This is a genomic window from Oerskovia sp. PE-21s, assembly GCF_056158145.1.
In genome coordinates this window covers 1-115,343 of record NZ_JBUXJM010000001.1, presented here as the reverse complement: position 1 = coordinate 115,343, position 115,343 = coordinate 1, and the positions used below count along the sequence as shown (strand labels likewise).

General features: G+C 73.1%; 100 protein-coding genes, 1 tRNA gene and 1 pseudogene (1 of these 102 running past the window's edge). 26 read left to right on the top strand and 76 right to left on the bottom strand.

Going from position 1 to position 115,343, the window contains the following annotated elements:
• The 20 genes from ACZDYF_RS00510 to dacB all read right to left on the bottom strand — a co-directional run.
• Positions 1-3: the start of a lactonase family protein gene (locus ACZDYF_RS00510; protein WP_475051659.1), read on the bottom strand. Its footprint begins 1,152 nt before the window's first position; 3 of the gene's 1,155 nt are visible here — the first part of the coding sequence; it begins with the start codon at positions 1-3; its stop codon lies beyond the left edge, outside the window.
• Positions 4-109: 106 nt separating this feature from the next.
• Complete coding sequence (locus ACZDYF_RS00505) at positions 110-445, bottom strand: histone-like nucleoid-structuring protein Lsr2 (protein ID WP_475051657.1); 336 nt, start codon at positions 443-445, stop codon at positions 110-112.
• Between the two features lie 106 nt (positions 446-551).
• A complete protein-coding gene (locus ACZDYF_RS00500; RefSeq protein ID WP_191789565.1) occupies positions 552-731 on the bottom strand; it encodes a hypothetical protein in 180 nt (59 codons plus the stop codon).
• A 126-nt stretch (positions 732-857) separates the two neighbouring features.
• Positions 858-2,369 carry a lysine--tRNA ligase gene (gene lysS, locus ACZDYF_RS00495; protein ID WP_191789748.1) on the bottom strand — a complete coding sequence of 504 codons (1,512 nt, stop codon included), beginning with the start codon at positions 2,367-2,369 and terminating at the stop codon, positions 858-860.
• A 145-nt stretch (positions 2,370-2,514) separates the two neighbouring features.
• Positions 2,515-3,426: a carboxylating nicotinate-nucleotide diphosphorylase gene (gene nadC, locus ACZDYF_RS00490; RefSeq protein ID WP_475051648.1), complete on the bottom strand. Its 912-nt coding sequence runs from the start codon at positions 3,424-3,426 to the stop codon at positions 2,515-2,517.
• A gap of 66 nt (positions 3,427-3,492) precedes the next feature.
• Positions 3,493-5,256: an L-aspartate oxidase gene (locus ACZDYF_RS00485; protein WP_475051646.1), complete on the bottom strand. Its 1,764-nt coding sequence runs from the start codon at positions 5,254-5,256 to the stop codon at positions 3,493-3,495.
• Positions 5,253-5,681: an aspartate 1-decarboxylase gene (gene panD, locus ACZDYF_RS00480; protein ID WP_239526437.1), complete on the bottom strand. Its 429-nt coding sequence runs from the start codon at positions 5,679-5,681 to the stop codon at positions 5,253-5,255. Before panD ends, ACZDYF_RS00485 begins: the two co-directional genes overlap by 4 nt.
• Positions 5,682-5,734: 53 nt before the next feature.
• A complete protein-coding gene (panC, locus tag ACZDYF_RS00475) occupies positions 5,735-6,685 on the bottom strand; it encodes a pantoate--beta-alanine ligase (protein ID WP_475051640.1) in 951 nt (316 codons plus the stop codon).
• A complete protein-coding gene (locus tag ACZDYF_RS00470) occupies positions 6,685-7,644 on the bottom strand; it encodes a Rossmann-like and DUF2520 domain-containing protein (protein ID WP_475051636.1) in 960 nt (319 codons plus the stop codon). The genes panC and ACZDYF_RS00470 overlap by 1 nt, the downstream gene beginning before the upstream one ends.
• Complete coding sequence (locus ACZDYF_RS00465) at positions 7,637-9,280, bottom strand: PH domain-containing protein (protein WP_475051628.1); 1,644 nt, start codon at positions 9,278-9,280, stop codon at positions 7,637-7,639. The genes ACZDYF_RS00470 and ACZDYF_RS00465 overlap by 8 nt, the downstream gene beginning before the upstream one ends.
• Complete coding sequence (locus ACZDYF_RS00460) at positions 9,277-9,816, bottom strand: PH domain-containing protein (RefSeq protein WP_475051622.1); 540 nt, start codon at positions 9,814-9,816, stop codon at positions 9,277-9,279. The genes ACZDYF_RS00465 and ACZDYF_RS00460 overlap by 4 nt, the downstream gene beginning before the upstream one ends.
• Before the next feature lie 57 nt (positions 9,817-9,873).
• Positions 9,874-10,383 (bottom strand): DUF3180 domain-containing protein, encoded by a 510-nt coding sequence (locus ACZDYF_RS00455; protein ID WP_191789571.1) that lies wholly within the window; start codon positions 10,381-10,383, stop codon positions 9,874-9,876.
• A complete protein-coding gene (folK, locus tag ACZDYF_RS00450) occupies positions 10,383-12,995 on the bottom strand; it encodes a 2-amino-4-hydroxy-6-hydroxymethyldihydropteridine diphosphokinase (protein WP_475051611.1) in 2,613 nt (870 codons plus the stop codon). Before folK ends, ACZDYF_RS00455 begins: the two co-directional genes overlap by 1 nt.
• Positions 12,992-13,876, bottom strand: coding sequence for a dihydropteroate synthase (gene folP / locus ACZDYF_RS00445; RefSeq protein WP_475053140.1), 885 nt, complete (start codon positions 13,874-13,876; stop codon positions 12,992-12,994). Before folP ends, folK begins: the two co-directional genes overlap by 4 nt.
• 79 nt (positions 13,877-13,955) lie before the next feature.
• Positions 13,956-14,567 carry a GTP cyclohydrolase I FolE gene (folE, locus tag ACZDYF_RS00440; protein WP_425564139.1) on the bottom strand — a complete coding sequence of 204 codons (612 nt, stop codon included), beginning with the start codon at positions 14,565-14,567 and terminating at the stop codon, positions 13,956-13,958.
• A gap of 1 nt (position 14,568) precedes the next feature.
• Positions 14,569-16,623 (bottom strand): ATP-dependent zinc metalloprotease FtsH, encoded by a 2,055-nt coding sequence (ftsH, locus tag ACZDYF_RS00435; protein WP_191789572.1) that lies wholly within the window; start codon positions 16,621-16,623, stop codon positions 14,569-14,571.
• A gap of 234 nt (positions 16,624-16,857) precedes the next feature.
• Positions 16,858-17,412, bottom strand: a complete 555-nt coding sequence (gene hpt / locus ACZDYF_RS00430) for a hypoxanthine phosphoribosyltransferase (RefSeq protein WP_030144051.1) — start codon at positions 17,410-17,412, stop codon at positions 16,858-16,860.
• A 5-nt stretch (positions 17,413-17,417) separates the two neighbouring features.
• Entirely contained in the window at positions 17,418-18,569 is a 1,152-nt protein-coding gene (gene tilS / locus ACZDYF_RS00425; protein WP_475051596.1) for a tRNA lysidine(34) synthetase TilS, read from the bottom strand.
• A gap of 7 nt (positions 18,570-18,576) precedes the next feature.
• Complete coding sequence (locus tag ACZDYF_RS00420) at positions 18,577-19,689, bottom strand: zinc-dependent metalloprotease (RefSeq protein WP_475051590.1); 1,113 nt, start codon at positions 19,687-19,689, stop codon at positions 18,577-18,579.
• An 80-nt stretch (positions 19,690-19,769) separates the two neighbouring features.
• Entirely contained in the window at positions 19,770-21,224 is a 1,455-nt protein-coding gene (dacB, locus tag ACZDYF_RS00415) for a D-alanyl-D-alanine carboxypeptidase/D-alanyl-D-alanine endopeptidase (protein ID WP_475051585.1), read from the bottom strand.
• A 225-nt stretch (positions 21,225-21,449) separates the two neighbouring features.
• On the opposite strand from dacB, the gene ACZDYF_RS00410 reads away from it, so the two are divergent.
• Positions 21,450-21,953 (top strand): inorganic diphosphatase, encoded by a 504-nt coding sequence (locus tag ACZDYF_RS00410; RefSeq protein ID WP_056645206.1) that lies wholly within the window; start codon positions 21,450-21,452, stop codon positions 21,951-21,953.
• Positions 21,954-22,085: 132 nt separating this feature from the next.
• Here ACZDYF_RS00410 and ACZDYF_RS00405 read toward each other — a convergent pair whose 3' ends face one another.
• Positions 22,086-23,507, bottom strand: coding sequence for a C40 family peptidase (locus tag ACZDYF_RS00405; RefSeq protein ID WP_475051576.1), 1,422 nt, complete (start codon positions 23,505-23,507; stop codon positions 22,086-22,088).
• Between the two features lie 449 nt (positions 23,508-23,956).
• Here ACZDYF_RS00405 and ACZDYF_RS00400 point away from each other — a divergent pair, with 449 nt between their 5' ends.
• The 6 genes from ACZDYF_RS00400 to ACZDYF_RS00375 all read left to right on the top strand — a co-directional run bounded on the left by ACZDYF_RS00400 (position 23,957) and on the right by ACZDYF_RS00375 (position 29,919).
• Positions 23,957-25,321 carry a bifunctional o-acetylhomoserine/o-acetylserine sulfhydrylase gene (locus ACZDYF_RS00400; protein WP_400273864.1) on the top strand — a complete coding sequence of 455 codons (1,365 nt, stop codon included), beginning with the start codon at positions 23,957-23,959 and terminating at the stop codon, positions 25,319-25,321.
• Positions 25,322-25,394: 73 nt separating this feature from the next.
• Positions 25,395-26,606: a homoserine O-acetyltransferase MetX gene (metX, locus tag ACZDYF_RS00395; RefSeq protein ID WP_225226726.1), complete on the top strand. Its 1,212-nt coding sequence runs from the start codon at positions 25,395-25,397 to the stop codon at positions 26,604-26,606.
• 96 nt (positions 26,607-26,702) lie between these two features.
• Complete coding sequence (locus ACZDYF_RS00390; RefSeq protein WP_475051570.1) at positions 26,703-27,416, top strand: maleylpyruvate isomerase N-terminal domain-containing protein; 714 nt, start codon at positions 26,703-26,705, stop codon at positions 27,414-27,416.
• Positions 27,417-27,475: 59 nt separating this feature from the next.
• A complete protein-coding gene (gene cofD, locus ACZDYF_RS00385) occupies positions 27,476-28,408 on the top strand; it encodes a 2-phospho-L-lactate transferase (protein WP_475051567.1) in 933 nt (310 codons plus the stop codon).
• Positions 28,405-29,256: a 2-phospho-L-lactate guanylyltransferase gene (cofC, locus tag ACZDYF_RS00380; RefSeq protein ID WP_475051564.1), complete on the top strand. Its 852-nt coding sequence runs from the start codon at positions 28,405-28,407 to the stop codon at positions 29,254-29,256. The genes cofD and cofC overlap by 4 nt, the downstream gene beginning before the upstream one ends.
• 90 nt (positions 29,257-29,346) lie before the next feature.
• Positions 29,347-29,919, top strand: a complete 573-nt coding sequence (locus tag ACZDYF_RS00375; protein WP_475051560.1) for a GNAT family N-acetyltransferase — start codon at positions 29,347-29,349, stop codon at positions 29,917-29,919.
• Between the two features lie 17 nt (positions 29,920-29,936).
• On the opposite strand, the gene ACZDYF_RS00370 is transcribed toward ACZDYF_RS00375, so the two are convergent.
• The gene (locus ACZDYF_RS00370; protein WP_475051558.1) at positions 29,937-30,665 is read right to left on the bottom strand and encodes a nitroreductase family protein; all 729 of its coding nucleotides are present in this window, start codon (positions 30,663-30,665) and stop codon (positions 29,937-29,939) included.
• A 155-nt stretch (positions 30,666-30,820) separates the two neighbouring features.
• Here ACZDYF_RS00370 and gadC point away from each other — a divergent pair, with 155 nt between their 5' ends.
• Entirely contained in the window at positions 30,821-32,338 is a 1,518-nt protein-coding gene (gene gadC / locus ACZDYF_RS00365) for a glutamine/gamma-aminobutyrate antiporter GadC (RefSeq protein WP_475051555.1), read from the top strand.
• Here gadC and ACZDYF_RS00360 read toward each other — a convergent pair.
• The 5 genes from ACZDYF_RS00360 to ACZDYF_RS00340 form a co-directional block, all read right to left on the bottom strand.
• Positions 32,335-35,175 carry an FAD-binding and (Fe-S)-binding domain-containing protein gene (locus tag ACZDYF_RS00360; RefSeq protein ID WP_475053137.1) on the bottom strand — a complete coding sequence of 947 codons (2,841 nt, stop codon included), beginning with the start codon at positions 35,173-35,175 and terminating at the stop codon, positions 32,335-32,337. The genes gadC and ACZDYF_RS00360 overlap by 4 nt on opposite strands.
• A gap of 587 nt (positions 35,176-35,762) precedes the next feature.
• Complete coding sequence (locus tag ACZDYF_RS00355) at positions 35,763-36,326, bottom strand: dihydrofolate reductase family protein (protein WP_475051553.1); 564 nt, start codon at positions 36,324-36,326, stop codon at positions 35,763-35,765.
• A 98-nt stretch (positions 36,327-36,424) separates the two neighbouring features.
• Positions 36,425-36,895 carry a DIP1984 family protein gene (locus ACZDYF_RS00350; protein ID WP_191789583.1) on the bottom strand — a complete coding sequence of 157 codons (471 nt, stop codon included), beginning with the start codon at positions 36,893-36,895 and terminating at the stop codon, positions 36,425-36,427.
• A 91-nt stretch (positions 36,896-36,986) separates the two neighbouring features.
• Positions 36,987-39,092 carry a YhgE/Pip family protein gene (locus tag ACZDYF_RS00345; protein ID WP_475051550.1) on the bottom strand — a complete coding sequence of 702 codons (2,106 nt, stop codon included), beginning with the start codon at positions 39,090-39,092 and terminating at the stop codon, positions 36,987-36,989.
• Positions 39,089-39,994: an ATP-binding cassette domain-containing protein gene (locus ACZDYF_RS00340; protein ID WP_475051546.1), complete on the bottom strand. Its 906-nt coding sequence runs from the start codon at positions 39,992-39,994 to the stop codon at positions 39,089-39,091. The genes ACZDYF_RS00345 and ACZDYF_RS00340 overlap by 4 nt, the downstream gene beginning before the upstream one ends.
• 217 nt (positions 39,995-40,211) lie before the next feature.
• Here ACZDYF_RS00340 and ACZDYF_RS00335 point away from each other — a divergent pair, with 217 nt between their 5' ends.
• Positions 40,212-41,252 carry an NAD-dependent epimerase/dehydratase family protein gene (locus ACZDYF_RS00335; RefSeq protein ID WP_204809876.1) on the top strand — a complete coding sequence of 347 codons (1,041 nt, stop codon included), beginning with the start codon at positions 40,212-40,214 and terminating at the stop codon, positions 41,250-41,252.
• 14 nt (positions 41,253-41,266) lie between these two features.
• Here the strand turns inward: ACZDYF_RS00335 and ACZDYF_RS00330 are convergent, their stop codons facing one another.
• From ACZDYF_RS00330 to ACZDYF_RS00320, 3 genes are all read right to left on the bottom strand, one after another.
• Positions 41,267-41,707: an OsmC family peroxiredoxin gene (locus ACZDYF_RS00330; protein WP_475051543.1), complete on the bottom strand. Its 441-nt coding sequence runs from the start codon at positions 41,705-41,707 to the stop codon at positions 41,267-41,269.
• 107 nt (positions 41,708-41,814) lie between these two features.
• Entirely contained in the window at positions 41,815-42,426 is a 612-nt protein-coding gene (locus tag ACZDYF_RS00325; RefSeq protein WP_475051541.1) for a hypothetical protein, read from the bottom strand.
• A 124-nt stretch (positions 42,427-42,550) separates the two neighbouring features.
• Positions 42,551-42,868, bottom strand: coding sequence for a YbjQ family protein (locus ACZDYF_RS00320; RefSeq protein WP_030144034.1), 318 nt, complete (start codon positions 42,866-42,868; stop codon positions 42,551-42,553).
• A 167-nt stretch (positions 42,869-43,035) separates the two neighbouring features.
• Here ACZDYF_RS00320 and ACZDYF_RS00315 point away from each other — a divergent pair, with 167 nt between their 5' ends.
• A complete protein-coding gene (locus ACZDYF_RS00315) occupies positions 43,036-45,810 on the top strand; it encodes a cation-translocating P-type ATPase (RefSeq protein WP_475051538.1) in 2,775 nt (924 codons plus the stop codon).
• 67 nt (positions 45,811-45,877) lie between these two features.
• Here ACZDYF_RS00315 and ACZDYF_RS00310 read toward each other — a convergent pair whose 3' ends face one another.
• Positions 45,878-46,564: a hypothetical protein gene (locus ACZDYF_RS00310; protein ID WP_191789590.1), complete on the bottom strand. Its 687-nt coding sequence runs from the start codon at positions 46,562-46,564 to the stop codon at positions 45,878-45,880.
• 296 nt (positions 46,565-46,860) lie between these two features.
• Between ACZDYF_RS00310 and ACZDYF_RS00305 the strand changes: the two genes are divergently transcribed.
• Positions 46,861-50,490: a S8 family peptidase gene (locus ACZDYF_RS00305; RefSeq protein ID WP_475051535.1), complete on the top strand. Its 3,630-nt coding sequence runs from the start codon at positions 46,861-46,863 to the stop codon at positions 50,488-50,490.
• 222 nt (positions 50,491-50,712) lie between these two features.
• Here ACZDYF_RS00305 and ACZDYF_RS00300 read toward each other — a convergent pair whose 3' ends face one another.
• The 9 genes from ACZDYF_RS00300 to ACZDYF_RS00260 all read right to left on the bottom strand — a co-directional run bounded on the left by ACZDYF_RS00300 (position 50,713) and on the right by ACZDYF_RS00260 (position 60,643).
• Positions 50,713-52,119: an alkaline phosphatase family protein gene (locus tag ACZDYF_RS00300; protein WP_475051531.1), complete on the bottom strand. Its 1,407-nt coding sequence runs from the start codon at positions 52,117-52,119 to the stop codon at positions 50,713-50,715.
• Positions 52,116-53,390 (bottom strand): metabolite traffic protein EboE, encoded by a 1,275-nt coding sequence (eboE, locus tag ACZDYF_RS00295; RefSeq protein ID WP_475051527.1) that lies wholly within the window; start codon positions 53,388-53,390, stop codon positions 52,116-52,118. The genes ACZDYF_RS00300 and eboE overlap by 4 nt, the downstream gene beginning before the upstream one ends.
• Positions 53,390-54,268: a TatD family hydrolase gene (locus ACZDYF_RS00290; RefSeq protein ID WP_475051524.1), complete on the bottom strand. Its 879-nt coding sequence runs from the start codon at positions 54,266-54,268 to the stop codon at positions 53,390-53,392. The genes eboE and ACZDYF_RS00290 overlap by 1 nt, the downstream gene beginning before the upstream one ends.
• Positions 54,268-55,020: an EboA domain-containing protein gene (locus tag ACZDYF_RS00285; protein WP_475051521.1), complete on the bottom strand. Its 753-nt coding sequence runs from the start codon at positions 55,018-55,020 to the stop codon at positions 54,268-54,270. Before ACZDYF_RS00285 ends, ACZDYF_RS00290 begins: the two co-directional genes overlap by 1 nt.
• Positions 55,017-55,934: a sugar phosphate isomerase/epimerase family protein gene (locus ACZDYF_RS00280; RefSeq protein WP_475051517.1), complete on the bottom strand. Its 918-nt coding sequence runs from the start codon at positions 55,932-55,934 to the stop codon at positions 55,017-55,019. The genes ACZDYF_RS00285 and ACZDYF_RS00280 overlap by 4 nt, the downstream gene beginning before the upstream one ends.
• Complete coding sequence (locus ACZDYF_RS00275) at positions 55,931-56,953, bottom strand: SCO3242 family prenyltransferase (protein ID WP_475051513.1); 1,023 nt, start codon at positions 56,951-56,953, stop codon at positions 55,931-55,933. Before ACZDYF_RS00275 ends, ACZDYF_RS00280 begins: the two co-directional genes overlap by 4 nt.
• A complete protein-coding gene (locus tag ACZDYF_RS00270; protein ID WP_475051509.1) occupies positions 56,950-58,170 on the bottom strand; it encodes an inositol-3-phosphate synthase in 1,221 nt (406 codons plus the stop codon). The genes ACZDYF_RS00275 and ACZDYF_RS00270 overlap by 4 nt, the downstream gene beginning before the upstream one ends.
• Before the next feature lie 314 nt (positions 58,171-58,484).
• Positions 58,485-59,981 (bottom strand): hypothetical protein, encoded by a 1,497-nt coding sequence (locus ACZDYF_RS00265; protein WP_475051506.1) that lies wholly within the window; start codon positions 59,979-59,981, stop codon positions 58,485-58,487.
• Between the two features lie 56 nt (positions 59,982-60,037).
• A complete protein-coding gene (locus ACZDYF_RS00260; protein WP_475051503.1) occupies positions 60,038-60,643 on the bottom strand; it encodes an RNA polymerase sigma factor in 606 nt (201 codons plus the stop codon).
• 131 nt (positions 60,644-60,774) lie between these two features.
• On the opposite strand from ACZDYF_RS00260, the gene ACZDYF_RS00255 reads away from it, so the two are divergent.
• Both ACZDYF_RS00255 and ACZDYF_RS00250 read left to right on the top strand, forming a co-directional pair.
• Positions 60,775-62,604 (top strand): DUF4012 domain-containing protein, encoded by a 1,830-nt coding sequence (locus tag ACZDYF_RS00255; protein ID WP_475051499.1) that lies wholly within the window; start codon positions 60,775-60,777, stop codon positions 62,602-62,604.
• A gap of 183 nt (positions 62,605-62,787) precedes the next feature.
• Positions 62,788-63,498 carry a peptidase gene (locus tag ACZDYF_RS00250; protein ID WP_191789601.1) on the top strand — a complete coding sequence of 237 codons (711 nt, stop codon included), beginning with the start codon at positions 62,788-62,790 and terminating at the stop codon, positions 63,496-63,498.
• Positions 63,499-63,614: 116 nt separating this feature from the next.
• Here ACZDYF_RS00250 and ACZDYF_RS00245 read toward each other — a convergent pair whose 3' ends face one another.
• The 4 genes from ACZDYF_RS00245 to ACZDYF_RS00230 form a co-directional block, all read right to left on the bottom strand.
• Complete coding sequence (locus ACZDYF_RS00245; protein WP_475051494.1) at positions 63,615-64,316, bottom strand: hypothetical protein; 702 nt, start codon at positions 64,314-64,316, stop codon at positions 63,615-63,617.
• 230 nt (positions 64,317-64,546) lie between these two features.
• Positions 64,547-67,216 carry a glycosyl hydrolase family 18 protein gene (locus tag ACZDYF_RS00240; protein ID WP_475051490.1) on the bottom strand — a complete coding sequence of 890 codons (2,670 nt, stop codon included), beginning with the start codon at positions 67,214-67,216 and terminating at the stop codon, positions 64,547-64,549.
• Positions 67,217-67,514: 298 nt separating this feature from the next.
• Positions 67,515-69,503, bottom strand: a complete 1,989-nt coding sequence (locus tag ACZDYF_RS00235; RefSeq protein WP_475051486.1) for a glycosyl hydrolase family 18 protein — start codon at positions 69,501-69,503, stop codon at positions 67,515-67,517.
• 247 nt (positions 69,504-69,750) lie between these two features.
• Positions 69,751-72,768, bottom strand: coding sequence for a helix-turn-helix transcriptional regulator (locus ACZDYF_RS00230; protein ID WP_475051482.1), 3,018 nt, complete (start codon positions 72,766-72,768; stop codon positions 69,751-69,753).
• 469 nt (positions 72,769-73,237) lie between these two features.
• Here ACZDYF_RS00230 and ACZDYF_RS00225 point away from each other — a divergent pair, with 469 nt between their 5' ends.
• The gene (locus tag ACZDYF_RS00225) at positions 73,238-73,543 is read left to right on the top strand and encodes a hypothetical protein (protein ID WP_191789604.1); all 306 of its coding nucleotides are present in this window, start codon (positions 73,238-73,240) and stop codon (positions 73,541-73,543) included.
• Positions 73,540-74,541, top strand: a complete 1,002-nt coding sequence (locus tag ACZDYF_RS00220; protein ID WP_475051478.1) for a CorA family divalent cation transporter — start codon at positions 73,540-73,542, stop codon at positions 74,539-74,541. The genes ACZDYF_RS00225 and ACZDYF_RS00220 overlap by 4 nt, the downstream gene beginning before the upstream one ends.
• Positions 74,542-74,656: 115 nt before the next feature.
• On the opposite strand, the gene ACZDYF_RS00215 is transcribed toward ACZDYF_RS00220, so the two are convergent.
• The 9 genes from ACZDYF_RS00215 to ACZDYF_RS00175 form a co-directional block, all read right to left on the bottom strand.
• On the bottom strand, positions 74,657-76,222 hold the full coding sequence (locus tag ACZDYF_RS00215) for a glycosyl hydrolase family 18 protein (protein WP_318243650.1): 1,566 nt from the start codon (positions 76,220-76,222) through the stop codon (positions 74,657-74,659).
• 272 nt (positions 76,223-76,494) lie between these two features.
• Positions 76,495-76,920, bottom strand: coding sequence for a D-aminoacyl-tRNA deacylase (gene dtd, locus ACZDYF_RS00210; RefSeq protein WP_204809890.1), 426 nt, complete (start codon positions 76,918-76,920; stop codon positions 76,495-76,497).
• A complete protein-coding gene (locus tag ACZDYF_RS00205) occupies positions 76,917-77,915 on the bottom strand; it encodes an asparaginase (RefSeq protein ID WP_475051474.1) in 999 nt (332 codons plus the stop codon). Before ACZDYF_RS00205 ends, dtd begins: the two co-directional genes overlap by 4 nt.
• Before the next feature lie 5 nt (positions 77,916-77,920).
• A complete protein-coding gene (locus ACZDYF_RS00200) occupies positions 77,921-78,265 on the bottom strand; it encodes a DUF2516 family protein (RefSeq protein WP_318243651.1) in 345 nt (114 codons plus the stop codon).
• Positions 78,266-78,274: 9 nt separating this feature from the next.
• The gene (locus ACZDYF_RS00195) at positions 78,275-78,700 is read right to left on the bottom strand and encodes a type II toxin-antitoxin system VapC family toxin (RefSeq protein ID WP_191789609.1); all 426 of its coding nucleotides are present in this window, start codon (positions 78,698-78,700) and stop codon (positions 78,275-78,277) included.
• A gap of 13 nt (positions 78,701-78,713) precedes the next feature.
• Positions 78,714-78,977: a type II toxin-antitoxin system Phd/YefM family antitoxin gene (locus tag ACZDYF_RS00190; RefSeq protein WP_191789610.1), complete on the bottom strand. Its 264-nt coding sequence runs from the start codon at positions 78,975-78,977 to the stop codon at positions 78,714-78,716.
• Between the two features lie 121 nt (positions 78,978-79,098).
• A complete protein-coding gene (locus tag ACZDYF_RS00185) occupies positions 79,099-80,250 on the bottom strand; it encodes an FUSC family protein (protein ID WP_475051470.1) in 1,152 nt (383 codons plus the stop codon).
• A 60-nt stretch (positions 80,251-80,310) separates the two neighbouring features.
• A complete protein-coding gene (gene ygfZ / locus ACZDYF_RS00180) occupies positions 80,311-81,465 on the bottom strand; it encodes a CAF17-like 4Fe-4S cluster assembly/insertion protein YgfZ (protein ID WP_364074308.1) in 1,155 nt (384 codons plus the stop codon).
• A 165-nt stretch (positions 81,466-81,630) separates the two neighbouring features.
• Positions 81,631-82,251 carry a heme-binding beta-barrel domain-containing protein gene (locus tag ACZDYF_RS00175; RefSeq protein WP_475051467.1) on the bottom strand — a complete coding sequence of 207 codons (621 nt, stop codon included), beginning with the start codon at positions 82,249-82,251 and terminating at the stop codon, positions 81,631-81,633.
• A gap of 250 nt (positions 82,252-82,501) precedes the next feature.
• On the opposite strand from ACZDYF_RS00175, the gene ACZDYF_RS00170 reads away from it, so the two are divergent.
• On the top strand, positions 82,502-82,912 hold the full coding sequence (locus ACZDYF_RS00170; protein WP_475051463.1) for a DsrE family protein: 411 nt from the start codon (positions 82,502-82,504) through the stop codon (positions 82,910-82,912).
• A 28-nt stretch (positions 82,913-82,940) separates the two neighbouring features.
• Here the strand turns inward: ACZDYF_RS00170 and ACZDYF_RS00165 are convergent, their stop codons facing one another.
• The 4 genes from ACZDYF_RS00165 to ACZDYF_RS00150 form a co-directional block, all read right to left on the bottom strand.
• Complete coding sequence (locus ACZDYF_RS00165) at positions 82,941-83,612, bottom strand: pentapeptide repeat-containing protein (protein ID WP_475051458.1); 672 nt, start codon at positions 83,610-83,612, stop codon at positions 82,941-82,943.
• A gap of 61 nt (positions 83,613-83,673) precedes the next feature.
• Entirely contained in the window at positions 83,674-84,135 is a 462-nt protein-coding gene (locus ACZDYF_RS00160) for a DUF4395 domain-containing protein (RefSeq protein WP_475051456.1), read from the bottom strand.
• A gap of 39 nt (positions 84,136-84,174) precedes the next feature.
• Positions 84,175-84,606, bottom strand: a complete 432-nt coding sequence (locus ACZDYF_RS00155; protein ID WP_191789617.1) for a thioredoxin family protein — start codon at positions 84,604-84,606, stop codon at positions 84,175-84,177.
• Positions 84,607-84,668: 62 nt separating this feature from the next.
• The gene (locus ACZDYF_RS00150; protein WP_204809894.1) at positions 84,669-85,403 is read right to left on the bottom strand and encodes a hypothetical protein; all 735 of its coding nucleotides are present in this window, start codon (positions 85,401-85,403) and stop codon (positions 84,669-84,671) included.
• A 218-nt stretch (positions 85,404-85,621) separates the two neighbouring features.
• Here ACZDYF_RS00150 and ACZDYF_RS00145 point away from each other — a divergent pair, with 218 nt between their 5' ends.
• Together ACZDYF_RS00145 and ACZDYF_RS00140 are read left to right on the top strand one after the other, a co-directional pair.
• Complete coding sequence (locus ACZDYF_RS00145) at positions 85,622-86,410, top strand: winged helix-turn-helix transcriptional regulator (protein ID WP_307824228.1); 789 nt, start codon at positions 85,622-85,624, stop codon at positions 86,408-86,410.
• On the top strand, positions 86,407-87,339 hold the full coding sequence (locus tag ACZDYF_RS00140; protein WP_318243652.1) for an alpha/beta fold hydrolase: 933 nt from the start codon (positions 86,407-86,409) through the stop codon (positions 87,337-87,339). The genes ACZDYF_RS00145 and ACZDYF_RS00140 overlap by 4 nt, the downstream gene beginning before the upstream one ends.
• 30 nt (positions 87,340-87,369) lie before the next feature.
• Here ACZDYF_RS00140 and nth read toward each other — a convergent pair whose 3' ends face one another.
• A complete protein-coding gene (gene nth / locus ACZDYF_RS00135; RefSeq protein ID WP_475051447.1) occupies positions 87,370-88,101 on the bottom strand; it encodes an endonuclease III in 732 nt (243 codons plus the stop codon).
• Positions 88,102-88,296: 195 nt separating this feature from the next.
• Between nth and ACZDYF_RS00130 the strand changes: the two genes are divergently transcribed.
• On the top strand, positions 88,297-88,974 hold the full coding sequence (locus ACZDYF_RS00130) for a Crp/Fnr family transcriptional regulator (RefSeq protein WP_030143997.1): 678 nt from the start codon (positions 88,297-88,299) through the stop codon (positions 88,972-88,974).
• A 91-nt stretch (positions 88,975-89,065) separates the two neighbouring features.
• Here ACZDYF_RS00130 and ACZDYF_RS00125 read toward each other — a convergent pair whose 3' ends face one another.
• Both ACZDYF_RS00125 and ACZDYF_RS00120 read right to left on the bottom strand, forming a co-directional pair.
• Entirely contained in the window at positions 89,066-89,554 is a 489-nt protein-coding gene (locus tag ACZDYF_RS00125) for a RidA family protein (protein ID WP_364073972.1), read from the bottom strand.
• Positions 89,554-89,718, bottom strand: coding sequence for a hypothetical protein (locus ACZDYF_RS00120; RefSeq protein WP_021481786.1), 165 nt, complete (start codon positions 89,716-89,718; stop codon positions 89,554-89,556). Before ACZDYF_RS00120 ends, ACZDYF_RS00125 begins: the two co-directional genes overlap by 1 nt.
• A 143-nt stretch (positions 89,719-89,861) precedes the next feature.
• Here ACZDYF_RS00120 and ACZDYF_RS00115 point away from each other — a divergent pair, with 143 nt between their 5' ends.
• The 4 genes from ACZDYF_RS00115 (at position 89,862) to ACZDYF_RS00100 (ending at position 94,824) form a co-directional block, all read left to right on the top strand.
• Positions 89,862-92,219, top strand: coding sequence for a transglycosylase domain-containing protein (locus tag ACZDYF_RS00115; RefSeq protein ID WP_475051442.1), 2,358 nt, complete (start codon positions 89,862-89,864; stop codon positions 92,217-92,219).
• 11 nt (positions 92,220-92,230) lie between these two features.
• Complete coding sequence (locus ACZDYF_RS00110) at positions 92,231-93,175, top strand: metallophosphoesterase (RefSeq protein WP_475051440.1); 945 nt, start codon at positions 92,231-92,233, stop codon at positions 93,173-93,175.
• Between the two features lie 123 nt (positions 93,176-93,298).
• A tRNA-Pro gene (locus ACZDYF_RS00105) sits at positions 93,299-93,375 on the top strand.
• Positions 93,376-93,585: 210 nt separating this feature from the next.
• On the top strand, positions 93,586-94,824 hold the full coding sequence (locus ACZDYF_RS00100) for an NAD(P)/FAD-dependent oxidoreductase (RefSeq protein ID WP_475051438.1): 1,239 nt from the start codon (positions 93,586-93,588) through the stop codon (positions 94,822-94,824).
• A 48-nt stretch (positions 94,825-94,872) separates the two neighbouring features.
• Here ACZDYF_RS00100 and ACZDYF_RS00095 read toward each other — a convergent pair whose 3' ends face one another.
• From ACZDYF_RS00095 to ACZDYF_RS00065, 7 genes and pseudogenes are all read right to left on the bottom strand, one after another.
• Positions 94,873-96,075, bottom strand: a complete 1,203-nt coding sequence (locus ACZDYF_RS00095) for a bifunctional 2-methylcitrate synthase/citrate synthase (protein WP_475051436.1) — start codon at positions 96,073-96,075, stop codon at positions 94,873-94,875.
• Between the two features lie 50 nt (positions 96,076-96,125).
• Positions 96,126-97,031 carry a methylisocitrate lyase gene (gene prpB / locus ACZDYF_RS00090; protein ID WP_191789624.1) on the bottom strand — a complete coding sequence of 302 codons (906 nt, stop codon included), beginning with the start codon at positions 97,029-97,031 and terminating at the stop codon, positions 96,126-96,128.
• 131 nt (positions 97,032-97,162) lie between these two features.
• Positions 97,163-98,677 (bottom strand): annotated as a pseudogene (locus tag ACZDYF_RS00085) (MmgE/PrpD family protein); the annotation flags it as partial.
• 121 nt (positions 98,678-98,798) lie between these two features.
• Positions 98,799-99,509 (bottom strand): GntR family transcriptional regulator, encoded by a 711-nt coding sequence (locus ACZDYF_RS00080; RefSeq protein ID WP_191789625.1) that lies wholly within the window; start codon positions 99,507-99,509, stop codon positions 98,799-98,801.
• A 78-nt stretch (positions 99,510-99,587) separates the two neighbouring features.
• A complete protein-coding gene (locus tag ACZDYF_RS00075; RefSeq protein ID WP_475051433.1) occupies positions 99,588-100,292 on the bottom strand; it encodes a DUF2625 family protein in 705 nt (234 codons plus the stop codon).
• Between the two features lie 163 nt (positions 100,293-100,455).
• Positions 100,456-101,313: a formate/nitrite transporter family protein gene (locus ACZDYF_RS00070; RefSeq protein ID WP_475051431.1), complete on the bottom strand. Its 858-nt coding sequence runs from the start codon at positions 101,311-101,313 to the stop codon at positions 100,456-100,458.
• Between the two features lie 90 nt (positions 101,314-101,403).
• Positions 101,404-103,431 (bottom strand): cytochrome c biogenesis protein DipZ, encoded by a 2,028-nt coding sequence (locus ACZDYF_RS00065; protein WP_475051429.1) that lies wholly within the window; start codon positions 103,429-103,431, stop codon positions 101,404-101,406.
• A gap of 139 nt (positions 103,432-103,570) precedes the next feature.
• Here ACZDYF_RS00065 and ACZDYF_RS00060 point away from each other — a divergent pair, with 139 nt between their 5' ends.
• Positions 103,571-104,245, top strand: coding sequence for a fasciclin domain-containing protein (locus ACZDYF_RS00060; protein WP_475051427.1), 675 nt, complete (start codon positions 103,571-103,573; stop codon positions 104,243-104,245).
• 175 nt (positions 104,246-104,420) lie between these two features.
• Here the strand turns inward: ACZDYF_RS00060 and ACZDYF_RS00055 are convergent, their stop codons facing one another.
• The 3 genes from ACZDYF_RS00055 to sigK form a co-directional block, all read right to left on the bottom strand.
• Entirely contained in the window at positions 104,421-105,914 is a 1,494-nt protein-coding gene (locus tag ACZDYF_RS00055; RefSeq protein WP_475051425.1) for a hypothetical protein, read from the bottom strand.
• Between the two features lie 192 nt (positions 105,915-106,106).
• A complete protein-coding gene (locus tag ACZDYF_RS00050; protein WP_475051420.1) occupies positions 106,107-106,895 on the bottom strand; it encodes an anti-sigma factor in 789 nt (262 codons plus the stop codon).
• Entirely contained in the window at positions 106,888-107,463 is a 576-nt protein-coding gene (sigK, locus tag ACZDYF_RS00045) for an ECF RNA polymerase sigma factor SigK (protein ID WP_475051414.1), read from the bottom strand. Before sigK ends, ACZDYF_RS00050 begins: the two co-directional genes overlap by 8 nt.
• A gap of 155 nt (positions 107,464-107,618) precedes the next feature.
• Here sigK and ACZDYF_RS00040 point away from each other — a divergent pair, with 155 nt between their 5' ends.
• Complete coding sequence (locus tag ACZDYF_RS00040) at positions 107,619-109,034, top strand: DUF4232 domain-containing protein (protein ID WP_475051409.1); 1,416 nt, start codon at positions 107,619-107,621, stop codon at positions 109,032-109,034.
• A 69-nt stretch (positions 109,035-109,103) separates the two neighbouring features.
• On the opposite strand, the gene ACZDYF_RS00035 is transcribed toward ACZDYF_RS00040, so the two are convergent.
• Complete coding sequence (locus tag ACZDYF_RS00035; RefSeq protein ID WP_475053135.1) at positions 109,104-110,204, bottom strand: 3-deoxy-7-phosphoheptulonate synthase; 1,101 nt, start codon at positions 110,202-110,204, stop codon at positions 109,104-109,106.
• A gap of 395 nt (positions 110,205-110,599) precedes the next feature.
• Here ACZDYF_RS00035 and ACZDYF_RS00030 point away from each other — a divergent pair, with 395 nt between their 5' ends.
• Complete coding sequence (locus ACZDYF_RS00030; RefSeq protein WP_191789640.1) at positions 110,600-111,097, top strand: NUDIX hydrolase; 498 nt, start codon at positions 110,600-110,602, stop codon at positions 111,095-111,097.
• 7 nt (positions 111,098-111,104) lie between these two features.
• Here ACZDYF_RS00030 and ACZDYF_RS00025 read toward each other — a convergent pair whose 3' ends face one another.
• From ACZDYF_RS00025 to ACZDYF_RS00005, 5 genes are all read right to left on the bottom strand, one after another.
• On the bottom strand, positions 111,105-111,944 hold the full coding sequence (locus ACZDYF_RS00025; protein ID WP_475051406.1) for an ABC transporter permease: 840 nt from the start codon (positions 111,942-111,944) through the stop codon (positions 111,105-111,107).
• Positions 111,941-113,002, bottom strand: coding sequence for an ABC transporter ATP-binding protein (locus tag ACZDYF_RS00020; RefSeq protein WP_475051404.1), 1,062 nt, complete (start codon positions 113,000-113,002; stop codon positions 111,941-111,943). The genes ACZDYF_RS00025 and ACZDYF_RS00020 overlap by 4 nt, the downstream gene beginning before the upstream one ends.
• 156 nt (positions 113,003-113,158) lie before the next feature.
• A complete protein-coding gene (locus ACZDYF_RS00015; protein ID WP_475051402.1) occupies positions 113,159-113,956 on the bottom strand; it encodes a hypothetical protein in 798 nt (265 codons plus the stop codon).
• Entirely contained in the window at positions 113,953-114,858 is a 906-nt protein-coding gene (locus tag ACZDYF_RS00010) for an ATP-binding cassette domain-containing protein (protein WP_475051399.1), read from the bottom strand. Before ACZDYF_RS00010 ends, ACZDYF_RS00015 begins: the two co-directional genes overlap by 4 nt.
• Positions 114,855-115,262, bottom strand: a complete 408-nt coding sequence (locus tag ACZDYF_RS00005; RefSeq protein WP_191789645.1) for a GntR family transcriptional regulator — start codon at positions 115,260-115,262, stop codon at positions 114,855-114,857. The genes ACZDYF_RS00010 and ACZDYF_RS00005 overlap by 4 nt, the downstream gene beginning before the upstream one ends.
• Positions 115,263-115,343 lie beyond the last annotated feature (81 nt).

Genomic DNA, 115,343 nt, shown 5'->3' with positions numbered 1-115,343 from the left:
CATGACCAGAGCCTAGTAGCACCGGGCATACGTCAGGGGCGTCCAGACCAGCCCTCCGGGGTGCGGAGAACCGGTCAGGACGCCCCTGGCGAGAAGCAGCGAAAAGAAATCAGTGCGCCGCGTCGTAGGCCTGCTGGACGTCGGCAGAGATACGGCCGCGCTCGCTGACCGTGTAACCGTTCGAACGAGCCCATTCGCGGATCTCCGTCGCCCGCGACGGACCCGCTGCGGAAGAACGCGTCTTGCGTGCTGCGGGGCGAGTGCCGCCGCGCGTGACCTTGCGTGCGTGACCGACCCATGACGCAAAGGCGTCACGCAATTCCTGGGCGTGAGCCGAGCTGAGGTCGATCTCGTAGGAGACGCCGTCGAGGGCGAACGTCACGGACTCGTCCGCCACTCCACCGTCGACGTCGTCGACGAGAATTACCTGGACCTTCTGTGCCACTGTGCTACCTCGCGTCTTCGAGAATTGATGCTGGTATCTCGAAGTGTGCCATTACGAGGGAATGACGTCAAAGTCAAAGCGCGTGTCGCGGCGACTCGTAAGGAACCTAAGAATTCTCCGAGGCACGTGCACGCACCTGCGCCTGCTCCGCCTGGGCGTCGAGCTCGGCCATGGCGAGGCGTTCGTTGCGGTCAGCACGGATGATGGCGCGCATCGCGAAATAGAAGAGGATGCCGACCCCGATCGAGGGGATCAAGGCATAGACGGCCGGCCAGAAATCGCTCATGCGGGCAAGTCTACGACCGCCGGACGCGCGCGGGGTGCCGACCGGTCGGTGGCACCCCGCACGCGACCTTGACGGTCCGCGTCGCCGCACCCCGGACGGCTGCCCGTCCCCGAGGCGCTGCGGGAATCACTGCGCGGGCTTGACCAGCGGGAAGAGGATGGTCTCGCGGATCCCGTGGCCCGTCAGCGCCATGAGCAGGCGGTCGAGGCCCATCCCCATGCCCCCGGAGGGAGGCATCGCATACTCCATGGCTGTGAGGAAGTCCTCGTCGAGACGCATGGCCTCGTCGTCGCCCGCGGCCGCCAGGATCGCCTGGGCCTCGAAACGCTGACGCTGGATCACGGGGTCGACGAGCTCGGAATAGGCAGTCGCGAGCTCGAATCCTCGGACGTAGAGGTCCCACTTCTCGACCTGCCCCTTGACCGTGCGGTGGTCACGCGTCAACGGCGAGGTCTCGACCGGGAAGTCGCGGACGAATGTCGGCGCATACAGGTGGTCACCCACCTGGTGCTCCCAGATCTCCTCGACGAGCTTGCCGTGCCCCGCACGCTTCGTGTCGTAGGAAATATCGAGGCGGTCCGCGATCTTGGACAGGTGTTCCACAGACGTTTCCGGGGTGATCTCCTCACCCAGCGCCGCCGACAAGGAGTCGTACATCTTGAGCTGCGCCCATTCGCCGCCGAGCTCGTACTGCTCTCCGTCGGGAAGCTCGATCGTCGTGGTTCCCAGCGCATCCTGGGCGGCACGCTGGACGAGGTTCTGGGTCAGCTCGGCCATGGTGTTGTAATCACCGTAGGCCTCGTACGCCTCGAGCATCGCGAATTCCGGCGAGTGCGTCGAGTCGGCGCCCTCGTTGCGGAAGTTCCGGTTGATCTCGAACACCCGCTCCACGCCACCGACCACCGCGCGCTTGAGGAACAGCTCGGGTGCGATCCGCAGGTACAGCTCCATGTCGAACGCATTCATGTGCGTCGTGAACGGACGCGCCGCCGCACCACCATGAATGGTCTGGAGCATCGGGGTCTCGACCTCGAGGTAGCCACGCTCGTGGAAGTTCTCGCGCAGCGACCGCACCACGGCCGCGCGCAGCCGCACCATGTCGCGCGCCGCAGGGCGGGCGATCAGGTCGACGTAGCGCTGACGGACGCGGCTCTCCTCCGAGAGCTCCTTGTGCAGCACGGGCAGCGGGCGCAGCGACTTCGCCGCGATCTTCCACTCGTCCGCGAAGATGCTCAGCTCACCACGACGCGAGCTGATGACCCGGCCGTGCGCGAACAGGTGGTCCCCCAGGTCCACGTCCGCCTTGAACGCCGCGAGCGACTCCTCACCCACCACGGCCTGGCTCAGCATGACCTGGAGGCGGTTGCCCTCGCCGTCCTGCAACGTCACGAAGCAGAGCTTGCCCGTGTTGCGCAGGTACACGACACGGCCCGCCACGCCCACGACGTCGTCCGTCTCCTGGCCGCTCTCCAGGTGGTCGTAGGCCTCACGGACCTGGGCGATCGTGTGCGTGCGAGGCACCGAGACCGGGTACGCCTCCTCACCCTGCGCCAGCAGCCGCTCGCGCTTCTCGCGCCGGACCCGGAGCTGCTCGGGAAGGTCGTCCGTCTCGTCGACCTCGACCGGGGCGGGGTTCACGACGGGAGCGGCATCGGCGGCGGGCACGGCGGCAGCAGCAGGATCGGGGGAAGTCACGCGACGATTCTACCGGGGCCGGGCAGAGCAGGTTCCGGCCATGTCCCGGGCCGGCCCGGACCGGGCTGCGGGCCCCCGGCCCGGCGCCTCAGCCGATCAGGTCGAGCGCGAGGTCGAGGATCGGCGCCGAGTGCGTGAGCGCCCCCACCGACAGGTAGTCCACCCCGGTCCCTGCGACCTCGCGCGCACGGTCGAGGGTCAGGTTGCCCGTCGCCTCGAGCTCGATCTTCGCCGGGCCGCCCGGGGCACCCTCCCGCTCGCGCACGAGCCGGACCGTCTCGGCCAGCACCGGGGTCGGCATGTTGTCGAGCAGGAGGAAGTCCGCGCCCGCGTCGAGGGCTTCCAGGGCCTGGTCGGTCGTGTCGGCCTCGACCTGGATCAGGACGTCGGGGAACATCGCGCGCACGGCGTCGATCGCGCCGCTCACCGACCCGGCGGCGACGACGTGGTTGTCCTTGACCATGGCCACGTCGTACAGCCCCATGCGCTTGTTCGTGCCGCCGCCCGCACGGACCGCGTACTTCTCCAGGGCGCGCAGGCCCGGGGTGGTCTTGCGGGTGTCGAGGACCTGCGCGCCCGTGCCGTCGAGCTCGCGTGCCCAGGCCCTCGTCGCGGTCGCGACGCCGCTCGCACGGCTCGCGAGGTTGAGAAGGGTGCGCTCGGCCGTCAGGAGCACCTGGACGGGGCCCGTGAGGGCCGCGAGGACGCGCCCGCGGGTCACGGCGTCACCGTCCTGCGCGGTGAACGTCACGGTCACGGGCGGCAGCCCGAAGCGCTCGGCCACCTGCCGGGTCACCTCCTCGACGACGACGAGACCCGCCACGACGCCGTCGGCGCGTGCCACGAGGTGGGCCGTCCCCGTGCCCGACGGCGCCACGGTGGCCTGGGTGGTCACGTCCCGACCGGGCGTGGGGCCGAGGTCCTCGTCGAGGGCGCGCGTGACGATGTCGGCGACCCACCGAGGGTCGAGACCGGTCTCGATGAGAGAGGGAGAGTTCACGGCGCTCACGCTACCGCCCGCCGAGGGTGACCGTGCTGGCGGCCGACGGTGACGGGGGCGAGCGCCTCAGACGACCCGCAGCTCGCCGTCGGCCCCCAGCGTGATCTCGATCCGCCGCGCCCACGCGGGCTCGACCTCGGGGAAGTCCGTGCGGAAGTGGCCACCGCGGCTCTCCTCGCGCAGGAGCGCGGCCTCGGTGAGCACCGTGGCGACCTGGTGCACGTTGGTCGTCTCCCACTCCGCGGTCTGCGGGGCCGCGACCACGTCCGTGGACCGGTGCGCGTCGGTGCGTACCGCCGCGAGCTTGTCGGCAGCGACCCGCAGGCCTTCGCCGCTGCGGATCACGCCCGGTCCGGCCGACGAGACCGACTGCACCCGGGACCGTGCGGCAGCCGGCACGAGGGCCGCCTCGCCGTCGCGCTCGACGGGTGTCCCGAGCGGGAGCTCGCCCGCAGCAACCCGAGCCGTGATCTCCTGCGCGGCCCGGTACGCGAAGACCAGCCCCTCCAGGAGCGAGTTCGACGCGAGCCGGTTCGCCCCGTGCACGCCCGTGCACGCGACCTCCCCCACGGCGTACAGGCCGTCGAGCGTCGAGCGGCCGTGCAGGTCGGTCACGACGCCACCCGAGTGGTAGTGCTGGGCGGGCGCGACGGGGACCGGCTCCTCGGTGAGGTCGATCCCCTGGTCGAGCAGCCGGTGGGTGATGGTCGGGAAGCGCTTGCGCAGGAACTCGGCGCCGAGGTGGCGGGCGTCGAGCAGCACGTGGTCCGAGCCGGTCGCGGCCATCTGCCGCACGATCGCGTGCGCGACGACGTCGCGCGGTGCGAGCTCGGCCATGGGGTGGACCGCGGGCATGAAGCGGTGACCGTCGGTGTCGAGGAGGATCGCGCCCTCACCGCGCAGCGCCTCGGAGATGAGCGGGAGCTGCCCCTTGGCACCCAGGCCGAGCCACAGCACGGTGGGGTGGAACTGGACGAACTCGACGTCCCCGAGCGTCGCCCCGGCACGCAGCGCGGCGGCCATGCCGTCGCCCGTGGCCTGGGGCGGGTTGGTCGAGGACCGGAAGACCTGCCCGATCCCGCCCGTCGCGAGGACGACCGCCCGACCGAGGACGGCTCCGACGCCGTCTCGCGACCCTTGGCCGCGCACGTGCAGCGTCACGCCGCAGGCCCGCGGACCGCCGGGCTCGTCGGGGGACGTGGTGAGCACGTCGAGCACGAGCGCGTTCTCGATGACCTCGATACCGGGGTCGGCGAGGACGGCCTCGAGCTGGGCGACGAGCGCCCGGGAGATCTCGGCGCCCGTGGCGTCGCCGCCCGCGTGCGCGATGCGGTCGGCGTGGTGCCCGCCCTCGCGCGTCAGGGCGATGTCGCCGCCGGGGGCCAGGTCGAAGTTCGCGCCGCGCGAGACGAGCTCTCGCACCCGCTCCGGTCCCTCGGTCACGAGGACCTCGACCGCGGCCGGGTCGCACAGCCCCCCGCCTGCGGCGAGCGTGTCCTCGAGGTGCGCGGCCGGGGAGTCGGAGGGGTCGAGCGCCGCGGCGATGCCGCCCTGCGCCCAGACCGTGGACCCGGACGACAGCTCGCCCTTGGTCACGAGCAGGACGCGCGGCACCTGGGTGCGCAGCTCGAGCGCGGCTGTCAGGCCGGCGATGCCGGAGCCGACGACGATCGCGTCGACCGTGGTCGTCCAGCCGGGGGCCGGGGCGGCGAGGCGTCGGGCCAGGCGGCGGGGCGCGCGCGAGCCGCTGCCTGCCTCGACAGGAGCGGTGCCGGGGGCCGCGGCGGGCGCCCCGTCGGTGGAGACGTGCGTCCCCGCGGCCTGGGTCATTCGGCCGTGGCGGACTGGAACGGTGCGATGGGCAGGCCGCTCGGCTCGAGGTCGTAGCCTTCGGGGACGAGTCCGGGCTCCTCGCTGACCTCGACGATGCGGTTGTCCCCGTCGACGAACACGACGTTCGGCAGGAAGTGGCGCGCCTCGTGGTCGGCGATCATGCCGTAGGCGATGAGGATCACGGTGTCGCCGGGGTGCACGAGGTGCGCGGCGGCACCGTTGATGCAGACTTTGCCCGAGCCGCGCTCGCCGGGGATCGCGTAGGTCGTCAGGCGTGAGCCGTTGGTGACGTCGACGATGTCGACCTGCTGGCCGGAGATGATGTCGGCGGCCTCGAGGAGGTCCACGTCCACGGTCACAGACCCGACGTAGTGGAGGTCCGCCTGCGTCACGGTGGCGCGGTGGATCTTCCCGATCATCATGGGTCGTTGCAAGGAAGCGGGGCGGCGCGTGCCGGCCTGCGGTCCCGTCTGGGTCACTGCGTGCCTCCTGGGCGGGCCGTGCTCGCGGCGGGGTCTGCCACGTCCACGGCCAGGTTGTCGATCAGTCGGGTGGTGCCCACGCGTGCCGCCACGAGCAGCAGCGCCGGTCCCACGTACTCCGGTTCCAGGTCGTCCACGGTAGTCGGGTCGACCAGTGCGAGGTAATCGACCACAACGCCGGGGTGCTCGTTGAGCATTCCCGAGGCCACCTCGATGGCCGCTGCGGCCCCCTGTCCGGCCGCGGCGGCGGCCGCCCCGGCGCGCAGCGCGCGGCTCAGCGTCAGCGCGTCGGACCGCTCGGTCTCGGAGAGGTAGGCGTTGCGCGAGGACAGCGCGAGACCGTCGTCGTCGCGCACGATCGGGACGCCGACGACCTCGACGTCGACGTTCAGGTCGGCGACCATGCGGCGGATCGCGAGGAGCTGCTGCGCGTCCTTCTCGCCGTAGAACGCGACGTCGGGCCTGGTGAGGTGCAAGAGCTTGAGCACGACGGTCAGGACGCCGTCGAAGTGGCCGGGCCGGAACGCACCTTCGAGCACGGTGCCGATGCGTCCGGACGTGACGCGCACGATCGGCTCGCCGCCGGGGTACATCTCCTCGACCGACGGGGCGAACACGAGGTCCACGGCCGACCGCCCCGGCACGGGCTCGGGGAGCCCTGCGAGGAGTGCCAGGTCGGCGTCGAGGTCGCGCGGGTACCGGTCGAGGTCCTCGCCCGGCCCGAACTGCAGGGGGTTCACGAACACGGTCACGACGACCTGCCCCGTGGGGCCGACGCGCTCGCGCGCCGCACGCACGAGCTGCAGGTGGCCGTCGTGGAGCGCGCCCATGGTCATGACGACGGCGCGGGTCGCCGCGGCGGGGGCGGCCAGGGACGCGCGCAGCGCGTCGCGTGTGCGCACGACGCGCGGGAGCGCACCGGTGGGGGGCGTGGGCACGGACATCACTGACCTTCCTCGAGGACGTCGAGCAGCTCCTGGGCCTGGCGGGCGTCGATGCGCCCGGCGGCCAGGGCACGGCTGGTGGCTCCGCGGCTGAGCTCGCGGTACGACGCGGGGACGTCGGTCGCGGCGACGCGCGGGGCGGTCTCGTGCGCCGAGGTCACGGCCAGGGCCTGCAGCACCTCGAGGTGCTCCGCGACGGTCCCGACGTCCCCGCGCGACACGGGGCCCGTCAGGGCCGAGATCGCTCCGGGACCGCCGCCGTCCCCGGCGTCGGCGGACCGGGTCGCCCCGTCCAGCGCCACCGAGAGCAGCGGGGCCAGCACGCGCCCCGGCTGCTCGACGCCCGCTGCCTCGAGGGCCTGCGCCGCCTGGGCGACGAGCACCACGAGGTGGTTCGCGCCGTGCGCGAGGGCCGCGTGGTAGAGCCCGCGGGCCTCTTCCTCGACGATGACCGGTTCGCCCCCGAGCTCGACGACGAGCGCCTGCCCGATGGGCTGGACGGGCCCCGGCGCGGTGACCGCGAAGGTCGTGCCCACGAGGCGTGACAGGTCGAGCGACGTGCCGGAGAACGTCATGGCGGGGTGGATCGCGAGCGGGATCGCCCCCTGGGCGCGCGCCGGGTCGAGCACGCCCGCGCCGTAGCGGCCCGAGGTGTGCACGACGATCTGCCCGCCCTGCCACGCCCCGATCTCGGCGAGACCCGAGACCAGGCCCGGGAGGGCGTCGTCGGGCACGGCGAGCAGGACCAGCTCCGAACGCCGCACGACCTCCTCGACCTCGAGCACGGGGATGCCGGGCAGGAGCGTCTCGATCCGCTCGCGCGACGCCTCGGAGATACCGCTCGCGCCGACGACCGCGTGGCCCGTGGCGCGCAGCGCGCTGCCGAGGACGGCGCCGACGCGGCCCGCGCCGACCACGCCCACGCCCAGGCGCCCCGGGCGCCGGCGTCCGTCACTCACGTGCGTCCTCGATCCTCTGGTCGGCAGCCGTCCCGGCGGACGAGGTCTCCACGTACGGCGCGATCTGCGCGTCGTCGTCCTCGATCGTCTCGACGACGGCCGCCACCTCGTCCCGCCGCATCCACAGCTCGGGCCCGGCGTGCGCGCGGGCCTCGCGGGCCCGGCGCGCCTGCTCGTCCATGAGCGCGCCCGCGACGTGCTGGTCGAGGTGCGGCACGGTCGGCGTGACGGGGCCGGGGACCGAGTGCGCGGCGAACGTCGCGACGCCCAGGCGCCGCTGCCACGGGCCCTGCTGGACGCCGAGCGACTGCGTGCGCTCGTGCGGCACGATCTCGACACGGCGCACGAGGCGTCCGCGCCGCAGGACCAGCGCACGACCCGTGACCGTGAAGCCGTTGCGGCGCCACGCGATCGGGTCGAGGATGCGGGCGCGTCGCGGTGCCGTCGTGAAGTGGTTCCCCGCGTCGATCCCGGACAGCGCCTCGTCGAGCAGCGCGCGAGGGTCGTCCGTGCCGAGGTCCGGCAGCACGAGCCACACCGCGCCCAGGGCCTCGTCGCGCGTCCCCACGGGCAGCAGGACGCTGTTGTTGGTCGTGCCGTCCGCGCTCAGGCCGTAGCCCGCGACGTTGACCTCGACGCGCCACCAGTCCGCGCTGCGCCACAGGAGCCCCTGCGTGAGCCGGATGGCCTGGACGCGGCCCGGTGGGATGGTCTGCGAACGCGTCTCGAGCAGGCCGTGGCGCAGCCGGATGCCGTCGGGCGAGATCGCGCTGCGGAAGTTGAACTCGCGCGTGAACCGGCCGAACAGGTAGCCGCCGACGCCCAGGACCAGCGGCAGGGCCGTGAACAGCGTGCCGATCTCGCGGGTGCCGACCGCGACGCCGACGAGGCCGAGCACCGCGAGGACCAGGACGATCGTCGCGGCCGTGCGGATCAACGACCAGACGAGGCGGCCCGGGGGGACCTCCATGACGGGCTGCTCGGGTGCCTCGGGCGCGTCCAGGGCGACGTGCCCGACGACGGCGCCCCCGTCTCCCGGCACCTCGCCGGCAGGGGCCTCGCCCGGGCCCGCCGGTGCACCGACAGGTCCGGCACCCGCGACGGCCGCGCGAGCAGGGGCACCGCCCACGCGCAGGCCCGCCGCGCGTGCCAGGAGCTCGGCACGCAGGTGGTTGGCGTCGTCGAGCTTGAGGAAGCCCAGCTTGATGCCCGAGTCCGAGCCGCCCGCGACCTCGAGCTTGAGCTCGGCCAGCCCGAACAGGCGGGCGACGAGCGGCTGGACGATGTCCACGGCCTGGAGCCGGTCGAGCCGCGCCTTGCGCTGCTGACGGAACAGGACCCCCGTGTGGAGGCGGACCGACTCGTCGTCGATCGCGTACGTCGTCATGCGCCAGGCGAGCGCGGAGTAGCCGAGGCCGATGAGACCGACGACGACGATCCCGCCCAGGATCTGCCACCAGCCGTTCCCGGCCAGCATGTTCTGCCCCGCGGGCAGGCCGTCGAGGGTCTGGTTGCCGACGATCACGAGAAGGACCGCGATGACGGACCAGCCCCGGACCACAGGGGTCACGGGGTGGACGCGGTGCCAGATGAGGTCTGTCGGTGGAGCGTCGGGCTGCGTGGTGCTCTCGCTCATAGCCCGGCCAACCGTGCCTCTCCGCGCGACGCGAGACGGTCGCGCAGGCGCTCGGCCTCGGCGGGCTCCAGGCCGTCGATCGACGCGTCCGTCGCGGGCGACGCCGTGTGGAGCTGGACCTGGGCGATGCGGAACTTGCGGGCGAGCGGGCCCGCCTGCACGTCCACGTACTGCATGCGGCCGTACGGCACGACGACGAGCGAACGGAACATCACGCCCTTGCGGATCAGCAGGTCGTCGTCGCGCTCGGCGTAGCCGATGGCCCGGACCTGGCGCGGCACCACCACGACGCACCAGATCCCGATCACGAGCACGACGGCAGGGACGATCCACAACCAGACCAGGCTGAACACGAGCGCGAACACCGCCCCGAGCACGAACGGCACGAGCAGGAAGATGCCCACCGTGAGCAGCCGCGCGGTGATCAGCCGACTCGAGACGCCCTGCCACTGCACGCCCGGAGGGTCGAAGGGGCCGCTGGGGTCCGTGGGGACCTGGTCCGGTGCGGGGGCCAGGTCGAAGGCGTGGTCCGTCATGTCCCCATCTTCCCATCAGGGCACGGCCTTGCGCGTCCGCCGGAAGACCGACCTGCGTCAGGCCGTGGCTCCGGCCTCGGGATCGGCCTCGCCGCCGGCGCGCGACCGTCCGCCGTTCGCGGGATCGGTGTCCTCGGGCGGGACCTGGCAGAACTTCTCCACCACGAGCCCGACCACGGCGAGCACCACGGCGCACAGCGCCGCGACCCCCGCCGCGATCGCACGGTCGCGCCGGGCCTCGATCGCGAGGTCGCCCAGCACCGCGACGACCTGCGCGAGGTACCAGCCCGCGAGCAGCGACCCGGTGAGGGCCGCCGCCTTGGCGAGCACGAGCGTGCGCGCCGCCCGCAGGGGATCCAGCGAGGGGCGCCGACCCTTGAGGTAGGACCGCACGGCCCAGCCTGCCCAGAAGACGGCTCCGGCGAGCGCGACCAGGGCCGCGTCCACGATCCACGGCACGTGCGGCAGGTACGTACCCCGACGCTCCAGGCCGACGACGACGAGCCACCCCACCAGGGTCGTGGTGACCGTGACGAGCAGGAGGGTCGTGACCCTGGTGCGCTGCATCAGCTCGACGGGCCGCGCAGGTCGGCCGGGAACGACATGGGCACCCCCGTGATGGGGGGCTGGGCCGACGGCCCGCCCTGCTGCTCGACGGCCGGCGCGGTCTGCTGCGGCTCGAACGGGTTCGCGGGCGCCTGGTGCACGGGGTGGAACTGCGGGATCACCGGTTCCTCGGGCGCGACCTGCGCGTGGCCGGCCGGCGTCGGTGGCACCTGGGCCCGCTGCTCGGTCGCCGACGCGGCCTGCGAGACGTCCGCCCACAACGGCGGGACCTGGGCGTGCGGAGGTTCCTGCCCGTCCTGCGGGTGCACGGGGTGGAACGCCGGGACGAAGGGTCCGGGCTGCTCCACGGCGCGCTCGGGCGAGCCCTGCTGAGCCGGTGCGGCCTGCGCCCCCACAGCCTGGGAAGGTGTCTGGGCTGGCGTCTGGGCCGACGGCTGGCCGGGGGCGGAGGGCGCGGTCGGCTGGTCCTGGACGAACGGCGGCGCGGCCGTGACGGGTGCGTGTCCGACCGGGTCGAGCTGCTCCTGCGGGGTCGCGGTGAGCTCTCCCCCGGGGCGTGCCGGGGTCGTGGGCGCCGTGGTCGGCTCGGGAGCCGCCACCTCGACCGACGGGGGCACCGGCTCAGGCTCCGCCTGGACCTGTCGAGCGGGCCCGGCGGTCGCGGGAGCCTCGTCGACGGGGGCCGCGGCCGGAGCCGCCTCGGGCTCGGCGTCGGTCAGCCAGTCGAGCGCGAGCCAGCGGATGCCGCCACGGTCGGGCGCCGTCGCCGCCAGGGCGGCGACGGGACCGCCACCCAGGCCGGGCAGCACGGCGTCCGGCGCGATCTGCGCCCACGGCTCCAGGACGAAGGCACGCTCGTGCGCCCGCGGATGAGGCAGCTCGAGGTCCTCGGTGAACTCGGTGACCGTGCCGAAGACGACCAGGTCCACGTCGAGGGTGCGCGGGCCGTTGCGCTCGGCACGGACCCGCCCGTGGGCGTTCTCCACGGCCTGGACGGCGCGCAGGAGCGCACGCGGCGCGAGCGTGGTCCGGGCCAGCAGGATCGCGTTGAGGTAGTCCGGCTGCTCGGGGCCACCGACCGCCGCGGTCCGCGCGAGCGGCGAGACGTCGGTGATCTCGAGCCCGGAGATCCGGTCGAGGTCCGTCACGGCGTCACGCAACGTCTGCTGGGCGTCGCCCAGGTTGGCGCCGAGCGCGAGCACGACGGGGACGAAGCCCGCAGGGGCTTCGTCGAGCCGATCGGTCGCGACGGCCGGCACCGGCACCGCCTCAGGCACGACCGGCGCCTCGGCGGCAGTCTGCTCGACCGGAGCCTCGGCGTCCTCGGGAGCGGGACGGACGGGCAACGGGACGGGGGCGGCGACCGGCTCGTGCTCGGGGAGTGCCGGTGCCACGGGCCCCGTCTCGACGCTCGAGGCCTCGGCAGCGAAGGGGGCCGTCGAGGGGGCCTCGACCACGGGCCCGGGCACCGCAGGGCTCTCGGCCGGGGTCTGCGCGGCGACCGGCAGCACCGCCTCGTCGGCGGGGACGTGCTCGGCGGGCGAGGGCTCGACGGGCGAGGGCTCGGCGGCGACCTGGTACGCCACGGGGGCGACGTCGTCGGGCAGGACGTGCCCGCCGGACACGTCCGGTCCGTCAGCCGCAGTGGTCTCGGGTGCCACGGGGACCTCGCGCACCGCGAGCACGGCCGGGTCGGTCGACCCGTCCGGCACGGCGGGCTGGGCTGCGGGGGCCTCGGCGGGGTCCGGGACCTCCGACGGCGCCGCAGCCGCCTCGCGGAAGGGCTCGGCCGCGACGGGCGTCGGTTCGGCGCCGACCTCGGTGGCCGACCGGTCGGGCTGAGGAACCGGCTCGTGCTCGGCGGCGGGCTCGAAGGTCTCGGCAGGGGCGCTCAGGGCGTCCTGGGGGGCGCTGTAGAACGAGTCGAGGGCGTCGACGAATTCCTGGTCGGACACCCCGCCCGCGTGCGGAGCGTCGGCGGCGGTCGGACCGAGGTCCTCGGCCGTGTCCGCGAAGACGCCCTGGTCGGGCGATCGGTCCGGCGCGGGTGCGGGAGCCACCGGCGGGATCGACGGCGGCATGACGACGTGCTGGTCCTGCGGGGCGGCCGGCTCCGTGACCGCGACGTTCCCGAGCACGGCCGGGGTGATCGACCCGACCGGGATGGGCACGACGCGCGGGGCCTCGTCGGTCACGACGGGCACCTTGACGCGGTCGCGACGGACGACGACCTGGACGTCGTCGAAGGGCACGGTGATGGGCGCCTGCGGCTTGTGGACCGCGACGTCGACTGCGACGACGGCCGGGTGGCGCAGCGCGACCGCCGCGACGCGCTCGGCGACCGTCTCGATGAGGTCGGCGGGCGAGCCCGCGAGCACCGCGACGACGTCCTCCGCGACGACCGCGTAGCTCACGGTGTCCGCGAGGTCGTCACCGGCCGCGGCCGGACGCGTGTCGAGGTGCAGCACCACGTCCGCGCGGAAGAGCTGACCCTCGCGCCGTTCGTGCTCGAACACCCCGTGGTGGCCCGTCGCACTGAGCCCCGTGAGCCGGATCTGGTCGAACGGGCGCCCGTCGGTCCCCTGCACCGCCCCTGCGAACGCTGTGCTCACGTCGTACTCCTGTCGTCGCTGTCGTTCGTTCCGTGGTCGTCCGTGCTCTGCCCCGTCTGCCCCACGCTGGCATCCTCCCCCGTCCGACCGGCCCGAGTCCATGCGGCGGCGACCCGTACCGCGTCGGCCGAGGCTCGGACGGCGTGCACGCGCACGCACCAGGCTCCCTCCGCCGCGGCGAGAGCCGTGATCGCGGCGGTCGCCGCGTCACGCTCGAGCGGCGGGGCGGGCGTGCCGTCCTGACCGGCGAGCAGGTGCCCGAGGAAGCGCTTGCGCGACGCCCCCACGAGCACCGGGAAACCGAGCCCGCGCAGCGTGCCCAGGTGCGTCAGGAGGGGCCAGTTCGTGGAGCCCGCCTTGGAGAAGCCCAGCCCGGGGTCCAGGACGATCCGGTCGTCGCGCACGCCTGCGGCACGCAGGGCCTCGACGCGCGCGGCCAGCTCGTCCCGCACGTCGGCCACGACGTCGTCGTACACCTCGAGGTCGTCCATGACGTCCGCGTGACCGCGCCAGTGCATGGCGACGAAGACCGCCCCGGTCCGGGCGGCTACCGCGGCCATCTCCGGGTCCGCGAGGCCCCCCGAGACGTCGTTGATGATCTGCGCCCCCGCCGCGACCGCCTGCTCGGCGACCGTGGCCCGCGTCGTGTCGACGCTCACCACGGCACCGCGGTCCGCGAGGGCCGAGATCACGGGCAGGACGCGCGCGAGCTCCTCCTCGACGGGCACGCGTCCGGCCCCCGGTCGCGTGGACTCGCCCCCGACGTCGAGGACGTCCGCGCCCTCGGCCAGGAGCTCGAGGCCGTGCTCGATCGCCGCGCGCGGCTCGAACCACTCGCCACCGTCGGAGAAGGAGTCGGGCGTGACGTTGACGACTCCCATGACGAGCGTCCGGCCGATCCCGTCGAAGGGCAGGCCGGGGAGCGCGCCGTCGTGCTGTGTGTACCGCACTGCTGCGTGCCTACCGTCCCAGGATCAGGCTCATGGCCTCGGCGCGCGTGGCGCCGTCGCGCATCTGTCCGCGCACCGCCGACGTCACCGTCCGCGAGCCCGGCTTGCGGACGCCCCGCATGGACATGCACAGGTGCTCGCACTCGACGACGACGATCGCGCCGCGCGGCTCGAGGTGCTCGACCAGGGCGTCGGCGATCTGCGTCGTGAGCCGCTCCTGGACCTGGGGGCGGCGCGCGTACACGTCGACCAGCCGGGCGAGCTTGGACAGGCCCGTGATGCGGCCGTCGGCGTTGGGGATGTACCCCACGTGCGCGACGCCGTGGAACGGCACGAGGTGGTGCTCGCACGTCGAGTAGACCTCGATGTCCTTGACCAGCACCATCTCCTCGTGACCGAGGTCGAACATGGTGGTCAGGACGTCGCCCGGTTCCTGGCGCAGGCCCGCGAAGATCTCGCGGTACGCGCGGGCGACGCGGGCGGGGGTCTCCTGGAGCCCCTCGCGGTCCGGGTCCTCCCCCACGGCGAGGAGGAGCTCACGCACCGCGGCGCGCGCCCGCTCCTCGTCGTACGCGGGGACGTCGGCAGCGGCGCGCAGGCCCTGCTCGGCCCGTGCGGTCACGTCAGACCTGCCCGTCGTCGACCACGCGGTCCGCAGGGACCTCGCCGATGCGCTCGGGCGGGAGCTCGTCGCTCGCGGCGGCGGCCTCGTCCTGCGGGACGACGATGGGCTCGCCCAACGGGTCCTTGGGCATGGTGGCCTTCTCTGCGTCGGTCAGCACGGGAGGACGGTGCGAGACGGCGCGCTGCTCGCTCGAGAGCCAGACCTCGCGGGGGTCGCGCTTGACGACCGGGGCGAAGATCTGCGCGAGCTCGGCCTGGTTCAGGGTCTCCTTCTCGAGGAGCTCCAGGACCAGGTGGTCGAGCACGTCGCGGTACTGGACGAGCACCTCCCACGCCTCGTCGTGCGCGGCCTCGACGAAGCGGCGCACCTCGTGGTCCACGGTGCCCGCGACCGACTCGGAGTAGTCGCGCGTGTGGCCCATGTCGCGCCCCATGAAGGGCTCGCCAGAGCCCGTGCCGAGCTTGATCGCCCCCACGCGCTCGCTCATGCCGTACTCGGTGACCATCTTCTTGGCGATCGCGGTCGCCTTCTCGATGTCGTTCGAGGCTCCCGTGGTCGGGTCGTGGAACACGAGCTCCTCGGCGACACGACCACCCATGGCGTAGGCGAGCTGGTCGAGCAGCTCGTTGCGCGTCGTGGAGTACTTGTCCTCGAGCGGCATGACCATGGTGTAGCCCAGGGCACGTCCGCGCGGCAGGATCGTCACCTTGGTGACGGGGTCCGTGTAGCGCATCGCCGCGGCGACCAGGGCGTGGCCGCCCTCGTGGTACGCCGTGATCTTCTGCTCCTTGACGTTCATCACGCGGGTCCGCTTCTGCGGCCCGGCGATGACGCGGTCGATGGCCTCGTCGAGGGCCCGGTCGTCGATGAGCTGGGCGCCCGAGCGCGCGGTGAGCAGCGCGGCCTCGTTCAGGACGTTCGCGAGGTCCGCACCCGTGAAGCCGGGGGTCCGGCGCGCGACAGCGGCCAGGTCGATCTCGGGGACGATCGGCTTGCCCTGCGCGTGCACCGCGAGGATCGCCTCGCGGCCCTTGAGGTCGGGGGCCTCGACCGCGATCTGCCGGTCGAAGCGGCCCGGACGCAGGAGCGCGGGGTCCAGGATGTCGGGACGGTTCGTCGCCGCGATGAGGATGACGTTGGTCTTGACGTCGAACCCGTCCATCTCGACGAGGAGCTGGTTCAGGGTCTGCTCGCGCTCGTCGTGCCCGCCGCCCATGCCGGCACCACGGTGACGGCCCACCGCGTCGATCTCGTCGACGAAGATGATGGCCGGAGAGTTCTCCTTGGCCTGCTGGAACAGGTCACGCACGCGGCTCGCGCCGACGCCGACGAACATCTCGACGAAGTCCGAGCCGGAGATCGTGTAGAAGGGCACGCCCGCCTCGCCCGCGACGGCGCGGGCCAGGAGCGTCTTGCCGGTGCCGGGAGGTCCGTACAGCAGCACGCCCTTGGGGATCTTGGCGCCCACGGCCTGGAACTTGTCGGGCTCGGCGAGGAACTCCTTGATCTCGTGGAGCTCCTCGACGGCCTCGTCCGCCCCGGCGACGTCGGCGAACGTCACCTGCGGGGTGTCCTTGGACGCGAGCTTCGCCTTGGACTTGCCGAAGCCCATGACCTTGGAGCCGCCGCCCTGCATGCGGGACAGCAGGAACCAGAAGACGAGGCCGATGATGAGGAACGGCAGGATGAGCGAGAGCGCCGACGCGAGGAACGAGGGACGCGCGATCTCGGAGTTGTAGCCCTTCGGGGGGTCCGCCTCCGTGACGGCGTTCACGACGGCCTCGCCCTGGGGCTGGACGTAGAAGAACTCCACGCTCTTGCCCTGGGACTTGCCGTCGACCTCGTAGTCCTCCTTGAGGGTCAGCTGGACCCGCTGGTCGCCGTCGACGATGAGGGCCTGCTCGACCTTGCCGTCCTGGAGGAGCTCGAGCCCCGTCGAGGTGTCGACACGGTGGACGCTGGGCCCGGACAGCGCCATGAAGGCGATCCCGAGGATCGCCAGGCCCACGACGATCCAGATGATCGGTCCGCTGAGAATCTTCTTGATGTTCATCGGCGACGGGGACGATTCCCCGTATCCCTCCACTCGCGCAATGGTTCCGCCAGTGAAGTTACACGCACAACCTGGCAGTTGGCTGGTCTGTTCGCCCAGGGCGTTGCTTCGACGAGCGACGTCCGCAACGGGTGGCGGCCGGGGCCGCGGGCTGCCCGCGGGTGACGGGAGGAGGGCGCGCGACGCTCGGTCGCGGCCCTGCCTCCCGTCAGTGCGCGGGCACGGGGAAGCGCGTCAGGACGAGTAGACGTGCGGGGCGAGCGTGCCCACGAACGGCAGGTTGCGGTACTTCTCCGCATAGTCCAGGCCGTAGCCCACGACGAACTCGTTGGGGATGTCGAAGCCGATGTAGCGCACGTCGACCTCGGTCTTCGCGGCGTCGGGCTTGCGGAGCATCGCGGCGACCTCGACGGAGGCCGGGCCGCGGCTGCGCAGGTTCGACAGCAGCCACGACAGCGTCAGGCCCGAGTCGATGATGTCCTCGACGATGAGCACGTGGCGGCCCGTGAGGTCGGCGTCGAGGTCCTTGAGGATGCGCACGACGCCCGACGACTTGGTGCCCGACCCGTACGACGAGACGGCCATCCAGTCCATCTCGACGTCGTGGTGCAGCAGGCGGGCGAGGTCCGCCATGACCATGACGGCGCCCTTGAGCACGCCGACGAGCAGGAGGTCCTTGCCCGCGTAGTCGCGGTCGATCTGCTCGGCGAGCTCCACCAGCCTCCCGCGGAGCTGGTCCTCGGTGAGGAGGATGTTCTCGAGGTCGTTGCCGACGTCGGATGAGTCCACGGGTTTCACTCCTGTGCTGGTTCTGCTGGGGTCTCGGCGGGCACGGTTCGCTCGGGCGAGGGGGGACGCGCGGGCCGTAGGAAGAGTCTCCCACGGGTCCGCAGTGCCCGGAGGTCGCCCGGCAGGTGCGCGGGCCCCTGACCACGCCAGTCGGTGATCATCGCGTCGAGAGTCGCGACGTGGCTCGCGAAGAGGGATCCGGCGGGACTCCCGGCCTCGGTCGCGGCGCGTCGCAGCGCCCGACGGCGCAGCGCGGCCGGGGCCGACGACAGCACCTGGGTGTCGAGCACCACAGGGGCGCCGCCCGTGCGACGGTCCTCGCCGCCGCCCGGTTCCGCGACACGGGCCTCGTCGAGCAGCCGGTCCGCGAGCTCGTCGAGCAGGTCCGCGTCCTCGCGGAGCAGGTCCGCAGTGCGGGCCAGAGCCTCCGCGACGCCCGGACCGAGCACGTCCTCGAGGACGGGAAGCACCCGTGCACGCACCTGCGAGCGCAGGGGCAGGGGCGCGCCGAGCCGCACGTCCGGTTCGGTCGCGCCCTGTCCGGTCGTGCCCTGCCCGGGCACCCCCGGTCCGGTACCGGGCACCCCGTTGGTGGGGTCGGTCCACCAGGTCAGTCCGTTCGCGGTGCACACGTCCTCGGTGTCGCTCCGCCGCAGACCCAGGAACGGTCGACGATAGACGCCCCGCACGGCGGCCATGCCCCCGAGGGACCGTGCCCCCGAACCACGGGCGAGCCCCAGCAGCACCGACTCGGCCTGGTCGTCGAGGGTGTGCCCCAGGAGCACTGCCGACGCCCCCGCGACGTGAGCGACGTCGTCGAGCACCGCGTAGCGCGCGTGGCGCGCCGCCGCCTCGAGACCACCCCGGCCCGCGACCTCGACCCGCCGGACCTCGACCGGGTCGAGGCCGAGCGCACGGCACCGGTCCGCCGCGACGGCCGCCACCTCGGAGCTGCCGCCCTGGAGCCCGTGGTCGACCACGACCGCCCCCGCCCGCAGCCCGTCGCGCGAGGCGACGAAGGCCGTCGCAGCCGCGAGCGCGAGCGAGTCCGCACCGCCCGAGCACGCCACGAGCACGAGCGAGCCGGGCGCGAGGTCGCGGACCGCACTGCGCACGGCGCGACGTGCCGCCGCCTCCGCGGGACGCGGACCTACCACGCGCGCGTCAGCCGTGGACCCGGCGCACCCAGGCACCGGGGTCGGCGATCTCGTGGGCCGAGGGCAGGTGCTCGGGGCTCGACCAGACCGCGTTGAGCCCGTCGCGCCCCACCTGCTTCTCGACCCCGCGCACGAACACGGCGCCGTCCCGGTACTGGGCGAGCTTGGCGTCCATGCCCAGGAACCTGCGCAGGACCGTGTCGAGCGTGCTGCTGCCCTGCCCGTCGCGGCGCGCCTCGAACTGCGCCCGGATGCGCCGGACCGTGGGGACCGTCGCACGCCCGACCGCGTCCATCATGACGTCGGCGTGCCCCTCCAGGAGCGCCATGACGGCCGACACCTCCTCGAGCGAGCGCCGCTGGTCGGGCGTGAGGAGCCCGTGGGCGACCCCGCCCTCCTGCCCGCGCACGGCCCGCAGGACCACCTTGCCCGCGGTCGCGAGCTTGTCGCGCAGACGCGCCTCGGCGAGCTGGCGGGAGGACTCCGATAGGCCCGCGAGGAGCTCGCGGGCCGAAGCCCGCAGATGCTCCGCGAGCCACGGGGCCGCGGCGAACTGGAGCGCGTGGGTCTGCTCGTGCAGGCACACCCACAGGCGGAAGTCCGCCGGCACCAGGTCGAGGTCGCGCTCGAGCTGCAGGACGTTCGGGGCGACGAGGAGCAGACGTCCGGGGACCGGCGTGCCGTGCGCGCTGTAGGGGTCGAACTGGCCCAGCACACGGCTCGAGAGCGCGGCCAGGACGGCCCCGACCTGCGCCGCCCCGACGAGCGCCGTGGTCGCCGACACCGGCTTGTCCCCCGCGCCCGTGAGGGAGTCCGCGACGCCTTCGGTCAGGCTCGCCATGACCTCGGTGTTGGCCCGGGCCCAGCGCGACCGGTCGACGACGTACACCTGCGAGAGCGCCGGCGCCCCCGCGTCACCGGGTCGCCCCGGGTCGGCCGGCGACATGCGCGTGACGCGCAGGACGTGCGGCACCGCTGCAGACGCCGCCTCGCGCAGCCCCTCCACGAGCGCAGCGAGCTCGTCGCGCGAGGCCGTCGGCCCCGGAGGTGCGACGCGGGCGGCGATCTGCGCGGCGGAGGTCCAGTCGACGAGCGGCGCGCCGACCACGGAAGACGTCATCGCCCCACCGTAGCCGGTACGCGGGGCCGGGCGACCGTCACCGTCGACGGGCGGCACCGTAGCCGTCGGCGGGCGGGGCGTCAGTCCGCCGAACCCACCAGGCCCCCGACGAAACCGTCCATCAGCAGACGCGCACCGTACGCGCCACCGTCGGGCAGGGCGTCCGCGAGGAGGACGAACACGAGCTGGCGGTCCTGCGCGGTGACGACCGTACCCGCGAGCGACGTCACGTTCGGCAGGCTCCCCGTCTTGGCCCGGACCACTCCCCTGCCGGGCGACGCGAGGAAGCGGTCGTCGAGCGTGCCGGACAGCCCGGCGACGGGCAGCCCGACGGCCCCTGCGCGCAGGCCGGGCTGCGCCGGGTCCGCCAGGAGGTCGACGACGGCGGCCAGCTGGGCCGCCGACAGCGCCGACCCGTCGCCCAGGCCGGAGCAGTCGGCGAGGACGGCCCCCGTCAGGTCCACCCCGAGGCGCGAGAGGCTCGCGGTGACGGCCTGCCTCGCTCCGTCGAACGTCGCGGGCAGCCCGGCGTCGATCGCGACCAGACGTCCCACGACCTCGGTGATGGTGTTGTCCGAGTGCTGGAGGAAGTACGCGACGACCTCGCTCAGCGGAGCTGACTCGACCGACCCGAGAACCTTGGCCGTCGCGGCGGACTCGCCCCGTGCGGGAGGGCCCTCGACCGTGATGCCCTGCTCCGTGAGGCGCGTCGCGAGAATCTCGGCAGCCGCGAGCGACGGGTCGGCGCTGCGCTTGGCATACTCGGCGTCGCTCAGGCGGGCGATGTCGACCGCGACCGAGGTCACGGGGGCGATGTAGCCCGCCGTCACGTTCCCGGCGAACACCGCGGGGCTGACCGTGGGGCCGGAGAAGTAGCGGTCGTCGACCACGAGGCGCACCGTCGTGCGACCGGTGAGCTTGAGCTCGCCCGCGACCTGCGTCGCCAGGTCGGCCATCCCTGCCCGACCGTTGACGGCCAACGGGTCGCCCTCCTCGGCCGCGAGCATCATGTCGCCGCCGCCGACGAGGGCGATCGTGCCGGCGTCGACCTCGACGACCTTCGTGGTGAGCGTCACCTCGGGTCCCGGGGACGCGAGGGCCGCGGCGGCGGTGAGGACCTTCTGGGTCGAGGCCGGGACCATGGGCGTCTGCGCCCCGCTCTGCGCGAGCACCTCGCCCGTCATCCGGTCCATCACGACGCCGCCCACCCTGCCGCCCAGACGCGCGTCCTGGACCAGCGCGTCGAGCGAGGCGGCGATCGCCGTGGCGTCGGGCAACGGCGCCGACTCGTCGAGGACCGGCAGCGTCTGCGCAGGTGAGGCGGAGTCCACCGCACCGGGAGGCGTCGGGAAGGGGGCCGCGGGAGCCACCGCGGGTGCGGTCGTCAGGACGCCGGGAACCACGTCGTACGCGTCGGCCGTCAGGTAGCCGCCCGCGAGGACCACCACGATCCCGGCAGTGATCCCGGTACGTGCCACCCAACCCATGTCGTCCTCTTCCCTCCTGCCGTCGGCGCCCAGGAGCGCGCCGCTCACGTGCGCATTATCACCCAGGAACCGCGGAGTCCCCGGGGTCCGGCCACCGCCGACCCAGACCGTTCGTGTCACACTAGAGGGCGCATGCTGGCCTGATACCTCGTGGTCCACACCACCCGGCCGGGTTCACCGGTCGGAACGGCCGGGGTCGCGTGCGCACGACAGCCGATTCACGACCGCCACACCGCGACCGAGCGGGTGAGCCGGTTCAACTGGAGGAGAACAGTGGAGTTCGACGTCACGATCGAGATCCCGAAGGGCCAGCGCAACAAGTACGAGGTCGACCACGCGACCGGTCGCATCCGCCTTGACCGCATGCTGTTCACCTCGACGCGCTACCCGGACGACTACGGCTTCATCGAGGGCACCCTCGGTGAGGACGGCGACCCGCTGGACGCCCTCGTCCTGCTCGAGGAGCCCACGTTCCCCGGCTGCCTGATCCGTTGCCGCGCGCTCGGCATGTTCCGCATGCGCGACGAGGCCGGCGGCGACGACAAGGTCCTGTGCGTGCCCACGGGGGACCAGCGCGCCGCATGGCGCCAGGACATCGACGACGTGTCGGACTTCCACCGTCTCGAGATCCAGCACTTCTTCGAGGTCTACAAGGACCTCGAGCCGGGCAAGTCCGTCGAGGGCGCCCACTGGACCGGCCGCACCGAGGCCGAGGCAGAGATCGAGCGCTCCATCCAGCGCGCGATCGACAGCGGGTACCACACCCCCGGTCACTGATCCTGCGCTGCCGGCACGCCCCGGACGCCACGAAGGCCCGGTCTCCCCTGAGGGAGGCCGGGCCTTCGTGCGTGGGTGCCCCTACCGGCTGACGGGGCGCCTCGCCCGGGCCGCCGCGTCAGAGTCGCCGTGTCAGGGGCGTCCGGCGTAGGGCATCGTGCTCGTCCAGCGGACGGAGCTGATCTGCACCGGCTTCCCCTCGTAGATGGCCTCGATCATCTGCCCGTTACCGATGTACATGGCCACGTGCCAGATGGTGCTCGGGTCGTTCGGGTTCGTGCCGTAGAAGATGAGGTCGCCCGGGCGGAGCTGGCTGTAGGCGATCTTGGCGACCCGCGCGTACTGCGAGCGTGAGGTGCGGGTGATGTTCACGCCGACGCTGGCCCAGGCCTGCGAGGTCAGGCCCGAGCAGTCGTAGGCAGGGCCGGTACCGCCCCAGAGGTAGGGCGCGCCGATCTTCGTGCGTGCCCAGGCGACGGCAGCCTCGCCCTTGGCCGCCCCGGAGTCGGGGGGCGTGACCGGCGGCGTCACGGGAGGAGTGACGGGCGGGGTCACGGGGGGCGCGACCGGAGGCGTCACGGGAGGGGTGACCGGGGGTGTCACGGGCGGGGTCACCGGCGGAGCCACGGGCGGGGCGACAGGCGGCGTGACGGGCGGCGGCGTGGTCGTCGAGCCGCCGCCCGCGCCGGGCGAGGGCACGCTCTGGCCCCCACGGTCGGCCTGCGCCCGCTCCTCGGCTGCCCGCCGCCGTTCGGCGTCGATCGCGTCCTGACGCTGCCGCTCGACCTCGACGGTCGTGGACCGGGCTGCGGCGAGGTCCACCAGGAGCTCGTCGCGACGGGCAGCGGCCGCGCTGACGGCGCCGTCGATGTTCTGCTGCGCCTCGAGCGCGGTCGTGTAGGCCTGCTCGGCCCGCTCGCTCGCAGCGGCCCGCGCCTCCTGGGCCGCGACTGACCGGGCGCGCGCCGAGTCGGCCAGGGCCCGCGCGGTGCGGTGCCCGTCGGCTACCGTCTGGACCTTGCGACCCGTGAGCCGCTGCGCCTGCTCGGACTGGACGATCTGGTCGAGCTCGTCGGCGTCGAGCACGACGCGGAGCGTGTCGAGCGACCCGCCGGACTGGCGGGACGCACGGTAGGTCGCGCCCATCGCGGAACGAGCCGCCGCCTCACCGGCCTCGGCCGTGGTGAGCGCGGCCTGCGCCGCCTCGACCTCGGCTGCGGCGGCCTCGAGGGCGCTCTGCGCCTCACCGGCCTCCTCGGCGGCGAGGCCCGCACGCGTCCAGGCGTCGTCCTGCTGGTCCGCGAGGGTGGCGAGGTCCGCCTCGATGTCGGCGACGCGCTGGGCCACCGCGCGCTCGTCCTGCTGCGCCGAGCGGAGGTCGTCGTCGCTCGGCGGGTCGGCCTCCGCGGCGGGTACGACACCGCCGGTGAGAGTCACGGCCAGCGCGGCCACGATCGCGAGCCGGCCCGCCCCGCGCGGCGTCCCGGGGTCCTGGGGCGCGCGACGTCGTCGGGCGGGGGTGGCCTGCTGGGGGGAAGGCTGCGAGGTCGTCACGCTCCTCCTATGCGTCGTCGGGACGGGTCTGCCGCACACGGGCGGCCGCGCGCCGCGAGGGCGGCGGACGTCCAGTCTCTCCGGCGGTCCGCCGGGCGGCGACCCGGTACACGGGTGAACAGGGCCCGCCCCGGGGTGAACATCACCCCCACGGGTCTCGCATCGCGAGACGGGGGTATCGCCGGATGAGATGCCGACCTAGTCTCGGGACATGACCTGCCGTCGAATGTGTAGCTGACCCCCAGCGCACGTTCGCCTGCCCTGCGGGCGGCACCCGGACGCACCTCGGACCGGCGACCTGACGACGACCGTCAGCCGCAGCCCCGACGTCCGGCCGGCCCCGCCCACCGCGTGCGCACCAGTCCCCTCACTGCCCCGCCGCGGACCGCCCCGGAACCAGGCCACCGGACGCACCTGCGGCTCCCTCCCCCGCACCCCAAGGAGCCACCATGAGCACCGAGCCCCGCTGGTCCTTCGAGACCCGCCAGATCCACGCCGGTCAGACGCCCGACCCCACCACCGGGGCCCGCGCGCTGCCGATCTACCAGACCACGTCGTTCGTCTTCCCCGACGCGGGCGTCGCCGCCGACCGGTTCGCCCTCAAGGACCTCGGCCCCATCTACACGCGCATCGGCAACCCGACCGCCGAGGTCGTCGAGAACCGCATCGCCAACCTCGAGGGCGGCGTCGGCGCACTCCTCCTCGCGTCCGGCCAGGCCGCGACCACGTTCGCGATCCTCAACGTCGCCGAGGCCGGCGACCACGTCGTCGCGAGCCCCTCGCTCTACGGCGGCACCTACAACCTGCTCCAGTACTCGCTCGCCAAGCTCGGCGTCGAGACCACCTGGGTGAGCGACCCGCACGACCCGCAGGCGTGGCGCGACGCGGCCCGCCCCAACACCAAGGCCTTCTTCGCCGAGACCATCCCCAACCCCAAGGCGGACGTCCTCGACATCGAGGCCGTCGCGGCCGCGGCGCACGAGGTCGGCGTCCCGCTCATCGTCGACAACACGGTCGCGACGCCCTACCTGCTGCGCCCCATCGAGTTCGGCGCGGACATCGTCATCCACTCCGCGACCAAGTACCTCGGCGGGCACGGCTCGGCGATCGGCGGCGTGATCGTCGACTCCGGGAACTTCGACTTCTCCAAGGACCCCGAGCGGTTCGCGAGCTTCAACACCCCCGACCCCAGCTACAACGGGATCGTGTACGCCCGCGACCTGGGCGTGGACGGCATCCTCGGCGCGAACCTCGCCTACATCCTCAAGGCGCGCGTGCAGCTCCTGCGGGACCTCGGCTCGGCCATCTCGCCGTTCAACGCGTTCCTCATCGCCCAGGGCATCGAGACCCTGTCGCTGCGCGTCGAGCGCCACGTCGAGAACGCCAAGACCGTCGCGGCCTGGCTCGAGTCGCGCGACGACGTCGTGTCCGTGGGGTACGCGGGCCTCCCGTCGAGCCCCTGGTACGCCAACGCGCAGAAGTACACGCCGCGCGGTGCGGGCGCGATCGTCACGTTCGAGCTCGACGGCGGCGCCGACGCCGGGCAGGCGTTCGTGTCCGCGCTCACGCTCCACTCGAACGTCGCCAACATCGGCGACGTCCGCTCGCTCGTCATCCACCCGGCGTCCACGACGCATGCCCAGCTCAGCCCCGAGGAGCAGGTCAAGGCCGGCGTCACGCCGGGCCTCGTCCGCCTGTCCGTCGGGATCGAGCACGTCGACGACATCCTCGCGGACCTCGAGGCGGGGTTCACCGCCGCGAAGGCCGCACTGGGGTCCGACGCCGCGACCGCTGCCTCGGTCGCGGCGGAGTAAGGCGCCGGGACACGCGATGACGATTCTGGACGGCCGGGGCGCGCCCGGTGCCCCGGCCGTACAGTGGACGGCGATGACCTCTCCGGCTCCCTCCGCGTCCCCGCGCCCGCTGCGCGGGTCGGACTCGCGTGCACGGGCCAAGGCGCCCGTCCCGGCCTCGGCCGCGTGGCGCGAGGGGGACGACGCCGGGGACCGCCTCTTCGCCGACGTCGGCACGTTCGACCTCGAGGCCGGGGGCAGGCTCCCGGACGTGCGCGTCGCGTACGAGACCTGGGGAACGCTCGCACCCGACGGCTCCAACGCCGTGCTCGTGCTGCACGCACTGACCGGGGACTCGCACGTCGTCGGTCCGACCGGACCCGGTCACCTGTCCGCGGGCTGGTGGGAGGCGATGGTCGGGCCGGGCGCCCCCATCGACACCGACCGGTACTTCGTCGTCGCGCCCAACGTGCTCGGCGGCTGCCAGGGCACCACGGGCCCCGCGTCCGACGCGCCGGACGGCCGCCCGTGGGGCGGGCGCTTCCCCCGCGTGACGACCCGCGACCAGGTCGCCGTCGAGATCGAGCTCGCGCGCGCCCTGGGCATCACGTCGTGGGAGCTCGTGATCGGCGCGTCCATGGGCGGGCTACGCGTCCTCGAGTGGGCGATTCTCGGCCCCGAGGCGGGCATCACGGTCGAGTCGGTCGCGGTCATCGCGTCCGGTGCCCAGACGTCGGGCGACCAGATCGCGTGGGCGCACCCGCAGCTCGGTGCGATCCGCGCCGACCCGCAGTACCGCGGCGGCGACTACTACGACGTCCCCGACGACCAGGGGCCGCACGTGGGCCTCGGCATCGCGCGGCAGATCGCGCACGCGACCTACCGCAGCGCACGCGAGCTCGACGAACGCTTCGGCCGCCTGCCGCAGGGCGGCGAGGACCCGTTCACCGACGGGCGCTACGCAGTCCAGTCCTACCTGGACCACCACGGCGACAAGCTCTCGCGCCGCTTCGACGCGAACTCCTACGTCGTGCTCACCGAGTCCATGCTGACGCACGACCTGGGCCGCGACCGCGGCGGCGTCGATGCGGCCCTGGGCCAGATCACGGCCCGCGCGCTCGTCGTGGCGGTCGACACCGACCGCCTGTTCCTCCCCGAGCACTCGGCACGGATCGCCCAGGGCATCCCGGGCGCGCAGCCGCTGCGGCTCCTGCACTCGGAGTTCGGGCACGACGGGTTCCTCATCGAGTTCGACCAGCTCGGGCCCATGGTCACGCAGTTCCTCGGGGAGCGCGCGCAGGTCTGAGCCTCTGGAGCTCAGTGGCTGGTTCGCCGGGCCCACACCCGTCCCATCCCTTGCGCCGTGCGTGACGCCGCGGCCCGCACCCGGCACGATGTCACCATGACCGCAGACCTGGCCGAGGCCACCGCAGCCCTCCGTACCCAGTGGGACCGCCTCGAGAGGTGGCTCGGGTCGCTCGACGACACCCTGGACGACGCGGTCGACCAGCCCAGCGTCCTGGACGGCTGGACCGTGGGTGAGCTCGTGTCCCACCTGGGCCGGGCCATGGACGCGCTCGTGGCCGCAGGCCCGGTCGCCCCCGGCACCAACCCGCTCACGCTCGCCGAGTACCTCGGCACCTACCCCGAGCGCGCCGAGCAGATCGCCCAGGTGACCCGCGCCCTCGACGAGGAGATCGCGGCGGACCGCCTGGCGGCCGTCTCCGGGTACGCCCGACGCGCGTTCGCCCGGCTCGACGACCTCGCCCCCACCGAGACCGTGGTCCAGGCCCGCCGCGGCCCCATCACGCTGCGCGACATGGTGGTCTCGCGCCTCATCGAGCTCGTCGTGCACGCCGACGACCTGGAGCGCAGCCTGCCGGGCGTCGCCGAGAAGGCCGTCGACCGGGGCGCCCTGGACCTCGTCGCGGCCGAGCTGCTGCGCATCGTCGTGACGCGCGGCGGCTGGAGCCTCGAGGTCGTCGACCCTCGCCTGTGGGTCCGCCTCGCGACGGGCCGCATCCCCTACGACGTCGACGACCTGGCCCGCGCGCTCGCGCCGCTCCACACCTCGGACTCGGTGCCGGACCTGGGGCGCATGCTGCCGCTGCTCTGAGCACGCCGCCGGGCCACGGGCGGGTCCGCCGCCCCAGGCGACCCAACTATGCTCGACCGGTGGTGAACGACGTGCGGGTGACGGTCCTGGCAGGCGGAGTGGGTGGCGCGAAGCTCGCCCACGGCATGGAGCTCGCGGGAGCCGACCTCACGGTCGTGGTCAACACGGCCGACGACGTCGAGCTGCACGGCCTCGCGATCAGCCCGGACCTGGACACCGTGACGTACACGCTCGCGGGCCTCGCCGACGACGTGCGCGGCTGGGGCCTCGCCGGGGAGACCTACGCGACGCTCGACGCCCTGCGCCGCCTGGGCGAGGACACGTGGTTCACGCTGGGCGACAAGGACCTCGCGACGCACGTCGCGCGCACGGCCCGCCTGCGCGCGGGGGCCACGCTGACCGAGGTCACGGCGCAGATCACCGGCTCGCTCGGGGTCCGCTCGCGCCTGCTGCCCATGACGGACGACCTCGTGGCGACCGTCGTCGAGACCGCCGACGGGCCGCTGGGCTTCCAGGAGTACTTCGTCGCGCGCCAGCACCGCGACGAGGTCCTGGGGCTGACGTTCGTGGGCGCCGAGCAGGCGTCCCCGGCCCCGGGCGTGCTCGACGCGGTCTCGGGGGCCGGCCTGCTGGTCGTCGCCCCGTCGAACCCGTTCCTGTCGATCGAGCCGATCCTCAGCGTGCCCGGCGTGCGCGACACCCTCGCGTCCTCGCCGGCCCGCCGCGTCGCGGTGAGCCCGATCGTCGGCGGCCGCGCACTGAAGGGCCCTGCGGCGTCGGTCCTCGCGAGCCTGGGGCACGACGTCTCGGCGCTCGGCGTCGCGCGCCTGTACGTGGGGCTGGTCGACGTCATGTGCATCGACGAGGCCGACCGCGACCTCGCGCCCGCGATCGAGGCCTTGGGCCTCGAGGTCCTCGTGACGGACACGGTCATGGGCGGGGCGCAGGGCCGCGAGCGCCTGGCGCGCGAGCTGCTCGCGGCATCGGCATGACGCCCGACGGCGCCGCTCACCCCGCGGTCACGGGTGCGGCGGGAGCGTCCCCGGGCCGGCAGCGTGTCGTCGCCGTGGTGCCGCTGCGCGACGGCTCGTCGGGCAAGTCGCGGCTCGCGACCGTGCTCGACCCGGCCGAGCGCAGCCGCCTGATCGCGACGCTCGCGCGGCACGTGGTGCGCACGCTGCTCGCGAGCGGGTCCGTGGAGCGGGTGCTCGTGGTGACGTCGGACCCTCGTTTCACGTGGCGTGCGCTGGGGAGCCTGGTCGAGCCGGTGCCGCCACCGATGGACGACGCCCCGCCGACGGTGACCGGCACTCCCGCCGAGGGGGACGGCGACAGCGCCGAGGGCGACGGCCCCGGCCGCCTCCAGATCGTCCTGCAGCCCGCGAGCCGCCCGGGGCTGAACGCCGCGCTCGACGTCGGCCTGGAGATCGTCGCGAGCCTCGCCGACCCGGCGGGCCAGGGAGCAGGTGGCACGGCCGTGCGACCCGTCCGGCTCCTCGTCGCCCACGCCGACCTCCCGGCGCTCACGACCGACGACGTCGAGGCCCTGCTCGCCGAGGACGCGCCCGTCGTCGTCGCGACCGACCGGACGCGCTCGGGCACCAACCTCCTGGCGCTCGACGCCGAGGCACCGTTCACGTTCCGCTTCGGCGTCGGGAGCCTCGAGGCGCACCTGGCCGAAGCCGAGCTGCGGGGCGTGCGCGCCGTCGTCGTGCAGCGGACCGGGACCGCGGTGGACCTCGACACGCTCGACGACTGGTCCGAGCTGCCGGGCGACGTCCGAGCCCGCGACGACCTCGCGGACCTGCACGCCGCCATGGACCGGGCCCGACGGGGCTGACACCGCCGCCAGGCTGTCAGAACCCGCGAGCACCAGAGGTCACGCTCGCTCTGACGAGCACGCGGGAGCGGCCGGTGGCATCGTGACGGCATGGTGATCGAGGTGCGGCCCGCGACGCAGTTCGCCGACGTGCGCACGATGGTGGGGCCCAAGCGGCCCGACGCGAACGTGTGCTGGTGCCTGAGCTACCGCCTGCCCTCGAAGGAGAACGTCGCGCTCGTCGGTCCCGACCGCGGCGCGCTCGTCGAGGAGCTGTGCCGCCAGGACCCGCCCCCCGGCGTGCTCGCGTACGACGGGGACGAGGTCGTCGGCTGGGCTGCCGTGCACCCGCGCGCCGACACGGCCTTCGCCCGCAACCGCAAGATCCCGCACGTCGACGACCTCGACGTGTGGTCGGTGTGGTGCGTGCGGGTGCGCCCGGGCCACCGCGGGGCGGGCGTCTCGCACCACCTGCTGCGGGGCGCGGTCGCCTTCGCCCGCGAGCACGGCGCACCGGCCGTCGAGGGGTACCCGCTCGACAACCAGAGGAAGAAGATCGACCTGACCATGGCCTACGCGGGCACCAAGAAGCTCTTCGAGGACGCCGGGTTCACGCAGGCTGCGACGACCGGCTCGGTGCTCAACGGGTTCCCTCGCGTGCTCATGCGGCTCGACCTGCGCTGACCCCGCGGGGCACGGTCTCACCACCCGCCGCGGTGCACCACGTCCTCGAGCGGTCGGCGCGGGCGTCGCGTCGGAGAACCCACCGACGCCGTAGCGCCGACCCCAGGTCCCCTCGCGCCCTCCCGAGGGGCCGGGTCCGCCGCATGCCCGACGGCGACGACCCCGGTCACCAGGAACTCGTCCGGCACCCCGAACGCCTCCCGCAACGCCTCGACCTGCCCTGGCGGCACCCCGAAGAAGCACGCGCCGAGTCCCTCGTCGACCGCGGTCTGGAGCATGAGCAGCGACGCCATGCCCGCGTCGACGTGCCAGTACGGGACGTCCCACGGGGAGTCGCCCTCGCCCGTGGCCTGCGCCGCCGCACGGACCTTGTCGTCCTCGGCGTACCGCCGTAGGTACGCCTCGCGCGACGTCAGGACCACGACGACCACGGGGGCCGTCCGCATCCCGGCGAGCCACCGGCTCTCCTTCGCGGCGCCGCCAGGGGCCGCGTCCCCCTCGCCGCCCGCACCCCCGGCGGAACCACCCCCGCCCGGCTCCCCCACCGCGCGGGGCGAGGTCGCGGACCAGAAGCGCGCGACGCCGTCGGGCGTGTCGAGGACGACGAACGCCCAGCCCTGCGTGAAGCCCGCGTTGGGTGCGCGGACCGCGTTGCGCAGCAGGCGGTCTACGGACCGGGGATCGACGGGCCCGTCCGTGAAGCGTCGGACCATGCGGCGGCGGCGGACGACGTCCTGGAACTCCATGCCGACCATGCTGCCAGCCCGCGGCCACGCCGAGCACGCGGCCGAGCGTCCGGACGCCCCGCTCCCCGCGCGCCACCGCTCGCCCGGTGCCACGATGCGTGAGTCGCGCCGTCGGCCACGACCCGGCACCACCCCGTCGCAGGAAGGCCACGCACGTGAGCGAAGAACGCAGGACGCCCGGCGCGGGGACCATCACGGTCGCCGCGCTCGCCGTCATGAACATCGTCGCGGTCGTGAGCCTGCGCGGGCTCCCCGCAGAGGCCGAGTACGGGCTCGCCTCGACGTTCTACTACCTGTTCGCGGCGCTGTTCTTCCTCGCCCCGGTGGGGCTCGTGGCTGCCGAGCTCGCGACGGGCTGGCCCGAGGAGGGCGGCATGTTCCGGTGGGTCGGCGAGGCGTTCGGGAGCCGGTGGGGGTTCCTCGCGATCTTCATGGTGTTCATCGAGGGCTGCATCTGGTTCCCCACGATCCTCACGTTCGCCGCCGTGACGCTCGCGTACACGGGGGACGCAGCGAGCGCCCCTCGGCTGTCGGGCGACAAGGTGTTCGTGCTCGCGGTCGTGCTCGCGGTGTTCTGGCTCGCGACGCTCATCGCGCTGCGGGGCGTGAAGTCGTTCTCCCAGGTCGCGAAGTGGGGTGGGATCGTGGGGACGCTCGTGCCGGCCGCGGTCCTCATCGGGCTGGCCGCCGCATACCTCGCGGCGGGCAACCCGTCGCAGGTCGAGCTCTCGTGGGGCGCGTTCGTGCCGGACCTGTCGAAGGTGTCGAACATCGTGCTCGCGGCGAGCATCTTCCTGTTCTACGCGGGCATGGAGATGAACGCGGTGCACGTGCGGTCGATCAAGAACCCGATCCGCAACTACCCGGTCGCGATCCTCGTGGCCGCGCTGGGGGCCGTCGTCGTGCTCGTCCTGGGGACGCTCGCCATCGCCGTGGTCATCCCGACGGGGCAGATCGACCTGACGCAGAGCCTGCTCACGGCCTACCACCTGCTGCTCACCTGGGCGGGGGTCGGGTGGGCGGCGCCGTACCTGGCCGCGATGCTGGCCGTGGGCGTGCTCGCGGGCATCGTGACCTGGGTCGCGGGCCCGGCGACGGGTCTGCTGTCCGTGGCGCGCGCGGGCTACCTGCCACGCTGGTTGCACCGGACGAACCGGGCGGGCATGCCCTCGCGCATCCTGCTGGTCCAGGCCGCGGTCGTCACGGTCCTGTCGGTCCTGTTCGTGGTCCTGCCGTCGGTCCAGGCCGCGTACCAGCTCCTGAGCCAGCTCACGGTGATCCTGTACCTGGTCGCGTACGTGCTCATGTTCGCGGCGGTCATCGCCCTGCGGTACTCCCAGCCCGCCCGACCGCGCCGCTACCACGTGCCCGGCGGCATCGTGGGCGTGTGGGTCATCGGCGGGTGCGGCCTGCTCGCGGCGGCGCTCGCGCTCGTGGTGAGCTTCGTGCCGCCCGCGCAGGTCGAGGTGGGCAGCCCGACGACGTACGTGGGTCTGCTCGTCGGCCTCAGCGTGGTCTTCGTGGCGCTGCCGTTCTGGGCGTACGCCGCGCGCCGGGCGTCGTGGCGCGACGAGACGCTCGACTTCGCGCCGTTCACGTGGCAGGTCGGTGCCCAGGAGTCGGAGATCCGGGGCGCGGGGGCGCAGGCCGCGCCCCCCGAGGCGCCGGCCTAGAGCCGCTCGGCGAGCAGCTCGACGAGCGCCTTGCCCTGCACGCCGCCGAGCTGGTCGGCCTGGGTGCGGCACGAGAACCCGTCGGCGAGGAAGATGTCGTTCGGGCCGGCCTTGCGCAGCGCGGGCAGGAGCGCGTTCTCCGCGACCGCCACCGACACGTCGTAGTGGCCCTTCTCCATGCCGAAGTTCCCGGCGAGGCCGCAGCATCCGGCGAGCGTGTCGATCGTGGCGCCGGCCCCGCGCAGCAGCTTCTCGTCGGCCGCGAAGCCCATGACGGAGTGCTGGTGGCAGTGCGGCTGGACGACGGCCGTGACGTCGGACAGGTCGGGGACCTGCCAGGTCTCGGGTGCGGGGCGTGTCTCGGGGCGCGTGAGGAGCTCGGCGACCGTGTGGGTCGCGCCCGCGACGGCCTTGGCGCGCGGGTCGTCGGGGAAGAGGTCGAGCAGGTCGGAGCGCAGCACCGCGGTGCACGACGGCTCGAGCCCGACGATCGGGATCCCGTTGACCGCGAAAGGTCCCAGGACCTGGAGCAGGTTCTCGAGGCGCTTGCGGGCGCCGTCGAGCTGGCCCGTGCTGATCCAGGTCAGGCCGCAGCAGGCCTGCTGGTCGGGCACGATCACGTCGTAGCCCGCGGCGTCGAGCACCGTGACCGCGGACTGCGGCACCGAGGGCGCGAGCGCGTCGCTGAACGAGTCGGTCCACAGCACGACCTGCGGCCGCTTGCCCGCCTTGGGCCGACCGGGCGTCTGCCCGACGGCGAGCCCCGGCACCCCGTTCGTCGCACCTCCGCGCTTCCACCAGGTGCGGAACGGGACCTCGGCGAACTTCGGCACCTCGCGGCGCGGGTCCATGCCGCCGAGCGAGAGCACGAGCTTCGCGAGCGGCCGGATGCCGAGGACCGCGTTGACGAGCCGCGGCATCATGCCCGCGAGGCGCGCCCAGCGCGGCAGCCAGCCCAGCGCGTAGTGGTTCATGGGACGCAGCTTGCCCTGGTAGGTGCGGTGCAGGACCTCGGCCTTGTACTGAGCCATGTCGACGCCCGCCGGGCAGTCGGCCGAGCACGCCTTGCACGACAGGCACAGGTCGAGCGAGTCGCGCACCTCGGGCGACGTGAGGCCGCCCACGAGCGTGCCGTTGATCGCGTCCTGGAGCACGCGCGCCCGTCCGCGCGTGACGTCCTTCTCGTCCTTGGTCGCCTGGTAGGACGGGCACATGAACCCGCCCGACGCCGACGAGTCCGCGCGGCACTTGCCGACGCCGACGCAGCGGTGCACGGCCTGGGTCATGTCGCCGTGGTCGTGGCCGAACGAGAAGCCGCCCTTGGTCGGCAGCACGGGCAGCGCCTTGGGCCGGCGCAGGTCTGCGTCGACCGCGTTGGGTCGCACGATCACCCCGGGGTTGAGCACGTCCTGCGGGTCGAACAGCGCCTTGACCTGCTCGAACAGCGAGATGGCCTCGGGCGAGTACATGACGGGCAGCAGCTCCGAGCGTGCGCGGCCGTCGCCGTGCTCACCGGACAGCGAGCCGCCGTACTTGGCCACGAGCTCGGCGGCCTCTGTCATGAAGGTCCGCAGCACCGAGCCCGACGTCTCGAGCGGGATGTCGATGCGCAGGTGCACGCACCCGTCGCCGAAGTGCCCGTACGGCAGGCCGTCGACGCCGTAGCGCGCCATGAGCGCGTCGAGGTCGCGCAGGTAGGCGCCCAGCTTCTCGGGCGGGACCGCGGAGTCCTCCCAGCCCGGCCACGCCTGCTCCCCCGCCGGCGTGCGCCCGGCCAGCCCGGCGCCGTCGGCCCGGATCTGCCACATGGCCGTGGCGTCAGGACCTGCGGGCAGGATGCGTGTGGACGTCGACGCGGAGGCCGCGACGATGGCCTCGGCGTTCGCGTACGCCTCCTCGGGGGTCGCTCCCCCGACCTCGACCATCATCCAGCCACCGCCCGGCGGCAGCTCGGGGACCGAGCCCGCACCCTTGGCGCGGCGCACCACGTCGACGAGGCGGGCGTCGAGGCCCTCGACCGCGAGCGGGCCCAGCGAGAGGAGGGCGGGGACGTCGTCGGCCGCGGTGGGCATGTCCTCGTAGGCGAGGACGACGAGCGTGGGCGCGCTCGGCATCGGGACCAGGGCGACCGTGGCCTCGAGGATCGTGACGAGGGTGCCCTCGGAGCCCACGAGGAACTTCGCGAGGTCCGAGCCGTTCTCCGGCAGCAGGTGCTCGACCGAGTACCCGGAGACCTGCCGCCCGAACCGCCCGAACTCGGTGCGGATGAGCGCCAGGTTGTCCTTGACGAGCTGCGCGAGGCCGGGGACCGCCGCGAACGTCGGGTCGCCCTTGCCCGCGGTGAATCGCCGGCCCGTGCCGTCGACCACGTCGAGCTCGACCACGTTGTCCGCGGTGCGCCCGTAGGCGACCGCGTGCGGACCGCACGCGTTGTTGCCGATCATGCCGCCGAGCGTCGCGCGGTTCTGCGTCGAGGGGTCGGGGCCGAAGCGCAGGCCGTGCGGGGCCGCGGCCTTCTGCAGCGTCGACATGACGACACCCGGCTCGATGCGGGCCGTGCGGGCCTCCGGGTCGACCGACAGGACCCGGTTGACGTGCCGCGAGAAGTCGATCACGACGCCCGGGCCGATCGAGTTGCCCGCGACCGACGTGCCCGCGCCGCGCGCCGTGAGCGGCACGCCCAGCTCGCGCGTCACCTCGAGCGCCGCCACGACGTCCTCGGTCGAGACCGGGAAGACCACCATCTCGGGGACGACGCGGTAGTTCGACGCGTCGGTCGAGTACTCGGCCCGGCGACGCGTCGAGGAGTCGACGATGCCGCGCGTCGTGGTGCGCAGCGCTGCGGCGACCGCCTCGCGCGCCGCGTCCGCGGCACGCTCGGCCTCGCTGAGGGCCGCAGACCGCGCGGCCTCCTCGGCGGCGGCCGCCTTCGCGGCGTGCTGGGCGTCCGCCTCCGTGCGCTCGGGCGGGACGGGGGCTCCTGCGGCGTCGGGTTCAGCAGTCACGTCGGCGATTCTCCCACCACTCCCCGGGGCCACGGACGCGCGTCCGGGGAGTGTCCCGGATCGGGGGTTGCGCGGGGGACGGGTCGGCAGCGTGCCCGACGGCGGCGCGCGGTTCACCGCCCGGCGCCGGGCGGCGGAGCGGACGGAAGGTCCCCGGACCCACCCTCGCCACGTGCGGGCCAGCACTCGGTGGTGCGCTGTGCCGGGTGCGCGGTGCACATGTGCGCCGTGCTGGGCTGCACCGTGCCAGGGGTGCCCCTGTACGAGCCTGCCCACCGGCTCCTGGAGTTGCCCTGCCCGGGCCGGGTCGTGCTCGCTCCCGCTCGTGGCTACCGACTTCCGTCCGCTCCGGTCGCAACGGTACTGCGGGTCGGCCCGCGCACCGAGCCCGAGGGCGGAGCACGGGCGACCGGCGGGACCTAGCGCCTCGTCTCGTACCTGGTCTGGAGCACACCGCCGGGAAACGTCCGGGTCTCCACCAGGTCCAGCTTCACCCAGGTGTCCAGGGACGGGAAGAACGGCGTGCCGCCGCCCACCAGGACCGGGTGGGTGACGATCACGTACTCGTCGATCAGCCCGGCCCGCATCACCGACGCGGCGAGGGCGGCGCCGCCGACGTCCAGCGGGCCGTCGTCCTCGGCCTTGAGACGGGCGATCTCGGCGACGGCGTCGCCGGTGACCAGGCGGGCGTTCCAGTCGACCGCGCTGATCGTCGAGGAGAACACCACCTTCGGCATGTCCCGCCAGCGGCGGGCGAACTCGGCGTGCGCCGGTGTGACGCCGGGCTCCTGGTCGGCGGTCGACCAGTGGGGGCTCATCGCCTCCCACAGGCCGCGACCGTACAACGCCGTGCCCGTCGCCCCCACCCGGTCGGACCACCACTGGAACAGCTCGTCGCTCGGCACGCTCCAGCCGAGGTCGCCGCCGGGCGCGGCGACGTATCCGTCCAGGCTCATGCTCATGGCAAACGTCAGCTTCCCCATGGTGTCGTCCTTCCGGCTGTCGGTGTTCGGTGTACTACAGACGGCCGCAGTGGCGCGAAGTCATCGACGAGGACCTGTGCGACCCCGCGCGCGGGGCCTCAGCCCACGCCGTCACCCTCGACGTCAGCCGTCCAGTTGACCTGCTGGATGCGGGTGTCGAGCTCACGCAGCGCACGCGCCAGGTCGTCGGCCTCGGCCCGCGTCGCGGGCACGTCCACTCCCGACACGTACCGCAGCTCGGTGCGCGTGAAACGGTCCTGGGAGGCCGATGCGGCGTCGGCGAGGTCGCTCCGCAGACGGTGCCGCAGGCGCAGCACGTCGCGACGCGCGAGCGCGGCCGTCATGGTCAGGCCAGGCTCGACCTCGGTCGCGAGGTTCGCCGCGTTGATGCGCCCGATCAAGGACTCGAGCTGCGCCGCGGTGCGCTCGTGCTCGGCGAGCAGCGCGACCGGGTCCTCGGCCGGGAGGTCGCCCTCCTGGTGGCGGGCGTTCGCGATCGCCCTGCTCGCCAGCTGGGCGAGCCGGCGCTGGAGGTCGGCGCGCTGCGCGAGGGCCTCGGCGAGCTTCATCGTTGATCGACTCCTGGTGCTGGGACGGTACGGACTTCCGGTCCGAACCTATCCCGGTCCGGCGAACCCGTCGCAGGATCGCCGAACCGGCCTAGAGCACCAGCTCCGGCTGCAACCTCGTCGGGCTCCACACCCGCTGCCGGTACGCGGCGAACGTCGTGGCCGCGAGCGCGACCGCGAGGACCACGAGGAGCACCCCCACGTCCCGCGCGACGGTCGCGAGGTCCCCGCCGTAGAGGAGCTGCCGGAGCCCCTCGACCGTGTAGGACATGGGCAGGAAGCGGTGCAGCGCGCGCAACGGCTCGGGGATCGTCTGCCACGGGAACGTCCCGCCCGCGGTCACGAGCTGGACGAGCATGAGCACGAGCCCCAGGAACTGCCCCACCGCCCCGAGGTACACGTTGAGCGCCTGGAGGATCGCGACGAACGTCGCCGACGCGAGCACGAGGAGCACTGCGGTCCCCACGGCGTACACGGGGTCGATGTCGAGCGCGAACTTCACGACCGTGAACATGAGCGCGACCTGGGCCACGCCGATCACGGCCGGCGGGAGCCAGCCGCCGAGCGCGGTCTGCCACGCGGGACGCCCCGCCGCGAGCGACCGGTTCGACAGGGGCCGCACGAGCAGGAACAGCACGTACGCCCCGATCCACGCCGCGAGCGACATGAAGAACGGCGCGAGCCCGGCCCCGTACGTGCCCGCGTTCGCGATCGTGTCCTTCTTCACCGCGACCGGGTTGCCGAGCGTCTTCGCCGTCTCCTCCTGCGTCTGCTCGTCGACGTCGGGGATGCGCCCCAGTCCCGCCGCGAGGCCGTCGTAGAGCTCGGTCGTGCCGGACTGGAGCTGGGCCGTCCCGTCGCGCAGGGTCACGCTCGACGACGCGAGCTCGGCTGCGCCGTCGGACACCTGCGCCGTGCCCGAGGCGAGTGCGCCCGCGCCGCTCGCGAGCGTGCCCGCCCCGTCCTCGAGCTCTGCCGCGCCCGACGCGAGCCGGTCCCCGCCCGACGCCGCGGTCGCGATGCCCTGCGTGAGGGCGGGTGTGGCTCCCGCGAGCGTCGCCGCCCCGGCCGCGACCTGCGCCGAGCCCGCGCTGAGCTCGCCCAGCTTCCCGGCGGCCCCCTCGACGGTGGCGGCGGCGTCCTCGACCGCGGGCGTGATGTCGGTGATGACCTGGCTGACGACGGGCTGGATCTGGTCGGCCTGGGCCTGCGTGAGCGTCCCGTCCGCGACGAGCTGGTCGAGCAGCGCCTGGACGTCGGCGTCGGCGTTCGCGAGCTGCCCGACGACGTCTCTCGCCGCCGTTGCCGCCTGCTGCCCGTAGCCCGCGACCTGGGCGTTGCCGTCCGCGACCTGCTGCGCGCCGTCGGCCAGCTCCTGGGTCTGCGCCGGGAGGTTCGCGGTCCTGCTGCGCAGCGTGTCGAGGCCGTCCGACAGGGTGCCGGCGCCCGAGGCGAGCGTGCCGCTCGCGGTCGACAGCTCGTCGGCCCCGTCGGCGAGGCGGGCCGCACCGCTCGCGGCCTCGCTCGCCCCCGCCGCGAGCCGGGCCGTGCCATCCACGAGCTGCACGGTCCCGTCGGAGAGCTGCGTGGCACCGTCGACCAGCTTCTGCGCACCCTCGACCCCGCTCGCGAGGTTGGTGTGGATCGAGGCGAACCCCTTGAGGAACGTGTCGGCGGCCTCGGTGCCCACCTGCTCGGCGATCGCGTCACGGACCTTGCCCACGATGGTGTCCGCGATGGTCGCGGCGAGGTAGTTGTTGGCGTCGTTGGTGATGAGCACCAGGCTCGCCTGCTGCGGCTCGAACCTTCCCGACGAGGCCAGGTCCTCCGAGAACGTCGGACCGATGACGAGGGCGGCGTCGAAGCGTCCCGACCGCACCCCGGCCTCGGCGTCCGCCTGTGTCGTCTCGACCCAGCCGAACCCGCCGTCACCGTCGACGAGTTGCTTCGCGACCTCGTCGCCGAAGTTCTTCTCGGTCGAGGTGCCGTCGACCGCGTCCTCGACGGTCGTGCCGCGGTCCTGGACGACGAGCGCCGCCGGGACCTCGGCGAGCTTGTCGTACGGGTTCTCGTTCGCGAACAGGTACAGCCCCGAGTACAGCGTGGGGATCACGATCATCGCGAGGATCGCGAGCTTGGGCAGGGTCCCGGCGCTGATGCGCCGGAGCTCGGAGATCCCGAGGCGGATCGCGGTCATCGGTCGGCCTCCTCGTCGGTGTCGGGCTCCGGTGCGGCGGGTGGGGCGTCAGGTGGGTCGGGGACCGGTTCGGGAGCCCGTTCGGGGACCGGTTCGGGGACCACAGCCTGGTGGCGTCCGGGCTCTGCCCGGTCGAAGAGCGTGGTCGGGTCGGTCGTCTCGACGGGCTCCGGTGGTCCGACGGTCCCGTCCTGGTCGCCCTGCCGCGCGTCCGGTACCACCGCCGGCTCGGGCCGCGTCCGCAGGGCCTCGACCGGCGCCGCACGGAGCGCGTCGTCGCCGCGCGCTGGCGGCAGGTCGGCACCGAGGTCGCGGGCCGAGGAGCGCGTGCACTGGACGAGCACGCCGTAGCCGAGCGCCGCGAGGGACTCCGCGACGGCCCACCAGCCCGAGGGTTCCCCCCGGTGCCGGTCGGGCAGGGTCAGGACGAGGAACCGCACGTCCTTGCGCTCGGACGCGAGGGACGACAGGAGGGCGGTGCGCAGCGTGCCGTGCAGCTCGTCGACGCGGTCGCCGCGGCGGTCCAGCAGGTCGTGCGCGTCGAGCCACTTCGCGGCGCGGCCCGGCAGGGACCACTGGCCCGCGAGCGAGAGCTCCTCGGCGACGACGTCCCCGACCGTGAGCGCCTCGTCGGGCTCGGAGATCCCCGGGACGTCGACCACGGCCGTGACACGGCGCAGGTCCGCGGTCGCGGTCGTGGTGGTGCCGTCGTCGCCCACGAGCGTGACGGTCCCGGTGTACGGGGCGAGGCGGCCGGTCGCGACGAGCGCGAGCGCGGTGTGCCCGTGGCCCGGCTCGCCCGCGAGGAGGACGCACTCCCCCGCGGCGAGGGTCAGGGTGGTGGCTTCGAGCATCGGCGCCCGCCGACCCTCGACCTGGACGTCGTCCAACGCGATCTGCACCGTCGTGTCCTCTCGTGGCGGGCCTCCGCGCGGATGGGCCGCGACGGAGCCTCCGTCGATCTTCCGTTGGACCCCGCAGGAGCGCACCTTGTCCGGGTCGGGCGCAGCCCGGCGCCCCGCTCGTCCGGCGCGGCCGGAGGGCGAAGGTCCTTCGCCGCCCCGGCCGGGTCGGCGTCGGGTCGGTAGCCTGGGGAAACGGGCGTCGAGAGGAGACTTCATGCGTGTCGTGATCGTCGGGGCGAGCGGGAACGTCGGCTCGGCCCTGCTGCGCAGGCTCGTGGGTGACCCGGTGGTCACCTCGGTCGTCGGGGTCGCGAGCCGGGTGCCTCGCGCGGACGGTTCGAGCACCGTCGTGCCGCCGTTCGACGCCGCCGAGTGGGTCCGCTGCGACCTCACGGACCCGGAGCAGGTCGTGGCCTCGCGTCTCGCGGGCGCGTTCGTCGGTGCCGACGCCGTGGTCCACCTCGCGTGGGCGATCGACCCCGCGCACGACCGCGACGAGCTCGCGCGCGTCAACGTCGAGGGGACGAGGCGGGTCGCCGCCGCGGCGGCGCGGGCGGGCGTGGGGCACCTCGTGGTCGCGTCGTGCGCGAGCGCGTACTCGCCCGCCTTCGACGACGCGCCCCGCGACGAGTACTGGCCCACGGCGGGGATCGCCGGGTCGGTCTCGAGCGCGCAGAAGGCCGAGGTCGAGGGGTTCCTGGACCGCTTCGACGCCGAGCACCCCGGGATCGTGGTGACGCGCGTGCGCGCGCCCTTCACGTTCCAGCGCGACGCCGCGAGCGAGGTCTCGCGCCTGTTCTTCGGCAAGCTCCTGCCGGCGCCGCTGCGCCGCAAGGGTCACCTGCCCACGCTCGTGTGGCCGCGCGGCATGCGCCTGCAGGTGGTCCACGCCGACGACCTCGCGGACGCCTACCGCGAGATCCTCGTGGGTCGGCACCCGGGGACGTTCAACATCGCCTCGCAGGACGTCCTCACGGGTCCCGACGTCGCCGCGATCGTCGCGCAGGGACGGCTCCGGGAGGTGTCGCCCGGGTCTCTGCGGCGGGCGGTCGCGGTCGCCTGGACGGCCCGGTTGGTCCCGCTCGACCCGGGCTGGTTCGACGTCGCGCTCGCCGTACCGGTGCTCGACACGGCGCGCGCTCGACGGTTGCTGCGGTGGGCGCCGGTGCACGACGCCCACGCGACGGTCACCGAGGTCGTCGGTGGCCTGGTCGAGGGCGCGGGCACGCAGAGCCCACCGCTGCTGCCGTCCTAGGGTCGCCGGGACTCCTACGACTCCAGGGCCGCGTCCAGCGTGATCGTCGCGCCGGTCAGGGCCTTGGACACCGGGCACGTGGCCTTGGCGTTCTCGGCCGCCGCGAGGAACCCGGCCTCGTCGAGCCCGTCGACCTCGCCGTGGACCGTGAGCGCGACCGCCGAGATGCGCAGGCCGCCTGCCGGGTCCGGGGACAGCGTGACGTCGGCCTTGACCTCGAGCGCGATCGGCGTGCCACCCGCCTCGCCGATCACCCCCGAGAGCTGCATCGCGTAGCAGGAGGAGTGCGCTGCGCCGATGAGCTCCTCGGGGCTCGTGATCCCCTCGGCCTCGTCGGCCGTGCGGCGCGGAAAGCTGACGTCGAACGTGCCGGTCCCCGAGCTCGTGAGCTCGACCTGACCGGTGCCTTCCATGAGCGTGCCGTTCCACGCGGTGCGGGCGGTGCGGACTGCCATGATGTGGCTCCTTCGGGGTTGCGGGTACGAGACCCATTGCCGTTCACTACCCGTCGACCGTAACCCCGAGGTCGTGCGCCCGCAGCGGCGTCCCACGGTGCTCGGCGCTAGGGCGCGCCGACCTCCACCACGACCGGGAACCCGACCTCGGTCGCCAGCCGCTCGGCGAGCGTGAGCGGGTTGGACACCGCGCCGACCTGGACGACGATCGACGAGAGGTCGTCGCGCACGTAGACCGCGCGGACCTGTGGCCAGCGGTCGTTCCCGAGGAGCGACTCCGCGAGCGCCTGGAGCTCTCCCGGCAGCACGGGGAGCGGATCGACCCGGACCGCGACGTCGGGGTAGGCCTCGGCGACCGCGGCCAGCGCCTCCTGGGGCGGGTCGCCGTGCCACGCGAGGACGACCGTCCCGCTGCCCTCGAGCCGGACCGTGCCGAGACGCTCGTCGTCCGCCAGGCGCCCGCCGAGCAAGGACATCGCGCCCTCGGGCCCCGGGAGCCGCTCGGCGACCACCGACGCCTCGGAGAGCGGAACCACCGGGACTCCGCGCTCGCTCGGACCGGCGGGTCGGAGCGGGTCCAGCGCCCGGGGGACGCCTTCCTCGGGCCCGACGATCGTCAAGGTCGCCTCCACCAGCGGCGTCTCCTGCGGCGCGGGCGTCGCCGTGCACCCGGCCACGAGCGCACCGGCGGCCACCAGGCCCGCGAATCCTCGTCTCATCACGCATCCCCCCTCGCCGCGCACCCTAGCGAAGACCCCGGGCCCGGCGGAAGGGCGTTCGGGTGCCGTCGCGCACCGGGTGCCGGGCCCGCCGGGGCGCGCGCCCGCCGAAGCGGCGTGCCCGTCAGGGGGCGAGCACCACGGCCGTCCCGTACGCCACGATCTCCTGGTAACCGTTCCCGACCTCGTCGCTGTCGTAGCGCATCGCGAGGATCGCGTTGGCTCCCTGCGCGGTGGCCTCCTCGACCATGCGGGCGACGGCCTCGTCGCGCGACTGCTGGAGCTGCTTGGTGAGCCCCTTGAGCTCGCCGCCGACGATCGACTTGAGCCCCGCGCCGATCTGCGCGCCGACGTTGCGCGACCGGACGGTCAGGCCGGTCACCTCGCCGACGACCTGCTGCACGGTCCGGCCCGGGACATCGTTCATGGTGGAGACCAGCACGGTACGTCCTCCTCACGGCAGCGCACCGTGCGCGGCCACTCCTCACGGTAGGAGGACCTGGGGGACGGCGCCCGGCGTGCACGCGCCGACCCGGCGGGATGGAACGGTTCGTCCCATCCCGGCTGCTCCTCGGGTGCTCGGCAGCGAGCGGGCGTTGAATGGGAGGCATGACAGCCTCGGACACCCCTCTCGTCCCCGCGACTGCCGACCCGACGCCCTGGGCGCTCCCGCCGCAGGCCGTGCTCGCCGAGGTGGGGTCGAGCGAGGCGGGCCTCACGGCCGAGCAGGCGCGGACCCGGCTCGCCGAGGTCGGCCCCAACCGGTTGGCCCCGCCCGCGCGCACACCGTGGTGGCGCCGGGTGCTCTCCCAGTTCGACGACGTCCTCATCTACATCCTGCTCGTGTCCGCGGTGCTCAAGGCGATCGTGGGCGACTGGATCGACTTCACCGTGATCCTCGCGGTCGCGGTCATCAACGCGGCGATCGGGCTGATCCAGGAAGGGCGTGCCGAGAAGGCCCTCGACGGGATCCGGGGCATGCTCTCGGTCCACGCGCAGGTGCGCCGCGACGGCGCGTGGGCCCAGGTCGACGCCGACGACCTGGTGCCGGGCGACGTCGTGCGGGTGCGTTCGGGCGACCGCGTCCCCGCGGACCTGCGCCTGCTCTCGGGGGTCAACCTGCGCGTCGACGAGTCGGCCCTCACGGGCGAGTCCGTGCCCGCGGCCAAGTCGGTCGACGAGGTGCCCGCCGAGTCGGGGGTCGGCGACAGGTCGAGCATGCTGTTCTCGGGCACCCTGGTCTCCGCGGGCACGGGGACGGGCGTCGTGGTCGAGACGGGCGAGACGACCGAGATCGGCCGCATCCAGACCCTCATCTCCGAGGTCCCCTCGCTCGAGACCCCGCTGTCGCGCACGCTCGACGCGTTCGGGAAGAAGCTCGCGGTCCTCATCCTCGTCATGGCCGTGGTCATGGTCGTGATCGGCCGCGTGTTCCACGGGTTCGAGACCCCCGAGCTCGTGTCGGCAGCGATCGGCTTCGCTGTCGCGGCCGTCCCCGAGGGTCTGCCGGCCCTCGTGACGATCACGCTCGCCCTGGGCGTGCAGCAGATGGCCCGACGGCGGGCGATCACGCGCCGCCTGCCCGCCGTCGAGACGCTCGGATCGGTGACCACGATCTGCTCGGACAAGACCGGGACGCTGACCAAGAACGAGATGACGGCCCGCACGGTCCGCACGGCGGGTCACGAGTACGCGGTGACGGGGATCGGCTACGCGCCCGACGGCGAGGTCAGCCTCGACGGGTCGCCCGCCCCCCTCGCCGAGCACCCCGACCTGCGGCGTCTTGCCGAGGTGATGATGCTGTGCAACGACGCGCGCATCGTCCACGAGCCCACCGGCGAGGGCGACGGCTGGCGCCTCGTGGGCGAGCCGACCGAGGGCGCGCTGCGGACCCTGGGCCTCAAGGCGGGCCTCGACCCGGCCGGGTGGCGGCGCGTCGCGCTCGTCCCGTTCGAGTCCGAGAACAAGTACATGGCGACGCTCAGCGAGGACCCCGACGGTGGCCTCCACGTGCTCGTCAAGGGAGCCCCGGACCGGGTGCTCGACCGCTGCTCGACCCAGACCGGGCCCGACGGGCGTCCCGAGCCGCTCGACCACGACTTCTGGTCGGCCCAGATCGACGAGATCGGCGCGCAGGGCCTGCGCGTGCTGGCCGCGGCCCGCACGGCGGCGGACCCGGGACGCTCGACCCTGGACCCGCAGGACGTCGACGCAGGCCTCGAGCTGGTCGGCCTGGTCGGGATCGTCGACCCGCCGCGCCCCGAGGCCGTCGAGGCCATCGCGCAGTGCCAGGACGCCGGGATCACGGTCAAGATGATCACGGGCGACCACTCGGGCACCGCGCTCGCGATCGCCCGGGAGATGGGGATCGTCCGCGACGGGGCCGGGCCCGGACAGACCGGGGCCGCCGGGGCCGCCGGAGTCGCAGCCGCGGCCACCAAGGTCCTCACGGGGGCCGAGCTCGAGGCCATGAGCACCGAGGAGCTGCGCGCGGTCGTCCAGGACGTCGACGTCTACGCGCGCACCAGCCCCGAGCACAAGATCCGGATCGTCTCGGCGCTGCAGTCGCACGGGCAGGTCGTGGCGATGACGGGGGACGGCGTCAACGACGCCCCCGCGCTGACGCAGGCCGACGTGGGCGTCGCGATGGGCATCAAGGGCACCGAGGCCACCAAGGAGGCCGCCGAGGTCGTCCTCGCGGACGACAACTTCGCGACCATCGAGCGCGCGGTCGAGGAGGGCCGGCGCATCTACGACAACCTGCGCAAGTCCGTCCTGTTCCTGCTGCCGACGAACGGCGCGCAGTCGCTCGTGATCCTGGTCGCGGTGCTCCTGGGGTGGGCTCTGCCGCTCCAGCCCGTGCAGGTGCTGTGGATCAACATGGTCACGGCCGTGACGCTCTCGCTCGCGCTGGCCAACGAACGCGCCGAGCCCGACATCATGTCGCGCAAGCCTCGCGACGCCAAGGCCTCGATCCTCACCGCTGCCTACCTGCGTCGCGTCCTGCTCGTCTCGGTCCTCATCGGTGGAGCGACCATGGCCGTCTACTTCATCGAGCGCGACCAGGGCATGGGCGTGGCCGAGGCCCAGACGACGGCCGTGACGATGCTCGCGCTCGGCCAGCTCGCCTACCTGTTCAACTGCCGCTTCCTGGACCGCTCGTCGATCACGCCCGCGGTCCTGAAGGGCAACCGGGCGGTCTGGTACTCGGCGGGCTCGCTGCTCGCGCTCCAGGCCGTGTTCGTCTACGCGCCGTTCATGCACTCGTGGTTCGGCTCCGCGCCCATCGGGCTGCGCGAGTGGGGCATCACGCTCGGGCTCGCGGTCGTGGTCTTCCTGCTCGTCGAGACGGCCAAGGCGCTCGGCCGGGCCCGACAGCGCTGAGGCCCCCCACGCCGTCGGGCACGCCGCTCGAGGAGCGACGTGCCCGACGGCCGCGAGCGAGCAGGCGTCAGTCGATGCTGCCCGCGGGACGGAAGACGATCGACGAGGCGCGGTCGTTCATCGACCCGAGCGTGGCGCAGAAGGGGACGCAGTTCGTCGAGGTGCCCTTGACGTAGTTCTCGAGGTCGTAGAGGGTCGCCCAGCACTCGGCGTACGCGTTCAGCGAGCTGATGTTGTTGTTGAACAGGTAGTCCGACAGCCGGGGGAAGCCGTACGTGTTGCCGGTCCTGCACCCGGTGCCGCCGTTGCTCCAGAAGACCTTGTTGCCCCCGGTGTGGTTGGCCCCCTTGTACGCGACGCCCAGCATCATGGTCGCCCCCGGTGCCGCGGCGGTCGCGCTCGGGCCGGCGGCGCGGGACTGTGCCTGCGCCGCCTGGGCCGACTGCTCCTGGGCGAAGGCCTGCAGGGCCGCGGGCTCGCCGGCCTCGATCGCGGGGTCGGTCACGGGCACGCCCGTCGCGGCCTCGATGGCCTCGCCGAACGAGTCGAAGCACTCGACCGTGGGTGCGGGCGTGAAGGCGATGTCCTGCCCCGCCGGGGTGGGCTGGGCGATGACCGAGCAGACGTCCTCCTCGGCAGCGAACGACTTCGACGTGAGGTCGGGTCCGTCGGCGAGCGCGGGGGTCGCGCTCAGCGCCCCGACGACCAGGAGAGCCGCGGAGACGGCTGCGATGCGGGTCGAACGACGTGACATGGTGTGCTCCTTCACAGCGTGGGCCGAGCCGGCCGCTGCCCGCGGACGACGTCGACACGTGGGTGAGGACCGACTGCGAAACCTCGGTGTTCCGCGCCCCCGGACCGATCGTAGGGGGTCCCCTGCGTCCTGTCCTGGTTTGTCCCGGCTGCCCCGACGTCCGCGTGGCGCGCGGGAGCGGGACTTCACCTATAGCGTGCAGGCACGGTCGTCTGCACACAGCCGTCGGCGACCACCACGGGGGAACCACCACGCACCTTCAACGCCACCGGTCCGTACCGGGGAAATGAGTGTCGATGAAGCACCGTTCGTTGTTAGCTGCTCTCTCAGGACTGGCGGTGGTCGCAGCATCGACGCTGCCCGCCGCGTCCTTACCGTCCGATCCCGCCGGGCCCTCCGGCCCCGACCTCACGTCGAAGTCCGCGAGCTCGCTGTCCCCCACGGAGAGCGAGGCGGGCAAGGTCGCCCCCTCGCTCGCCGACTCCTCCGGGACCGTGACCGCGTTCGTCCAGCTCGACACCCCGTCCGGTGTGGACCTCGCTGACCAGGGCGCGAGCCCGGCGCAGGTCGAGGACAACCAGGCCGTCGTCGAGCGCCTCGCGGACACCGTCGTCCCCGCGCAGACGAACGCCCGCAGCGCCCGCGCCGCGGGTGCACCCCAGCAGGTGTCCGTCACGAGCAGGCTCGTCCCCGGCGTCGTCGTGACGGGTGACGCCGAGCAGGTCCGGGCACTGGCCGCCGACGACAAGGTCGTCACGGTCTACCGCATCATCCCCAAGACGCCCTCGAACAAGGGCACCGACGCGTTCACGCGCGCCCTCGAGGCCTGGCAGAGCACGGGCTACACGGGGCAGGGCGTCCGGATCGGGATCATCGACACGGGCATCGACTACACGCACGCGGGCTTCGGCGGCCCGGGCACGCAGGCCGCGTACGACGAGGCGTACGGCGTCAAGGGGCAGGGCCCCGTCCCCGCGGGGACGTTCGACGACGCCAAGTACCTCGGCGGGTACGACTTCGCGGGGTACGACTACGACGCGTCGGGCACCGTGCCGGGCACGTCGCTGATCCCGACGCCGGACGAGAACCCGATCGACTCGCTCGACTCGATCGGGTCGGGTCACGGCTCGCACGTCGCGGGCACGACGGGCGGCTACGGCGTCCTGGCCGACGGGACGACGTTCGACGGCGACTACACGACCCTCACGGACATCTCCGACTGGACGGTCGGGCCGGGCTCGGCCCCCGAGTCGGGCCTGTACGCGCTCAAGGTCTTCGGTGACCTGGGCGGCTCGACGAACGTCGTGGTCGACGCGCTCGAGTTCGCGGCCGACCCCGACGGTGACGGTGACCTGTCCGACCGGCTCGACATCGTCAACCTCTCGCTCGGCTCGGACAACAGCCCGGCCGACGACCCGGAGAACCTGTTCATCGACCAGCTCTCACGCCTGGGCACGCTCGCCGTGGTCGCGTCGGGCAACGCGGGCGACGTGACCGACGTGGGCGGCTCGCCGGGCAACGCCCGCACCTCCCTCACGGTCGCGAACTCGGTGGGCAACACCCAGACGTTCGACGGCGTCGAGGTCACGGCTCCTGCGGGCGTCGCGGGCTCCTACCCCGCGCAGAACTCGCAGAGCTACACGGGTTCGGTCGACGTGACCGCGGAGGTAGCGTTCCTGGGCGCCACGGTCAGCGGGTGCACGCCCCTGACCCCGGCCCAGGCCGCCGCCACGGCGGGCAAGATCGCGTTCCTCTACTGGGACGACGACGACGCCACCCGGGCCTGCGGGAGCGCGGCGCGGTTCAACAACGCGCAGGCCGCGGGCGCGGTCGGCGTCCTGCTGTCGTCCGAGCTCGAGGTCTTCGCGGCCGGGATCGCGGGCAACGCCGGCATCCCGGGCGCGCAGCTCACGGGTCCGAGCCACGACGCGCTGCGTCCGGCGATCGAGGCGGGCGGCGTCGTCCTGACGCTCGGCCCGTCGCTCGCGAACTCGTCGTTCGTCGAGATCCCCGCGATCGGGGACACGCTCAACGCGGGGTCGTCGCGCGGGGTGCACGGCTCGCTGGGCGTCGTGAAGCCCGACGTCGCCGCACCGGGCACGGGGATCTCGTCCGTGGCCTCGGGTCGTCTCACGCAGCCCGGCATCAAGTCGGGCACGTCCATGGCCACCCCGCACGTCGCGGGCATCGCGGCGCTCGTCAAGGAGGCCCACCCGGGCTGGAGCGCGCAGCAGGTCAAGACGGCCGTCATGAACACGGCCTCGCACGACGTGTGGACGGGCCAGGGCGGCACGGGCACGGCGTACGGCCCCGAGCGCGTGGGGTCGGGTCGCGTGGACGCGGTCGACGCGGTGAAGAACTCGACCCTCGCGTTCTCGGCGCAGGACAAGGAGCTCGTCTCGGTGTCGTACGGGCTCGTGCCCGTGGCGGACAAGACCGTCAAGGAGCGCCGCACGGTCGACGTGCAGAACACGGGCTCGCAGGCCGTGAAGTACGCGGCGGCGTTCACGACGTCGAGCACCGCGGGGGGCGCGACCGTCACGGTCTCGCCCGCGAACCTCACGATCCCCGCGGGGCAGACCCGGACGGTCACACTGACTCTGACCGCCGACCCGGCGACCCTCGCGAAGCAGCTCGACCCGACGTCGGCCGAGACCACCTCGGGCGTGCCGCGCGACTTCGTCGGCATGCTCACGGGTCGCCTGGTCCTGACGCCGGAGTCGGGCAGCGAGCTGCGCGTCCCGGTCCAGGCCGCGCCGAAGCTCGTGAGCGACCTGACGGGCAAGGACGTCACGTTCCTGAACCAGGACACGTCGGCCGAGCTCGACCTCGACGGACGCGGCGTGGCCTCGGGCGGCTGGACGTCTCTCGTGGCGCCGTTCGAGCTCAAGGCGACGAGCCCGCGGCTCGAGTCGGACGCCGCCGAGGGCTCGTCGGCCTCGGCGGTCGCGTCGGGCGACATCCGCGCGGTCGGCTTCACGTCGAGCGCACCGCAGTACGCGGCCGCGGGCGCCGAGCCTGGCGACGGCCGGATCGGCATCGGCGTGGCCATGGACGGCGACTGGGCCTCGCTCGGCGCGGTCATGTTCCCGTCGGTCGAGACCGACGTGGACGGCGACGGATCGGCCGAGTTCGAGACCGTGGTCCGCAAGTACAACGAGTCGGACCTGACCCTGGCGACCACGTACACGCTCAAGGACTGGACCGGTCCCGACGGCGAGGAGTACGGGGCGGGCGAGGGCGTGCTGCTCGAGCCGGTCAACTCGGTCTGGGCGGACGTCGACACGTCGGTCTTCGACAGCAACGTGCTCGTGGTGCCGGTCGCGATCGCCGAGCTCGGCATCGAGCCGGGCACGGTGCCGTCGTTCACGGTCGCGACGTACTCGTACTACGGCACGCAGCCCGACCAGTCGATCGACCGGGTCGGTCCGTTCACGGGCGACCCGTACGACCCCGCGTACTGGTTCAGCGGCGGTGGCCAGCTCCTGTTCGTGGGCGCCGACGACGCACCGCTCACGGTCAACCGGTCGGCGGCGGCCACCGAGGCCGGGACGGGCGAGCTGCTCCTGCTGCACCTGCACAACGCGAGCGCGGGCAAGCGTTGGCAGACGGTCGGGGTCCGGAACCTCGACGCGTCGGTCGAGCTCACGGTCACGGCGCAGTCGCGCTGCGTCGCGGGCAAGGCGCAGGTCGCGGTCCGGGCGGTCAACGACGGCGCCGCGAAGGCCGACGTCGTGGTCGAGACGCCGTTCGGGACCAAGACGTTCAAGGACGTCGCGCCGGGCAAGTCGGCCTCGCAGTCGTTCAGCTCGCGGACGACCGCGATCGACGCCGGTACGGCGACGGTCACGGGCACCGCGGTCGTCGAGGGCGTCACGGTGACGACGCCCTACGAAGCCGGGTACGTGGCGATCAGCTGCGGCTGACGCCTCGACCAGCCGGGCCTCGTCAGGACGGGAGCGTGCATGGGGCCGCTCCCGTCCTGACGGGGGACGCGACAGCACCCGGTGAACGGGACGACGAAGGGCGCGACCCACGGGTCGCGCCCTTCTGGTTTCCCCGGGTGCCCGAGGGGCGCCGGGGAACCGTGTCAGAGCGAGCGTGGCCCCATGCTCACGCTCGTCCTGACAAGTCCGTGCCGCGGCTCCTCAGACCGTCACGCCGAGGTTCTGCATCTCCAGCACCAGGCCCTTGATCGCCGCGGCGGGCACCTGTCCCCCGCGCTCGACGAGCGCGGCGACCGACGCCGGGATCTCGGCCTCCGAGCACAGGATCAGGGGCGTGTCGGCCGCGGAGTCGGGCAGGCGACCGTGCGTGCCGCGCACGTAGGAGGCGTCGAGCGGGACGGTGCTCATGGCGTAGCGCAGCCCGAGCTTCTTCTTGACGAGGTTCATGCCGGCCTTGGCCTTGGCGAGCGGGTCGGCCGGGTCGAAGAAGAGCTCGGCGGGGTCGTAGCCGGGCTTGCGGTGGATGTCGACGCCGCGTGCGTACTCGGGGGCGCGGGCGTCGTCGAGCCAGTAGTAGTAGGTGAACCAGGCGCCGGGCTCGGCGACCACGACGAGGTCGCCCGAGCGCTGGTGGTCGAGGCCGTAGCGGGCCTGCGCCTCCCGGTCGAGGACCTCGTCGACGCCGGGCACGGCGCGCAGCAGGTCCTGCACGCGCGCGAGGCGCGACGGGTCGTCGACGTACACGTGCGCGACCTGGTGGTCGGCGACCGCGAACGCCTTGGACGTCCAGGGGTCGAGCTGTTCCTTGTCGTCCTGCACGTAGACCTCGAGCAGACCCTCGCGGCGCAGGATGCGGTTGAGGTGCACAGGACGGTTCGCCTCGGCGATGCCGTACTCCGAGACCACGACGACCGCGACGCCGTTGTTGGCCGCGTCGTCGAGCAGCGGGGCGAGGACCGCGTCGAGCTCGGCCGCGGCGGCGTCGGCCTCGGGGGCGTCGGGGCCGAACCGCTGGAGGTCGTAGTCGAGGTGCGGCACGTAGGCCATGGTGAGCTCGGGCGAGTGGGTGCGCAGGACGTGCCGGGTCGCCTCGACGATCCAGGCCGAGGACGCGATCGCGGCGGTCGGGCCCCAGTAGGTGAACAGGGGGAACTCGCCGAACCGCCCGGTGAGCTCGTCGTGCAGCGCGGGCGGGCGGATGTACGCGTCGGGCGACTTGCGCCCGTCGGCGTGGTAGATCGGCCGGGGCGTGACGGTGACGTCGGTCGTGGCGCCCATGGCGTACCACCAGCAGACGTTCGCGGTGCGGTGGTCGGGGTTCGCGGCCCGGGCGGCCTCCCAGATCTTCTCGCCCGAGACGAGCTTGTTGTGCTGGCGCCAGAGGAACACCTCGCCGAGCTCGCGGAAGTACCAGCCGTTGCCCACGGCGCCGTGCTGGGCGGGGGCGAGGCCGGTCGTCATGGTCGCCTGGACGGTGCAGGTGACGGCGGGGAGCACGGTCGCGAGCTGGGTCTGCCAGCCGCCCGCGGCGAGCTGCCGCAGGCGCGGCATGTGGGCGAGGGCCTTCTCGGTGAGCCCGACGACGTCGAGCAGCAGCACGGGCTTCATGCGAGGACTCCTGAGGGTGCGGGGATGGTCACGGTCTCCACGGGGCCCGGGGCAGCGCCGGGGGTGAGCAGATGGTCGGTGGCCCACCGCAGCTCGGCGGCGATGCCTCCCACGAGCGGTTCGACGGCCCCGGCCGAACCGAACGCCGGCGAGTCGGGCGGCAGCACGGCCCACGTGTACGTCTCGACGTCGAGGTGCGCCTCGTCGCCGTGGGGCGCTGCGCGCACGGCTTCGACGGCCTCGCGCAGCACGTCGGTCGTCGCGGTCAGGGGTGCGGCGGGCTCGTGGTGCAGGGGCACGTGGAAGTGCACGCGCCAGGGGCCGTCCCCCGGCAGCCCGGGCAGCGCGTCACCGTCGCCCAACGCGTCGGGCAGGTCGTCGACGGGCAGGACGTCGCCGCCCGGGGCGAGCTCACGCACCTGGTGGATGTAGCGCTTCTCGACGAACTGCCCGACGGCGTCGCGAGCCCCCGGCGCGGACGGCTCGGCGAGGTGCAGCGCGGCCGAGGCCTGCACCTTGACCACGCGCAGGCCGGCACCCGTGATGCGCTCGACGGCCGCGGCCGGGTCGGCGAACGAGACCGCGAGGTGGCACGTGTCGAGGCAGACGCCCACGAACGCGGGGTCGATGCCTCCCACCTGCTCACGAGCCCGACCTGCCGGGCCGGGGGCGAGCCGCGCCTCGAGCCACGTCACGACGTCCTCGACGGTGTCGAGCACGCACCCGGGCTCGGGCTCGACCGCGACGCGCACGACCTTGCCCGTGCGGGCGGCGAGGTCGCGCAGCCCGGCCGAGAGGTCCTCGAACGCGCGCGTCGCCGCGGCGTCCTGGGCGGGCGACCACGCGACCCCGTCCGGCTCGCGCCACGCGAGCGGGAGCGTCGAGATCGACCCGTCCACGCCGTCGGGCAGGAGGGCCGCGAGGACCTCGGCGCACTCGAGCGTGTACGCGAGCCGCTCGGCGTCGGCCCAGGTGGGCGAGTAGACCGCGAGCTTGACGACGTCGTCGTGGAACCCGCCGTAGGGGAACGCGTTGAGCGTGTGCACCTGCAGCCCGTGCTCGTCGAGCGCGGCCCGCAGCCGGGCCATGTCCTCGGCCGCGCGCGGCGACGCCGAGAGCCGGTGCGCGAGCGCGGCCGGCAGCCACAGCCCGACCCCGAGCACGTCGAGCCCCGCGGCCTCGCGCACGGGCCCGGCGTACCGCGCGAGCTGGTCGACCACGCCGTCGAGGTCCTCGGCGGGGTGGACGTTGGTGCAGTACGAGAGCTGCATCAGACCCGGGCCCCGCGCAGCACCGAGCTGCCCTCGTAGCTCGCGGTCGCGGCGGGGGTCTCGCCCTCGACGAACCCGGGCACGGGGTCGAGCAGCAGGTTCCCCGACTGCCCGTAGAACTCGACGGGGTTGCGCCACAGGACCTTGTCGACCTCGTCGTCGCTGAACCCGGCCGCGAGCATCGCCCGCCCGGTCTTGAGCGTCTTGAGCGGGTCCGAGCGTCCCCAGTCCGCGGCCGAGTTCACGAGCACGCGCTCGGTACCGTGCTCGAGCAGGATCGCGACCATGCGGTGCTCGTCCATCTTGGTGTCGGGGTAGACCGAGAACCCCATCCAGGCCCCGGCGTCCTTGACGAGCGCGACGTTGGTCTCGTTGAGGTGGTCGACCACGACCATCCCGGGCGCGATCCCCGACTCGCGCACCACGTCGAGCGTGCGGTGGGTCCCGACGAGCTTGTCGCGGTGCGGGGTGTGGACCATGACGGGGAGGGCCGCGTCGACCGCCATCGCAAGCTGGCGCGTGAACGCCTCGTCCTCGGCGGGCGTCATGGAGTCGTAGCCGACCTCGCCGACCGCGACCACGCCGTCCTTGGCGAGGTAGCGCGGGATCTCGTCGAGCACCTCGGTGCAGCGCGGGTCGTTCGCCTCCTTGGGGTTGAGCGCGATCGTCGCGTGGTGACGGATGCCGAACTGCGTGGCCCGGAACCGCTCCCAGCCCAGCAGGGAGTCGAAGTAGTCGAGGAACGACCCGACGGTCGTGCGGGGCTGCCCGAGCCAGAACGCGGGCTCCACGAGCGCACGCACGCCCGCGGCGTACATGGCCTCGTAGTCGTCGGTCGTGCGGGAGGTCATGTGGATGTGGGGGTCGAAGATGCGCATCAGGCGTCCTTGCTGTGGTTCGCGAGAGAGGTCGGGGGTGCGGGGGTGAGCTCGGGCGCGATGCGCGCGACGTCGTCGGGCACGACGCGCCCCGCCGCCCGGCGCTCGGCCGCGAAGTCGCGGGCCATGCGCGCGAGCTCGTCGTCGGCGCGCTCGTCGAGCCCGGCGACCGCGTCGAGGCTCACGCCCATGAACACGAGCTTGAGGACGGCGTGGCGCCACGCGTGGTCGTCGAGGTGCGCGGCCGCGAAGGGTCCGACGGCCGCCGCCACGAGGCTCTGGTCGTTGGCCCGCAGCGCGTCGGCCGCGAGCGTGGTCCCGGCACGGACCACGGCGGGCGGCAGGGTGCCGCTGGGCTTCCCGGCGAGCGCCAGCGCGTCGAGCCCGCGCAGCACGCCCCGCCGCTCGGGCGTGTCCCCGCGCTGGTAGGTCTCGGTCAGGCGCGTCGCGAGGGACTCGCCGTCGGCGGGCAGGGCGCCCGCGAGCGCCACGACGAGGCGGGCGCGCGCGGCGTCGTCGAGCGTCCCGTGCAGGACCCCGGCGGGGTCCGCGCCGGGGTCCAGGGGCGTGCGTCCCACGGCCCGCCCGGCCCGCGCCAGGTGCCCGACGGCGGAGCCCGGGTCCGCGGCCACCTCGCCGCACGCCGTGGCCAGCCAGGCGGCCTGCTCGTCGGTGAGCAGGCCCACGAGGGCGTCGGGGTCGCCTGCGGTGGTCGGACGGCCCGGTGCGTCGGTCAGGTCGGGGACGGTCATCGGAGTGCCTCCTGGGGTGTGGATGCGGAACCTGTCGTGGTGAGGTGCCGGACGACCCAGGCGTCGGTCATCGCGGCCATGCTGCGGTGCGCGAGCCCGGGGGCGTCGTACGAGTGGCGGGGCAGCTCGACCGCCGCGACGCCCGTGTAGCCGATCTCGCCGAGCGTGCCCAGGGCCAGGGGAAGGTCGAGCTCGCCCTCCCCGAACGGCAGGTGCTCGTGCGCGGTGTGCCGCATGTCGTCGACCTGCACGTTCAGCAGGTGCGGCGCCGCGGCGAGCAGCGCGCCGCGCACCCCGCCGGGCTCGACGACCACGCAGTGCCCCAGGTCCACCGTCAGACCCAGCTCGTCGGGCGACCCGGCGTCCGCACGCAGCCGCAGGGCGTCGGCGACCGTCTCGACGAGCATCCCCGGCTCGGGCTCGAGCGCGAGCCGGACCCCGTGGTCCCGGGCGTGAGCCACGACGCGCGGCACCCGGGCGAGCAGACGCTCCCACCCCTGCTCCGCCGTCGTGCCCGCGGGCAGGACGCCCGAGAAGAAGGACACGCACTCGGCACGCAGGCCCGCCGCGACCTCGACCGCGCGGCACAGGAAGCGGACCCGCAGGTCGGCGAGCGCCTCGTCGGGGTCGAGGAACGTCGGGTGGTGCTTGCGGAACGGGTCGAGCAGGAAGCGCGTGCCCGTCTCGACGACCACGCGCATCCCCAGGTCGTCGAGACGACCGCGCAGGCGGGCGACCTGTGCGTCGGCGTCGTCGGCGAAGGGGTCCAGGTGCGGGTGCCCGAGCGTCAGGGCCACGGCGCCGTACCCCTCGTGCGCGAGGACGTCGAGGGTCACGTCGAGCGGGTGGTCGGTGAAGCCGTTGGTGCCGTAGCCGAGGGTGAACGGCATGCGAGGGACGGGGGGCACGCTCATGACTCGCTCAGACCGGGGTGCGGGCTCACGCGACGCCGCCCCCGGGCGCGCAGCACGCGCCCGGCGAGCTCGACTCCCGCGAGGACCGCGACCGAGCCCAGGCTCCCGCCGCGTGCCGCGAGCGAGGCCTGGAGCGGGACCATCGACCGGATGCCGGCCTTGGTCGCCGCGAACGCGTTCGTCGCGTCGGGAGAGCCGACCGTGGCGGCCTGCTGCGGCAGGCACGAGGCCACGTACACCCCCGCGGAGGCGAGCGCGGCCAGCGCGGGGACGACGGCGCGTGCCCGGCCGAGCGCGTCGACCTGCCCGCCCGACGACCGGACCGACGGCGGCGCAGAGGTGAGCGGCGCCGTCGGGCCACTGCGCAGCGAGCGCAGCGCACCCACGGCCACGGCCCCCGCGACGCCCGCCGTGCCCGTGGCGACCGCGGCCGCGACGAGCGGCGTCGTGCCGTGGACCTCGCCCCGCGAGAGCACGGTGACCCCGGCCGTGTGCACGGTGAGGGCCGCCGCGGCCGGGAGCGCCGCACGCACGCGACCCCGGCCCGCGCCCATGAGCACGTCGAGGCCGCGGCACGCCGCCATGACGACCGGGCCGGTCACGTGGTTCTTCGCGACCAGGTCGTACGTCCACACGCTCGCCGCGAGCGGCACCGCGAGGACGAACGAGCGTCGCCCTCCCCCTGCGCCCGCGAGCGCGAGACCCGCGACCGTGAGGCCCGACGCGACCCCGAGCGCCTGCGCGGGCGAGACCCGGCCCGAGGGCAGCGGTCGCTCGGGCCGCTCGACCGCGTCGAGCTCGCGGTCCGCGTAGTCGTTGAGAGCCATGCCGCCCGCGTACAGGCACGCCGACGAGAGCGGCAGGAGCGCCAGGCGCCACGGGCGCACGTCGGCCCCGGCCCCGGCGGAGCTGCGCGCCGAGCCGAGCCGGCCGCCCGCGGCCGCGCCCGCAAGGGTGTCCCCCACGACCGACAGGACCGCCGGCGCCCTGACCAGGTCGAGGTAGTCGCGCAACGTCACGGCTCGCCGACCTCCGCGCGCGCCTGGTCCGCCTGAGCGCTCGTCCGGTGCGCCCACACCCCCAGCTCGCGCGACTGCTCCGCGAACGCGTGCACGTCCGAACCCCACGGGTCCTTGAAGAAGAAACCCATCTCCGGGACCGGCCCGGACAGGCCAGCGGCGTCCGCGAGCGCCAGCAGGCGGGCCAGGTCCAGCACGAGCGGGGCGGCGAGCATCGAGTCGTACGCGCTCCACGTGGTCTGCAGCGTCAGGCGGGACCCCAGGAAGCCCTCGACGTGGACGTGGTCCCACGCGACCTTGATGTCGCCCAGGTCGGGGACGTTGTCGATGTGGAGCGGGGTCACCGTGGTCCCTGTCAGGTCCTGCAGGCCGCGGTTCTTCGAGACGAGCTTGCTCTGGACCGCATGGGGGTCCGCGAGCGTCGCACCGTCTCCGCCACCCAGGAGGTTCGAGCCGGCCCAGGACAGGACGCGCAGCCCGCGCGACGCCAGCGCGGGCGCCAGGACCGAGCGCAACCACGTCTGACCGGTCTTGCCGTCCTGCCCGGCGAACGGGACGCCGCGCTCGGCCGCGAGCGCGTGCAGCGCGGGCAGGTTCATGCTCGCCGACGGCGTGAAGCCCGCGTACGGCGCCCCGGCGAGGAGCGCCGCGTACGCGGTGACCGAGCTCGCGGGCAGGACGTCGCGCTCGGGGTCCTCGATCGCCGCGCGCAGCAGGTCCAGGTCGTCGAGCTCGGGGGCCGGGGCGGGCAGGGGCTCGGTCGAGGCGAGGTCGATCACGACGACGCGGGCCAGGGCGTGGCGCTCGCGGAAGGACGTGAGGTCCGCCGCGAGGCCCTCGGCCGCCGACGCCTGGGAGCCCGTGCGGTGCGCGGGGTCGTAGCCGGGGCGGATCTCCGCGTCGGCCGCGTCGAGCTGGGGGCGCACCGCCTCCAGGAGGCGGTACGGGATCATGCCCGCCTCGACGAGCATCTCGGCGCGCTTGCCGAGCGGGGTGTCGCTGATGTCGTGCCCGCCGACGACGAGGTCCGTGAACGCCGGGAGGGCGACGGCGTCGAGCGGGGGCTGCGCGGTGACGCACCCGGTGGGGGTGCTCAGCCCCGAGGCGATCGCGGCCAGGCCGAGCGTGGCGGTCGTCGCGACGGATCCTCGTGCCCCGACGAACCAGATGCCGGTGCGGCCGTGGTTCCAGGTGGGCTGGTGGGGTGAAAGGTGCATCGTCGCTCCTGGTCCCGTCGGTCCTCGCTGGCAGGACCGAAGTGCGGAGTCGAGGGCCTCGTCGCCCTCGACGGGCTCCGTCCCGTGGTGGGCACGTTCGCGCGAGCGAGGCGTGCCCGGACCTGCCGGGGCGGTGGCCGTGCAGCGACCCTAACCCCCCTTTTGTCGATGGTCAATCAAAAGCCGGAGGGCTCTGTCGTCGACTCTCGGATTCGGCGACAAAAGAAAGGTGCCGAGGGCAACGCTCACGCGTCACCCTCGGCACCCCGGTACGTCACCCTCGGCGGGCGGGACCTCACCCTCGGCGGCCTCGGTCAGTCGGCCGGGGAGAAGTCCAGCTCGTCGTCCGCCACCGCGACGACCGACCACGTGCTGCCGTCGGCGTCGCTCAGCTCGTACGACGGCACCAGGACCGCTCCACCGTCGGCCTGGTAGTGCACGGCCCAGCCCAGGCGGGCCGACGTGATGGTCACCTCGTCCACGGGCCACGACACGGCTGCCCCCTCGCCCGCCGTCGGGGGGACCGTCGGCACCTCGGGCTCGACCGGAGCGACGTCCGTCGTGGCAGCGTGGGGTGCGCCCTGAGGGCCGCCCTGCCGGGCGTACGCGATGACCCCCGGGCTCCCGAACCGGGGGTCCCCGAGGCGTTCGACCGCCTCGGTGGGACTCACCACGGCGTACTCGCCGATCGACACGGTGGGTGCGAGCGACCCGTAGAGCGAGGAGAGCCCCGCACCGGAGTACGTCAGGTTCCACGCGACCCCGGTCCGCTGGTCGTCGACCACCTGGGACGCGGTCACGGCAAGGATCTTGCCGTCGGCGTCGTACGACTCGGTCGCGTACTCGTAGCCCGCCGGATCGAGACCGAGCGATCCGAGCACGTCCTTGCTCGTCGAGATCGCGGCGTCGGGCGACGGCGCCGGGCCGAGGTCCTGCTGACCGCACCCAGCCTGGGGGTCGGCCTCCTTCTCCTCGGTGGTCGCCGTGCCGCTCCCGGGGATCGCGACGAACGCGCACGCCCACGGATCCTTGCCGGGATCGTTGAACGAGACGCTCGTGGTCCCGTCGGGCTGGAGGCTCACGACCGGTCCCTGACCGTCCGTCGGTCCGACCGTCCACGCCCCGTACTCCTGCCGCGGCTCGCCCGCGACGCCCAGCGCAGCGGCGACCTTCGCGGCGGTCTCGGCCGAGAAGGTGCCCGCGGCGTCGTACGCCCACGCCGGGGCCGACGTGCCCTCGGTCCCGAGCCCGGCGGACGTGAACACGGTCCGCCCCCCGAAGCCGGGCATGCTCGACATCTTCGCGTCGGCGGCGCCCATGGCCGCCGCCTCGGGTGCGGCCCCCCGGCTGCCCGCCGAGAGGTCCTGGAGGGTGATGGGTGCGTCCGCGGTCGCGATCGACGCCCCGCCGCCCGAGCTCCCTGTGCTCCCGAGCGCATACCCACCGACGCCGAACGCGAGCACGCCCGCGACACCTGCCGCGACAGCGCCCACCATCGGCACACGGCGCCGCTTCTTCTCGCGGTGGACGGCCAGCTCGTCGATCCCGTCGCTCTCCCCGCCCGACGGCGTCGCGCCCTCCGGGCCGTCCGGCTCACCCGGGGCGTCGGCCTGAACCGGCCCGAACGACTCGCCGAGGTGCGCGCGGACGGTCCCGTCCTTGGCAGCGATCGCCGCGAGGTCGGGCGTCACGTCCGCTGCCGGGTCCGCGTCGCGGACGCGCTCGTACGCCTCGTCGGGCGTCAGGTGCCCGTCGGGGGATCCTGTCGGGTCTCCTGGGGCAGTTCCTGGGACCTGGTCGTCGGTGCTCATGGTGAGTCTCCAGCTCGTCGATCCGGGGGCCCGGATCCTCTACCCCGTCTGTGTCGTCACCGCTCGCCGTCTTGCACGGGACCCGACGGCTGTGCGGGCTGTGCGGCGGCGCGGGCCCGGACCTGGGCGACGGGCACCTCGCCCGTGTCGCGGGCACGCGCCTGGGCGGCCCAGGCGTCCCGCAGTCGGGAGCGGGCACGCGACAGCGCCGCGTCCGCGCCACCGCGGCTCACGCCCAGCACCTGTGCGAGCTGGTCCCCCGTGACACCGTCCCAGGCGTTGAGGAGCAGGATGCGCCGGTCGCGCGGGGCGAGCACCCCGAGCACGCGGCGCACGTGGTCGTCGCTCAGCGCGAGCGACTGCGGGTCGACGTCGTCGGCCTCCTCGGGGACGTCGGCCACGAGGACCGGGCGCATCTTGCGGCGGTGGTTGGCGAGCACGAAACCGGCCGTGCGGTAGAGCCACGGCAGCTCGGCCCCCTCGGGGACGTCCTCCCGGCGCCGCCAGGCCGTCGCGAAGACCTCCGCGGTGAGGTCCTCGGTGTCGGGGGCCGCGCCTCCCGCGCCCGCGGGGAGCCTGCGCCGGAAGTAGCGGTAGACGGCAGTCGTGTGCGCGGTGAAGAGCGCCTCGAACCAGGCGTCGTCGCGGGTCGGGGGCGTCACTGAGGCTCCAGGTGGGATGGCCGGCATCGTCAACCTCCCTGTGTCGCGGCGGTCCGGATCCTTGCAGCATCGCCACGGTCGGCTCTCGTCGCCCGCGGGTACGGCTCCGATCATGCCTCTACCCTGATGCCATGAGCGCCACCGACGACGCAGGCCCGACGACGCCCACGACCTCTCGCCGCCCGCGTCGCAAGGGGCGCCGGGCCGGGTGGGTCGTCCTGGTGCTGTTCCTGCTCCTGGTCGCGCTGCTCGTGTGCGCGGGTCTGCTGGTGCGCGACGCGCTCGCCGCCCGTACGTCGTTGACCGACGCGATCGACCGGCTGCCCGCGGTCGAGGAGGCGCTGCGCGCGGGGGACGGGGCCGCCGCAGAGGCCGCGTTGGCCGAGGTCCAGCCCCTCACGGCCGACGCCCGCAGCCACACCGACGGCCCCCTGTGGTGGGTCGCCGGCCGGCTGCCGTTCGTCGGTGCCGACGTGAGCGCGTTCTCGACCGCGGCGTGGGCGGTCGACGAGATCACGCAGGACGTCCTGCCGCCCCTCACGCAGGCCGCAGCGCTCGTCTCGGAGGGCGGGATCCAGGTCCAGGGCGGGGTGGTCGACCTCGCCCCCCTCACCGCGGCCGCCCCCGCGGTCGCCGGGGCCGCCGACACCATGTCGACCGTCGTCGGGCGGGTCGGCGACATCGACGTGTCCGCGCTGCAGGACGTGCTCGCGGGTCCGGTCGCCGACCTCCAGGACAAGGTCTGGACGCTCGACGGGCTCGTGGCGACCGCGGACCGCGCGACGACGCTCCTGCCCGCGATGCTCGGGGCCGACGGGCCTCGGACGTACCTGGTCATGGCGCTCAACAGCGCCGAGCTCCGCTCTCCCGGCGGCATCCCCGGGTCGTTCGCCGTGATCGGCACGGACGCCGGGCGCATCACTCTGCTCGACCAGGCCTCGACGCAGGACGTGGGCCCGTTCCCGGAGGGCATCAGCCCCCTGGACCCGGCCGACGAGGAGCTCTTCGGACCGAACATGGCCGTCTACGTCCAGGACACGGTCTACACGCCCGACTTCCCCACGGCGGCCCCGCTGGCCGCAGCGATGTGGGAGGCCTCGAAGGGGCAGACCGTCGACGGGGTCCTGACCCTCGACCCCGTCGCGCTCTCCTACCTGCTGGAGGCCACCGGTCCGATCGACGTCGCGGGCGCCACCATCGACGCCGGGAACGCCGTGGACGTCCTGCTCTCCGACGCGTACGCGGAGCTCGAGCCCGGCCCCGAGACGGACATGTTCTTCGCCGCGGTGGCCGCGCAGGTCCTCACCACGGCGCTCTCGGGCGACACGGACCCGCAGAGCCTGCTCGGCGCGGTCCAGCGCGCGACGAGCGAGCACCGAGCGCTCGTGTGGTCGAGCCACGAGGACGAGCAGGCCCGGATCGCCGACACCGTGGTCTCGGGGGACATCTCGTCGTCCGAGCGCGCGGCGGACGCCGTCGGCGTCTTCTTCAACGACGCGACCGCGGGGAAGATGAGCTATTACCTCGACTCGAGCGTGCAGCACGTGACGAGCAAGTGCACGGCGTCCGGCCGCGCGGACACGTTCCGCGTGGACCTCACGAGCACCGCCCCGGCCGACGCCGCGACCGACCTGCCGTGGTACGTGACGGGTGGTGGGATCTCCGGGACCCCACCGGGCAACGTCCGCACCGACCTGTTCCTCTACCCGCCGCGCGGGGGGAGCATCCTGAACGTGACCGCCGACGGGGCGCTGGTCGGCAGCGCGGTCGTCGAGAACCAGGGCCGTGCCGTCGCGACGCTCCCGCGAGAGCTCGCCCCCGGGCAGAGCACGAGCGTGACGTTCACGGTCGCGACCACCGACGGCGGCGGCTCCTCGGACACCCGGTCGCTCGACCTCTGGTCGACCCCGACGGTCGATCAGCCGGGGCTCGCGACGATCGAGGTCCCCGCCTGCGGGTGACCTCCGGAAATCACGGCGAGACAACGATTCCCCAGGAATTGATTTTCACCCGGACAACCGTCCACTTCCTGACCGATAGTCGCTACCCTCAAAAGTTCAGGGTCCAGTGACGGTAGGAAGGCGCGCCGAGGCTTCGACCCCTCCTATTCATCGACCGCCACGACCAAGACTGGTGAAGACGCCATGAGCACTTCAAGGACCACACTCTGGGCGCGGGGCCTCCTCGTCGCCGGGCTCGTGGGTGCGACGGCTCTCGTCGGCCCTGCGGCGAACGCCTCCGTCGAGAACCCCGAACCGACCGGTGGCTACGTCGAGACGACACCGCCACCCACGATCGAGCTCACGGTGCTCCAGCCCGTGTGCGACGGCGACGTGCCCTACCTCGAATACGACGTCGACGTGACCGGGACCCCGAACGACACCGTGACCATCACGTGGCTCAACCCCTCGGGCGCGAACGTCGTCCAGGCCGGGCTGCCCCTCTCCGGTCGCGTCCTGTGGCCCGGAGCCACGGTGGACGCCGCCGGCAACCCCACGGGCTGGCCGGGCTGGGTGTTCGAGAACGGCGAGTGGGTCGAAGGTGGCACGTTCGGCTGGGTGCGCCCGACCGTGAACGTCCTCTTCCAGGTCAACCCCGAGACCACGGTCTCCGTGGCCTACCCGCCGTCGAGCCCCAACTGCAACACGAACCCTCCGGGCAAGACGACTCCCCCGGGGACGACGACCGTCGGCGGCAAGGTCACGACCGTCTCCAACAAGGCAGGCGCCCAGGAGAGCGGGCTCGCCGCGACGGGCGCGACGGTCGGCAAGTTCGTCGGCGTCGGGGCAGCGCTCCTGCTGGTCGGTGGCGGTCTGGTGCTGGTCGCACGGCGCGGCCGCAAGGGCAACGCCTGACGACCGACGCTCACGTCACAGCACGAAGGCCCCCGGTGATGATCACCGGGGGCCTTCGTGCTGCGTCGATGTGCGTCGAGCTCTGGCGCAGCAGCCGCGCCGCGTCCAAGGAAGGGTCAGGCCGGTGCGGTCGCCCACGTCGCGGCGTAGAGGCGCTGCTCGAGCCCCTCGAACGACCAGCGGTCCGCGATGAGCGTCGGCCCGTTGGGCGAGTCCGGCACGAACCACTGCATCTGCTCGACCGTCATCTGCTCAGCACCCGAGGCGTCCACGCAGCTCAGCTCGAAGCGCGTGAGCGTCGCGGGCTGGCCGTCGATCTCGACGTCCAGCTTGCTCGTCTCCTTGGACGAGGCCACCGTGAGCTTCCCGGTGCCGGGGCAGAACGCGCCCTCCGGGACGTAGGCCTGGGTCGTGTCGACGTCGGCGACCGGGTCGCCGTTGAGCACGTCGAAGCTCGGGCACGCCTCGGACTCGGGGCACCCGCCCGCGCGCACCTGGGTCAGTCCCTCGGAGGGCTGCACGACAGACCAGTAGTCGGCCGCGAAGAGGGCGAGGGGCCCGACGTCGACGGTGTTCGTGTGCTGGCCCTCGTGCTCGTCGTGGGTGTCGGCTGCCGCCGGCCCGGAGCCGGACGGGTCGGTGCTCGCGGTGCCCTTGTCCGTCGCCCCGCCACCGGAGCACGCCGAGACCAGGAGTCCCGCTCCCAGGACGACCCCGACGAACGGGAGCAGGTGCGCACGGGCGCCGCCGCGCCGTCGGGCCCGGGGGGAAGCTGCCGCTTCTGCGGCCGAAGTACGGATCACACGGTCCTGGTGCACGGGTACTGCCTCACTCATGTAGGTCGGCCCCGGCGTGACCCACTGGGGAGAGTCACGTCGGGGCCTCGGACGATTTCACGCTACTGATGGCTGCCGGAAAGGGTGATGAGGGGTTCCCACATCCTTGCCGGTGAGGTACGGGAAACCCCGTACGCGACGACGTCCGTGAGGCGGGCGGGCCGAGGCGCCCACGCACCCACCCCACGGAGGTCACTCGTCGAGGGAGGACGTCAGCAGGCGCCGCCGTCGGCCCACGCCCCCCACTGCTGGGCTCCCGGGGTGTCCCCCTGGTTCCAGTACTTCGCGGTCCACGTGCGACCGCCGTGGCTGACCTGCGCACCGCCCGCGTACGTCGCCGTGGCGGACCAGGCGACGGCGGTGCAGACGCCCGTACCGCCGGTCGTCCCACCCGTCGTGCCGCCCGTGGTGCCGCCCGTGGTGCCGCCGGTCCCGCCCGTGGGCTCGACGACCGTGACGCCCCGCGGGTAGTCGTAGGTCGTCGAGTAGGACGTACCGGCGATCGTCACGATCACGTTGGAGAACTGCGCGATCGGCATGGTCCACTTGAGCTGGTTGGTGATGCTCCCGCCCGCGGGGATGCCGCCGAGGGGGACCGTGAACTCGGCCGTGTGGAAGTCGCCCTTGAGTCCGCCGACGTTCGGGCCCACGTGGCCCTGCTTGGTCGTCGTCGTCTTCATGCCCGACCAGTCGCTCATCTCGCCCGTGTCCGTGGTGCCGTACTGGAACGAGATGGTCGCGCCCGCCGGGATGGCGGTCTTCGACCTGTTGGTGAACACGACCTTGGGGTTGATCGGGTAGTTGCTGTCACCGAGCGCGAACTGCGTGTAGTCGATGCCCAGGTCGATCGCCTGCTTGGGCATGACCCGGTCCGCGTTCGCCTTGGTGGCCCCGTAGGCCGTCGTCGTGCTGAGCTTCGAGTGCATGAGGTCGACCATGGTCTGGCCGATCTCGTACTGGCCCTTGGTCTGGTTGTAGCCGTAGTCGCCCGCGAGCTCCCAGATCATGACGCCGCCGAGGCCCGTGTCGGCCACGTAGTCCGTCTTCGCGCCGATCGCCTGCGTCGTGTCACCGGACAGGAAGACCCTCTTGCTCGCGTTCCACCACCACTCGTTCTTGGTGACCGGGTCGAAGTGGTGCACGTACGAACCCGTGACGGCCGTCGGGACCTTGTAGGAGGCCGCGTAGTCGCCCGCGATCCCCTTCTGCAGGTTCAGCGCGTGCCAGATCGGGTTGACGCCGGCCGGCACCGCGTTGCCCATGGGGTCTGAGTCGAACCAGAGGTTGTCGACGCCCTCGGCGCCGTAGCCGCACTTGCCGTTGGTGCCCGCCGGGCACGTGAAGCCCGCGGGCGGGACGGCCTTGCCGCCCATGCCGTCGGTGCCACCCTGGACGCCCTGGAAACCGCGCGTGTAGAAACCGACGCCGAGGTTCACCCGCCCCGCCGGCATGGCGCCGCGGAAGTAGTGCGCGGCCCAGTCGCCGTTGAGGTAGCCCATGCCCTTGTACGCCGTGTACACGCCCGCAGCGGTGAGCTCGGGGTCCTTGCCGTCGTCGAACAGGGGCGAGTTGCCGCCGACGTGCTCGTTCCACGCGCCGTGCAGGTCGTACGACATGAGGTTGACGTAGTCGAGGTACTGGACGACCTGGAAGGCCTCCATGCCACGCAGCAGCCACCCGGACGACGGCGTCGCGGTCGTCAGCATGTAGTACTCGCCGTCCTCCGCCCCGGCCTTGTCGAGCTTCTCGCGGAGCGTCTTGAGGAGGTTCACGTACCCCTGGAAGTGCTTGTCACGCTTGGCGTCCGAGAACGCGAAGTCGTCCGGGTTCCCGGCCCCCTTGTTGGACGTGGGGTACTCGTAGTCGATGTCGATGCCGTCGAACCCGTACTGCCGGATGAACGCGACCGTCGAGTCGGCGAACGTGTCGATCTTCGCCTGCGACTCGGTCATCGTGTAGAACCCACCGGACGCGACACGGTTGCCGTTCGCGTCGAAGTAGCCACCGGTCTCGGCCCATCCCCCGACGGCGGGGATCACCTTCACGCCCGGGTTCGCCTTCTTGTACTTCGCGAGCAGGTTGAAGTGCCCCTTGTAGGACAGCGCGGGGTCCATCTCGGCCCCCGCCACGCCCGGCCACGTCATGTCGGTCGACGCGTTGCCCGCGGCCTGCGCGTTGACGGAGATCTTGTTGTCGGCACCGACGTGCGCGAACGCGTAGTTGATGTGCGACAGCTTGTTCCAGGGGATGTCGCTCGCGAGGTAGCGCGGCTGGCCGGTGGCCCCCGTGCGCCAGTTCGAGAAGTAGCCGATCACGCGGCGGTCGAGCCCGTTGGGCAGCTTCTCGCGGCCCGCGGTGTCGTAGACGTCGCAGTACGGGACGTCAACGCCCGGGGTCTTGTACATGCCGTCCGGACGGCACGCCTCGTGGCCTGTCGCAGGGGTCCCAGGGGTGGTCGTGCCGCCGGTCGTCCCGCCGGTCGTCCCACCCGTGGCGCCACCCGTCGTGCCACCCGTCGTGCCACCCGTCGTGCCACCCGTCGTGCCACCCGTCGTGCCACCCGTCGTGCCACCGGTCGTGCCACCGGTCGTGCCACCCGTGGTGCCGCCGGGCGCACCGCACGCTCCCTGGGAGGCCCAGGGGCCGGACGCCTCGGCGCCGGGGACGTTGTTCTGGGTCCACCACTTCGCGGAGTAGTTCACGCCGTCCTTCGAGACGGCCGCACCGTTGGTGTAGGTCGCCGTCGCCGACCAGGCCGGGGCGCAGTCGGCGGCCACCGCCGACGAGCTGGCGGCCGCGACGAGCATCGTCGCGAACAGCGCCGTCGTGGTCGCGAGGGCCGCGCCGACCCGGGCGCGGTGCCCGGAGAGTTTCACGTGCATCGAATCTGCCTTCGTTGCGCGGAGCGCGACGCGCGGTGCGCGCGCAGCGCCAAGGACCGCAGGGCGGGGCCCGGCGGAGATCTGGGAGGGCTCGTGGCGAGCCCAGGGGACGGTCGCCGAACCCGAGGTCCGGTCGGCCCGGCGCTCTGGCCGGTCGGATGGAACCTCGGGTTCGGCAGCGGCGAACCGCTACGTGGTACCCACCGGTGACGGAGCCTCGTTCGGCGTCGGTCCTCGGCGGGGGTCGTGGGGAGGGAGCCGGGGGACGGGGCGGGGATCCCGCCCCCCGGCTCGACTCTCAGCAGGCGCCGAGCGCCTGCCACGGGCCGTACTGCTCGGCCCCGGGGACGTTGTTCTGCGTCCACCACTTGGCGGTGTACTTCTGACCGTTGTGCGAGACCTGGGCCCCGCCGTTGTACACGGCCGTGGCGGACCAGGCGGGGGCGGTGCAGGTCCCGGTGCCCGTCGTCCCACCGGTCGTGCCACCCGTGGTCCCACCAGTCGTCCCACCGGTCGTGCCGCCGGTCGTGCCGCCGGTCGTGCCGCCGGTCGTGCCACCGGAGGTGCCGCACGTGCCGACGAGCTCCCAGGGGCCGCCAGCCGTGCCGGGGGTCTCGTTCTGGGTCCACCACTTGGCCTTGTAGTTCTTGCCGCCGTAGGAAACCGTCGCGCCGCCGCTGTAGGTCCCCGTCGCGGTCCAGGCGGCGGCGCACTCCGTGCCGGTCCCACCCGTGGTCCCACCAGTCGTCCCACCAGTCGTCCCACCAGTCGTGCCACCGGTCGTCCCACCGGTCGTGCCACCAGTCGTCCCACCCGTGGTCCCGCCGGTCGTGCCACCAGTCGTCCCACCAGTCGTCCCACCGGTCGTCCCACCGCCACCCGTCGGGTCACCGATCACGGGCCCGGCCGGTGCCGCGCGGAACTTCGTCGCGAGGCCCTTGAGGAGCGAGCCGTCCTGGTTGCCCGTGAGGTCCCACCACATGGCCCCGCCGAGCTTCTTGGCGGCGATGTAGTCGCCCTTGACGGCGACGGACTTCGGGTCGTCGAAGCTCCACCACTGGTTGCCGTCGTGACGCCACGAGGCCACGGATACCGGGTCGAAGTACCCCGTGCCGAGGTTCTTGAGCTTGTCGTAGTCCTCGTTGCCGGCTTCCCAGGTACCGGGTCCGGCGTCCGTCGCCACGCCCCAGGGGGCCGACGACGTCGCGCCCTTCCAGCCGCGGCCGTACATCGCGAGGCCCATGGTGAGCTGCTTCGCGGGGACGCCGGCGTCGAGATAGGCCTTGACGGCCTTGTCGACGCTGTACCGGCGGTTCGCGGGGCGGGTGTCGGTGGGGTCGTCGTACAGGTTGCCCTGGTGCCCCGTGAGGGTCTTGTTCCAGGCGCCGTGCAGGTCGTAGCCCTGGATGTTCCCGAAGTCGAGGTACTGGTAGTTCTCGGGGTCGTTCCAGCCGCCCGACGCGATGTCGTCCGGGTTGGCGGGGAGGAACGCGCTGAGCTGGTACTTCTTGCCCGTGGTCGCGCCGTAGGCGTCGAGCTGGGTGCGGAACTCCTTGAGGAGGGCCTTGAAGTTCGCCTTGTCGTTCGCGACGTCGACGATGTTGCCGACCTCGCCGTTGAGAGAGCCGGGCCACTCCCAGTCGATGTCGAAACCGTCGAACACGCCGGCCGCCGAGCCGGGCCCGCCGCGGCCGTCGACGACGGGGAGGTTGCCCTTGAGGTACAGGTCGATGCAGGACGACACGAGCTTCTTGCGGCTCGCGTCGGTCGCGGCGGCCTTGGAGAAGTTCTTCGACCAGGTCCAGCCGCCGATCGACAGCATGGCCTTGATCTGGGGGTTCTTGGCCTTGAGCTGCTTGATCTGGTTGAACGAGCCGGCGAGCGGCTGGTCCCAGGCGTCGGCCACGCCCGCGACCGAGTTGGCGGCGGTGTATCCCATGCCGTAGTCGGCCCACGCGTCGCCCGCGCCGTCGGACCCGTTGGGGCCCGTGCCCTGGGCCTTGTTGGCCTCGAAGCACGTGAGCGTCTGGTGGTGGATGTTGCCGAACGCGTAGTTGAGGTGCGTCAGGTCGGCAGCGGCGCCGGAGTCCTGGAGCTCCTTCATCTTGAAGTCGCGCCCGTAGACACCCCACTGGGTGAAGTAGGCGACGTTGCGGTAGCCGTTGATCGCGCTGTCGCCGGTCGCGGCGGTCGCGGTGGCTGCGGGGAGGGGGCTAGCGGTCGCGGCGACGGTGCCGGCGACCAGGGACGTCGCGAGCATGGCCGCGGCGGTCAGTCCCGCGGCCATCTTCCTCGCGCGTCCTCGTGGAGTTCTCAGTCGCATGTGTCTGCCTCACTTGGCTGGGGGCTGGGGGGCCCGGTCACCCGGACGTCGTTGCCCAGGAACACCCCGACACTAGGGAGCGAGCACGCCCTCGGGAATCAGCGTTTCCCACATTGTTCACCTCGCGTACATACACGGGAGCGTGTAGGTGTTCCCCCCTACGTACCCCGTCGGGCCCTACGGGTCCCCCGTCGCGGCACCGCTCGACCGGTCACCGTCCGACCCGGTGCGCGAGGACCGCGAGCTCGACCCGCGAGCGCACACCGAGCTTGCGGAAGACGCGCCCCAGGTGGACCTCGACGGTGCGGACCGAGAGGTAGAGCTGGTCCGCGGCCTCGCGGTTGGATCCCCCCTGGACGACCAGGAGCGCGACGTCGAGCTCTCGATCGGTGAGCTCGTCCGCCCAGCGGGCGCGCAGCTCGTCGAGGGCGTCGTCGGACACGTCGCTCTCGCGTGCGGCGAGACGCGCCCTGCCCGACGACGCGACGACGGCGTGCGGGACGCCTCCCCCAGGGGTCGTGGTCGGGACGGGCGTCGTCTCGGCGCGACGCGCGGCGACCTGCAGGGCGCCGAGGTGCTCGACGACGCCCGCGAGCTCACCCTGCGCCTGCCGGGCCCACGCCCACGCCCCGGACTGGGTCAGGAGCTCGACCGCCGAGAGGAGGTGCTCGTGGGCCGCGGGGAGGTCGCCCCAGCGCGTCAGGGCCCGGCCGAGACAGAGCTCGGTGCGCCCGTGCTCGAAGGGCGACGCGATCCCGCGACCCGCCGAGGCGACCGCGTCGCGCAGCGCGACCGCGTCCTCGGGCCTCGCGAGTGCGATCTCTGCTCGTGCGAGCGTCGCGACCCGGTTCGCCGGGGACAGGTCCTTGGCCTCGACTCGCCGCCGCGCGAGCGCCTTCTCCGCCGCGTCGGGACGGCCGGCGAGCACCCATGCCTCGACGTCGTCCATCCCGGGCAGGTGCAGCATGTGGGCGCAGTCGCGCCGGTCGGTCTCGGCTGCCAGCTCGAGCAGGGTGGCCGCCTGGGTGTGGTGGCGGGCGAACGACGCCCCGATGGCCCGGTCCACGAGGAGGCCGAGCCGGACCGGCCGCGACGTCGGGCACGAGCACGTCTCCTCGAGGGCGGTGGCGAGCGTCCCCACGCTGCCGTCGACCGCCATGTCGAGGCGCCGCGCGACCGCGACCCCCGTCCCGGCGAACGGCAGCCCGACGGGCAGGCGGAAAGCCGCCTCCTCGAGCTCGCGGCGTGCCTTGGTGATGTTTCCCGACCAGAAGTGCACCAGCACCTGGGCCAGGCGAAGGTGCGCCTCGACGTACGGGGTCACGGCACCTGACGGTGCGTCGAACCACCGGCCGCCGTTCCTGACCGGTGCGAGGTTCGCGACCGCGCTCGCGAGCGCCTGGCCCGCGACGTCGAGGGCGTCCTCGTCGGCCAGGGCGATCGCCCGGCTGACCTGGGCGTACGCCTCCTGCTCGGGCGAGAGCCGCGACCCGGGCAGGTCCGCTCTCTTCCCGCGCTCCCCCACGCCGTAGTTGGCGAGCCACGACCTGACGACGTCGAGCCCTCCCACGCCCTGGGTGCATCGCCGAGCGAGACGCTTCGCCGCGTCGAACGCCTGGGACGCGGCGACGCCGTCACCCCGCTCGGCGTGAAGGGTCGCGGCGCTCGTGAGCCCCTTCACCACGTCGCCGATCTCGCACCCCCCGGCCGCGTCGCGGGGGCGACCCTCGTGGTCGACGCAACAGGTGCAGGCGTCGTCGTTGTCCGCGAGCGCGATGAACGGGGCGATCACGTCGTCGGGCACCTGGCCCTGGACGTGCGTGAGCGCGGTGACGAGCGGGCCCAGGATGCGGGCCGAGCTCACGCCGCCCTCGCAGCGTGCGGCGCGGCGCAGCCAGTCGGCCGCGTCGTGGACGTGACCGGACTGGAGCGCGGCCGTCCCCGCGACCACGTACGCCTCTCCGCGCTCGGACGCGGCCGCCTGGCTCGCGGCCTCTCGCGCGACCTCGTGAGCCCACACCACGTCCCCGCGCTCGAGGAGCCGCTGGGCCAGGGACACGAGCCCGGGCGCGAGCGCAGGGTCCCCCGCGAGCGTCGCGAGCGCCGTGTGCCAGGTCGCGATGTCCTCCTCGCCGGCCGCCGTGTGGACCGTCGCCAGCCGCAGGTGCGCGGCCGTGCGGTCCGCGAGCCGGGCGTCGCCGTGGACCAGCGAGCGCACCCTCGGGTCGGTGAACGCGAAACGGCCCGAGACCAGGGAGAGCTGCCCCGAGAGAGGACCGTCGAGCACCTCCTCGATGCTCAGCCCCGACGCCGCGAGCAGCACGTCCGTGCGCTCGACGACCGCGACCGCCGCGACGAGCAGGGCCCGGCGCTCCTCGGGGGCGAGCTCGTCGAGCCGGTCGCCGAGCAGCGTGCGGACCGCCTGCACCGGGGGGAGGGGGTCCGGGAGGATCGCGGTGCCCGCGAGCTGTTCGGTCGACAGCAGCCGGGCCGTCTGGGAGATCGCCGCCGCGTTGCCCGCGAGGTTCTGGGCGAGCCGCGCCGCGACGTGGGGGGCCACGGCCAGTCGCTCCTCGACGAGCAGCAGGTGGAGCGCCTCCGACGGACCGAGGGGCGCGAGCTCCCGCACCTCGATCGGGTACGGGAGCGGACGGTCGAAGCCACCGGGGACCGCGGTCGCGAGGAGCACGAGCGCCGCGCGCCGCTGGGCGACGAGCCCGACCACCACGGCGCGGCTGATCTCGTCGACCAGGTGGAGGTCGTCGGCGAGCAGCACGACCGTCCGGTCGGGCACCGCCTCCTCGAGGTACTCGGCGAGCGCGACCGCGCCGACCTCCGGCAGGTAGCCGTACTCCGGGTCGGCGACGTCGAGCGGGCGCACGAGCCGGTCCGGCACCGCGCACCCGGTGACCTGGGCGACCTGGGACACGAGGGAGCGCACCGCCCCGCCGGACCGCTGCGGGCCCACCGCCTGGGCGACCCGCAGGACCAGGGGCGGGTGCGGACCGCTCGCCCCGTGCAGCGCCTCGTGGACGAGCTCGAGCGTGGTGCTCGCTCCCATGCCCGGCTCACCGGTCCAGACGAAGGCGCCCCGCCCGTCGGTGACCGCCGAGAGAGCGAGGTCGATCTCCGCCCGCCTGGACGAGAGCCGCTCAGGCCGGTGCTCGGTGGACGTGCGGGACGTGCGCACCTGATCTGAGGTCAGGACGTCTTGCTGGCTGGCTGGCATGTCAGACCCTCCCGTCCGGGGCAACGATGGCCGGACGACTCTCAGGAATGTTAACAACCCGACGTAAAAGCGGGCATCCTGTCCTGTTACCCGTCAGTGTCTTCGGCGGCTTCCGCTGGGGGCGGGTTGCCGGGGCCTTCGACCAGGTCTAGGGTGACCTCGTCCCTCCGTCTGTTCTGCCGAGAGATCTCGGTACCTCAGACGAGCACGGAACCAGAAGCAGATGAGAAGGAGGTGAGAGCGATGCCGGACGGCAGCAGTCATAGATCCCCGCACTGCGCGCTCGCTCCCCTCCGTCCTGCCCGCTGACCCTCGGGTCACCCCTCCCGGCACGGCCCTCGGGGCGGTCGCCAGTGCGCTCCATGCACCGTCACCTCCCTCGCCAGGTCCTGCCCCCGTGCCCGCACGCAGGCAGATCGCCCGGCGTCCGGTCGGCACCGTCGAGAGCACGGCGCCGGGAAGGACCACCATGTCGACGAGCACCTACCTCAGTGCACCCTGCCCCGCGCCCACTCGCAAGGGCTCCGCACCACTCCGAACGAATCGGGCCACCACCCCCGCGCCCGGTCCCCGCCGCCCCGACCTCGAGCGCCAGTCGATCACGTTCACGATCGGCCTGTACCTGTTCATCTGCACGGCCCTGCTCGGGACGCACCTGCTGGCCGCAGGGCACGACGACGTCCCGGCGACCGGGGTGACGACGAGCGCCCCGACCGGTGCGACGCCGTCGGGCACGGGCTCCCCGCAGGTCGGCGCGCCGGCGGTGAACCCGTGAGCGCGACGACGCCCGCGGTCGTCGAGGCGACCCGGCCCGCGACGACGTACGGTCACCGCCCCGCGCCGGCGACCCCGGCGGGCGCCCCACGGTTCGACCCCCAGGCCCTGCGTGCCCGCTGGCTCCAGGTCGCCTCCGAGGACGCGGCCGCGCTCGAGCGCGCGCGGGACGCGGGCGTCGACTTCTCCCTGGCCTCCGGGCGTGTCTGGGAGACCGACGAGCACGTCTACCTGCCCGTCGTGGCGACCTACCGGCGCGGCGAGCGGATCGAGCGCGAGGTCCTGATGTTCGCGCTGTCCCCCGACCGCGTCGTGACCCTCCAGCCGTCCCGGCACTACCCGATCTTCGACAAGGCCATCGCCCGCATGCGGCGCACCCCGCGCCTGACCCAGACGTCGTACGGCGTGATGTACGCGCTGCTGTACGCGCTCAACGAGGCCGCCGAGCGCGTCATCCACCACGCGAGCGACCTGCTCGAGGACATGTCCGACCAGATCGAGGAGGCCACGCTCGGCTACGACCGGCGCGGTCGTGAGATCGGCGTGACCGACATGCAGGGCACCATCTCCCGCATGAACCGGGCCGAGGAGATCGTCTCGAGCACCCAGGAGTCCCAGCTCTCGCTCGCGCGCGCCGCCCGGCACCTGCGCAGCGAGATCGCCGACACCGACCCCGTGCTCGCGGGACTCGTCGAGACCCTCATCGCGGACGTCGACGGAGTCAAGGAGCACGCGAGCTTCGAGCACGACAAGGTCCGCTACCTCCAGCAGGCCATCATGACCTCGCTCGACGTCAAGCAGAACCAGATCGTCAAGGTGTTCACGATCATCACCGCGGTGTTCCTGCCCCCGACGCTCATCACGTCGTTCTACGGCATGAACTTCACGCGCATGCCCGAGCTCGAGTGGGAGCTCGGGTTCCCGTGGGTCGTGCTCGTGACGCTCGTCGCCGCCGTCATCCCGCTCGTGTACATCAAGCGGCGCGGCTGGCTGCGCTGAGGCCCGCTCCCCCCGGGCGGACCCTGGACACGCGGACGCCGCCGGGGCCACGACAGGCAGGTCGTGGTCCCGACGGCGTCGGGTTGCGCAGGGCTGCGGCCGCTACCGCGTCAGGTCAGACGCAGGAACCGACCACGCGCCACGGGCTCCAGTACTTCTCGGTGCCCGGTGCGTTGGTGTGGACCCACCAGTTGGCCTGGTAGTTGACGCCCTGGTGGGACGCCACCTGGCCAGCAGTGTAGATGCCCGCCTTGGTCCAGTCGCCGTAGCATCCACCAGGAGCGTCCGAGTCGACCGGACCCGCCTGCGACGCGCGGTAGACGTCAGCGGCCGCACCGACCAGCTCGTCCTCGTAGTCACCCGCGAGGTCCCACCACATCGAGCCGCCCAGGCCCTTCTCCGCGACCCACTTCGCCTTGTACTCGACGGCGCGCGGGGTGTCGACCGTCCACCACTCGTTGCCGTCGTAGCGCCAGGACGACCCGGTCGTCTCGTCGAAGTACTCGGTGCCCAGGTCGCGCAGCTCGAAGTACTGCTTGTAGCCGGGCTCGTGCGTGCCCTCGGCCACGCCTGCGGCCGACTGCCACGCCCCGTTCGAGTCGCCTGCCTCGACACCGGTCCAGCCGCGGCCGAACGCGGGGATGCCCAGCGTGATCTGCTGCGGGTCGACGCCGCGGCTCAGGTACAGGTCGATCCCCTGCTCGACCGAGATCTCGCCGGTGTAGGTCGGGTCGTCGTGCAGGTTGGACTGGTGCCCGGCCAGGTTCGGCGACCAACCGCCGTGCAGGTCGTAGCCCTGGATGTTGCCGTAGTCGAGGTAGTCGAAGATCTTCGGCGCGTCCCAGCCCGCGTTGATGACCGTCGGGTTCACCGGGATGTACGAGGACAGGAGGTACTCCTTGCCCTGCGAGGCGCCGTACTCGTCGAGCTGCTCACGGAACTCCGCGAGCAGCGCCGTGAAGTTCGCCTTGTCGTTCACGGGGTCGACGAAGTTCTCGGGGTGCTGCGACCAGCCCGGCGCGCCGGGCCACTCCCAGTCGATGTCGATGCCGTCGAAGAGGCCGGCTGCTGCGCCCGGGCCACCGCGTCCGTCGATCTCCGGCAGGTTGCCCTCGAGGTAGAGGTCGATGCACGACGAGACGAACTTCTCGCGGGACTCGGGCGTCGCGGCGGCCTTCGAGAAGAACTTGGACCAGGTCCACCCACCGATCGACACCAGCACCTTGGTGTCGGGGTTCTTCTCCTTGAGCTTGAGGAGCTGGTTGAAGTTCCCGGCGAGCGCCTGGTCTGCCGTGTCCGCGACCCCGTCGATCGAGTCCGCCGCACTGACGCCGTCGACGAAGTCGGCGCCGGCAACACCTGCCCCGTCGTTGCCGCCGGGTGCGGGCGAGCCGTCCTTGTCGGAGATGAAGCACGTCAGGTCTGTCGGGTGGATGTTCGCGAACGCGTAGTTGACGTGCGTGATCTGGTCGGCCTGGCCGGACTCCTGGAAGTCCTTGACCGTGTAGCCGTAGTTCTCCGGGGCCCACGACATGAAGTAGCCGACGTTGCGGTACCCGTTGATGTCGTTGTCACCGTTGGGGCTGACCGCCGCGGGCGCGGCGGGCGTGGCCGGCGCGGCCGTCGCCGTGCCTGCCGCGACCAGGCCGGACGCCACGAGGGCCAGGGTCGTCGCCGTCACCACGGCACCGGCAGCGCGGCGGGTGCGGCGTGGTAGCGAGGGAGTGTTGCGAGATGCGTGCAAAGGGAGGCCTCTTCGTCTTCCGTGCTGCTGACTCCGGTCCGTTCCGGAGCCCCAGATGCTGGGCACTCTCGAACCTAACCAGGCGCGCGCGCGAATGATGTACGGGGCTTCCACATGGTTCACAGCGGTCACATAAGGGATTTCCCTTACCAACGCGTCGAATCGCTCGAAACGTTACGAACGGTAGCCTTTCGAGCCGCGACGGGCCGCTATGCCTCGACGAGGATCGTCACCGGGCCGTCGTTGACGAGCTCGACCTGCATGTCCGCACCGAACACGCCGGTCGCGACCTCGACCCCCCTCGCACGCAGCGCGGCGACCACCTCGGCGACGAGCGGCTCCGCCACGTCCCCCTTCGCCGCACCGTTCCACGACGGGCGCCGCCCCTTCTTGGTGTCCGCGTAGAGCGTGAACTGGCTGACGACCAGGACGGGCGCGCCCTCGTCGAGCACCGACCGCTCGTCGCGCAGGATCCGCAGCTCGGCGATCTTGCGCGCGACGAGCTCGACCTGCGCGGGACCGTCGTCGTGCGTCACGCCCACCAGCGCGACCAGGCCCGGCCGGTCGACGCGCCCCACGACCTCGCCGCCCACGCTCACGCTCGCGCGCGTCACGCGCTGCAGGACCGCCCTCATGCGGTGCGGCCCGGTCCGAACGCGGCCCGCACCTCGCCCACGGGCTCTCCCCCGCCCAGGACCGGGGTGCGGCCGACGCGGTCGAGCGCGGCGCCGTCGGCCCCCGGCAGGTCGCGCGCCCCCAAGGCCGCCAGCGCGGAGACCAGCACCGCGGGACGCGGGCGCGGCGAGCCGTCGAGGACCTTGAACGCGAGCGCGCGGCCGTCCGGCAGGCCCGCGCCGTACACGCCGTCCGCGCCGTCCTTGGCGACGAGGCCCGGGACCGCCTGCATGACCTCGGTCGCGTCGCGACCGGTCCCGCCGACCATCTCGGGGAACGAGGACATCGCGCGTGCCACCAGGGCCTCGGGCGACCCGGGCGCCGCCGCCGGCGCACCGGCCAGCCGGCCGAAGCCACGCGCCATGCCGACCAGCGTCGTCGAGAAGAGCGGCGCACCGCAGCCGTCGACCGTCACGTGGAGGTCCGCCGCGTCGTCGCCAGTGAGCTCGAGCAGGGTCTCGCGGATCGCGACCTGGAGCGGGTGCGCGGGGTCCAGGTACGTCGCGGTGTCCCAGCCGGCCACGACGCACGTCGCGAGCATCGCGGCATGCTTGCCCGAGCAGTTCTGCGTGATCGACGCCGGGCCGTTGCCGAGCGCCTGCCACGCGAACGCCGCCGGCGGGTAGACCGGCATGTCCGGGGTGTTGCGCAGCGCCGACTCGTCGAGCCCGACCCCCGCGAGGATCTCGCGCGCGCCCGCGAGGTGGAAGTCCTCGGCGTTGTGGCTCGCGGCACCGAGCGCCAGCAGACGAGGCGGCAGGGACAGGCCGCTGCGGAGCATCGCGACCGCCTGGAACGGCTTGACCGACGAACGAGGCCAGATCACGGTCGACGCGTCGCCCACCACCAGATCGGCCTCACCCGAGGCGTCGAGCGTCACCAGGTGCCCCAGGTGCACGGACTCGACCAGGTCGCCCCGGACGACCTCCGCGAGCGGAGCGGCGGAGCGCAGCACGGGGTTCACCACCCGCCCGGACGGCCACCACGGTTGCCGCCCGACCCGCGACCGAACCCGTACGACTTGAGCCGAGGACGCACGTCGACCAGGTAGATGAAGGCCGGGACGAGGGCCAGGAGGTTCAAGAAGCTGGAGCTCGTCAGCATCAACGGCGGCAGGCCGAGGAACCCGATCGCCGCGGCGACCCCCAGGATCGCCGACCAGATCGGCTTGGTGAGCTTCCCCTCGGCGGTGAACCCGTTCGCGGGACGCCGCAGCGCATCGACGAGAGCGAAGGCCTGCGCGGCGAACACCACGACCGCGAGGATGACGAGAACGAGCCACTGGGCTCCACCGAAGCTGATCACGTGTCGAGCCTACGGCAGGACGCGCAGCGCCTCCGCGCGCGCCGCGCTCGCGACCCGCTCGTCCCACACCGCGAAGATCGCGTCCTCGTGCCGCAGCACCAGCGCGGAGGCGAGGTGCACGGCGTCCGCGCCCCGCAAGGAGTGACCGTCGGACCCTGCGAGGTCGCTCGCCCTGTCCAGGACCTCGGGCGAGACCTCCACCAGGTGCAGCGCGGGCCACAGCCGCTCCCACGCGGCGAGCGCCTGCGCACGCTCGGCGGCGTCGAGGACGCCCGTACGCTCGCCCGCGGCGAGCGCCGCACGGACCTCGGTGTCCGACAGGCGGCTCGTCGTGACCACGTCCGCCCGGTTCCACAGGGCGCTCGCGAGCTCCGAGCCAGGCTCGGCGACGCACAGCTTCACGAGGGCGCTCGCGTCGAAGTAGACCAGTGCCATGGGGCGCGCCGGCTCAGCGTCGGATGCGGCGCACGAGGCCCGACATCGCCGACTGCTTGGCAGCCGGGCGTGCGGGCGGCGAGTGCACGGGCCGCTCCTCGGTGGCCGGCGTGAGCAGGCCGTCCCGGGTCAGCGACGTGATCAGGTCCGCGCTGCCGATCGCGCTCAGGCGGGCGACCGGGATGCCGCGCTCGGTGATCACCACGTCCTCCCCGTCACGCGCCCGCTCGATCCACGACTTCAGCTCGGCCCGCAGGGCGCTGACGGAAACCTCCATCCCCTGAAGGTACCGGCCAACGCCCGGATTGCGTAGACCTCCACGCGCGGCAATCCTGCGGGTTCGCCGGCATGCGCCCCGTCCTGCGGGCGACGTGCTCGCCACGGGCCGCGCGGCCGGTTCAGAGCTCGTGCAGAGCCGCCCGTGCATCCTGCGGGGACATCCCTGCGGCCTCGAGCGTGTCCACGATCGGGGAGCGCAGCAGCATCACGAGCGACTGGACCTGCCAGTCCCCCGCGCCCACGGTCCGCGGGTCGGCCGCGGCCGCGGTGTCGGCCAGGATCTCGCGCGCGGTCGACGGGTCGCGTCCCGCCCCGATCGCCTCGGCCAGGACCCGGGTGCCGGCCGCGAACCGGTCGACGATCGCCGCGACGGGCAGGAGGTCGTGGTCGGGCCCCGCGACCGGTCGGGCACGCCGGGCCAGGACACGGACGCTGCGCATGGCGCGGTCCACCAGGACCGCCTTGCGCTCGATGTCGCCCAGCTCGGTGCGGTGCTTGCGCCCCACGGGGCTCACCCGGGACAGCTCCTGGGCGCTCGTCGCGGTCGCCTGCCACTCCTCGAGGGCGGGCTCGGACGCCCGCCCCCGCACGAGCGCGGCGTCCAGGTCGTCGACGTCCCCCGAGCGGAAGCCGCGGGCGAGCAGCTCGAGCGTCTCGGCGAGCTCGGTCGTCGCCTCGTCGCCCAGGATCCGTGGCCGACGGCGCGGGTCACCCGGTGTGAGGGTCGCGACGAGCAACGCGAGCGCGCCACCGACCAGGGCGTCGACCAGGCGACCGCCCGGGCCGCCCGTCTGGGTCGCGGGCAGACCCACGATGACGATGGCCTGGACCCCGGCCTGGGTCGCCAGGAGCGCGCCGCGGTCGATGAAGCGCGCCACGAGGGCGGACGTCGCGAGGACGACGGCGACCTGCCACCAGCCCGACCCGATGAAGTGGACGATCAGGTCACCGAGGCCCACGCCCACCGCGACCCCGATCGCGAGCTCGCCGACCTTGCGCACCTGCCGGTCCTGGCTGAACCCGAGGCAGATCCACACGGAGACCGGTGCGAAGAACGGGTACGGGTGACCGAGCACGTAGTGCGCGATCCCGTACGCGGCACCCGCCGCGAGCGAGGCCTGGACGACGGGCCAGAACGCGACCCGGACCCGGGAGCTGCCCTGTCGCAGGCGTGCCCTGAGCAGCAACCGACGGAACGCCTTGCGGGCCGACTCGACCGCCCCGGGTTCCGGCGTCGCGGCTCCTCCGGCCGACTCCCGCGCCTGCGTCATGTGCTCCTGCTCACCGCGTCCCACCGTGCCGGGGTCCCGGCACGGTCCTCGGATACCGCTCTAGATCATGCTCTGGGGTGCGCCCGCGCCCTTGGGGGTGACGCCTCGTGCGACCGGACCGCGCGGTGCGGGCCGGTCGACCGACACGCCCTCGCCCGGGACCACCACCTCCTGGGCCGCGGCCACGGCGCCCCCGTCGCAGTCGACGACCAGCTCGACGTCCTCGGGCGCGCTGCGCTTGAGGACCGCGAGCGCCACGGGGCCCAGCTCGTGGTGCCGGGCGACCGACGTCACGACGCCGACCGCACGTCCCGGCGCAGCCACCCCGTCCGGACCGGTCTCCCCGCCCGGCAGGCGCACCTCGGCCCCGGCGACCGGGAGCAGGTGCCCCGAGCCGTCGAGGTGGAGCATCACGAGGCGGCGCGGCGGACGGCCCATGTTGTGCACGCGCGCGATGGTCTCCTGGCCGCGGTAGCAGCCCTTGTGCAGGTGGACGGCGGTCCGGAGCCAGTCGAGCTCGTGCGGGATCGAGCGGTGGTCGACCTCCGTCGCGAGGCGGGGGCGCCAGGCCTCGACGCGCAGCGCCTCGCTCGCCCAGGTCCCTGCGAGCCGCCACCCGGCCGCTTCGCGGGCGGCGACGGCGTCGGACAGCTCGGCGCGCGGGACCAGGACCAGGCGCCACGGGCGGTGGGCGCCCGGGTGCTCGTCGTCCGCGGGGCCGTAGCGGGTGCCGCCGGGCGCGGTGCGCGGCCAGGGGTCGCGCCACGTGACGGGCTCGCCCTCCGCGCCCTCGGCGTCCCGAGGCTCGCCCAGGACCGCGATCTCGTCGCTCATGTCGGTGATCTCGACGCGCAGCGAGAACTTCATGCGGTCGAGCCAGGCAGCGAGCGTCGGAGCGTGCGAGCCCTCGGTCACGAGCCACGTGGACTCGCCGTCGTCGACGACCCCGGCCGCGTGCTCGACGTGGCCCTGCGGGCTCAGGACGAGCAGCTCGGTCGAGGTCCGGGGCGCCAGGCCCAGGAGGCTCTGCGAGGTGATCGAGTTGAGCCACGTCAGACGGTCGGGGCCGGTGACCCGCACGACGCCGTGGTGCGAGAGGTCGACGACCGCGCCGCCCGACTCGAGCGCGCGCTGCTCGCCCGTCGGGTCGCCGTAGTGCCAGGCCACGCCCGCGTCGGGTCCGGAGCCCGCGACCGCGCCGGGGCGCGACAGCAGCGGGCTCGTCCGGACCGGGGAATCGGGCTCCGTCCGGGCCGCACGCTCGTTCTGGGTGGCGTCGTCAGGTCCAGCGGTCACGGTGCAACAACCTCCTCGGCGCCGGTGGGCGCACGTCCGTCCGGCCGCGCGGTGGCGTCGGCCGTGCCTCGCACGTCGAAGGGGCTAGAGGCGGTCCAGCTTCGCCGACGCATACGACTGCAACGGCTGACCGAAGGCCGCCAATTCCCAGACCCACAGGAGCTGGCCCTGGACGTTGCCGTAGAGCCGGTTCGACGCCGTGATCTCGGACGAGGTGGCGGTGCGCACCACGGCGTCGCTCGACAGGTCCACCCGACCGTTGCCGACGACCCCCAGGTACAGGGTCATGCGGCCCGACGGGTCCGCGATCATGACCTCGATCGCCGACCTGTCCTCCGGCAGCCCCTCGGGACGCTCGGGCGAGACGCGCCAGTAGCCCGTCTCGGTGGACCAGATACGTCCCGGCGCGAGGTGCCCCTCGGTGCCCGGCTCGGCCTGGTCGCTCGACGGGCGAGCGGACGGCTCGGCAGCGTCGTCAGCGGTCCAGGCCTCCGGCACGGTTTCCGGGACCTCGGCCTCGAGGACGCGGATGGTCGACTCGTACCGCAGGTACGGGCCGCCGTCGTGGTCGAACACGACGTCCTGGACGAACGGGGTCTCGGGGATCCCGGGGTAGGCGATGACACCTTCACCTCGCCAGGAGCCCACGAGCCACGCGAGCGGGTAGGCCTCGGGGGCGAGCCCCTCAGGGAACGCGAAAGCCATCTGGTGGTACCTCCGGCGGTCCCAGCGGACCGTGACGACGACAAGGGAGAGCGGGACCGTGGTCCCACCGGGCGCGGACGCCCGGGGCGACGCTCAGGTCAGCGCTGACCCTTGTACAGCTTGTAGACGACGAACCCGGCGAACCACGTGATGGTCACGGTCGCGGCGATCAGCAGTCCCAGGAAGATGAGCTCGAGTGCATGCGTGGACATGTCGCCGATCCTACCGTCCGGCCTCTAGGCTCGCGCACGTGACCTCCCAGCCCGCTCCGTCGCCGTCCTCGGCCGCCCCGGCCCCCGTCGCCCGCTCGCTCGTGGTCAAGTCGACCGCGGGCCTCGAACGCCCCGAGGCGACCAACCAGGCCTTCACGGTCGCCGCCGCCGCGGTCGCCGCCGGGGTCGAGGTCAGCGTGTGGCTGACCGGGGAGTCGGCGTGGTTCGGGCTTCCCGGGCGTGCGCGCGAGCTCGAGCTCGAGCACGCGACGGCCCTGCCGGACCTGCTCGACGTGATCCTGTCCGCCGGGACCGTCACGGTCTGCACCCAGTGCGCCGTGCGCCGCGGCATCACCGAGGCCGACCTGCTGCCGGGAGTGCGCATCGCGGGGGCGTCGGTGTTCGTCGAGGAGGCGCTGCGCCCGGGGGCCCAGGCCCTCGTCTACTGACGCGGCCCGGGCACGCCGGGCCTCGCCCTCAGTCCTCGACGCGGATGCCGAGCTCGGCCGCGAACAGCGGCGCCATCTCGACGAGCTGGGACGGGCTGAGCGTGGCTCCCGCGAGCCTCTCGATGCTCGTGATCCGTCGCAGCGTGGCCCCGCGCAGGTCGGTGTGCACCAGACGGGCGCCCGCCAGGACGAGGTGGTCGACCGACGTCTCCTCGAACGCGACGCGCGTGACCTGGGCGTTCGTCAGGTCGAGCTCGTCCACGGTGCACCGCGTGAGCCGCAGGTCGCGCACCGTCGCACCGCGCAGGTTGACGTACCCGAGCTTGCAGTCGACCAGCTCGACCGAACGCCACGCGGACTCGTAGAGCTCCGCCGAGCCGATCCGTGAACCGGCCAGCACCACGTCGTGCCACACCGACCGCGGGGCGCTCAGGACGGGCGCGTCGATCCGCTCGAGCCGGGCCTCGCTGAACGTCGCGGCCCGCAGGTCGGCCTGGTGCAACGAGATGCCCACGAGGTCGCACCGCTCGAACGTGACGTCGGACAGGTCCGCGTGGGACAGGTCGCCACCCTCGAACCGTTCGTCGTGGCGGCGGTCCTCCGGACCGACGTCCGCTGCGTCCCCCGCTGTCCGGACCCCTGGGCGCAGGCGCTTGAACCGAGGCGGGAGGGTGGTCGAGGAGTCGGTCTGCGCGGGCACCGCACGACCCTACGCCTTCCCTGCCACGGCACCCGCAGCACCTCGGCCCCGATGCGGGACCTCAGCGGGCCGGTGCGAAACGCCGGACCAGCAGGTACATCTCGCACCCCAGGCACAGCCCGAACGCCGCGTTGAGCACGGCCGCGACCAGGGCCAGGCCCGCCGCGACCGGTACGGCCACGAGCGAGACGGTGAAGCCCAGGAGCACGCCGACCCCGGTGATGACGAACCCGACCCCCTGCGCGAAGCGAGGCGGACGCGGGTCCTCGCGCTCCGCCGTCGGGCCGAGCCTGGGCCGGACGAGAGTCTTGAAGACCCACCCCTGCCACGTGCCCTGGGCACCGCGGAGCGCCCCCAGCAGGAAGCTCAGCGCGATGAACGTGAGCAACCACAACGCCGCCTGGGACGACCCCAGGAGCAGCGTCACGGCGAGCAGGAGGGCGGTGATCCCGGCACCGACGCGCGGGCCGCGCGGGTCGATGCCCTGGGCCGAGCTCGGAGAAGGGTGCGGTTCGTGCGACATGGCGGCTCCTCGGTCGGCCCGCCCGGTGGGCGAGCGGTGTCAGGCGACGGACGCGGCAGGCACGGCGAGCGCCTCGATCGCCTGGGTCCGGTTCACGCTGCCGCTCATCCGAGCGACCTCTCGGCCGGACGGGTCCAGGACGAGCACCGTCGGAGTGCGCAGTATGCCGAAGGTTCGCACGAGATCGTGGTGCTCGTCGACGTCCATCTCGCGATGTGTCACGTCGGTCCGCGCCGCGACGAGCTCGTCGAGCACGCGCGCCGTGTGCCGGCAGGGCGAGCAGAACTCGCTCGAGAACTGGACGAACGTCCGGTGCTCCCCCAGCACGATGCCGAGGGCGGGCCAGTCGACCGCGGCGTCCTCGGCAGGTGGGCGACCCGCACGGACCACTCCCTGGCGGCGTTGCCACCACACCCCGAGCAGCACGCTCGCGGCGAGCAGCACGACCAGGACCACGATGCGCCAGACCATGTGCCTCGACCTCTCCCTCGTACGGCGGTGCAGCAGCACGGCCGGGGTGTCGCGGGGAGGGCTCAGCCCACCACCACGCGCCCGACCACGAAGACCAGGATCCCCCCGACCGTCACGGGCAGCACTATCGCAGCAACGGCCGCCTGCCTGCGCTCGAGGGCCGGCAGCTGGTCGAACAACGCGCGCAGCCCCGCGACCAGCATCCCCGAGACGACGCCCGTCCACAGCCCGTTGCTGATCGCGACCTCGGGGAGCACGTACCCGAGCCCCCCTCCGGCCGCAGCCGCGGCGACGACCGTCAGGACCGAGCTCCACCACCCTGCGAGCGGGAGCGCGGAGACCGCGGAAGCCACGGCGATCGCCGCGGCGCACGTCACCACGAGCTCCGCCCCTGCGTCCGTGCGCTCGGTCGCGATCCAGCCCGCCGCCGACACCGCGACGACCAGTCCGCTCACCGTGCCCAGGAGCGACTCGACGAGCCTCGGACGCCCGTCCCGGCGCAGCATCTCGGCGACGAACGCCAGCACGATGCCCATCGCGAGCACGAGCGGCAGGTTGCGCAGCGCGGGCTCGCCGTCGGTCGCGGCCACGGCCGCGACCGCACCGACCCCGGTGAGGCCGATCACGAGTCCGGAACCACCCGGGGCCGGCTGGCCCAGCAGCGCCGGCCACCCGACCGCGACCAGGACGGCGAGCGCGGCGGCGGCGACCGTCAGGGGAAGGAGGCCGAAGAACGCGGCCGCGGCGACCACCACGGCCACCACCGACGTGGCGACGGCGCGGGAGGAGAGACCCACTAGGCACACTCCCCCGACGACACGGACGACATGAGGACGGGGACGGCACCGGGTCCGGAGAGGCTGAGCACGAACATGAGTCTCCCAGATGACGCCGCACGCGAACACGAAACAAGGTTGTAACAGCGCAAAGGCCTTGGTCACCCCGTCGACCCCTGTTCCACGCGCTACGGTAATGATTCCGGCCTCCTCGGGGGTCACTGGGAGGAGGTGCGTCGGTGGCAGAGCTGTTGATCCTGACACCGGCGACAGGTGGGTCCGTCGAGATCCTGCCTGCGCTGGGACTGCTGTCGCACCGTCTGCGGGTGCTGCCCATGGAGCCGTCGGCCCTGGTCGACGCGCCCGACTCGGACGTCGTGCTGCTCGACGCGCGCCGCGACCTCGCGGCCGCCCGAACGACCTGCCGCCTGCTCCACGCGACAGGTCTGACGGTCCCGCTCGTGCTCGTCCTGACCGAGGGCGGGCTGACCGTCGTCACCGCCGAGTGGGGGGCGGACGACCTGCTCCTGGAGCATGCGAGCCCTGCCGAGGTCGAGGCCCGGTTGCGCCTCGTGATCGAACGCTCGTCGCACGGTCGCGCCGACGACGCCCCGCAGGAGATCTCGGCGGGCGAGCTCGCGATCGACGCGGGCGGGTACACGGCCCGCCTGCGTGGCCGCCCGCTCGACCTGACGTACAAGGAGTTCGAGCTCCTCAAGTACCTGGTGCAGCACCCGGGCCGCGTCTTCACGCGGGCACAGCTCCTGCAGGAGGTCTGGGGCTACGACTACTACGGGGGCACCCGCACGGTCGACGTCCACGTGCGACGCCTGCGTGCCAAGCTGGGCCCCGAGCACGAGCAGCTCATCGGGACCGTGCGCAACGTCGGCTACCGGTTCGACCCGCCCAAGGACCGGCGGGCCGCAGCCCCCACGGACGACGGCACGGGCCAGAGCGCGCACGACGCGCCAGGGACCGAGGCGACCGAGCCCACGGCCTCGAGCGAGCAGGTAGGTTCGTCCGGGTGACGACCGACTCGAGCGACTTCTCCGCAGCCCTCGTCGACGGCCCCTGGCGGCACGAGTTCGTGCCCGCCAACGGCGCCCGCTTCCACCTCGCCCTGGCGGGCCCCGAGTCGCGCGGGGGTGGTTCGAGCGCACCGCTCGTTCTCCTGCTGCACTCGTTCCCGCAGTTCTGGTGGGCCTGGCGGTACCAGCTCGAGGCGCTCGCCGAGGCGGGCTACCGCGTCGCCGCGATGGACCTCCGGGGCACCGGCGCGTCCGACAAGCCACCGATCGGCTACGACGCCCCGACCCGCACGCGCGACGTCGCGGGCGTGGTCCGGTCGCTGGGCGCCGACCGCGCCGTCGTCGTCGGGCACGGGACCGGCGGCGCGCTCGCCTGGGCCATGGCCGCGCTCCAGCCCGCCGTGACCGCGGGCGTCGCGGCGTTCGCCGCGCCCCACCCGTCGCACGTCCACACCTCGGGGCGCAGGCTCCTCACGCCGCTCGCGCAGCGCCACCTCGCGTTCGCCCAGCTCCCCACGTTCCCCGAGCGAGCCCTGACGCAGGACGACCTGGTCGGTCGGGTCCTCGCCGACGGGGCGGCGACGCCGTTCGCCCCCGAGGTCGTGGACACCTACCGCACGGTCATGCGCATCCCGTTCGCGGCGCACTCCGCGATGGAGGCCATCCGCTGGTCCGTGCGCTCGGCGCCCCGGCCCGACGGCCGCCGCTTCCGCAGCGCGCTGCGCCGCCCGATCACCGTCCCGACCCTCCAGGTCCACGGCGGGTCCGACGGATTCCTGCGCCGCGACCTCACCGACGCGGACGCGGCAGCGGTCTCCCGCGCGTTGCGGTTCGAGGTCCTCGACGGGGTGGGGCACTTCCTCCCGGAGGAGGCGCCCGACGACGTCACGCGACTCCTGCTGGAGTGGTTGCCCACCACGAAGGGCTGAGCGGGCCTCCGGCCTCCCGCGCTCCGCGCGTCAGTCCGCCTTGACCATGCCCGCAGCGACCGCCGGGTCCGTCTCGCCGACCCCGAACGACGGGCACAGGTGCGCGATGGTGCACGCCCCGCACGCAGGCTTGCGCGCGAAGCAGACCCTGCGGCCGTGGAAGATCAGCCGGTGCGAGAGCATGGTCCACTCGCGCTTCTCGATGAGCTCCCCGACCTCCGTCTCGACCTTGACCGGATCCTCCTCGGCGGTCCACCCGAGGCGGCGCACGAGGCGCCCGAAGTGGGTGTCGACCGTCAGGCCGGGGACGCCGAACGCGTTGCCCAGGACGACGTTCGCGGTCTTGCGACCGACCCCGGGCAGCGTCACCAGGTCGTCGAGCTTCCGGGGGACCTGCCCGTCGTAGCGCTCGACGAGGGCCTGCCCGATCCCGATCACCGACTGCGCCTTGGCCCGGAAGAACCCGGTGGGACGCAGGATGTCCTCGAGGTCCTCGCGGTCCGCGGCCGCGTAGGCCGCCGCGTCCGGGTACCGGGCGAAGAGCTCCGGAGTGGTGAGGTTGACGCGCTTGTCCGTGGTCTGCGCCGACAGGACCGTCGCGATCAGCAGCTCGAGCGGCGTGGTGAAGTCCAGCTCGCAGTGCGCGTCCGGATAGGTCAGCGCCAGCTCACGGTTGGTGCGCCGTGCTCGCCGCACCAGGGCGAGCCGTGACTCGACGTGCGGGGCTGGTGCAGGACTCGAGGTACCGCCCGAAGTGGTCACGTCCGGCAGCCTACTCGGCCCCGCCCACACGCCTCTCCCCCGCGATCCGTGCGGGCCCCCGCGGGGCGGTGGCGACCCGAGTTGCGCACATGAGGCAGACTTGTGGGAGGAATCACGAGTACCGGTTCGCTCGAACTCCGCCGATGCAGACGGGCTCATGCCGGGAAAGTCCGCTCAACACTCGAAGGACATCGCGTGGACGACGACGTAGTGCTCTCGGCCCCCCTCTTCGCCACCATGGACCGCGAAGAGACCCGGACGCTGTTCGACTCGATGCAGCAGATCGAGCTCACCCGTGGAGACGTGCTCTTCCGCGAGGGTGAGCCCGGTGACCGGCTGTACGTGATCGCACAGGGCAAGATCAAGCTCGGCCGCCGCTCGAACGACGGCCGCGAGAACCTCCTGTCCATCCTCGGACCGGGCGAGATGTTCGGCGAGCTCTCGCTCTTCGACCCGGGGCCCCGCACGGCCACCGCCAGCTCGGTGTCGGACGCCCTGCTCTACGAGCTGCGGCACGAGCAGCTCATCGAGTGGATCGAGAAGCACCCCAGCGTCGCGAAGCACCTGCTCAACGCGTTGGCGCGCCGCCTGCGCCGCACCAACGAGACGCTCGCGGACCTCGTGTTCTCCGACGTCCCCGGCCGTGTCGCCAAGGCGCTCCTCGACCTGTCGACCCGCTTCGGCGAGGAGACGGACGAGGGTGTGCGCGTCGCGCACGACCTCACGCAGGAGGAGCTCGCCCAGCTCGTCGGCGCCTCGCGCGAGACGGTCAACAAGGCCCTCGCCGACTTCGCCACCCGCGGGTGGGTCCGCCGCGAGGGACGCGCCGTCGTCCTGCTCGACGTGGACCGGCTCGAGCGCCGCGCACGCTGACCGCGGACGCACCAGATCGGCGAGAGGCCGGTCGCACGACCCGAGGGTCGCGCGACCGGCCTCTCGCCGTCTCGGGGAGCGATCCGCTCGCTCAGGCGTCCGACGGCTCGGCGAGCTCGACGACGAGCTCCACCTCGACCGGGGAGTCGAGCGGGAGCACCGAGACGCCCACCGCGCTGCGCGCATGGATGCCCGCCTCGCCGAAGATCTCGCCCAGGACCGTGCTGGCGCCGTTGATCACGGCCGGCTGACCCGTGAACGAGGGGTCGCTCGCCACGAACCCGACGACCTTGACGACCCGGGAGACCTGGTCGAGGTCCCCCACGAGCGCCTTGATCGCCGCGAGCGCGTTGAGCGCGCTCGTGCGGGCGTGGCCCGCCGCCTCGGCCGGGGCGACGAGCCCCTCGCCGTCACCGACCTTGCCGGTCGCCGGCAGCGCCCCCGCCACGAACGGGAGCTGGCCCGACGTGTACACGTACCGGCCCGTGCGCACCGCGGGGACGTACGCCGCCACGGGCGCTGCGACGTCGGGCAGGGTGATGCCCAGCTCGGCGAGCCGGGCGTCGACGACGCCTGCCACTACTTCTCGCCGGTCGGGCGCTTGAGGTAGGCCACGAGGCCGTTCCCGTCCGGTCCCGTGACGACCTGGACGAGCTCCCAGCCGTCCGAGCCCCACTGGTCGAGGACTGCCTTGGTGTTGTGGATGATGAGGGGGATGGTCGCGTACTCCCAGGTGGTTGCCATGCGCCCGAGCGTAGTCGTCATCCAGCCGGCGCACAGGTCACGCGGACTCCTCGGACCGGCCCTCGAACGCTCACAGAACCCGCACACCGGTGGGGGGCGCAATCCCCGGAGGGGCAGGGGCGCCCTCCCGTAGGCTTGCGCCTATGGCTTCCCCTGCGCGTCCCCGTCGACAAGTCAACGCCTATCAGCTCATCGCCCTGCTGCTGGCGTTCGTCCTGGTCTCCGGGGTCGGCGGCGTGCTCGGTGCGGGTCTCCTGATCCCCCTCGCCGCCGGCGCCAGCCAGGCCACCGACAGCAGCGTCCAGATCTTCGAGGAGCTGCCGGACGAGCTCGAGCCGGGACCTCTGGCCGAGCAGTCGCGCGTCTACGCGAACGACGGGACCACGCTGCTCGCGACCTTCTACCAGGAGAACCGCATCGTGGTCCCCCTGGGCGAGGTCTCGGACCACATGAAGAACGCCGTGGTCGCGACCGAGGACAAGCGCTTCTACGAGCACGGCGGGATCGACCCGGAGGGCACCCTCCGCGCGGCGTTCAACAACGCCTCGGGCGGCGCGAAGCAGGGCGGCTCGAGCCTGACGCAGCAGTACGTCAAGAACGTGCTGATCGAGCAGGCCGTGCGTGCCGAGGACCCGATCGCCGTCGAGGCGGTCAAGGAGAGCACCATCGAGCGCAAGGCTCGCGAGGCCAAGCTCGCGATCTCGCTCGAGCAGCGCATGACCAAGGACGAGATCCTCGAGGGATACCTCAACATCGCGCAGTTCGGTATCCGGGTCTACGGCGTCGAGACCGCGGCGCGCCACTACTTCAACACGAAGGCGTCCGACCTGAGCATCGTCCAGGCCGCGACGATCGCCGGCGTGACCAACGCCCCGAGCGCGTACGACCCCGTGTCCAACCCGGCCAGCTCGGAGAAGCGCCGCAACCTCGTGCTCGGTCGCATGCTCGAGCAGGGGTACATCACGCAGCAGGAGCACGACGAGGCCGTCGCGACCCCGCTGGCCGAGACTCTCGACGTCCAGCCCGTGTCCGTGGGCTGCCAGGCCGCGAACGGCGCGGCGTTCTTCTGCGACTACGTCACCAAGGTCATCACCTCGAACCCGATCTTCGGCGAGACGCCCAAGGACCGCCAGGGCCTGCTCTACCGCGGCGGCCTCGACATCACCACGACGCTCGACCCCCGGATGCAGACCGCCGCCGAGACCGAGGTCACGTCGGCGATCCCCGCCTCCGACCCCAGCGGGATCGAGAACGCCCTCGTGACCGTCGAGCCCGGCACGGGCAAGATCCTCGCGATGGCCCAGAACCGGCCCTACGACGCCTCGCTCGAGGCCGCCCCCGGGACCACGGCACAGAACTACAGCGCGGACCAGGCGCACGGCTCGTCCCGCGGGTTCTCCCCGGGATCCACCTGGAAGCCCTTCCTGCTCGCCGAGTGGCTGCGGGCCGGGCACACGCTCAACGAGTCGGTCAACGCGAACCGTCGCGAGTGGAACGTCGGGCGCGACTTCACCTCGTCCTGCACCAAGCTCAACGTCGGCGAGAAGTGGAACCCCAACAACTCCGACGGCCAGGGCAAGGGCAGCATGACGGCCCTGGCCGCGACGACCAACTCGGTCAACACCGCGTACGCCGACATGGCGAGCAAGCTCGACCTCTGCTCCGTGGCCAGCACCGCGAAGTCCGTCGGGTTCGCGCCGTCGCTCACGAAGGACAAGGGCGAGGTGGACATCCGCCCCTCCATGATCATCGGTACCCAGAACTCCTCGCCGCTGCAGATGGCCGCAGCGTTCGCGACCTTCGCGAGCGGCGGTACCTACTGCGAGCCCATCGCCATCACGCGCATCGTCGACCCGAACGGCAAGGAGCTCGAGGTGCCGTCGGCCAACTGCAACCCGAACGCCCTGGACCCGGCGGTGGCGAACACCGTGACCTACGCCCTCAAGAACGTCATGACGGATGGATCGGGCAAGAGGTCGCAGCTCGAGGGGCGCGAGAGCGCCGGGAAGACGGGCACGGCCCAGCTCAACACCCACAACTGGTTCGTCGGCTACACGCCCCAGCTCGCGACGGCGGTCTGGATCGGGAACGCCGAGTCGGACGTCCAGATGCGCAGCAACGGCCGCGGCCGGTTCACCATCAACGGTGTGAGCAGGCAGTGGTGGTTCGGCTCCGACCTCGCGGCCCCCATGTGGAAGAACTACATGACCACGGCCCTCGAGGGCATGCCCGTGGTGAGCTTCCCCGAGCCCGACCCCAAGATGCTCGGCCAGGTCCAGGCTCCTCCGACCACCACCCCGACGACCCCGGGTGGCGGCAACGACCGCGGCGGCGAGACCGGTGGCGGCAACAGCAACGGTGGCGGCAACGGCAACGGCAACGGTGGCGGTAGCAACGGGAACGGGAACGGCGGCAACGGGAACGGCGGCGGCGGCGAGACCGGCGGCGGCAACGGGAACGGCGGCGGCGAGACCGGCACGCCGGGCGGGGAGCAGGACTGACCGGGGCCCGCGTGCACCCCGTGCTCGTCGGCGCCGGCGTCCTCGCCGCCGCCGGAGCGGGGGCGCTCGCCTACGCCCACCTGGAGACCAAGCTGTTCACGCTGCGTGAGGTCACTGTCCCGGTGCTGCCCCGAGGGGCGGCCGACCTGCGCGTGCTGCACTTCTCGGACCTGCACCTGACCCCCACGCAGGAGCGCAAGATCGAGTGGATCAGGTCCCTCGCGGCCCTGCGCCCGGACTTCGTGGTCGACACGGGCGACAACCTGGCCCACGTGGACTCGCTGGAGCCGCTCCTGTACGCCCTCGAGCCGCTCCTGAGCAGCACGCCCGGGACGTTCGTCATGGGGTCGAACGACTACTTCGCCCCCTCGCCCAAGAACCCCGCCCGGTACCTGCTGCCCGACGCGCGGACCGCCCACACGGTCGACCCGCCGAGGCTCCCCGCGGACAAGCTGGCCGCCGCTTTCAGCGCCGCCGGGTGGATCGACCTCACCAACCGCCGCGACACGATCGACGTCGGCGGCGTGCACATCGACCTGGTGGGCGTCGACGACCCGCACCTCGACCGGGACGTCTTCCCGCCCGCGCAACCACGCACGGCGCGGGACGCCGGGACCGAGTCGACGCCGTCGGGCCTGCGGATGGGCGTGGTGCACGCGCCCTACACGCGCGTGCTCGACCAGATGCACGACGACGGCGCCGACGTCATCCTCGCCGGCCACACCCACGGCGGGCAGCTCTGCGTCCCGTTCTACGGGGCGCTCGTGACCAACTGCGACCTGGACCGCGGACGGGCCAAGGGTCTGCACGGCTGGCCGGGCGCACGCCCCGACGCCCCCGGCGGCGAGGCCTCGACCTGGCTCAACGTGTCGGCCGGGGCGGGCACCTCGCCCTACGCACCCTTCCGGTTCGCGTGCCGACCAGAGGCCACGATCGTGACGCTCACGGCACCGTGAGCACGCACTGAGAGGCCGGTTTCGTCGCAGGGGCAAACGTCGGCTATTCTAGGCAGGCTCCAGCGCGCAGGTTTGGAGGGACCTCTCGAGGACCCTCCGCAGACCGGCAGCGACGAGAGCAATCGGGGTGTGGCGCAGCTTGGTAGCGCGCGTCGTTCGGGACGACGAGGTCGCAGGTTCAAATCCTGTCACCCCGACCAGCACGAAGGCCCGGAGTCCACTGGACTCCGGGCCTTCGTCGTTCCCGCTCCCGCGGCGCTCGCCGAGGGCGACGTCCCCGCCCACCGACGTCGACCCCCGCGGCGCCGAGGGTGACGGCGTAGCTCTCCCGACCGCGACCGCCCTATGAGGGTCCCCCCTTCCGGTGTCACGATGAGGGTCCTGCACCCCCAGCGTCGGAGGTCGTCGTCATGGCCGAGGAGCCGATCGTCATCGTCGGAGGCGGCCTGGCCGCCGCGAAGGCCGCCGAGTCCCTGCGCACCGAGGGGTACGACGGCGACCTCGTGGTCGTCTCGAGCGAGCCGCACCGCCCCTACGAACGTCCGCCGCTCTCGAAGGACTACCTGCGCGGCGAGGCCGAGCGCGACGTCCTGTTCCCCCTGTCCGAGGAGTGGTACGCCGACCACCACGTCGACCTGCGCACCGCGACGCGGGCCGCGGGGATCGACGTCGCCGCGCACTCCCTCACGCTGATCGACGGGACGTCGCTGCCGTACGCGCGCCTGCTCCTCGCGACCGGATCGACGCCGCGCTCGTTCGCGGTGCCCGGCGCGGACCTCCAGGGCGTGCACTACCTGCGCACGATCGAGCACGCCGACCTGCTCGCCGCGACGCTCGAGGCCTCGGCCCGCGAGGGCGCGGGTCGGCTCGCCGTCGTGGGCGACGGGTGGATCGGGATGGAGGTCGCGGCCTCGGCGCGCAGCCTCGGCCTGGACGTGACCGTCGTCGGGCGTGCTGTCCACCCGCTGGGCCGCGTGCTCGGACCCCTGCTCGGGGAGATGTACGGCAAGGTCCACGCGGACCACGACGTGCACCTGCACCGCAACGCCCAGGTCGTGGGGATCACGGGCAGCGAGGGGCGGGTCACGGGACTCGACGTCGCGGACGGGACGCACGTGGCCGCCGACGTCGTCGTGGTCGGTGTGGGCGTGACGCCCAACGTCGGTTTCGCGGAGGCCGCCGGGATCGAGCTGCGCGACGCCCGCCTGGGCGGCGGGCTCGTGGTCGACGCGACGCTCGCGACCTCGGCGCCCGACGTCTGGGCCGCGGGGGACATCGCGAGCGTGCCCTCCCCGCGCTACGGTCGCCCGCTGCGCGTCGAGCACTGGGCCGTCGCCCTGGAGACCGGCCCGCACGCCGCGCGCGCCATGCTGGGCTCGCGCGAGCCATACGACAAGCTGCCCTACTTCTTCTCCGACCAGTACGACGTGGGCATGGAGTACCTGGGGTTCGTCGAGGACCCGGCCGCGACCGAGGTGGTCGTGAGCGGGTCCCTCGAGGACCACGCCCTGGTCGCGTTCTGGGTCGCCGACGACCGGGTCCAGGCAGGCATGGCGGTCGACACGTGGGAGCAGATGGAGAGGGTCGAGGAGATCGTCCGGTCCACCGGGCCGGTCGACCGGGACGCCCTGGAGGCGTTCCGCGCCTGACCGGCCCGGCAAGGCCCTGGGACCGGCCCGGCCAGCCCCGCTCAGGCCCTACGGCACCTCGCGCTGCGCCTGCCCCACGTACTGGCTGAGAGGGCGGATGAGGGCGTTCGCGGACCGTTGCTCGACGACGTGCGCGGTCCAGCCCACGACGCGCGCCGCGACGAACAGGGGCGTGAACGTCGGGGTGTCGAAGCCCATGAGGTGGTAGGCGGGACCGGTCGGGTAGTCGAGGTTCGGCAGGATGCCCTTGCGCTCGGTCATGGCCGCTTCGAGCGCGTCGTACAGGTCGTCGAGCGCGGTCGCCTCGTCGGTCCCCAGGTGCGCGACGAGGTCGTCGAGCGTCTTCTTCATGGTCGGGACGCGCGAGTCGCCGTGCTTGTAGACGCGGTGGCCGAAGCCCATGATCTTGCGCTTGTCGACCAGCGCCTCGTCGAGCCAGGCTGCGGCCCGGTCGGCCGTGCCGATCTCCGCGAAGGTCGCCATGACGGCCTCGTTCGCGCCGCCGTGCAGGGCACCCTTGAGGGCGCCGATCGCGCCCGTGACGGCCGAGTGCAGGTCGGACAGCGTCGAGGTGATGACGCGGGCCGTGAACGTCGAAGCGTTGAACGAGTGCTCGGCGTACAGGATCATCGAGACCTCGAAGGCCCGCACGACGCACTCGTCGGGCACCTCGCCGAAGGTCATGTGGAGGAAGTTCTCGGCGTAGCCCAGGTCCTCGTCGGGGTCGACGATCTGCTGACCACGGCGTCGGCGCTGGTCGAGGGCGACCACCGCGGGCAGCATGGCCCACAGCCGCAGGGCCTTGGCGTGCTCGGCCTCGGGGGACGAGTCCTCGGCCGTGGGGTCGTGCGCGCCGATGACCGAGACCGCGGTGCGGCACACGTCCATGGGGTGGCAGGTCGTGGGGAGCTCGAGGATCGCGTTGCGCACGGCGCCCGGCAGCGCGCGGTGGGCGCGTTCGACCGCGGTCTGCTCGGCGAGCTGCTCGGGGGTCGGCAGCTCGCCGTGCCACAGGAGGTAGGCGACCTCCTCGAAGCTCTTGCGCGCGGCGAGCTCCTGCACGGGGTAGCCCCGGTAGAGCAGCGAGTTCGTGTCCGGGTTGACCTTGGAGACCGACGTCGTGTCGACGACGACGCCCGCGAGGCCTTTGCGGATCTCGGGAGCGGAAGCGGCCGGGCCTGGGACCGGGGCCGCGGCCGCGGCTCCCGGGGTGGTCGCGGGTGTCCCGACGCTGGGGGTGCTGGTGGTCATGTGCTCACTCCTTCGTGATGCGGGGTCGTGCTGCGGCAGTGCTGGGCGCCCTACGGCCGGTAGGTGAAGATCTCGGTGTCGAAGTGGTTGTAGCCGGCGTAGTCCACCAGCTCGTACAGCCGCGCGCGCGTCTGCATCTCGCCGACCACCCCGTCCTGCGTGCCGGTCTCCCGGATCATGTCCAGCGTGCGCTCCGCGGCCCCCATCGCGCTACGCAGGAGGGTCACGGGGTAGATGACGATCTGCACGCCTGCCGCCGCGAGCTGGTCACGGGTGAACAGCTCGGACTTGCCGAACTCCGTCATGTTGGCGAGCACCGGCACGTCGACGGCCGCGGCCACGGCCTCGAACTCCGCGAGGTCGCGCATGGCCTCGGGGAAGATCGCGTCGGCGCCCGCGTCGACGAGCGCCTTCGCGCGGTCGATCGCGGTCGCCAGCCCCGCAGGGCCGTCGAGGCTCGCCCGGACGTCGGTGCGGGCCATGACGAGGAAGTTCGGGTCGCGACGGGCGTCGACCGCGGCACGGATGCGCTTGGTCGCGGTCTCGAGGTCGACGGTCGCCTTGCCGTCGAGGTGGCCGCACCGCTTGGGGTTGACCTGGTCCTCGATGTGGCAGCCCGCGACGCCCGCGTCCTCGAGGGTCTGAATGGTGCGCGCGACGTTCATGGGTTCGCCGAAGCCCGTGTCGGCGTCGACGATCGCGGGCAGGTTCGTCATGCGCGCGATCTGCCCCGCACGGGTCGCGACCTCGGTGAGGGTCGTGAGGCCGATGTCCGGCAGGCCCAGGTCCGCCGAGACGACGGCCCCCGAGATGTACACCCCGTCGAAGCCCTTGTCCTCGATCAGGCGTGCGGAGAGCGGGTTGAACGCGCCGGGGAGCTGGAGCAGCTCGCCGGCCGCGAGCCGGGCGCGCAGCGTGGCCCGCTTGTCCGACGGCGTCGCGTGCGAGTACAGCATCAGTTGCCTCCTGCGGTGGTCGGGCCGGTGGGGTCGTCGGTCGCCTCGTGCATGGTCCAGCCTGCGGCTCCCTCGCCGGGACCGGTCTCGCCGGGTGCCTCGGCGTGCGGGGCGTCGGGGCGGCCCAGCTCGAAGATGCCCGTGGGTACCGGGACCGCGTCCAGCAGCCCGGGCCGCGCGACGATCGAGAGCTCGCGCACCTCGGCGGGCGTGAGCGACGGGAGGCGCTGCGCGAGGTCGAGGAAGCGCTCGATCTCGGCGGGCTCGAGCACGCCCTCGGCGAGGAGCCGGAACTTGGCGACGTACTGCGCACGGGCGAACGGGCGCGCGCCGAGCGGGTGCGCGTCGGCGACGGCGATCTCGCGGACGATCCGCCCGCCGTCGGCCAGCTCGATCTCGACGCGACCGCCGAACGCCTTCTCGGCCGGGTCGACCGAGTGGTAGCGGCGCGTCCACTCGGGGTCCTCGGCCGTGGTGACCTTGCCCCACAGCGCGACCGTGTCGGCGCGGCCGGCGCGGCCGGGCGTGTAGGAGTCGACGTGGTGCCACCCGCCGTCCTGGAGCGCCACCGCGAAGATGTACGGGATGGAGTGGTCGAGGGTCTCGCGCGAGGCGGTCGGGTCGTACTTCTGCGGGTCGTTCGCGCCCGAGCCGATCACGTAGTGCGTGTGGTGGCTCGTGTGGATCACGATGCTCGCGATGTTGTCAGGGTCGGCGAGCCACGGGTGCTCGGCGTGCAGCGCGCGCGCCAGGTCGATGAGCGCCTGCGACTGGTACTCCGCCGAGTGCTCCTTGGTGTACGTGTCGAGGATCGCGGTCTTGGGCTCGCCGGGCGACGGCAGCACGACGTCGTAGCGTCCCTCGGGGCCGTCGAGCAGCCACGCGATCACGCCGTCCTCGCCCTCGTAGATCGGCTCGGGCGACGTCTGCCCACGCATCGCGCGGTCCACGGCCTCGACCGCGACCTTGCCCGCGAGGGCGGGCGCGTACGCCTTCCACGTCGAGATCTGGCCCTTGCGGGACTGCCGCGTCGCGGTCGTGGTGTGCAGGGCCTGACCGATCGCCTGGAAGATCGTCGTGGTGTCGAGCCCGAGCAGGGTCCCGATCCCGGCCGCTGCCGACGGGCCGAGGTGCGCGACGTGGTCGATCTTGTGCGCGTGCAGGCTGATGGCCCGGACCAGGTCCACCTGGATCTCGTAGCCCGTCGCAATGCCGCGCACGAGCGCCGCCCCGTCGCAGCCCGCGTGCTGGGCGACCGCGAGGATCGGCGGGATGTTGTCCCCCGGGTGCGAGTACTCGGCCGCGAGGAACGTGTCGTGGTAGTCGAGCTCGCGGACCGCGACGCCGTTTGCCCAGGCGGCCCACTCGGGGCTCGTGCGGGTCGCCAGCGGCGTCCCGAAGACCGTCGCGCCCGGCTCGTACGGGTGCGCGAGGGCCTGCCCCCGGGCAGCGACGGCCGGGGCTCGCGTGAGGCTCGCGGCCGCGACGGCCGCGTTGTCGATCACGCGGTTGACGATCATGTCGACGACCTCGTCCGGCACCTCGACCGGGTCGGTCGCGAGCTCGGCGAGCTTCCACGCGAGCTGGTCGGTGCGGGCGAGGTTCTCCGCGGAACGGTGGGTCCGCAGGTGGTGGGTCGTGGGCATCGGTGCCTCCGGTGGTCGGGTGCGGTACGTCGGGGTGCGTCGGGCGTGCTCCCTGCCCGACGGCGTCGCGTGGGCCGAGGGGAGGGTTGCGGTCGGCGGGGGCCAGGTGGGGTGCGCGTCGTCAGCCGGGCGGCGGGTTCTCCTGCTCGCCGAGGGCCTTGGCTGCCATGGCGCCGCTGCGTTCGATGTGCTCGCGCATGGCACGCTCGGCCGCGTCCGGGTCGCCGCTCGCGATGGCGGACGCGACCTCACGGTGCTCGTCGACGTGGTCGGTGGTCCCGACACGCTCGCGCGCGGACAGCGAACGATAGCGGTCGACGTGCCCGCGGATCTGACGCAGCAGCTCGGAGCACCACCGGTTGTCGGCGAGGGCCGCGATCTCGCCGTGGAACTGGGCGCCGATGCGCAGGACCTCGTCCTCGTGGTCGCGCACGGCGTCCATGAGGTCGACGAGGCGGGAGAGGCGCTCGACGTCGGCAGGCCGCGCACGTTCGCACGCGTCCCGGGCGAGCAGTCCTTCGAGGCGTGCCCGGACGTCGTACACGCGGTGCAGGTCGGTGACCGCCAGGGGCGCGACGCGCACTCCCCCGGTCGGCTGCTCGACCACGAGGGCTTCGGCCTGCAGGAGGCGCAGGGCTTCGCGGACGGGGGTGCGGCTCACGCCGAGCTGGGCCGAGAGGACGGGTTCGGTGAGCCGGGCGTCGGCCGCGAGCGTGCCGTCGATGATGCGCTGACGCAGGAGGTCGTAGACCGCGCGAGCCCCGGACTGGCGGCGGACGGCCGCAAGGGGTTCGTCGCGGGGCGGGGACGACGTCGTCGGGGCGCTGACCATGCGACCATCGTGCCACAGCCTCTGCGTACTTGTATACAACTTGGCTCCGAGCGGCGGCCTTGCAAGAGAAGCGCAGGTCTAGCAGCCGTCAGCCGAGGGGTTGCCCAGCGGGGAGTCGTCCAGGGGCCTCATGCGCTCGGCGAGCTCGTGGTGCCACACCGCGAGACCCTCGAGCAGCACCGCCCGTCGCTCGACCCACGACCCCGCGCCCTGCCCCGACCAGAGCGGTGGGTAGACGCTCAGCCCCATGTCCGGCGGCAGCGCTTCGACGTCCCGCTCCCAGCCCGGCCACCGCAGGTCCGCGACGTACTCGCCGAGGCCCCCGCTGATCGCCCACTCGGTGAAGGCCCCCTGTCCGAACCCGAGGCAGTGCCACTCGAGCGTGTCGGGCGCGAAGTAGTGCACGTCCCCCAGGGGACCCGGCAGGCCACCGCCGTTGACCGCGAACGTGCCGCCCAGGACGTCGAACGCGACCACGAGTCGCTGCGGTGCGACGCTGCCCTCGGCCGGGTCGCCGAGCCCGTTGATCGTGGCGAGGTCCGGCAGGCCGTAGGCGCCGCCGCCGAGGAGTCGCAGCCAGCCATGGTCGACCAGGACTCCCCCGGTGTGGAGCGCAAGCGCTCCCAGGGTCGAGCGGGTCGTGATCTGGAGGCGGTACAGGACCTCGGGAGCCCACTCGGGAGGCGCGAGGACCTCGACGCCCGGTCGCTGAAACATCCGCGCGAGCGTGGGCCAGGCAGGTTCCTCGACCTGCGTGAGATCCACCACCGTCCTGATGCCCATGATCGGGGATCATGCCACGTCGGGCAGTGAATTCCGACACCTTCCGGAGGATCCGATACCGGATCCTCCCCATGTGTGCATCTTTTCCGGACTTTCCTGGCGCACAAACCCCGGAATTCTGCCGCAAACCACCCGGTGGGCCGTCCGACTGACGAGACGAGCGCTAGACGTTCCCGGCCCGGACGGCCGCGGCGTCGAGCTCCACGATGGGCCCGTTCACCAGTTCTTCGGCGTCGCTCGCGACGGCCCGGCGCCGCCCCGAGACGGCCGCGTAGCCGAGCCCCACCACGACCGCTCCGCCCACGAGGTTGCCCAGCCCGACGAACAGCAGGTTGCGCCCGAACTCGCCCCACGTGGTGAGCACCTCGGGGCTGAAGAGCCCGATGCTGAACGTCGTCATGTTCGCGACGACGTGCTCGAACCCCGAGGAGATGAACGCGAGGATCGCCCAGAAGATGATGATCGCCTTGCCCGCCTCCGAGCGCAGGCGTCCGCACGCCCAGATCGCGGCGCACACCAGGATGTTGCACAGGACGCCGCGGAAGAAGAGCTGGCCGCCGGACTCGTGGCCCTTGCCAGCGAGCATCGACGCGATCATCTCGCCCGCAGCGGCGTTGGTGTGCAGGATGCCGGACTGCACGACCATCCACCCGAAGAGCATGGAGCCGAGCAGGTTCCCGCCGAAGCAGAACAGCAGCGTCCCGACGGCGGAGCGCACCGGGATCGTCCGGGTCACCGCTCCCTGGGTCAGGATCATCATGGCCGACGTGCTGAGCTCGGCCCCGGCGAACACGACGAGCGTCAGGGCGACGGCGAACACCCCGCCTGCCACGAGCCGTTCCGCGGGCGCCCCGGCCGCGAGGAAGGGTCCGGCCGTGGTGACCATGAGGACCACGCCGACGCCGATGTACGCGCCTGCGAGCATCGCGGCCACGAGATAGCGCCACGGGTGCCGGGTGCCCGCCACCTTGGTGCGAGCCGCACGGGACTGCTCGGTCAGGTTCTCGGAGAGGCTCAGCACCCTCTCATGATGACCCCCTTCCATCTAAGGGATGGAAGGGGGTCGTCAGGTGGAACGCGGGGTCTCAGTCCGTGCCCCTGCCGGAGCCCGTCACCCGAACGTGAACGTGAAGACCTGCATCCCCGCGGGCACGTCGAGCTCGACGGTCCCCTCGCTCGGCCCGTCGCCCTCCAGCACCGGGTACAGCGTCGGGTTCCCCGAGACGTCGATCTCGCGCCGCTCGACGACCTTCCCCGCCGCGTCCCGGACCGTCGCGGTGACCGTCCCCTCGCCACCCAGGACGCTGAACACGTCCGTACCGCGGTACGCGAGTCGCACGCGGGCGCCGTCGGACACCGCGGTGGCTCCCTGGAAGTCGACGTCCCACGTCCCGCCCAGCGAGAACGTGTCGGTGGCCTGCTCCTGGGTGAGCGTGAACGCCTGCTCGCCCGCGGCGTAGCGCGGCTCGCCCGCGTAGTTGCCCACCTTGCCCACCGAGAGGTACGTCTCGGGGGTCGTCGACCCGTCAGGCGTCCCGTCCTCGACCGAGGTCGCGCCGGGCAGGCTCACGCCCGGGTTCGCGTCCGTGAGGAGCTCGCGGATCAGCCCCTCGGTGGCCTCGTACCCGCCCTCGCCGAAACGGATGTGCCGCACGGTCCCCTCGGCGTCGATCAGGTACTGCGCGGGCCAGTAGCGGTTCCGGTACGCGGTCCACGTCGCGTAGGAGTTGTCCTGCGCGACCGGGTACGTGACGCCCAGGTCGTCGGCCCCCGCCACGACGTTGCGCGTCTCGCGCTCGAACGCGAACTCGGGCGTGTGCACCCCGATCACCTCGAAGCCCTCGCCCACGTCCTCGTACTGCTCGTACCAGGCGTTCACGTGCGGGATCGCGCGCTGGCAGTTGATGCAGGAGTAAGCCCAGAAGTCGACGAGGACGACCTTGCCCCGCAGGCCGTCGAGCGCGAGCGGCTGGTCGCCAGGGGTGTTGAACCAGGTGTCGATCCCGCGCAGGGCGGGGGCCGGGCCGCAGTCCTCGAGCTCGGGCGCTCCGTTCGAGCAGTTCGACAGCTCACGGTTCTCGTCGGTCACGATCCCGCCGAGGTCGAGCGCCTCGCGCACCGTCCCGGACGCGTCGACGCGCTCCTGGAGGCTGCCCGTGTAGTCGGGCAGCGCGCGCTGGAGATAGGCGGGCAGGTTGAACGCGAGCCCGACGGCGAGCGCGATCATGACCACGCCACCCGCCACGCGGATTCCCCGGGTGTGGCGCTGGAACGCCTTGACCCGCTCGGCCACCCGACGTCCCGCGAGCGCGAAGACCAGCAGCGGGACGGCGGCCCCGACCGCGAACGACACCGTGAGCGCGACCGTCTCAGGCCCGATGTTCCCCGTCGCCCCTGCGACCGTGATCGCCGCGAGGACCGGACCCGCGCACGGCACGTACAGGACCCCCAGGCCCAGGCCCAGGACGAACGCCCCGCGGTCCTGGCTGCGCGCCCCGCGCCGCGAGCCGAGCGCCGCGATCTTCTGGAACGGCCGCTCGAGGACCTCCTCGAACCGGGGCACGATCATTCCCACGCCGATGACCGCGAGCAGCGTCAGGCCCACCCAGCGCAGCAGGTCCTGCGGCAGCCCGAGCGCCCCGAGGAGCAACGAGCCGAGCAGCGTGAAGACGCTGAAGCTCACGACGAGCCCGGCGATCACGAGGTAGGGCCGCCACGAGCGGCGTGCGCCCCGGCCGCTGGTGCCGTCGCCGTCGCGCCCCGTCCGACGGCGCCGCTCACCGCTCGCGGGCGGCGTCCCGTCCGCCGTGGTCGGCTCCGGCGCGCCACCCAGCGCCGCGCCGCCGGCCGGCCGGACCGCCGTGACGACCTGGCCGCGCGCACCGACCTGGACCGCGCCGGGGACCCCCGCGAACAGCGAGGCGGTCGGGGTGCCCGACCCGCCCTCCGCCGAGGGCGACGGGTCCGCGGTGGACGCGGCGCCGTCGGGCACGGAGACGGGCGACGGGGCGGCGACGGCGCCGTCGCGGGCACCCTGCACACCGCCCGCGAAGAAGATCACGGGGAGCATCGGGAGGATGCACGGCGAGATGCCGGTGATGAGGCCACCGAGCAGGCCGATGAGCACGAGGGTTTCCATGGCCGAGGTTCGGCGCGACGGCCCCGGCGGATGGGTCGCGGATCTTCCCGGACGTCCGACCCATCCACCCCGGCCCCCGCTCCGAACCTCCTGCGAGACGTCCCGCACCTGGCGGGGCGACGACAACGAGGAGAGACCGATGAACGTTCGAACCCGTTCGTACGCCGTGGCCGGCGTCGCCGCCCTGGCGATCCTGGGCCTGACCGCCTGCAGCTCCGACTCGGACTCCGGCTCCGGGAGCGACTCGTCGAGCGCGTCGGAGATGACGACGCCCTCCGACGACATGTCGCAGGAGGCCATGACCCCCGAGGTCGACCCCGCGGCGAACCTCGTCGGCCCCGGCTGTGCCGCCTACGCCGAGCAGGTCCCCGACGGCGCCGGCTCCGTGACCGGCATGTCGACCGACCCGGTCGCCGTCGCCGCCTCCAACAACCCGCTGCTCACGACCCTCACCGCCGCGGTGAGCGGGCAGCTCAACCCCGACGTGAACCTGGTCGACACGCTCAACGGCGGCGAGTTCACGGTGTTCGCGCCGGTCGACGACGCGTTCGCCAAGATCGACCCGGCGACCATCGAGAGCCTCAAGACCGACTCCGACACGCTGACCACGATCCTCACCTACCACGTGGTGCCCGGCCAGCTCACCCCGGACCAGGTCGTCGGTGAGCACGAGACCGTCGAGGGCGGGACCGTGACCGTCACGGGCTCGGGCGACGACCTCATGGTCAACGACGCCAAGGTGATCTGCGGCGGCGTCATGACGCAGAACGCCACGGTCTACCTCGTCGACACGGTCCTCATGCCGACCATGTGACCCGAACGCCGGCCGTCGCGGTTGTCCCCGTGCCGCGGCGGTCGGCCCTCAGCGGTCTGCGGGCCGCCCACGGGGACGACGGACGAGGAGCCGGTCGCACCGGACGGGATGCCCGGAGCGACCGGCTCCTCTTCGCGCCCACCGGTCAACGGTGGGCGAGAACCACCTCAGCGGTTCAGGCGTTCGCCCGACGACGAGCCCAGACGATGCCCGCACCGCCGCCGACGAGCAGGACGGCCAGGAAGGCGGCAGCGCCTGCGGTCGCACCGGTCGCCGCGAGGGACGGACCGCCCTGCGCCTCGGCGCTGACCGGGGTCGCGGGTCCGTCCAGCGGACCGGGCGCGGCGAGGATGCGCGGGTTCGCGCACGCCGCCGTCGCCGCGGGGTAGCTCACGGTCGTCGAGTAGCCGGGGTTGACCTCGAAGTGGACCTCGACGCCCGCTCGCGTCCATGCGTAGTTGCCGTCGGTCTCGGTGTACGTGCCGTCGGCCTGACGCTCCCAGCCCGGCCACGCCCGGGGCTCGCCCGCGGAGGCGCCCGGCCACAGGAGCGTGCCGTCGAGCGGCAGGCCCTCGACCGTGTAGTCCTCACCGTCGCCGGGGTGGAGGAACGTGATGGTCAACGGGCGGTCGCTGTCCGCGACGTAGCCCTCGGGCAGGAAGACCTCGTAGCCGAGGTAGGGCGTGTCGGCCTCGCAGACCGCGCCGATGTCGCCCGGGATCAGGGCGCACTCAGCGGCGTCCTGGTCGCTCGCGAACGTCGCGGACGTGCCGTCCTCGGCGAGGACGTACCCCTCGGCCGCGGCGAGCTCGTACCCTGCCGCCGGGCGCGCGACGATCGTGTCGCCCGCGCGCTCGTAGGTGATCTCCGAGGTGTCCTGCGGAGCGTCGACCGTGCGCCCGGCCGGCGTGCACACGTCACCGACGGTCGGCACGACCGGGGTCACGGGCTTCGCCGGCGTCTCGGGGGCGGGCTTCGTCGGGCGGGACGGAGTCAGCGGGGCGGGCTCCACGGCACATGCCGGTACCTCGATCAGGTCGCCGAGGTCGTGGTGCTTCGAGTCGATCAGGACGCCACCCAGGGCCGACGTGGGCGGGGTGATGGTCGCGGGCCAGACGAACGAGCCGTTCTGCTTGACCCTGTCCTGCTGGACCGCCCAGCCCTCGCCGCAGACCTCTGCGGGCAGGACCGTCGGGAAGGTCGTGTACCACTCGATCCCCGGCTTGGAGGCGACGAAGGTCTGCGTCCCCGAGTTCGTCCAGGAGGCCGGCTTCGCGGCGTCGTTCTTCTTGTAGACGTAGAGGCCGACCTCCTTGCCGGGCTTCGGCGTCGGTGCGCCGGCGCAGGGCGGGGTCGTCCCGTCGTCGCTGAAGTCGAACTGCTTACCGTCCGAGGCCTTGACGGAGAGCTCCCACGAGTGACCGACCGAGGTGTCGGGGAACGCGTAGGACGTCGACCAGGAACGCTTGAAGGACTCGTCCTTCACGACCTTTCCGTCGACCTTCACGACGACGGAGTTGGCCTTGTCGGAGTACTGGGTGAGCCTGACCTCGAGGCCGGCGCAGTCCGCGGTGACGCGGGGGGTGTGGGCGGAGGCGGGGGCCGCGGTGGCGACCAGTCCGCCGAGTGCGAGCAGCGCGGCAGCGCCGCTCGCCAGGAGTTTCTTCACGGGTGGTGGATTCCTTCCGGGGTGATGTCGGAGCGCCTTCGCACGACGACACAGGTGGGAACGTGTCGTATTGCATCACCAATACCCAGAGTTTTACAAACCCTGGCATATACTCGGAATCGGACCAAGGGATTACCCGAGAGCGGGTATTTCTCAGGCCTTTTCTGCGGAATCTCTATCCGAGGTCGGGTATCACGTCTCGAGCACGACGAGCGGGTCGCTCGTGGGCTGCGGAGAGCCACCCGCGGGCTCGAGCGTCACGGCGACCCCCGCGCTCCCCGACGCCTCGACGAGCAGGGCCGCCGAACCGTCGCGCGCGTCGAAGACCCCGGCGGACACCATCTCCTCCCCCTCGACGAGCCAGAGCTGATAGTCCTCCTCCGAGCCCGCCTGAGGCAGGTCGGTGACGGAGAACAGCACGCGGTCCCCCGAGACGAGGGCGCTCGCGTCCCCGCCGCCCACCATCTCGCCCCGGACGATCTCCGCGCCCGGGTCGGCGAGCATCGAGGCGACCGCGTCGGCCTGCGTCTGGAGCCGGACCTGCTCCTGCCGCGCCTGGATCGCGATCGTCGTCGGGACCGCGACGGCCACGACCGCCGCCGCGGCCACCGCGACGACCGCCCACCGCCTGCGCCGCACCGCCCCCTGGCGGGCACCGTCGGCTGCTCCGGCCGAGCCCGCACCCCGGGGGGTCTGGGCGACCTGAGGCACGGAGGCAATGCTCCCGAGCACGCGCTCGCGCAGCGCCGCGGGCGGTGCGGTGTCCACGGTGAACGCCGCGACCACCGCACGGTGCTCGTCGAGCTCACGACGCGCGTCCGGGTCGGCCGAGAGCAGTCGCTCCACGGCGCGCCGGTCCAGGTCGTCGACCGCGTCGAGCGCGTAGGCCGCGAGCAGGTCACGGGGGTCTCCCGGCCCGCCCTGCGCGTCAGACCTGTCCGGCCCCGCAGGACCGGCGGGCACGCGGCCGTCGTCAACCACGGCTCACCCCCAGGCAGTCACGCAGCCGCACGAGGCCGTCGCGGATCCTCGACTTCACGGTCGGCACGGCCGCCCCCAGCTCCACGGCCACCTCCCGGTACGTCAGCCCGCCGAAGTACGCCCGCACGACGGCGTCGCGCTGGGTCTGCGTCAAGCTCCCCAGGCACTGCCTCACCGCTGCCGACTCGAGCAGCTGCTCGACCTCCTCCGCCACGACGTCGCGCACGCCCCCTGCGAACCTGCCGTCGACGTCCTTCTGGTCCCGGACCCGGCGCGACTGCTCGGACCGCACCCGGTCCACCGCCCGCCGTCGGGCCATCGTGACCACCCACGTACGAGCCGAACCCCTGGAGGCGTCGAAGCGCACCGCCGTCTGCCACACCTCGATCATCACCTCCTGGGTCACCTCCGCCGCATGGTCGTCGTCGCGCAGCACCGCGAGCGCCGTGCCGAAGACGGCCGGGGCCAACGCGTCGTACACCGGCGCGAACGCGTCCGGGTCGCCCCCGGCGCACGCGGCCAGCGCGGCATCGAGAGCGTCGGGCTCGCTCGTCCTCACAGGTGGCACCCGCCCAGTCTGCCCCAGGCCTGCCGACGCGGCGCACCGGCGGACCACCCGCGGCACGTGGCCTCCCGCGACGACCGAGGCACCTGTGGTTCGTCGCCGACGAGCCGGCGGATGGGTCCCGGCGGTCATCGCTCGCGAGCCGCTACCCTCGCGGGGTGACCGAGACGCAGCGCAGCCCCCGGATCCAGCCCGTCTATCTGGTGGTGGCAGGACTCTTCGTCGTCCTGGTCGCCCTCGCCGTCTGGACCGTGAGCCGTCCCGGCAACGCCGCCACCACCCCCGCCCCGCTCTCCGACGAGGAGGCCGTCGCCGCCCTCGAGAAGGAGGTCGGGGCGCTCGACGGCGTCGAGTCGGTCGAGATCGAGAAGACCGAGACGGACGAGCCGGGCATGGACGTCCCGGTCCTGCGGCTCGTCATGACGATCGACCTCGAGAGCTTCACCGGCCCCCAGGCCTCGCAGGACACCGCGGACGAGGCGCGCACCGCTCTCCTCGAGGCGGGGATACGGGGCTTCCACGAGACGTGGGTCGTCAACGAGATCCCCGGGACCGGCGCGACGCTGCGCGTCGGGATGGACGGCACCGGGATGTACTCGGTCGCCGCCGGCGTCGGGTTCCTCGTCGCCGGGGCCACCTCGGTCCTGTCCGACGCCACGACCACCGCCGTGACCGTCCGCGCCCCGGAGAACCTCTCCACGATCGCGCAGGTCGCCCATGACCTCGGCCACGGGATCGTCTCGCTGTCGACCGACGACTCCCGCGCCCGGTACTTCGGCGGCCACTACCTCACGCCCCCGCCCCTGCCCGCGGTCGCACTGCTCGCCGAGGCCTCCGCGCGCGACGAGGTCATCGAGGTCTCGTACGACGCCGGGCCGGCGATCGAGGAGTCCTCACCGGGCGACGGCGACGCACCCCTCCTGACGGTCCGCGTCGACGGGGACCCCGCCCCCACGGCCGCCTGGCTGCGCGCCTCGGGCCAGGCCGAGCTGCTCGGACGCCCGATCCAGTTCGTGGTCGACGGCGAGGGGGCGTCCCAGACGGGCTGGGTGAGCGACCTCGAACCGGCCGGACCCGACCCGGCGTTCGCCGAGCAGGACGCGGTGGACGCCGCGGCCGCCGCAGCCGACGGGGTCCCTGCCTGCACCGGCACGGACCTCACCCCGGAGCTCGCCGGGTTCGACGCCGCCGCGGGGTCGCGCTTCGCGATCCTGCGCGCCACGAACGACTCGGGCGCAGCGTGCGCGGTGGACGGTCGCCCCGAGCTGGCCTTCCTGCGCGCCTCGGGCACCGAGCCCGAGGTCACCCTCGAGCCGTACATGGACGGCGGCAGCTCCGTCCGGCTCGTCGTCCTCCCCGGCCAGACCGTCGAGTCGCTGGTCCGGTGGGGTGCGATGTCCACGACCAACGACCCGGACGTGACCACGAGCTTCCTCGTCAAGACCGTGATCGGCGCAGACGCCGTCCGCCTGCCCGTGACCTCCCACCTGGGCGGGGAGGGTGGCGTCGACATCCTCGACGGGGCGACCGTGGAGGTCGGCTCCTGGACCACCCCGAGCAGCACGGCCCCCTGACCCCCGTCCCAGGACGACGGCGGCCGTCCTCCCCGTGGGAGAGCGGCCGCCGTCCTGGAGCGAGGGGGCTCAGAGCGCCCGGCGCGCCCGCACCGACTCGGCGAGCTCGCCGAGCAGCTCGGCCGTCGTGTCCCAGTCGATGCACTTGTCCGTCACGGACTGCCCGTACACGAGCCCGCTCGGCGCCGGTGCCTGCGCCCCCGCCACGAGGAAGCTCTCCATCATGAGTCCCGTGATGCCGGCCTCGCCCTCGGCGATCCTGGCCGCGACCTCGCGCACGACCTCGGCCTGGCGCACGTGGTCCTTGCCCGAGTTGCCGTGGCTCGCGTCGATGACCAGGCCGTGCTCGACGGCCCCGCCCAGGCCCGAGGACGCGGCGACGCGCAGGGCGGACGCGACGTCGTCGGGGCTGTAGTTGGGGCCGCTGCGGCCGCCGCGCAGGATGATGTGGCAGTCCGGGTTGCCCGCGGTCTCCACCGCGGCCGCCCGGCCCGCACCGTCCGTGCCGAAGAAGGTGTGCTCGCTCGCCGCGGTGATGCAGCCGTCGACCGCGATCTGGATGTCGCCGTCGGTCGCGTTCTTGAAGCCGACCGGCATCGACAGGCCCGACGCGAGCTGGCGGTGCACCTGGCTCTCGACGTTGCGCGCGCCGATCGCGCCCCACGACACGGCGTCGGCGATGTACTGCGGGCTCGTCGGCTCGAGGAACTCCGTCGCCGCGGGGACGCCCGCGTCGAGGACGCCGAGCAGGACCTCGCGCGCCAGGTGCAGGCCGCGGTTGACGTCGTGGGACCCGTCGAGGTCGGGGTCGTTGATGAGCCCCTTCCAGCCGACCGTCGTGCGCGGCTTCTCGAAGTACACGCGCATGACGATCGCGAGGTCCTCGGACAGGTCCTTCGCGACGGCCGCGAGGCGGTGCGCGTAGTCGAGCGCGGCCTCGGGGTCGTGGACCGAGCACGGGCCGACGATGACCAGCAGTCGGTCGTCCTCCCCCGCCAGGACGTCCCGGATCTCGCGGCGCGACTGGGTGACCAGGTCGCCGCGGGCCGTGCCGAGGGGAAGCTCGGCGAGCATGTCGACGGGAGCGGGCAGCGGGTCGAGGGCGCGGATGCGCAGGTCGCTCGTGGGCGCCTGCAGCTCGTACTCGGGGTGGGAGGTCACGCGTTCCATGGTGTCACCTGCACCGGCGGGCGACGTGGTCGTCTCGTGGTGACGTTCGTCCGGCGAGACGGCGGTCGAGGTCGTGGCGGTCATGCGGGGCTCCTGATCTGAAGGTGACTCAGACGGAGCCGCGCGGCCTGCTCTGTGTCCGGAGTCGGCCCGTCTGAATGACGAAGGGCCCGGACGCGGTCTGCGTCCAAGGCCCTGTGCTGGCTCCGGGGGGAAGGTTGGTCAGGCGAACGCCCGCTCGGCCCCTCCAGGAGCCAGCGTAAAGCGCCGATACCAACGAACCGTGTTCACGCGACGACCGTAGCACAGGGGTTTCGGGGCACCAGCGGGCTGTCTCACTCCCCGGGCGGTCGACGTCTGACACGCCCCGGGACCGCAGGTCTAGGCTCGACCTCATGCCGATCCCCGAGTTCGTCGCCGCTCTCCGGTCCCGCGTCGGGACCGACCTCCTGTGGATGCCGGGGGTGTCGGGCGTCGTGATCGACGACGCGGGCCGCCTCCTCCTGGGCCGGCGCGCCGACACCGGCCAGTGGGCGGTCGTCAGCGGCATCCTCGAACCGGGCGAGGACCCCGCCGTGGGCCTCGCCCGCGAGGTCCTGGAGGAGACCGGCGTCGCGGTCTACGTCGACGCCCTGACAGGGGTCACCGTGACGCCGCCCGTCGAGTACCCGAACGGCGACCGGTCGCAGTACCTCGACCTGTGCTTCCTGTGCCGACCGGTCTCCCCCGCCGCGGCGGCCGCGGCCCACGTCGCGGACGACGAGTCGCTCGCCGTCGCGTGGTTCGCGCCCGACGACCTGCCGGCCGACCTGGCCGCGTCGACGAGCGAGCGCCTCGGCCACACGCTGGGCTACCTCGCAGACCCGAGCGCGGGCCCGCACTTCGTCCGGTAGCCCGTCCTCACGACCAGCGGAACAGCCTCGCCGCGAGCGGCAGCAGCACCACGGTCCACACCACCATGACCACGAGCTGCGACACCGGGACGCCGGTCCCGAACCAGCCCGTCGTCATGGCCTGCGTCGCCGCGCCGAGCGGCGTGTACCCGGCGACGGTCCGCACGACGTCGGGCATGACCGGCCCGGGCGTCCACATGCCCGCGAGGAACAGCATCGGGAAGTACAGCGTCATCCCGACCGCCGACGCCGTGCTCGCCTTCCCGGCGCGCGACGCGATGAGCATCCCGATCGAGAACATCGACAGGATCCCCAGCAGGAAGCTCACCAGGACGACCGTGAGGTTCGTCGGGCCCGCGAGGTCGAACACCTGGCTCCCCACGACCACCGCGAGCAGCGCCGCGACGCAGACCATCACCAGGTTGATGAACAGGTGCGCCCCGATGAGCCCCTGCGGCTTCATGGGGGTCGTCGAGAGCCGGCGCAGCACGCCCTTCTCGCGGAACGTCGCGAAGTACACCGGCATGGTCGTGAGCGCGACGGTCGCGACCGCGGTCGCGAGCGCCACGGGCACGTAGACCGCGACCGCCGTCAGCCCCTCCCACGGCGGCGGCGCGTCGGTGATGACGTCCCGCATGCCGGGGAACGCGAAGCCCACGCCCACGAGCAGGACCGTCGGGAAGAAGAGCGCGAAGAAGACCGTGCCCGGGTCGCGGAGCAGCAGGCGGGCCTCGGTGAGGGTCAGCGTCCGCAGGCCGTGCCAGCCGGTGCCGGCGATCCTGCGGCGTCGGGGGCCGGGCGTCCGAAGGGCACCCCGTGTCGTCGTCCGTGCCGTCTGCGTGGTCATCGCGCTGCTCCTTCGGTGTCGGACCGGTCGCCGGTCGATGCGGGGGCACTCTCCCCCGTGTGGTCGTACGTCCTGCCCGTGACGTGCACGAACACGTCCTCGAGCGATCTGGTCATGGTCCGGACGTCGGGCACGACGTCGCGCTCGGCGAGGGCCAGCACGACGGCGGGCAGCACCCGCCGCGTCCCCGTCACCTCGATCTCGCGGCCCGCTCGTGCCACGGCCCGGACGTCTGCGAGGTCGTCGAGGACCTCGAGCACGCCGGGCTCCTCGTGGGGCTCGACCCGTAGCCGCAGGACGCGCGAGGAGTCGACCGACTCGATGAGCTCGGCCGGGGACCCCGCCGCGACGACGACGCCCTGGTCGATGATGACGAGGCGGTCGCACAGGCGCTCGGCCTCGTCCATGAAGTGCGTCACGAGCAGGATCGTCACGCCCCGGTCCCGCACGCGTTCGACGAGCTCCCACGTCGCTCGGCGGGCCTGCGGGTCGAGCCCGGTGGTCAGCTCGTCGAGGATCGCGACCTGCGGGTTCCCGACGAGCGCGAGCGCGATCGAGAGCCGCTGCTTCTGCCCGCCGGAGAGCTTCGCGAACTGCTGGTCGCGGTGCGGGGCGAGGTCCAGCAGGTCCATGAGCTCGGCCGTGTCGGCCGGGTCCTCGTAGAACGAGGCGTAGAGCCGCAGCGCCTCGGCCACGGTCATGCGCTCGTTGAGCTCGGCCTCCTGGAGCTGGACGCCCAGGAGCTCGCGCACCGAGGCCGGGTCCGACTGCGGGTCCCGGCCCAGGATCCGGACGGTCCCGGCATCGGCCTGCCGGAGCCCGGCGAGGCACTCGACCGTGGTCGTCTTGCCGGCCCCGTTGGGGCCGAGGACGCCGAAGATCTCCCCCGGCCCGACGGCGAAGCTCACGTCGCGCACGGCGACGGTGCTCCCGTACGCCTTGCGCAGGGCGACGACCTCGATGGCCGGTGCGGCGCCGTCGGGCACGGTGCGTGCCGAGAGCGACGGCACGGCCGACGACGACGGGGGGACGGACGGGGCAGGATGTGCGGTGGTCATGGTGACCTCCTCGAGGGTGTGCTCGTCCGCCGGGCGGCGAACCGGTGGACCGGGCGCCGTCCGCTGGACGGGATGGACGTTCGTGGTGGGTGCGCCGGCCCCGGGGAGGGGACGCGCCGCGCTAAGGCGTCGGGGACGCCAGTGCCGTCAGGACCGTCAGGTCGTGACGGGAGCGATGGCCACCGACCTCGTGACCAGGTGGAACGCGAACGCCGCTGCGGCGAGGCTCAGGAGGCCGCCCACCACCGCGGTGAGCACCTGCGCGTCGGCCAGACCGACCGCCTGCGCGAACGGCTTGCCGAAGTACCCGCTCTGGAACGCGAGCTCCACGAGGACCAGGGGGACCAGGAACGGCACGATGGCGAAGGTGCCGCGCCACACTCCGTAGCCGTAGTACCCCATGCCGATCGCCGCGCCCGAGAGCCAGTACACGCTGCAGAAGAAGAGCTGCACCAGGAACGCCGTGCCGACCTGGCCGCCGTCGACGTAGAGCTGGGCCCGGTCGAGCTCGGGCGACCAGCCCTGCGCCCGGAAGACGAGCCACTCCACGTAGCCGAGCACCGCCGCCACGACCGCGAACGTGAGCCCGAGGAACACCGCCGTGAACCAGGCCGAACGGATGAACGACCGCCGGGTGCCTCCCGCCGCGACGTGCACCGCGATCATGGCGAGGGGCGTGATGATGCCCATGACGAACAGGAAGAACTTCGCCGAGCCGCTCACGACGCCGTCGATCACGCTGCCGTCGAGGATGTCGGTGCGCACCTCGACGTAGCCGATGATGCCCGCGATGATCAGCACGATCGCCCAGAACCACACGCCGATCTGCCACGTCCCGGCGCACATCGACAACGCCGAGGTACGCAGCGACCTCGTCTCGGCCGCGCGACGCACCGTGGCACGCCGTGCCTCGCGGTCGGTGAGGGCCGTGGGGCCCGCCAGGTTCTCGGTCATGACCGCTCCTCCCGGGTCAGGTGCACGAACAGGTCCTGCAGGGGCACCGCACCGAGCTCGAGGCCCGCCTCGGTCGCCGCGGTGCGCTCGGCGTCGTCGAGCGCACCGAAGAGCGTGACCTGGGCGGTGCCGCCCAGGCGCTGTCGGGCCAGCACGCGGCGGCCGTCGACGAACTGCTCGACCACGGCAGCCGCCCCCGTGAGGCTCACTCCTCTGCCGCGGACCGACTCGACGCTCTCCGCGAGGAGCACACGCCCCTTGTCCACGATCACGACGTCCTCGAAGATCCGCTCGACCTCGTCGATCAGGTGGCTCGACAGGACGATCGTGCGCGGGTGCTCGGTGTAGTCCTCGACGAGCGCGTCGTAGAACGCGTACCGGCTGGGCGCGTCCATCCCGAGGTACACCTCGTCGAAGATCGTCAGCGGCGCCCGCGACGCGAGCCCGATGACCGCGCCGAGCGCCGAGCGCTTGCCGCGCGAGAGGCTCTCGGGCGGCTTGCGCAGGTCGATCTCGAACAGGTCGACCAGGCCGGCCGCGAGGTCGGCGTCCCAGTGCTCGCGCAGCTCCGCGTAGTAGCCCAGGGTGTCCTTGACCTTGGTCGCGGCGATGATGTCGCCGCTCTCGCGGACGAGCTGGGTGCCGGCCATGGCCCAGGCGTTCTCGAACGGGTCCTCGCCGTCGACCAGCACGGTCCCGGCGTCGGGGCGGCGCATGGCCGCGATGAGCGAGAGGGCGGTGGTCTTGCCCGCTCCGTTGCGGCCGAGCAGGCCCGTGATGGTGCCGGGGCGGACCTGGAGGCTCAGGCCGTCGAGCGCAGGGTGCTTCTCGTCCTTGCCGAAGCTCAGGGTCACGTCCCGCAGCTCGACGCCGAACGGCTCGGGGCGGGTGGGGGCGGTCATGAGGTCTCTCCCGTCGGGGGGTGGGTGGCGGCGGGGCCCGCGGAGCTCGCGGCGCCACGACCGAGGACGTGGTCCACGATCTCGGCGGGGGTGATGCCCAGCAGGTCGGCCTGGACCAGGGCGGGGCGCAGGACCTCGGCGAAGTAGCGGTCGCGGTGCTCGGCGAGCAGCTTCTCGCGGGCTCCGGTCGCGACGAACATGCCGACCCCGCGCCGCTTGTAGAGGACTCCCTCGTCGACCAGCCCGGCGAACGCCTTGGCGGCGGTAGCGGGGTTGATGCGGAAGGTCGTGGCGTACTGGGTCGTGGACATGACCTGCTCCTCCTCGGCGAGGTCGCCGCTCAGGATCTGGGCGCGGATCTGCTGGGCGATCTGCAGGTAGATGGGTTCAGGTCCGTCGAACATGGGGCCCATCCTCTCGTCGATCGCACGTTCTGTGGTTCATTACATGAGTAATGAACCACAGAACCCTGGCTGTGCGCAAGG

Coding starts and splice junctions, on each gene's coding strand:
- ACZDYF_RS00225 (WP_191789604.1), top strand. CDS start 73,238: ATGTCGACGAGCACCTACCTCAGTGCACCCTGCCCCGCGCCCACTCGC.
- ACZDYF_RS00300 (WP_475051531.1), bottom strand. CDS start 52,119: ATGAAGCCCGTGCTGCTGCTCGACGTCGTCGGGCTCACCGAGAAGGCC.
- ftsH (WP_191789572.1), bottom strand. CDS start 16,623: ATGAACATCAAGAAGATTCTCAGCGGACCGATCATCTGGATCGTCGTG.
- ACZDYF_RS00390 (WP_475051570.1), top strand. CDS start 26,703: ATGACCGCAGACCTGGCCGAGGCCACCGCAGCCCTCCGTACCCAGTGG.
- ACZDYF_RS00185 (WP_475051470.1), bottom strand. CDS start 80,250: ATGACGCAGGCGCGGGAGTCGGCCGGAGGAGCCGCGACGCCGGAACCC.
- ACZDYF_RS00285 (WP_475051521.1), bottom strand. CDS start 55,020: ATGACCGTCCCCGACCTGACCGACGCACCGGGCCGTCCGACCACCGCA.
- ACZDYF_RS00235 (WP_475051486.1), bottom strand. CDS start 69,503: ATGGCCGCGGGACTGACCGCCGCGGCCATGCTCGCGACGTCCCTGGTC.
- ACZDYF_RS00020 (WP_475051404.1), bottom strand. CDS start 113,002: ATGACCACCGCACATCCTGCCCCGTCCGTCCCCCCGTCGTCGTCGGCC.
- ACZDYF_RS00355 (WP_475051553.1), bottom strand. CDS start 36,326: ATGGGGAAGCTGACGTTTGCCATGAGCATGAGCCTGGACGGATACGTC.
- ACZDYF_RS00060 (WP_475051427.1), top strand. CDS start 103,571: ATGAACGTTCGAACCCGTTCGTACGCCGTGGCCGGCGTCGCCGCCCTG.
- ACZDYF_RS00310 (WP_191789590.1), bottom strand. CDS start 46,564: ATGTCACGTCGTTCGACCCGCATCGCAGCCGTCTCCGCGGCTCTCCTG.
- ACZDYF_RS00075 (WP_475051433.1), bottom strand. CDS start 100,292: ATGGGCATCAGGACGGTGGTGGATCTCACGCAGGTCGAGGAACCTGCC.
- ACZDYF_RS00270 (WP_475051509.1), bottom strand. CDS start 58,170: ATGCACCTTTCACCCCACCAGCCCACCTGGAACCACGGCCGCACCGGC.
- ACZDYF_RS00265 (WP_475051506.1), bottom strand. CDS start 59,981: ATGAGCACCGACGACCAGGTCCCAGGAACTGCCCCAGGAGACCCGACA.
- ACZDYF_RS00010 (WP_475051399.1), bottom strand. CDS start 114,858: ATGACCGCCCCCACCCGCCCCGAGCCGTTCGGCGTCGAGCTGCGGGAC.
- ACZDYF_RS00485 (WP_475051646.1), bottom strand. CDS start 5,256: ATGACCCAGGCCGCGGGGACGCACGTCTCCACCGACGGGGCGCCCGCC.
- ACZDYF_RS00325 (WP_475051541.1), bottom strand. CDS start 42,426: ATGAGACGAGGATTCGCGGGCCTGGTGGCCGCCGGTGCGCTCGTGGCC.
- dtd (WP_204809890.1), bottom strand. CDS start 76,920: ATGAGGGCGGTCCTGCAGCGCGTGACGCGCGCGAGCGTGAGCGTGGGC.
- metX (WP_225226726.1), top strand. CDS start 25,395: ATGACCTCTCCGGCTCCCTCCGCGTCCCCGCGCCCGCTGCGCGGGTCG.
- ACZDYF_RS00250 (WP_191789601.1), top strand. CDS start 62,788: ATGAGCACTTCAAGGACCACACTCTGGGCGCGGGGCCTCCTCGTCGCC.
- ACZDYF_RS00195 (WP_191789609.1), bottom strand. CDS start 78,700: ATGGCACTGGTCTACTTCGACGCGAGCGCCCTCGTGAAGCTGTGCGTC.
- ACZDYF_RS00080 (WP_191789625.1), bottom strand. CDS start 99,509: ATGGTCAGCGCCCCGACGACGTCGTCCCCGCCCCGCGACGAACCCCTT.
- ACZDYF_RS00095 (WP_475051436.1), bottom strand. CDS start 96,075: ATGACCACCAGCACCCCCAGCGTCGGGACACCCGCGACCACCCCGGGA.
- ACZDYF_RS00005 (WP_191789645.1), bottom strand. CDS start 115,262: ATGTTCGACGGACCTGAACCCATCTACCTGCAGATCGCCCAGCAGATC.
- panD (WP_239526437.1), bottom strand. CDS start 5,681: ATGATGATCGGGAAGATCCACCGCGCCACCGTGACGCAGGCGGACCTC.
- ACZDYF_RS00500 (WP_191789565.1), bottom strand. CDS start 731: ATGAGCGATTTCTGGCCGGCCGTCTATGCCTTGATCCCCTCGATCGGG.
- folP (WP_475053140.1), bottom strand. CDS start 13,876: ATGGGAGTCGTCAACGTCACGCCCGACTCCTTCTCCGACGGTGGCGAG.
- ACZDYF_RS00015 (WP_475051402.1), bottom strand. CDS start 113,956: ATGACCGAGAACCTGGCGGGCCCCACGGCCCTCACCGACCGCGAGGCA.
- ACZDYF_RS00175 (WP_475051467.1), bottom strand. CDS start 82,251: ATGGCTTTCGCGTTCCCTGAGGGGCTCGCCCCCGAGGCCTACCCGCTC.
- ACZDYF_RS00280 (WP_475051517.1), bottom strand. CDS start 55,934: ATGAGCGTGCCCCCCGTCCCTCGCATGCCGTTCACCCTCGGCTACGGC.
- ACZDYF_RS00100 (WP_475051438.1), top strand. CDS start 93,586: ATGGCCGAGGAGCCGATCGTCATCGTCGGAGGCGGCCTGGCCGCCGCG.
- eboE (WP_475051527.1), bottom strand. CDS start 53,390: ATGCAGCTCTCGTACTGCACCAACGTCCACCCCGCCGAGGACCTCGAC.
- ACZDYF_RS00155 (WP_191789617.1), bottom strand. CDS start 84,606: ATGGTCTGGCGCATCGTGGTCCTGGTCGTGCTGCTCGCCGCGAGCGTG.
- ACZDYF_RS00420 (WP_475051590.1), bottom strand. CDS start 19,689: ATGACGTCTTCCGTGGTCGGCGCGCCGCTCGTCGACTGGACCTCCGCC.
- prpB (WP_191789624.1), bottom strand. CDS start 97,031: ATGCTGTACTCGCACGCGACGCCGTCGGACAAGCGGGCCACGCTGCGC.
- ACZDYF_RS00465 (WP_475051628.1), bottom strand. CDS start 9,280: ATGAGCGAGAGCACCACGCAGCCCGACGCTCCACCGACAGACCTCATC.
- ACZDYF_RS00255 (WP_475051499.1), top strand. CDS start 60,775: ATGAGCGCCACCGACGACGCAGGCCCGACGACGCCCACGACCTCTCGC.
- ACZDYF_RS00030 (WP_191789640.1), top strand. CDS start 110,600: ATGCCGATCCCCGAGTTCGTCGCCGCTCTCCGGTCCCGCGTCGGGACC.
- ACZDYF_RS00345 (WP_475051550.1), bottom strand. CDS start 39,092: ATGACCGCGATCCGCCTCGGGATCTCCGAGCTCCGGCGCATCAGCGCC.
- ACZDYF_RS00400 (WP_400273864.1), top strand. CDS start 23,957: ATGAGCACCGAGCCCCGCTGGTCCTTCGAGACCCGCCAGATCCACGCC.
- ACZDYF_RS00190 (WP_191789610.1), bottom strand. CDS start 78,977: ATGGAGGTTTCCGTCAGCGCCCTGCGGGCCGAGCTGAAGTCGTGGATC.
- ACZDYF_RS00335 (WP_204809876.1), top strand. CDS start 40,212: ATGCGTGTCGTGATCGTCGGGGCGAGCGGGAACGTCGGCTCGGCCCTG.
- ACZDYF_RS00025 (WP_475051406.1), bottom strand. CDS start 111,944: ATGACCACGCAGACGGCACGGACGACGACACGGGGTGCCCTTCGGACG.
- ACZDYF_RS00455 (WP_191789571.1), bottom strand. CDS start 10,383: ATGCAGCGCACCAGGGTCACGACCCTCCTGCTCGTCACGGTCACCACG.
- ACZDYF_RS00315 (WP_475051538.1), top strand. CDS start 43,036: ATGACAGCCTCGGACACCCCTCTCGTCCCCGCGACTGCCGACCCGACG.
- ACZDYF_RS00350 (WP_191789583.1), bottom strand. CDS start 36,895: ATGAAGCTCGCCGAGGCCCTCGCGCAGCGCGCCGACCTCCAGCGCCGG.
- ACZDYF_RS00120 (WP_021481786.1), bottom strand. CDS start 89,718: ATGGCAACCACCTGGGAGTACGCGACCATCCCCCTCATCATCCACAAC.
- ACZDYF_RS00370 (WP_475051558.1), bottom strand. CDS start 30,665: ATGGAGTTCCAGGACGTCGTCCGCCGCCGCCGCATGGTCCGACGCTTC.
- ACZDYF_RS00375 (WP_475051560.1), top strand. CDS start 29,347: ATGGTGATCGAGGTGCGGCCCGCGACGCAGTTCGCCGACGTGCGCACG.
- panC (WP_475051640.1), bottom strand. CDS start 6,685: ATGTCCGTGCCCACGCCCCCCACCGGTGCGCTCCCGCGCGTCGTGCGC.
- ACZDYF_RS00460 (WP_475051622.1), bottom strand. CDS start 9,816: ATGACGGACCACGCCTTCGACCTGGCCCCCGCACCGGACCAGGTCCCC.
- ACZDYF_RS00230 (WP_475051482.1), bottom strand. CDS start 72,768: ATGCCAGCCAGCCAGCAAGACGTCCTGACCTCAGATCAGGTGCGCACG.
- ACZDYF_RS00290 (WP_475051524.1), bottom strand. CDS start 54,268: ATGCGCATCTTCGACCCCCACATCCACATGACCTCCCGCACGACCGAC.
- ACZDYF_RS00115 (WP_475051442.1), top strand. CDS start 89,862: ATGGCTTCCCCTGCGCGTCCCCGTCGACAAGTCAACGCCTATCAGCTC.
- ACZDYF_RS00065 (WP_475051429.1), bottom strand. CDS start 103,431: ATGGAAACCCTCGTGCTCATCGGCCTGCTCGGTGGCCTCATCACCGGC.
- ACZDYF_RS00240 (WP_475051490.1), bottom strand. CDS start 67,216: ATGCACGTGAAACTCTCCGGGCACCGCGCCCGGGTCGGCGCGGCCCTC.
- cofC (WP_475051564.1), top strand. CDS start 28,405: ATGACGCCCGACGGCGCCGCTCACCCCGCGGTCACGGGTGCGGCGGGA.
- ACZDYF_RS00035 (WP_475053135.1), bottom strand. CDS start 110,204: ATGGAACGCGTGACCTCCCACCCCGAGTACGAGCTGCAGGCGCCCACG.
- ACZDYF_RS00330 (WP_475051543.1), bottom strand. CDS start 41,707: ATGGCAGTCCGCACCGCCCGCACCGCGTGGAACGGCACGCTCATGGAA.
- ACZDYF_RS00305 (WP_475051535.1), top strand. CDS start 46,861: ATGAAGCACCGTTCGTTGTTAGCTGCTCTCTCAGGACTGGCGGTGGTC.
- ACZDYF_RS00160 (WP_475051456.1), bottom strand. CDS start 84,135: ATGTCGCACGAACCGCACCCTTCTCCGAGCTCGGCCCAGGGCATCGAC.